Origin of the sequence: Mesorhizobium sp. M00.F.Ca.ET.216.01.1.1, assembly GCF_004010325.2 — a bacterium.
Taxonomy (GTDB): domain Bacteria; phylum Pseudomonadota; class Alphaproteobacteria; order Rhizobiales; family Rhizobiaceae; genus Mesorhizobium.
Genome location: NZ_SADR02000008.1, coordinates 1 through 114,278, shown reverse-complemented (window position 1 = coordinate 114,278; position 114,278 = coordinate 1). Strand labels below are relative to the sequence as shown.

Below are 114,278 nucleotides of genomic sequence, written 5' to 3'. Positions count from 1 at the left end.
GTCGGCAGGAACGGCCGCGGCTCGGCCGAGCATTGCGGCGTCGAGGGTAGGGTGGACATCATCACCGGCACACTCGGCAAGGCATTGGGTGGCGCTTCCGGCGGCTATACGTCGGGCAGGAAACAGGTGGTCGACTGGCTGCGCCAGCGTTCGCGGCCCTATCTCTTCTCCAACACGCTGATGCCGGCGATCGCCGGCGCCTCGATCCGGGTGTTCGAATTGATCCGCAATGGCGATGCGCTGCGCCAGCGCCTCTATGCCAATGCGGCGCGGTTCCGGTCGCAGATGGGCAAGCTCGGCTTCACGTTGGCCGGCGCCGATCATCCGATCATCCCGGTGATGCTGGGCGACGCGACGCTGGCGCAGGAGATGGCGGCGCGCATGCTGAAGTGCGGTATCTATGTGATCGGCTTCGCGTTTCCGGTGGTGCCGAAGGGCCAGGCGCGTATCCGCACACAGATGTCGGCGGCTCACTCAGGCGCCGATATTGACCGCGCGGTGGCGGCGTTCGCAGAAGTTGGGCGCGAACTGGGTGTGATTGGATAATCGCGGATGCTTTTGCTCTACGGCGCCCCCCTCTGTCCTGCCGGACATCTCCCCCACACGGGGGGAGATCGGCTTCCATCTTCGCTTTCGCCAATCGCCCACGTGGGAAAAAGGGCGCGGCGTCGGGACAGCCAATCTCGCTCCTCGTGGGGGAGATGTCCGGCAGGACAGAGGGGGGCGCGAAGGAACTCAATCTCTCAAAGTGTCGGGAGACCCTGATGTCGAACATGATGAAGGCGCTGGTCAAGGCCAAGGCCGAGCCGGGCATCTGGATGGAAGAGGTGCCGGTGCCGGAAATCGGCCCCAACGACGTGCTGATCAAGATCAAAAAGACGGCGATCTGCGGCACCGACGTCCACATTTACAATTGGGACCAGTGGGCGCAAAAGACCGTGCCGGTGCCGATGGTGACCGGCCACGAATTCGTCGGCACGGTCGCCGATTTCGGTGCCGCGGTGACCGAATACAAGGTCGGCCAGCGGGTGTCCGGTGAAGGCCATATCGTCTGCGGCCACTGCCGCAACTGCCGGGCGGGCAGGGGGCATCTCTGCCGCAATACGCTCGGCGTCGGCGTCAATCGGCCGGGTGCCTTCGGTGAGTATCTGGCGATTCCGCAGCACAATGTCGTGCCGATCCCCGACGACGTGCCGGACGAGGTCGCCGCAATCTTCGATCCACTCGGCAATGCGGTGCATACGGCACTGTCCTTCGATCTTGTCGGTGAGGACGTGCTGGTCACCGGCGCCGGGCCGATCGGCATCATGGGCGCGCTGGTGGCACAGTGCGTCGGCGCGCGAAAGGTGGTCATCACCGACATCAACCCGGTGCGGCTGGCACTGGCGAAAAAGCTCGGCGTCCAGCATGTGGTCGACGCGTCGAAGGAAAAGCTGCGCGATATCATGCCGGCGCTCGGCATGACCGAAGGTTTCGATGTCGGTCTCGAAATGTCGGGCGCAGCGCCCGCCTTCCGCGACATGATCGATACCATGAACAATGGCGGCAAGATCGCCATTTTGGGTATCGCCCCGACCGGCTTCGAGATCGACTGGAACAAGGTCATCTTCAAGATGCTGCATCTCAAGGGCATCTATGGCCGCGAGATGTTTGAGACCTGGTACAAGATGATCGCACTGGTGCAGGGCCCGCTCGATGTCAGAGGCCTGATCACGCACCGCATCGGCATCGACGACTATATTTCCGGCTTCGAGGTGATGAAGAGCGGCAATTCGGGCAAGGTGGTGATGGACTGGTAGATGCCGGCCCCTGGGCTCAAAACTTCCACCGACGCCGTACAGAGGGATGAGACTGCCCGATCCGCTCGGATACAGGCACAAAGTGTGTCGCCTGGTGAAAGCTGGCTCTGAATGTGTGCGACTGCGCTGGCAGCGCTATCGCAGCGGGCTTTGGCAGTGGCTGTCCGCCCTGCCGCAGAATTCTGTTTGTCATCAGCCATTTCACGGAGCGGGGCCACGCGTAGTTCGCACCCATGCGAAGATCGGTAAAACTCTCCGAAACAGGTCTCCCGGTTTCAGCGTCAAGGATGCGAATGAACATAGTATGCTCTGTTCGGTTGAGTGGCGGGAAGTTTTCACGCAGTCTCGCTCGAGCTCCGTCGTTCAGAGTGTTTGGCTTTTGACCCTAAGCCTTGCTTGAGGCAGGCTGGTCTCCAGCGCAGCCAGTCCGCTGGTGACCGCTGCGTGCTCATCGGCACTCAGCCTTGCCAGCAATTCCCGTTCGAAAGCTTTGGCCAGCGGCACCATCTCGCGATAGGCGGCATGGCCTGCTGCGGTCAGAGTCAGATGCTCGATGCGTCGGTCTTTCTCATCCGCGGTTCGAATTAGCCAGCGACGCCGTTCGAGCTCGGCCACGGCGCGCGAAACCTTGGTTTTGTGCATGGCCGACTGTTCGCCGAGTGCCGTCGCCGTCATGGTGCCGTGCTGTCCGAGCCCGGCCAGCGTGCGCCATTCGGGACGCGTGAGGCCGTGACGGTCCTTGTATATCCCCGAGAATTCCCGGCTGACGGCATCGGCAAGACGATAGAGCCGGTAGGGCAGGAAGTTCTCCAGCTCGAGGATTTCCGGTTCCATGGTTCCGCATCCGGCAGGGCATCAGAGGATTGATAGTTACATTTTAGATGGTTACAAATGAAACCAGTTTGGTCAATCCCAGAGCCCATGTGCCGCAGGACGCGCAAGGGCGCTCTGGCAGTGTGAATCCGGGAGGAAGCGATGGCCTATTCCTACATGCCGGGGTTCGGCAACGACTTCGAAACCGAAACCTTGCCTGGCTCGCTGCCGCAGGGACGGAATTCGCCGCAGCGGCCGGCCTACGGACTCTATGCCGAGCAATTGTCCGGTTCGCCTTTCACCGCGCCGCGCGGCACCAACGAGCGCTCCTGGCTTTATCGTATCCGGCCGAGCGTCAGGCACACCGGCCGCTTCAAGCCGGCGAACTATCCACTGTGGAAGAGCGCACCGAATGTCGGCGATCATCAACTGGCGCTCGGCCAATACCGCTGGAGCCCGGTGCCGATGCCGAGTGAGCCAACCGATTTCATCGCCGGCATGCGCAGCATCACCACAGCCGGCGATGTGCTGGGGCAGACCGGCATGGCGGCGCATGTCTATGTCGCCAATCGCTCGATGGTCGACGACCATTTCTTCAACGCCGACGGCGAGTTGCTGGTCGTGCCGCAGGTCGGCGCGCTGCGCTTGGTAACCGAAATGGGCGTCATCGAATTGCGGCCGGGCGAGATCGCAGTGCTGCCGCGCGGGCTGGTGTTCAAGGTCGAACTGGTCGACGAAACGGTGCGCGGCTATGTCTGCGAGAATTACGGCGCCAAGCTGACGCTGCCCGATCGCGGTCCGATCGGCGCCAATTGCCTGGCCAATCCGCGCGATTTCAAGACGCCTTGCGCCTGGTTCGAGGATAAGGAGACGCCGTGCCGACTGATCGTGAAATGGTGCGGCCAGTTCCATATCACCGAACTCGATCATTCGCCGCTGGACGTGGTGGCGTGGCACGGCAATTATTCGCCCTACAAATATGATCTTGCAACTTTTTCGCCGGTCGGTGCGATCCTGTTCGACCATCCCGATCCGTCGATCTTCACCGTGCTGACCGCGCCGAGCGGCGAGGAGGGCACCGCCAACATCGACTTCGTCATCTTCCCGCCGCGCTGGCTGGTGGCGGAAAACACGTTCCGCCCGCCCTGGTACCACCGCAACATCATGAGCGAGTTCATGGGCCTGATCCACGGCCAGTACGATGCCAAGGAAGAGGGGTTCGTCCCCGGTGGTATCAGCCTGCACAATCTGATGTTGGCCCACGGACCTGACGCATCTGGCTTCGAAAAAGCCTCGCGCACCGAGCTGAAACCGGTCAAGCTCGACAACACCATGGCATTCATGTTCGAAACCCGCTTTCCGCAGATGGTGACCCGCTACGGCGCCGAGCTCGAAACCCGGCAGGACAATTACATCGATTGCTGGGCGGATCTGAAGAAGCGCTTCAACGGCACGCCCGAGGGCGACTGGTCTTGAGAGCCGTCGAATGAAGGATCGTCTGGTGCTTCTGGGTTCGAAGGGCGGCCCGGCGCTCCGGCCGGGCGGGCCATGGCCGAGTTCGTCGCTGCTGGAATTCGGCGGCCGCACCATCGTCGTCGATTGCGGGCTTGGCGTGACGCGCGGCTTGGCCGAAGCCGGCGTCAGCCTAAAGGCGCTCGACCTGATCTTCATCACGCATCTGCATTCCGACCATGTGCTGGAATTGGGACCGCTGATCCACACCGCCTGGACGGCGGGGCTGGCGAGCCCGGTCACCGTATTCGGCCCGCCCGGCACCGGCCACTACTGGCGGCGGTTCTGTGAGGCGATGGAATTCGACATCGAGATCCGCATCGGGGACGAAGGCCGGCCTGATATCCTCGATTTGGTTTCGATCGTCGAATTCGGCGAAGGCAAGATTTTTGAGGAACCCGGCCTCAAGGTTTCGGCGCTGCGCGTCGACCATCCGCCGGTGAGCGACTGCTTTGCGCTGCGTTTCGAGCATGCCGGCCGCAGCGTGGTATTTTCGTCCGATACAGCGTTCTTTCCGCCATTGGCCGATTTTGCCGAGGGCGCCGACATCCTCGTCCACGAGGCGATGCTGGAACAAGGTATCGAGCGGCTGGTCGCGAAAACCGGCAATGGCGCGCGGCTGAGGGAACATCTGCTCGCCAGCCACAGTCTTGCCGAGGAGGCCGGCCACATCGCCAGCGATGCCGGGGTCAGGAGACTGGTTCTCAACCATCTCATTCCCGCCGACGATCCGGAGATCGGCGAGGCCGACTGGATCGCAGCTGTCAAGAAAACATGGGACGGCGACTTGACGATTGCCCGCGACGGCCTTGTTGTGGGGCTAAGCGGCAGCCAAGCCGCACCAGGAGAGGAAACCGCATGAAGCTTGCCACATTGAAGGACGGGACGCGCGACGGGAAACTCGTCGTCGTCTCGCGTGACCTGACGCGCTTCACCGACGCCTCGTTCCTGGTGAGGACGTTGCAGGCAGCACTCGACGACTGGCGGCGGATAGCGCCGCATCTCGCCGCCATGGCCGAATCGCTTGAGAACAACGCAGTGCCTTCGGCCCGCTTTCACGAGCATGATGCCCATTCGCCGCTACCGCGTGCCTATCAGTGGGCCGACGGTTCGGCCTATGTGAACCATGTCGAGTTGGTGCGGAAGGCGCGCGGCGCCGAAATGCCGGCAAGTTTCTGGACCGACCCGCTGATCTACCAGGGCGGCTCGGACAGCTTCATCGCGCCGCGCGACCCCATCCGCATGGTAGACGAAGCCTTTGGAATCGACATGGAGGCGGAGGTCGCCGTCATCGTCGACGACGTGCCGATGGCGGCAAGCCTCGATGAGGCGCGGGCGGCGATCCGGCTGGTCATGCTGGTCAACGACGTGACGTTGCGCGGGCTGACCGCATCCGAGCTCGCCAAGGGGTTCGGTTTCTTCCAGTCGAAACCGGCCTCGGCCTTTTCGCCGGTGGCGGTGACACCGGACGAACTGGGCGACGCCTGGGACGGCGGCAAGGTCAGCCTGCTGCTGCTGGTCGACCTCAACGGCAAGCCGTTCGGCCGCGCCAATGCCGGCATCGACATGACCTTCGATTTTCCGGCGCTGATCGTCCATGCCGCGAAGACACGACCGCTGGCCGCCGGCACCATCATCGGTTCGGGCACCGTCTCCAACAAGCTCGACGGCGGGCCGGGCAGGCCGGTTTCGGCGGGCGGCTCCGGCTATTCCTGCATCGCCGAACTGCGCATGATCGAGACCATCGAGGCCGGTGAACCAAAAACACCGTTCCTGCGCTTTGGCGACACCGTGCGCATCGAGATGAAGGACAAGACCGGACATTCGATCTTCGGTGCCATCGAGCAGAAAGTCGAGAAATACGTCAGATAAGGATGCGCCAGGGGAGGAGTCCGAAACGATGAATCTACTGGATCACTTCAGCCGCATGGCCGGCAACAATCTCTGGTCGAACGACCGGCTTCATCGCGCCGTACTGCAGCTTGAGCCGGGCGAATTCGAGGCCGAACGAACCAGCTTCTTTCCGTCGATCAAGGCGACGCTCAACCACATCCTGGCGGTCGATCATCTCTATCTCGATTTTCTCGAAGAGGGCGGCGTTGGTGCCGCGGCCTATGACGACTTCATGCCGTTCGATGAACCCCAACCGCTGTTTGCCGCGCAGGTCGCGTCCGACCGGCGACTGATCGCCTTTTGCAACCGACTTTCGGCGAACGATCTCGACCGCCGCGTCGTCACCGACCGCCGCGAGGATGGAAGAATACCGGAGCGCATCGGTGATTTGCTCGCCCACCTGTTCATTCACGATATCCATCATCGCGGGCAGGTGCACGCGATGCTTTCCGGTACGTCGGTGAAGCCGCCGCAGCTCGACGAGTTCTTCCTCGACTACGATCTGAAGTTGAGGAGAGAAGAGGTCGAGCGGCTGAAACTGATCAATCAGGCCAGCGCGACATCGTAACGGCTGAGAGGTAACCCGGCCATCATTTGGCACACTCGCTCCATTCAGGACCGAGTTCGTCAAAGTCGTCAGCGATGCGGATCTTGCTCTTCAAGGCGCCGATGCGAGGCAGGCGTTCGGTGGTTGCCGGCGGCACGAGGCGGGCCGCGACCTTGCCATGGCGGGTAAGCGCGATCTCTTCGCCGGCTGCCGCGCGGCTGACAAGTTCCGACACTTTGGCCTTGGCCTCGGCGATAGGGATATTCATGGGACCGGTCCTTTATTCCCGGAACTTTGGGCAATAATTGATCGATCCGCAAGAAGCCTGAGCGGCTCGGCCTCTGAGCCGCTCAAATGTCCAGCCTATTCCGCCGCCTGCACCTTCAGCACGCCGCGCCTGATCTGGTCCTGCTCGATCGATTCGAACAGGGCGCGGAAATTGCCCTCGCCAAAACCTTCGTCACCCTTCCTCTGGATGAACTCGAAGAAGATCGGGCCGATCACGGTTTTCGAGAAGATCTGCAGCAGGATCTTGGTCGTGCCGCCGTCGACCACGCCTTCGCCGTCGATCAGAATGCCGTGCTTCTTCATCCGGTCGACCGGCTCGTTATGGCCGTTCACGCGGGCATAGGACATCTCGTAATAGGTGTCCGGCGGGCCCGGCATGAACTTCAGTCCGTTGACAGCCAGCCTGTCGGTGGCGCCATAGATGTCATCCGTGCCTACAGCGATGTGCTGGATACCTTCTCCCTTGTACTTCTTCAGATATTCGGCGATCTGGCTGGTCTCGTCCTTGGACTCGTTGAGAGGGATGCGGATCTTGCCGCAGGGCGAGGTGATGGCGCGGCTGACCAGCCCGGTGATCTTGCCGTCGATGTCGAAGAAGTGGATCTGCTTGAAGCCGAACAGGTCGCGGTAGAAATCCCACCATTTGTCCATGTTGCCGCGATAGACATTATGAGTGAGGTGGTCGAGATAATAGAAGCCGACGCCTTCCGGTTTCGGGTCTTGTGCGCCCAGCCAGTCGAACTCGGCGCCGTAGGCCGAGCCCTTCTCTCCGTAGATATCAATGAAGTAGAGCAGCGAGCCGCCAATGCCGACAATCGCCGGCGCGTCGAGCGTCTTGTCGCTGCCTTCATAGGGCGTCGCACCCTTGGCGGCTGCATGGTCGAAGGCATGTTTGGCGTCGACGACCCGCCACGCCATCGAGGACGCGCAGGGGCCGTGCTTGTCGGCGAATTTCATCGCATGCGAGCCGGGCTCGGCATTGACGACATAGTTGATGTCGCCCTGCCGCCAGACCGTGATGTTCCTGGTGCGGTGCTTGGCTACCGCCGCGTAGCCCATGCGGGTGAAAAGCTCGGCGAGCTTTTCCGGCTCGGGATGTGCGAACTCGACGAATTCGAAGCCGTCGGTGCCGGCCGGGTTGGCCTTGCTGATCTTGGCGGGAGGTGCGTCGTGCGGGAAGGGGCCCATGGCATTGTCCTCCAAAGCTGATTGGCCGAAGAAGGCCATTTGAGCGGCATTATAGCGCCGGCCGGGCGCATGGTGCTTGCATTCAAACGCTTTAAATGATCAGATCATGCGCGGATTGTGCACATATAGAGGATAATCCATGGATGATGCGCGCATTGACCAGTTTGACCGCAAGATACTGGCGCTGCTACAGGGCGACGGGCGGCTGACCAACAACGATCTGTCGGAACGGGTGAACCTCTCGGCGTCGCAATGTTCGCGCCGCCGGCAGAGGCTCGAGGAAGACGGCTATATCAAGGGCTACCGGGCGGTGCTCGACCGCGACAGGCTCGGCTTTTCGCTGGTCAACGTCATCTCGGTGACGCTCGCCACCCACAACCGCGACAACGCGCAGCGCTTCGGCGAATTGGTGGCGCGGCTGCCCGAAGTGCAGGAGGCGCACGCGCTGACCGGCGAGATGGACTACATTTTGAAAGTGGTGACGCCCGACCTGAAATCGCTGTCGGAATTCGTCAACGGCGTGCTTCTGCCGCACGAATCCGTGCAGCATGTGAAGACGGCAATCGTGCTCGAAACGCTGAAGGAGACCGGCGCGCTGCCGATCTAACCCTTCGACTGCTGGATCAGCCCATAGAGGTTGGTGCAGCGCGCGCCGGAACGGCAATAGGCGAAGACCGGTCCTTCGAGTTCGTCCAGCGCCTCGGCCTGGTCCTCGACATTCTCGGCCGTGATCTGGCCGCTGATGACAGGGATGTAGCGGAAGGCGAGCCCGGCGGCTTCAGCCGCCGCTTTGACCGCGTCCGCCGAAGGCTGGCCGGGCTGTTCGTCGTCCGGCCGGTTGCAGATGAGGCTCTTGAAACCGGCGCCCTTGATGGCGGCGACATCGTCGGGCTGGATCTGGCCCGAGACTGAATAGTCCTCGCTGATCTGACGGTATTCCATGGCGGTGTCCTCGCAATCTGGTTGGCCGGAGTCTTGCCACTCCCAGACGTGGCCGGCAATCCGCGCCGAAAGAAATCCCACTGCGCAGATAGACATTTCCGGCGAAAAATCCAGCCGGGCTTCGCGCCCGGCCGGATGGACGGCGTCGACTGGTCAGCTGCCGAGGATCGCACCTTTGATCTGGGCGATGTTGTTGTGCATCATGTCGATGTAGGTCGCGGCCGGGCCGTCCGGCTGCGACAGCGCATCCGAATAAAGCGTGCCGCCCACCTTGATGCCGGTTTCGCTGGCGATCTGCTCGATCAGCCGCGGGTTGGTGATGTTCTCGATGAAAATCGCCGCCGCCTTGTCCTGCTTCACCTGGCTGACCAGCTTGGCGACGTCGGCCGCCGACGGCTCCGACTCGGTCGACACGCCTTCGGGCGCCAGGAAGGTGAGGCCGTAGGCCTGCTCGAAATAGCCGAAGGCGTCGTGCGAGGTGATGACGACGCGCTTGTTTTCCGGGATCGACTGGATTGCCGTCTGCACGTCGCTCTCAAGCGCATCGAGCTTCTGAGTGTAGGAGGCTGCATTGGCCTTGTAGCTGTCGCAGCCCTCCTTATCGGTGGCGCAAAAAGCGTCGGCAACGTTCTTCACATAGATCTTGGCGTTGGCGATCGACTGAAAGGCGTGCGGGTCGGTCGCCGTCTTTCCACCACCTGTATCCGCGCCTTCGGCGGCGTCAGCCTCGGCGAATTCGGGTTTGAAGCTGATCGGCGTCACGCCCTTGGTGAGGACGGAAATCGTCGCCTTGGTGGCGCTGGCGTCGATCAGGCGCTGAAGGAAGCCCTCGAAGTGCAGGCCATTGACCAGCACCACGTCAGCCCCGGCCATGGCCACCGCGTCGGCCGGGCTCGGCTCGTAGACATGGGTGTCGCCATCCGGCCCGACGATGGTGGTCACATTGACCCGGTCGCCGCCGACATTCTTGGCGAAATCGGCGATGATGGTGAAGCTGGCAACCACTTTCAGGGGCGCTGCGAAGGCCGACGAAGCGCCAAAGGCGCTTAATGTTATAACGCTCATCGCCAAAGCGGCGCGGATCGATTTCAGCATGGGCAAGTCTCCTTGGTTGGGATTAGGCTGTTCTGTGGCGGTGATGGACGATGCGGGCGCGCAGGATGCCGCGCGTGCCGAACAGGATCGAGGCGAAATAGACTCCGCCCGCAGACAGGATGATGGCCGGGCCGGAAGGCAGTGATGCGTGATAGGACAGAAGCAGCCCGGCAGCGCAGGACGCGAAGCCGATCAGCACCGCCAGCACGCACATCGGCTCGACGCGCGCGGTCCAGAAGCGGGCAGCCGCGGCCGGCAGCATCATCAGCCCGACCGACAGCAAGGTGCCGAGCGCCTGGAAGCCGCTGACGAGGTTGAGCACGACGAGGCCAAGAAAGATGAAATGCACCGGACTGCCCATCCGGCTGACCGAACGCAGGAACAGCGGGTCGAGGCATTCGGCGACCAGAGCCCGCCAGAAGATGGCGAGGCTGACCAGCGTCACCAGGACGATGCCGCCGATCAGCGTTAGCGCTTCATTGTTGAGCGCCAGCACCGTGCCGAACAGCACATGCATGAGATCGACGCTGGAGCCGCGGATCGACACCATCAGCACGCCGATGGCCAGCGAGATCAGATAGAAGGCAGCCATCGAGGCATCCTCGCGCTGGATGGTGAAGCGCGAGACGGCGCCGGCGCCGAGCGCGACGATGATGCCGGCGATCAAGCCGCCGACTGTCATCGGCAGGATTTCCAGCCCATAGAACAGGAAGCCGGCGGCGGCACCCGGCAGGATGGCGTGCGCCATGGCGTCGCCGGAAAGGCTCATGCGCCTGAGCATCAGGAACACGCCGACCGGGCAGGCGCCGAGCGACAGCATCAGCGACCCGACGAGCGCCCGCTGCATGAAGGCGAAATCGGCGAAGGGCGCGATGAAAAGGCCGTAGAGCATGTCCATCATGCAGCCCTCGGGCCGGAACCCTGATGACGATCGTGGTCATGGACGTGATCATGCCCATGGCTGTGCGCATGATCATGCTCGTGATCATCGGGCTCACACCAGGGCGCGTTCTCCTCCCAGGCTTCGTGGAAGCGGCGCGCGCGCAGAAGGTTTTCCGGCCGCAGCGTCTCCTTCGTCTCGCCCCAAGCGATCGGCTGGCGGGCGAGCAGCAGCGTCTCGGGGAAATTCTGGCGCACCAGGTCGAGGTCATGGACGACGACCATGATGGTGCGCTCCTCGCCATGCCAGCGCTTGATCAGCGCGATCAGGTCGCCGACGGTCTTGCTGTCGACGGCGTTGAACGGCTCGTCGAGCAGGATGAGGTCGGCATCCTGCAACAGCACACGGGCAAACAGCGTGCGCTGCAATTGACCACCCGACAGCGTGTCGATCGGGCGCTTCTCGAAGCCGCCGAGGCCGACGGCCATCAGCGCCTGGCTGACCGAATCTCGATCTTCCCTGGTATAACGGCCAAGCAGTCCGCGCCGCGGCCACAGGCCGAGCGAAACCAGATCGACGACCCGGGCGGGGAATGAGCGGTCCAGCTCCGATTGCTGCGGCAGATAGGCGGCACGTACGCCGGGCATGCGGATCACTGCGCCGGCCATCGGCTTCAACACGCCGACGATGCCCTTCATCAACGTCGACTTTCCCGAGCCATTGGCACCGACGACGGCGGTCAGCGATCCCTTGCGGATCGTGCCGTCGAGATGATGGATCGCCGGGTGACTGTTATAGCCAAGCGTCAGGTCGCGGAAGGTCAGGCAGGTTTTTGTCATGTGACGATCCGTTGGATTCGGGCTGCGAACTGCGGCCGATTGGATATGTGATGTTATTACATTAGTCAACAAGCCAATCGGGCGGAATTGCGGCGACTGGGGCGATTGGCCGTGTGGCTTTTTGGCTCGCGCCTGCTGGCTCAAGAGGATTTGCTCGGGCGGCCTTGCCCGAAACCGACCGCAACTCTAAACAGGCGCAACCGGCAAAGGAAGGAAAAGCCCAATGAGCATTCGTCGCATCGATGTTGGCCCGCGTATGAGCCAGATCGTCATCCATGGCAACACAGTTTATCTGGCCGGTCAGGTCGGCGAGCCGGGCGGAAACGTCGGCGCCCAGACCAAGCAGATCCTGGCTGCCATCGACGAATTGCTGGCCAAGGCCGGCACCGACAAGACAAAGATCCTGCAGGCGATCATCTGGCTGGCCGATATGAGCACCTTTGCCGAGATGAACGCTGAATGGGACAAGTGGGTGCCGCAAGGCCACACCCCGGCCCGCGCCACCGGCGAGGCCAAGCTCGCCGGCCCCGAATATCTGGTCGAGATCATCATCACCGCGGCAATCTGAATCGCTATCTAAATCCTAAGTCCGCGAGGGCGTGAAGCGCGCCACCAGTGTGTGGCTCTCTGCGGCATAGGTGAAACGGACATGGGTGACGGGGTGCTCGGCGCTCCACGTCCGGCGCTCGACCACCAGGCATGGTGCGCCGGCTTCGATATCGAGTGCTGCCGCAATGTGCTTCTCCGCGGCGACGGCCCGGATGCGATGCTCGGCAGCACTCCATGGCACGCGGCCGATCAGCCATGGGCCGGGCGCGGTGCCGAGAAAAGCCTCGTCGGCGGCCTCGGCCACGGCGGTCAGATTGATCAGCCGCTGCTCATGGGCGAACGGCCGAATGCCGGCGAAATGCCGGCATTCCAGCGCCAGCACAGGTCCGGCAGGGCCGAGTTCCAGCAAGGCGCGATCCTCGGCGCTGCTGCGCCGCTTCTGCCGCGCCACGCGCTCGTAGCGATAGGGCAGGCCGAGCGCCTCGACCTCGATCCTGATGTCGTGGATTTCCAGAACCGCGGCCTGCGATTGCGGCCGGCGAACAAAGCTGCCGGACCGGCGCCGGCGCTCTATCAGCCCGGCCTTGGCAAGTTGCGACAGCGCCTTGTTCACCGTCATGCGCGAACACTTGTATTGCGCCGTCAGTTCGTGCTCGAACGGGATGCGGTGGCCCGGCGCCCAGGCGCCGGACAGGATTCGCTCGCTGATGTCGGAGAGGATGCGCTGGTGCAGCGAGACACCTTCGCCGCCGTCCGCATCCACTGTTCCGATCGTGCTCATGCGGCGGTTCGCCTGTGTTGAATTGCGTCCGGCTCAGCCGGCCGAAAGTTCTGTCATCACCTTGCGAAAGCGCCCGGCAATGGCGTCGCGCCTCACATGCCCGCCGTCGCTGACCAATTTTTTGCCGTGCACCCAAACGCAATCGACCTTGGTGCCGTTGGCGAAGATCCAGGCGTCAAGCACCGCATCGCCCGTCTTGGCGGCAAGCGAAGGATGATTGCCGCCGAGCGAGACGAAATCGGCTGAGCCGCCAGCGGCAATCCGCGGCGGGCCGGCGGCAAGGGCGGCACTGCCGCCGTCGAGTGCGGCATCGAACAGTGCACGGCCGGTCGAGCCGTCGGCCACCGCCAGCACATTGCGGGCGCGGTGGGCGAGGCGCTGCGAATATTCGAGCTGCCGCAATTCGTCGGGCAGCCCGATCAGTACGTTGGAGTCCGAGCCGACGCCGAAGCGGCCGCCATGATGCAGGAACAAAGGTGCGGCAAAGGTGCCGTCGCCGAGATTGGCCTCGGTAATCGGGCAGAGGCCGGCGACGGCGCCGCTTTTCGCCATGGCAATGGTCTCGGTCTCGGTCATGTGAGTGGCGTGGATCAGGCACCAGCGCCGGTCGACTGTGGCGTTGGCAAGCACCCATTCGACCGGCCGCGCCCCGGACCAGGCAAGGCAGTCCTCGACCTCCTTGACCTGCTCGGCAACGTGGATGTGGATCGGTCCGTCCGGCGCCATCGTGGCGATGTGCTCCAGTTCGTGCGGCGTCACCGCGCGCAGGCTGTGCGGGGCGACGCCGACGACGCCTTGATTCAGAGCCCGAACGGATTCGCGGCATTTCTCAACAAGCCGCGCGAACCGATTCACATCGTTGATGAATCGCCGCTGGCCCTCATTCGGGGCAGCGCCGCCAAAAGCGGAATGCGCATAGAACACCGGCAGCAGCGTCAGGCCGATGCCGGTATCGGCGGCGGCCGCAGCGATGCGCTCCGCCATCTCTGCGACATTGGCATAGGGCTGGCCGTCGCGGTCGTGGTGGAGATAATGAAACTCGCCGACGCGCGAGAATCCGGCCTCCAGCATCTCGACATAGAGCTGGGCGGCAACCGCCTCGACCTGGTCCGGCGTCATCGACAGGGCGAAGCGGTACATCACCTCGCGCCAGCTCCAGAAACTGTCTGCCGAAGGGCCGCGCAATTCGGCAAGGCCGGCCATGCCGCGCTGGAAGGCGTGGCTGTGCAGGTTCGGCATGCCGGGCACGAGGATGGCGTGGCGCTCGTCTCCGGTTTGCGGTGATGAGTCCGGCTCGACCGTCGCGATGCGGCCGCCGGCGATGACGATACGCGTATTGGCATGCCAGCTGTCGGGCAGAAGCGCCTGTTCCGCAAAGATCGCCGTCACATCTTTCTCCGAATCCAGGTTGCCATATGATGATAGCACTTGCATGGCCTTTCTATATGTATATACATAATCGTCGGCGATTGAAACGGAAAAAATGATGGATGGAGAGAGCAAAAGCCGGACAGGGGCGGTCCGCATATGGCGCAACGCACGCCTGGCGACCATGGCCGAAGGCGCGGCTGGGCTTGGCATCGTTGAGCAGGGCTCGATCGTCGCACGGGATGGCCGGATCATCTATGCCGGTCCGGAAGCCGACATGCCCGCAGCGCTCGGCCCCACAGCACTGGGCAAAGACGTAGACACGTTCGACTGCGAAGGCCGTTGGATCACGCCGGGCCTGATCGACTGCCACACTCATCTGGTCCATGCTGGCAACCGCGCCAACGAATTCGAAATGCGGCTGGCCGGCGCCACCTATGAAGAGGTCGCCAAAGCCGGCGGCGGCATCGTCTCCTCGGTCAGGGCGCTGCGCACCGCCAGCGAAGGCGAACTGGTCACGCAATCGCTGCCGCGCCTCGATGCGCTGATCGCCGAAGGCGTCACCACCGTCGAGATCAAGTCTGGCTACGGTCTCGACCTCGAAAACGAGAAGAAGTCGCTGCGCGCCGCACGGCGGCTGGGCGAAAGGCGCCCGGTAACGGTCAGGACGAGTTTCCTCGGCGCTCACGCGCTGCCGCCCGAAGCCAAAGGCGACAAGGACGCTTTTGTCGATCTCGTCGCCGGGACAATCCTGCCGGCAGTTGCGGCCGATGGACTGGCCGACGCCGTCGACGGCTTTTGCGAGGGCATCGCCTTTTCACCCGCGCAGATTTCCCGTGTGTTCGACGCAGCGAAGGCAGCGGGCCTGCCAGTCAAGCTCCACGCCGACCAGCTGTCCAACCTGCATGGCGCCGAACTCGCCGCGCGCTATGGCGCGCTGTCGGCCGACCACCTCGAATATACCGACGAGGCCGGCGCGGCAACGATGGCCGCGGCCGGAACCGTGGCAACGATCCTGCCCGGCGCCTATTACTTCATCCGCGAGACCAAGAAGCCGCCGGTCGCAATGTTCCGCCAGCATGGCGTCAGGATGGCGGTCGCCACCGACTGCAATCCAGGCACCTCGCCGCTGACTTCGCTGCTGCTGACCATGAACATGGCGGCGACCTTGTTCGGCCTGACGGTCGACGAATGCTTGGCCGGCGTCACCCGCGAGGCTGCCCGCGCGGTCGGGCTGCTCGGACAGACCGGTACGCTGGAGGCTGGAAAATCGGCCGACCTGGCGATCTGGGACATCGAGCGCCTGGCCGAACTCGTCTACCGCATGGGCTTCAACCCGCTGCATACCCGCATCTGGAGGGGACAATGACCGAACTCAAGCTCAAGCCCGGCAATGCGACGCTGGCCGACTGGCGCGCCATCTATCGCGGCGCCGTGCCGAAGCTGGACGCTGCCTGCCGGCCGAAGATCAGGGCCAGTGCCGAGGCGGTGGCCAGGATCGTCGCCAAGGGTGAGCCGGTCTATGGCATCAACACCGGTTTCGGTAAGCTGGCCAGTGTCCGCATCCCCGCCGCCGACCTCGAAACATTGCAGCGAAACATCGTGTTGTCGCATGCCGCCGGTGTCGGCGAGCCGATGCCGGTCGCGGTCGCCCGGCTGATGATGGCGCTGAAGCTGGCTAGCTTGGCGCAGGGCGCGTCCGGCGTGCAGCCGGGGACAGTCGAACTGCTTGAAGCGATGCTGGCCAACGACGTCATTCCGGTGGTGCCGGCGCAAGGCTCCGTCGGCGCTTCCGGCGATCTCGCGCCGCTGTCGCATATGACGGCGGTGATGATCGGCGTCGGCGAATGCTTCACTCCGCATGGCCGTTTTCCGGCCAAGGTCGCCTTTGTCTCGCATGGGCTGGAACCGGTGACCTTGGGCGCCAAGGAAGGCCTGGCGCTGCTCAACGGCACGCAGTTCTCGACCGCCTATGCGTTGGCCGCCCTGTTCGACGCCGAAGTGCTCTACCAATCGGCGCTGGTCGCCGGCGCGCTGTCGACCGATGCCGCCAGGGGCTCCGACGCCCCTTTCGATCCGCGCATCCATCTGCTACGAAAACATCGCTGCCAGATCGAGACCGCCGAGGCGTTGCGCAACCTGATGGCCGGCAGCGCTATCCGTGAATCGCACCGGGTTGGCGACGAGCGCGTACAGGATCCGTACTGCCTGCGCTGCCAGCCACAGGTGATGGGCGCCGCGCTCGACGTGCTGCGCAAGGCCGCCGATACGCTCGCCACCGAGGCCAACGGCGTCACCGACAATCCGCTGATCTTCGCCGACGACGACACAGCTTTGTCAGGCGGCAATTTCCACGCCGAGCCGGTGGCTTTCGCCGCCGACATGATCGCGCTCGCCGTCTGCGAGATCGGCTCGCTGTCGGAGCGGCGCATCGCTATGCTGGTCGATCCGGCGCTGTCCGGCATGCCGGCGTTCCTGACGCCAAAGCCGGGGCTGAATTCCGGCTTTATGATCCCGCAGGTGACGGCGGCAGCGCTCGTTTCGGAAAACAAGCAGAAGGCCCATCCGGCCAGCGTCGATTCGATCCCGACCTCGGCCAACCAGGAGGACCACGTCTCGATGGCCGCGCATGGTGCGCGCCGCCTCATCGGCATGGTCGAGAATGCGACCGCCGTGATCGGCATCGAATTGCTGGCGGCAGCGCAAGGCTGCGATTTCCACGCACCGCTGGTGTCGAGTGCAGCACTTGAAGCGGTACGCAGGCTGGTCAGGACGGAAGTTCCGCATCTCGACAACGACCGGCACTTTCACCCCGACATGGAAAAGTCCATTGCCATGGTGCGCAGCGGCGCGGCGGTGGAAGCGGTAGGCGCAGTGAAGTTGCCGGGAATTACGTCATGAGACTGTACACCGTCACAGGTCGCGTTCCAAGGCAGGGAGATCTCTCATGACTTTACCCTCCTGGCTCACCGTCAGCCAAGGCGCGGCGCCCCTGCTGGTCTCGATTCCGCACACCGGCATCGACCTCGTTGGCCTCGAGAACCGCCTGGTCTCGCCCTGGCTCGGCCGCCGCGATGCCGACTGGTGGATCGACAAGCTCTATGATTTCGCCGAAGACCTCGGCGCGACGGTGGTGCACACGGCGATCTCGCGCACCGTCATCGACGTCAATCGCGACCCGTCTGGCGCCTCGCTCTATCCCGGCCAGGCGACGACCGGTCTCTGCCCGACCGAAACCTTCGACGGAGATCCGCTCTATCGCGAAGGCGAAGAGCCTGATGCGTCGGAGATCGACGAGCGCCGCGAAAAATACTTCGCGCCCTATCATGCCGCCTTGCAGGCCGAGATTGACCGGCTGCGCGTCTTGCACGAGAGGATCGTCGTCTACGACTGCCATTCGATCCGCTCGGTGCTGCCGCGCCTGTTCGAGGGCACGTTGCCGGTCTTCAATCTCGGCACCAATGACGGCAAGAGCGCCGATCCGGCCCTGCAGGCAATGGTCGGCCAGATCCTGGCCGAGACCGGCGAGACTTTTGTGATCAACGGCCGCTTCAAGGGCGGCTGGATCACGCGCCATTTCGGCCAGCCGCAAAATGGCGTCCATGCCCTGCAGATGGAACTCTCCAACCGCGGCTATATGCGCGAGCCCGAGGGGAAGGGCGAGCCCGTCAATTGGCCGGTGCCTTACGATGCCGACTTCGCCCTGCCGATCCGCGTCACGCTGAAAAATATTTTGGAAAGCGCGATCGACTGGGCTGAGCGCTGACGCGCCGCCGTGCACCTCATTCGAAAAGGACAATGACGCCATGACCGATCCTCGCCACAACATCCGCGAAGTCCGCAGCCCGCGCGGCAGCGAGCTCAACGCCCGCACTTGGCTGACGGAAGCGCCGTTGCGCATGCTGATGAACAACCTCGATCCGGACGTCGCCGAAAACCCCAACGAGTTGGTCGTCTATGGCGGCATCGGCCGGGCGGCGCGCACCTGGAACGATTTCGACCGCATCGTCGCCTCGCTGAAGACGCTTGGAGACGACGAGACGTTGCTGGTGCAGTCCGGCAAGCCCGTCGGCGTGTTTCGCACCCACGCCGATGCGCCGCGCGTGCTGATCGCCAATTCCAACCTCGTGCCGCACTGGGCGACGTGGGAAAAATTCAACGAGCTCGATAGAAGGGGCCTGATGATGTACGGCCAGATGACGGCCGGCTCGTGGATCTACATCGGCACGCAAGGCATTGTGCAGGGCACCTACGAGACCTTCGTCGAGGCCGGCCGCCAGCATTATGGCGGCGATCTCAAGGGCAAGTGGATCCTGACCGGCGGCCTTGGCGGCATGGGCGGCGCCCAGCCGCTCGCCGCGGTGATGGCTGGCGCCTGCTGCCTTGCCATCGAATGCGATCCCGACCGCATCGATTTCCGGTTGCGCACCCGCTATGTCGACGAGCGCGCAGATACGCTGGACGAGGCGCTGGAAAAGATCGAGCGCTGGACCCGGGCCGGCGAGGCGAAGTCGGTCGGCCTGGTCGGCAACGCCGCCGAGCTCGTGCCGGAACTGGTGCGGCGCGGCGTGCGGCCCGACCTGGTCACCGACCAGACCTCGGCACATGACCCGTTGAACGGCTACCTGCCCAAGGGTTGGTCGCTTGCCGAATGGCGCGAGAAGCGGACATCCGATCCGAAAGCGGTCGAAAAGGCAGCGCGGTCATCGATGCGCGAGCATGTTGAGGCGATGGTGGCGTTCTGGAACGCCGGCGTTCCGACGCTCGACTACGGCAACAACATTCGCCAGGTGGCGAAGGAGGAAGGGTTCGAGAACGCCTTTGCCTTTCCGGGATTCGTGCCGGCCTATATCCGCCCGCTGTTTTGCCGCGGCATCGGCCCGTTCCGCTGGGCGGCGCTCTCCGGCGATCCCGAGGACATCTACAAGACCGACGCCAAAGTGCGCGAGCTGACACCCGGCAACACCCATCTGCACAACTGGCTCGACATGGCACGCGAGCGCATCGCTTTCCAGGGCCTGCCGGCGCGCATCTGCTGGGTCGGCCTCGGCGACCGCCACCGGCTCGGCCTCGCCTTCAACGAGATGGTGGCGAAGGGCGAACTGAAGGCACCGGTGGTCATTGGTCGCGACCACCTCGATTCCGGCTCGGTCGCCTCGCCGAACCGCGAGACCGAATCGATGAAGGACGGCTCCGATGCCGTGTCCGACTGGCCGTTGCTCAACGCGCTGCTCAACACTGCCTCCGGCGCCACCTGGGTGTCGCTGCATCATGGCGGCGGTGTCGGCATGGGTTTTTCCCAGCATGCCGGCATGGTCATCGTCGCCGACGGTACGCGCGAAGCGGCAAAACGCCTGAAGCGGGTCTTGTGGAACGACCCGGCGACCGGCGTCATGCGTCACGCCGATGCCGGCTACGACATCGCGATCGCCTGCGCCAGGGAGCACCAGCTCAATCTGCCGGGCATCCTCGGCTGAGCCGCGCCTTGCGCATCCTTCGGGCCGCCGAATACCGCTCGATGCCGTGGAAGAACGGCGGCGGCGTGACGACGGAAATCGCCATCTCGCCTGATGGCGCAGGGCTCGACGATTTCGACTGGCGCGTCTCCATGGCGAGGGTCGAATGTAGCGGACCGTTCTCCAGCTTTGCCGGTGTCGACCGCACGCTCGCCGTGCTGGCAGGACAGGGGATCGTGCTTGATGTCGCCGGCCATTCACCGACGGAGCTGACGGGCGCCTCCGCCCCGTTTTCCTTTTCGGCCGACGTGCCGACCGGGGCTGCGCTGATAGCCGGTCCGATCACCGATCTCAACGTCATGACTCAGCGCGGACGGATGATCCATGTGGTGGAGCGTCTTGTCATTTCGGCTCCCACGGACGTCCAGCCAGTGGCCGACACAACCCTTATCCTGTCCCTCGGCGGCGGCATCACCGTGACCGGCGACGAATCTGTCCGTATCGGGCCACTCGATGCGCTCCTGCTCGGGCAGGGGGCGCCAAAACTGCGCCTGGAGCCGGCTGAGGACGCGACGCTGTTCGTCGTTCGCATCCATCGTGTTGCCGGCAACGATTAACGCTTGTTTCGAAACATGATCGCGACGCTGGCAAAATATCGCGTAAGCTGTTGCCTGCATCACGAAAAAGCCCGATTCCTTCCGTCGATCAAACCCGGACGGGAGCGTGAGGCGCTCGTCCTCCAGTTGTCGAAAGATGACGCCCTGTCGTGGTGCGGAGACAAACTTTCGGCCAAGTGTTCGCGATGCAACCAATTGCATTTGAATCGGTTTTAGGGACATTGCCGTGGCGGTGACGCCGCAGAGGTGCCCCCTTACGGAATTTTCAATGAATATCCAGACGAATCCCGCACAGATCAACAAGGCGAGCACGAGCTTCCCGGCTGTCACGGACGAGCCGATACGCTCCAATTTCCTGCCGGAAGACCGCCTGCGCGCACTGGGTGAAAGCCTTGCCAGCGGCGACGTGAAGGATTTGTTCGGCCTGACGCCGTTCGACTTCCAGGCACGCGTCCGCGACAGCGCCCGGAAGATTCTCGACGTCTACCGCTCGACTAACGCCGCCCAGGCGAGGGGGGAAACGATCACGCCGGCGGCGCAATGGCTGCTCGACAACAATTATCTGGTAGAGGAAACCATTTTCCAGGTCAAACGCGACCTGCCGCGCCGCTTCTACCGGCAGTTGCCGATCCTGAAACTGTCCGACGGAACCAGCATGCCGCGCGCGCTGGCGCTGGCCTGGACCTATGTCGCCCATTCCGACAGTTCCGTCTCGGCGACGATGTTCAAGGCGATCGTCGAGGGCTTTCAGTCCGTCGAACCGCTCAAGATCGGTGAGCTGTGGGCGCTGCCGTCACTGTTGCGCTTCGTTCTGATCGAAAATCTTCGCCGCATCGCGGTGCGCGTCAATCGCACCCGCCATTTGCGCCAGATCGCAAACGAGGTTGCCGACCGCGTGCTGGCGACCGACGACAGCGCCGACCGGCAGGCGATCCTGTCGCATTATGGCCCCCATGCCCAGGACACCACCTTTGCCACCCAACTGCTCTACCGGCTGCGCGACGGATCGCAGAATGCCGGCAGGGCGCTGGAATGGCTGGAAGGTGAGCTTGAGAGGATCGGCTCCGACGCCGAGGAAATCATCATCAGCGAGCATCGCACGCTGTCCGGCGGCAATGTGACGACCGGCAACATCATCCGCGGTCTCAGGCTCATCAACGACGTCGACTGGACGGTCTGGTTCGAAGGCGTCAGCCGCATCGATACCCTTCTGCGTGAGCGCACCGATTTCGCTTCGCTCGATTTCTTCTCGCGCGACCAGTACCGGACCGCCATCGAGCAACTGGCGCGCCGCTCCGAACTTTCCGAATTTCGCGTCGCCGAAAAGGCGATCGAGCTCGCCGGCCATGCCTCGATCGTCGACGCTTCCGGAGCCGAGGTCCCCGTCGCCGATACCGATCCGCCGGTGCACACCGACGTCGGCTTTTTTTTGGTCGGCCCGCGCCGGCTGGAGCTGGAACAGGCGATCGGCTATCGGCCGACCGTCAGCGTCGCGACCAAGCGGGCGTTCCGCAAGACCGGCTGGCTGGGCATCGTCGTGCCGGTATTCGCGCTGACGGTACTGCTCCTGGTCCTCTCCGGCAACGCGCTTGCCAGTCTTGGCCTGTCCGTGCCGTCGATCGTACTGATGCTGGCGCTGTTTGCCGTGCCGGCCAGCGAAGGCGCGCTGGCCTTCTTCAACACCGTCGTATCGCAGTTCCTGAAGCCGACGCTGCTCATCGGCTATGACTACAAGCATGGCATGCCGGCCGAGGCGCGCACGCTGGTCGTGGTGCCGTCGCTGATCGGTTCGCGCGACGACGTCGAGGAGAACATCCGCAACATCGAAGTGCATCACCTGGCCAACACGGCCGACCCAATCCATTTCGCGCTGCTTTCGGACTGGCCGGACAGCAAGACCGAAATCGATGCCGCGGATATCGAGATCCTGCAATTTGCCCGCGACGAGATCGCCCGGCTGAACGCCCGTTATCCGTCGGAAGGCGCGCCGCGCTTCTATGTCCTGCACCGGCGGCGGCTCTTCAATTCCGCCCAAGGCTGCTGGATGGGCTGGGAACGCAAGCGTGGCAAGCTGCACGAGCTGAACCTTCTGTTGCGTGGCGACAGTGATACCACCTTCCTGCCGCTCGAGATGCCGCTGCCCGAAAATGTCGTCCATGTGATGACGCTCGATGCCGATACGCGCACCACCCGCGACGCCGTTGCCACACTGGTCGGCAAGCTTTGCCACCCGCTCAACCGTCCGCATTTCGATGCGGCCAAGCGCCTGGTCACAGCAGGCTACACCATCTTGCAGCCGCGCATTACCGCGTCGCTGACCAGCGGCGACGAGGCATCGTTCTTCCAGCGGGTCTTTTCCGCCAATCGCGGCCTCGATCCCTACGTCTTTGCCGTGTCGGACCTTTATCAGGACGTCTTCGGCGACGGCTCCTTCACCGGCAAGGGCCTCTATCACGTCGACGCCTTCGAGGCGGCGCTGAAGGATCGTATCGAGGAAAACACCATCCTCAGCCACGACCTGCTCGAAGGCGCGCTGGCACGCGCGGCGCTGGTCACCGACGTCGAGCTCGTCGAGGACTACCCGACCCGCTATTCCGTCGACGCGTCGCGCCACCATCGCTGGGCGCGCGGCGACTGGCAGCTTCTCGGCTTCATCCTCGATCCGCGCTCAGGCGTGCCGGCGCTGTCGCGCTGGAAGATGGTCGACAATTTGCGCCGCTCGCTGACGCCGATCCTCTGGGTGATGGCGGCGATCGCCGGCTGGACGCTGCTGCCCTTCACGCAAGCGGCGCAATGGCAAGCACTGCTGATCCTGACGCTGTTCATGGCGCCGACCTTCGATATCGTCAACGCCATCCTGCCGAAGAGCGGCGACCAGACGCCGCGCGGGCATTTCTCGGCGTTGACGCGCGACGTTGTCTTTGGCACTGCCCTGGTGGCACTGAAGATCGTGCTGATGGCCCATCTTGCCTGGATGATGGGCGATGCCGTTATCCGCACGTTCTACCGCCTGTTCGTCAGCCGCCAGAACCTGCTCGAATGGCGCACCGCCTCGCAGGCGCACAGGAACGGCGATCACGATCTCGCCGCCTATTACGGCTTGATGTATGGCGCGGTGGTCATCGGTGTCGTCGGCCTTGCCATTCCGGTGCTGGCCGATTCCACCGGCGCCTTCGTCGCCTTCTTCTTCGCGCTGTTCTGGATCGGCTCGCCGGCCATCGCCTGCTGGATCAGCCGTTCGGCCGAAACCGAAGACCGTCTGCGCATATCGGCGGCCGACATCCACGCGCTGCGCACCATCGCCCGGCGCACCTGGCATTATTTCGAGACCTTCGTGACGGCCGAGCACCACAACCTGCCGCCCGACAATTTCCAGGAAAGCCCGGCGCCGGTGGTGGCGCCGCGCACCTCGCCGACCAACATCGGCGTTTATCTCCTGTCCGTGATTTCAGCGCGCGATTTCGGCTGGATCAGCCTGTCCGACGCCATCACCCGCATCGACGCGACGATGACGACGATCGAGAGCATGCCGCGCAGCCGCGGCCATCTCTTCAACTGGTACGACACGACGACGCTGAAGCCGCTCTATCCGCTCTATATCTCGGCCGTCGACAGCGGCAACCTTGCCGGCCATCTGGTGGCGGTGGCCGCGGCCTGTACCGAATGGGCGGAAGCGCCTTCCGTCCACCTCCAGGGAGATTTCGAAGGCATCCTCGACACGGTGACGATCCTCGACGAAAGCCTCGAGGAACTGCCCGACGACCGCCGTCAGTTGCGGCCGCTACGCCAGCGGCTGGCCGATCGCCTCGACGGCATGCGGCGCGCGGTCCTGTCGATCAAAGCACAGCCCGAGATGGCGTCCATCCGCACCATCAACCTGGCCGTGCTGGCCGGTGAGATCCGCAAGCTCGCCGCCGCAATCCACACCGAGGCCGCGTCGCCGCGCAGCGATGTCATCGCCGACTGGGCAGCAAGGTTGGAGGCCACCTGCGAAGCGCATGTCCACGATGCGCATAGCGACGACAACGCCGTCGAGGCTTTGCGCGCCAAGCTGCTGACCTTGCGCGAGCGTGCGCGTCGCTTCGCCTTCGAGATGGATTTCTCCTTCCTGATGCGGCAGGAGCGCAAGCTGCTGTCGATCGGCTACAGGGTCGAGGAACACCAGCTCGACGAAAGCTGCTACGATCTCCTGGCCTCCGAGGCGCGGCTGACCAGCCTGTTCGCCATCGCCAAGGGCGACCTGCCGACCGAACACTGGTTCCGGCTCGGCCGGCCGATCGTCGAGATCGGTTTCCAAGGCGCGCTGATGTCCTGGTCGGGCTCGATGTTCGAGTACCTGATGCCGCCGCTGGTGATGAAGGAGCCGCATGGCAGCCTCCTCAACCAGACCAGCAAGCTGATCATCAAGCGCCAGATCCAGTACGCCCGCTCGAAGAGCGTGCCATGGGGGATTTCGGAAGCGGCCTACAACGCCCGCGACCGCGAGCTGACCTACCAGTACACCAATTTCGGCGTGCCCGGGCTCGGCCTCAAGCGCGGTCTAGGCCAGAACACGGTGATCGCGCCTTACGCGACGGTGCTGGCGGCGCAGTTCACGCCGCGCGAATCCGTCCAGAACCTGGCCAGGCTGAGGGCGATCGGCGCGCTCGGCCGACACGGCTTTTACGATGCGGTCGATTTCACGCCGCAGCGCGTGCCTGAAGGCACCGACCACGCCGTCGTGCTGAACTACATGGCCCACCATTCGGGCATGTCGATCGCCGCCGTTGCCGACGCCATCTTCGAGGGCCGGCTGCGGGATCGCTTCCACAGCGATCCGGTGATCGAATCGGCCGAGCTGCTGCTGCAGGAAAGGGCGCCGCGCGACATCCCGACCGCGACCGTCAGGACCGAGGCCGACGAACGCTCGAAGGACGAAACCGAGATCGAGAGCCCGGACATGCGCGTCGTGCTCGATCCGATCAGGGCGCTGCGTTCGACCAGCGTCATGTCCAACGGCCGTTACTCGGTCATGGTCACCGCGACCGGCTCGGGCTACAGCCGTTGGGGCGAGCTTGCCGTCACGCGCTGGCAGCCGGACCCGACAGAGGACCGGCTCGGCTCCTATATCTTCCTGCGCGACGCGAGCACCGGCGACTGGTGGTCAGCCACGGCCGAGCCGAAGCGCGCAACGGACGAGCGCGTGCAGACGCTGTTCTCCGACGACAAGGCGAGCTTCGTCAAATCGGTGGGATTGTTGCGTTCGGAGGTCGAATGCATCGTCATCTCGGAAGGCAACGGCGAAGGCCGGCGGGTGACGCTCTACAATGACGGCGCCACCGACCGGCACATCGAAGTGACCTCCTTTGCCGAGCTGGTGCTGGGCTCCGAAGCGTCGGACTACGCACATCCGGCCTTCTCGAAGATGTTCGTGGAAACGGAAATCGCCGCGAACAACGGCGCGATCTTCGCCACAAGGAGCAAGCGGGAGAAGCACGAGCCCGACGTCACCATGGTGCATTTCGTCACCGATCCGTCAGGACCGGCGCGCGACGCCGAGGCGGAGACCGACCGCCGTGCCTTCATCGGTCGTGGCCGCACCATCTCAGATGCCGCCGCGTTCGATCCCGGTGCCAGGCTCGGCGGCCACTCCGGCTTTACGCTGGACCCGGTCGGAGCACTTCGCCGGCAAGTGCGCGTGCCGGCCAACAAGAAGATCTCGCTGACCTTCTGGACCATCGTCGGCGCCAACCGTGCCGAACTGGACGAAGCCATCGCGCGGCTCGATCATCCGGAAAGCTTTGCCCGCCAGGCGATGCTCGCCTGGACCCGTTCGCAGGTGCAGACCCGTCACCTCGGCCTCAGCCTGACCGATGCCGCCAATGTGCAGAAACTGGCGCGCTACCTGATCTATCCCGATCCGTTCCTGCGTCTTCCGGCGGGATCCATCGCGTCCGGGCTCGGCAAGCAGTCCAGCCTGTGGCCGACCAGCATATCCGGTGACTTCCCGATCTTCCTGGTCCGGATCGGCGACGTCGCCGACCTGGAGATCGTCGCCCAGGCGCTGCGCTTCCAGGAATACATGCGCGCCCGCGGCATGATGATCGACTTTGTCGTCGTCAACGAGCAGGCGTCATCCTATGTGCAGGACCTGCAGCGGGCGCTCGAGACGCTATGCGAAAACAGCCGCCTGCGCGGCAAGGAACTCGGGCCGCGCCAGCACATCTTCGCCGTGCGCCGCGACCTGATGGACGAGGCGACCTACAAGACCCTGCTCGCCGCCGCACGCGTCGTGCTGCATACGCGCAACGGCACCATCTTCGACCAGCTCGAGCGCGCCGAGGCCGCAGCGCTTCAGGCACGCGACGCTTTGCTGCCGGCGGGCGCGGCGGCTCTTCGCGAGCCGTCCTTGCCGGCTCCGACGCCGCCGGCATCTGCCGTACCCGCATTGGTCGACGCCAGCGCCGACGGCAGTGGGCTCAGCAACTGGAACGGTTTTGGCGGCTTCGATAGCGACGGCCGTCACTATGTCGTGCGTCTCGCCGGCCGGCGCACGACGCCACAGCCCTGGATCAACGTCATCTCCAACGCCTCGTTCGGGTTCCATGTTTCGGCGGAAGGCGCTGCCTTCACCTGGAGCCGCAACAGCCGCGACTATCAGTTGACACCGTGGTCGAACGATCCGGTCACCAACCGGCCGGGCGAGGGCATCTACATTTACGATCATGCCAGCGGCAAGGCGTTTTCGCCGCTGGCCGCCGTGGTGCGCGATCCTGCGACGACTTACGAAACGTGGCACGGCCAGGGCTTTTCGACCTTCCGCTCGAAGCGCGGGCCGCTGTCAATGGATCTGACCCATGTGGTGGATCCCGTCGATCCGGTGAAGATCACTCGGCTGCGCATCCAGAATGCGGGTTCGGTGCCGGCGCGGCTGCGCGTCTATGCCTATGCCGAATGGGTGCTTGGCGGACATCGGTCGCACACGGCGTCGACCATCATCCCGTCGAGGGACGCCGCGGCGGGAGCGCTGCTGGCGCAAAATCCCTACGGGCTCGACTTCGGCGAGCGGGTGGCTTTCCTGGCCGCCGCCGGCACTGTGCATTCGGTGACGGCCGACCGTGGCGAGTTCATCGGCAGGCATGGCACCAGCGAGTTTCCGCACGCCGTGCTCAGCGGCGCCGGCCTGTCGGGCCGGGTCGAGGCCGGCGATGACCCTTGCGCTGCCATCGCCAGCGACATCGACATCCCTGCTGGCGGCGACGTAACGCTGCTCTGGCTGCTCGGCGACGCGGCCTCGTCAAAGGAGGCGAGTGCCTTGGTGCAGCAGCATCGCGGCAAGGATTTCGATCAGCGGCTGGCCGACAACGAACGCGCCTGGCGAGGCTTTCTCGACACCGTTCAGGTGGAGACGCCGGATAAGGCGCTCGACGCCATGGTCAACCACTGGCTGCCTTATCAGAGCCTTGCCTGCCGCATCCGCGCCCGCTCCGCCTTCTATCAGGCAAGCGGCGCCTTCGGCTTCCGCGACCAGTTGCAAGACACGCTGGCCCTGCTTGCGCATGACCCGAAACTGGCGCGCGACCAGATCCTTAATGCCGCGCGGCGGCAGTTCCCCGAAGGCGACGTGCAGCACTGGTGGCTGCCGCGCACCGATGCAGGTGTGCGCACCATGATCTCGGATGACGTGGTCTGGCTCGCCCATGCCACCGCACACTACCTGCAGGTGACAGGCGACACCGCGATCCTCGCGGAGCAACTGCCGTTCATCGACGGGCAGGAGCTCGGCGAAGGCGAGCACGATGCCTTCTTCATTCCGGAAGTCTCCAAGGCCACTGCCTCGCTCTACGACCATTGCGCGCGGGCGCTCGACCTTGCCGTCAAGCGCAGCAGCTCCGCCGGCCTGCCGCTGATCCTCGGCGGCGACTGGAACGACGGCATGAACCGTGTCGGCGAGCAGGGCAAGGGCGAGAGCGTCTGGCTGGGCTGGTTCCTGCTGAAGACGCTGGGCGACTTTGCCGCCGTCGCCAAGGCGCAAGGCGACACCAAGCGGGCGCAAGCCTGGACAAGGCACGCCGACGTGCTCAAGCGGGCGCTGGAAAACACCGCCTGGGACGGGCAATGGTATCGCCGCGGCAGCTTCGACGACGGCACGCCGCTGGGATCGCGCAGCTCGGAAGAGTGCAAGATCGACTCGATCGCCCAGTCGTGGAGCGTGCTGTCGGGCGAGGGCGATCCGGCGCGCTCGACCACGGCGATGCAGCAGGCGACGAAGCTGCTCGTCGACGACGAGCTCAAGATCGTCAAGCTGTTCACGCCGCCTTTCTCCAGGACGGAAAAGGATCCGGGCTACATCAAGAGCTATCCGCCGGGTGTACGCGAAAACGGCGGCCAGTATACCCATGCGGCGACATGGTTCGTCATTGCGCTCGCCGAAATGGGGCGCACCGACGAAGCCTACCGCTGCCTCTCGATGCTCAACCCGGTTAATCACGCTCTTGATAAGGCTGCGGCCGAGCAGTATCGGGTCGAGCCCTACATCGTTGCCGCCGATATCTACGCGGGCGAGGGCAAGGGCGGTCGCGGCGGCTGGACCTGGTACACCGGCTCGGCCGGCTGGCTTTACCGCGCCGCGGTCGAAAGCATCCTTGGCATAGAACGCCGCGGACAGCGCATCCAGTTCAGGCCGAAACTCCCCAGCCATTGGGATGGCTACTCGGCAACGCTCAAGATGCTCGGGGCCGAGATCAAGGTTCGCGTCGTCCGCGACAAGAAGGCCAAAGCCGTCTCGCTTGAGGTGAATGGTACGAAGACAAAAGCCTCGTCTTTCGAGCCCAAGGCCGGCGACAAGGCCGAGGTGGTGGTCAGGATACCGACGTAGATTCAGCTGCTTGAAGCGCCCGTCGCACATCCGGGTGAGGTGTGGCGCGGCAAGGCGCTCGACCACTTTATTTGCCCATGACCCGTTCCGAGAGCCGACATCCGGCTATCGGCATCGTGCGCAAGACCCTTGCTGATTAAAATTGTGGCAGTACTTCCCTGCTGCCATGATTTTGCCGCAAGGCTGACATTTCACCTTTTTTCTCAAAACGTTAGGTGATCACGGCAAATTTCGCAGCGTCGTCATCTTTTGTTCGCGAAAAGGGAACGGAAGAGATAGACGGGCATTGTTTTGCGACGCGTCAAACGATACGAGTCAGAAAAATGATGCACTGCACAATAAATATTTGGCGGAGTAGCTGAAGTGTCCCTTCTGCAAATCTACTGGAGAGCGCTCGGTTATCTCGCAGCCGACAGGAAACGCGTTGCGTTTATCTGCGGGGCAAACGTCACGCTCGCAATTATCGCCATCCTCGAGCCGATCATGTTCGGACGAGTGATTGATGCTATTTCGGACCGCGGCTCGGTGTTTTCGACGCTCGCGATGTGGGCCGCTATTGGCGCCTTCAACATCATCGCCTTTGTTCTGGTGGCGCGCGGCGCCGACCGCTTTGCCCATGCGCGGCGCAGTGAGGTTCTTTGCCAGTCGTTCGAGCGCGTGATCACCATGCCGCTTGCCTGGCACCATCAGCGCGGCACGTCCAATTCCCTGCATACGCTTCTGCGTGCGGTCGAGACCTTGTTCAGCCTCTGGCTCGAGTTCATGAGGCAGCATCTGTCCACGGCGGTCGCACTCGTCCTGCTGGTGCCGACGGCGCTCAGCATGGATATCCGCATGTCGATGGTCCTGCTCGGGTTGGGCGGTCTCTATGTCGGCATCGGGCGGCTGGTAATGCGCCGTACCAAGGAAGGACAGGCGGCTGTGGAGCGGCACTACCACCAGGTGTTCGCTCATGTGACCGACTCGGTCAGCAACGTCGCCGTGCTGCAGAGCTACAACCGCATCGGCCACGAGACCGACACCTTGAAGCGCTACGTCAAGAACCTGCTCGACGCGCAGAATCCGGTGCTCGACTGGTGGGCTCTTGCCAACGCGCTGCATCGCCTGTCGTCGACCATCTCGATGATGGTCGTGCTCCTGATCGGCTCCTATCTGGTTATGCACGGCCAGCTCCGTGTCGGTGACGTCGTCGCCTTTACCGGCTTTGCCACATTGCTGATCGCCCGGCTCGACCAGATGTCGGCTTTCGCCAACCAGATTTCCGAGGCGCGGGCCAAGCTCGAGGAATTCTACCACCTCGAGGATTCCGCGGCCGATGCCGTCGAGCCTGACGGGCTGCGCGACCTCGTCAACGTCACCGGTCATGTGCGTTTCGAGAACGTCAGCTTCGAATTCGCCAATTCGGGGCAGGGCATCGACGACGTGTCGTTCGAGGTCCAGGCCGGCCAGACCGTGGCCATCGTCGGCCCGACGGGCGCAGGCAAGACCACGCTCATCAATTTGTTGCAGCGCGTCTTCACGCCGTCCAACGGCCGCATCCTGATCGACGGCATCGACACCCGCACGGTGACCCGCAAGTCGCTGCGCCACTCGATCGCCACCGTCTTCCAGGATGCAGGCCTGCTCAACCGTTCGATCGAGGACAACATCCGCGTCGGCCGTGCCGAAGCGACCTATGACGAGGTCCATGCCGCAGCCAATGCCGCAGCCGCGCAGGATTTCATCCTGTCGAAGAGCGAAGGCTACGACACGGTCGTCGGCGAGCGTGGCGGACAGCTTTCGGGCGGCGAGCGCCAACGTATCGCCATCGCCCGCGCCGTGCTGAAGGATGCGCCCATCCTGGTGCTCGACGAGGCGACCAGCGCGCTCGATGTCGAGACCGAGGACCGCGTCAAGGAAGCGATCGACGAATTGCGGCGCGACCGCACCACCTTCATCATCGCCCACCGCCTGACCACCGTTCGCGACGCCGACCTGGTCGTGTTCATGGACAAGGGCAAGGTGGTCGAAATGGGTGGTTTCGTCGAGTTGTCACTGCGCAATGGCCGCTTTGCCAGCCTGCTGCGCGCCGGCGGCCTGCTCAACGACGAGGAGGTTCGCCGCCTCAGCCGTCCGGTGAACGAAGCTGCCTAAGCAGCGGCGCCTCTTCCTTCTCCCACAAGGGGAGAAGGGAAAGACCCGGTCCGCGACACCACCACTCGATTGCTCCAAACGCACCGCCGGTTTATGTAAGGCCGCATGAGTGACACGACTTCACGCCTCAGCGGCTGGATGGATCTGGCCAACCCGACCCGGTTTGTCGGACTGGCCGACAAGGTTGTCCCTTGGCTGGCCGCCATCGCCGCCATCGTCCTGGCAATCGGGCTCTATATGAGCTTCACGGCGCCGGAGGACTTCCAGCAAGGCATCACCGTGCGCATCATGTACATTCACGTGCCTTTCGCCTGGCTCGCCATGATGTGCTACACGCTGATGGCGGTTTCGGCGCTGGGCACACTGGTCTGGCGTCACCCGCTGGCCGACGTGGCGCTGAAGTCGGCCGCACCCATCGGCGCGGTCTTCACCGCGCTTGCGCTGGTCACCGGCTCGATCTGGGGCAAGCCGATGTGGGGTACCTGGTGGGTGTGGGACGCGCGGCTGACCTCGGTCTTCATCCTGTTCCTGATGTATCTCGGCATCATCGCGCTGACCCGGGCGCTCGATGATGCCGGGCGTGCCGCCTGGGCCGCCGCAATCATCACGCTGGTCGGCTTCATCAACATCCCGATCATCAAATTCTCGGTCGACTGGTGGAACACGCTGCATCAGCCGGCTTCGGTGTTCCGGCTTGGCGGGCCGACCATCGACCCAAGCCTGCTGTGGCCGTTGCTGGTGATGGCTCTTGGCTTCACCGTGCTGTTCTTCGCCCTGCACCTGATGGCGATGCGCACGGAGATCCGGCGCCGCCGCGTCATTTCCATGCGCCGCGTCGCGGCGAGGCAAGTCGAACGGTAGTCAGCAACAAGATTCAGCCCATGCGGCCGCGCGCCGCCACGGGCAGCGTCTCCAGCACCTTTTCGCCGTCGATCAGGTGCACCTCGTCGAACAGGTTGCTGACGACGCAGGCATGGTCGGGCACGACGCGCACCCGCTCGCCAATACGCAGCCTGGCGTCGCCCGAAAGCGTCACGTTGCCGTGTTCCTCGCTGAGGCCTGTCACCCTGGCGCCCAAAACGCCCAGCAATTCGCCGAAATCGGCGAGCCCCAGCGTGTCGCTGGACAAGGCCTTGCTGCCGGCGTCGAGGATGGCCCGCGTCGGCGTCGGGTGGCTGACCACCGTCGACAGCACCGTCAGCGCGCAATCGTCAAGGCTGCCGACGCCTTTGGCGACCTGGTAGCGGTCGAGATAGATGTAGGTGCCGGGGCGGTATTCGGTGACGACGGAATCTTCGCCCGAGCGCCACATATCCGGCGTGCCGCCGCTGGAGATGCGTTCGCAGGCAAGACCGGACGCGGCAAGTGCCTGGCGCGCATCTGCGAGCCACGCCTCGGCTTCGCCGGCGCGGCCCGCCGCCGGATAGGTCATCAGCCCGCCGAAGACGATCCCCCTGGCCTTGTCGATCTCTTTGGCCAGCGCAATCGCCTCGCTGGTGGACTGGACGCCGCAACGGCCCGCGCCGGTGTCGCATTCCACCAGCACCGGCAAGCGGTGGCCGGGATCGGTGAAGGTGGCGGCAAGTCCATCGAGCGTTGCCATGCTGTCTGATGTCACCGACAGCGTCACGCGCCGGTGCAGTGCCTTGAGGCGCTCCAGCTTGGCCTTGCCAAGGATGTTGTAAGGAAGAAAAATATCGGCAAGCCCGGCATCGGCCATCACCTCGGCCTCGCCGATCTTCTGGCAGGTGATACCGACGGCGCCGGCCGCTACCTGCTTCTTTGCCCAGTAGGGCAGCTTGTGGGTCTTGATGTGCGGCCTGAGCTTCAACCCGTGGCGGTCGGCATGGGCCTGCGCCCGCGCGATGTTGGCTTCGGCGCGGCCGACGTCGATCAGGATCGCCGGTGTATCAAGATCGTCTATGCTCGGCATGGAGTATCGCCCTGCGAATTCGCTTGAACTTATGGCGCTGATCGTACCGGATGTCATGAGGCCAGTACTGCAGTTTACGTCGACACCGGAGCGGCGTTCGGCTATGCGGTCCTCGCTGCAGAAAGCGACGGGAAGGAACCACGACCATGAAACGCTCCGCCATCAACGACATCATCCGCGACGCCGACGCCTTCATCCGCTCGTTCGGCTATATCATGCCGCCCTTCGCCTACTGGAGCCCGGAGGAGATGAAGGCGCGCCGGCAAAGCTCGTCGGGCATTTTTTCCGCGCGGCTCGGCTGGGACATCACCGACTACGGCCAGGAGAAGTTCGACGAGCTCGGCCTCTTCCTGTTCACCGTCCGCAACGGCCGCTACGAGGACATGAAGAAGGGCAAGGGCATGCTCTATGCAGAGAAGATCATGATCTCGCGCAAGGAACAGCTGTCGCCGATGCACCGTCACAACATCAAGGCCGAGGACATCATTAACCGCGGCGGCGGCAAGCTGGTGCTGGAACTGTTCATGCCAGATGCCGATGGCGGCGTCGATCCGAAGGCCGAAGTGTCGGTACCGGTCGACGGCACCATCCGCAAACTACCGGCGGGCGGACTGCTGAAGCTCGATCCGGGCGAGAGCGTCACGCTGCTGCCGGGCGTCTGGCATGCCTTCTGGGCCGAGGGCAAGGATGTGCTGATCGGCGAGGTTTCGACCGTCAATGACGATCTCACCGACAACGTCTTCCGCGAGCCGATCGGCCGCTTCTCCAATATCGACGAGGACGTCGCGCCGTTATACCTGCTGGTGTCCGACTACGAGAAGTGGGTGGGGTAGGCCGGCTGTCTGGTTGCGGCTGAGCTGCCATTCCGGCAGCCAACGCACGCCTGCCGCATCACGTCTTCACGTTGGAAGGCCATCAATAGAGCGTTCGGTAGAGGTTGCAGACCGAAGCCGGATCGAGGCCGGCAAGACGCTCGGTTTCATGCCGCTTGAGGCCGACAAAGGTCTCGACGAAGATCGGCGCGAACCATCCGGTGACGGTGCGGTCGGCGGTGAGCGCATCGAGCGCCGCTGGCAGGGTTTCTGGCAATCGCACCAGACCGAGCTTTGCCCGCTCCGCCTCGCTCATCAGCGTTGGGTCGCCGCTGACCAGGGGCGGCGTCGGCAGCTTGGCCTTCAGCCCTTCCAGTCCGGCGCGCACGATGGCCGCCAGCGACAGATAGGGATTGCCGGTTGCGTCGGCGGCCCGGTACTCGACATTGTACTGTCGCGCCGGATCGCGTCCGGCGATCGTCACCGTCGGGCAGATGCGCAGGCTGGCCTCGCGGTCACGGTCGGCGAGCCAGGTATAGGACGAGCTCCAGCTGTGCGGCTTCAGGCGGTAGTAGGACGATACGCTCGCCGCCGTCATGGCGGTAATCGCCGGCAGATGGCGCAGCACGCCGGCACAGAAGGCGCCGGCCCAGTTGGAAAGGCCGCCCGGACGTGCCGGGTCGTAGGTCGCTGGCTTGCCGGCTTCGTCGACAAAGCTGAAATGGATGTGGACTCCGTTGCCGATCGCATCGGGAGCAGGTTTGGGCGCGAAGCTGGCCCGCCAGCCGGCGTTGCGTGCGACTTCGCGCGTGATCTCGCGGATGGCGACGGCGCGGTCGGCTGCTACAAGCGCATCGGCAGGCTCGTGTGTCACCTCGAACTGCTCGTTGCCGAACTCGGCGATCACCACTTCGGGCGCGACGCCGGCTTCCTCCAGCGCCGCCATCAAATTGGGGGCGAAGGGGTCGGCGCGGCGCAGCGCGGCGAAGGACAGCGAATGACCTGGCGCCAGGTTGGCGTCGGCGATGTTGAATTCATGCTCGAAGGCGGCGATGACGGAAACGCCGGTTGCAGCCTTCAGCTCCGCCAGCGCGTCCCGAAGCATGGTCCGCGTGCAGCCGAGCCATGGGCTGCCGTCGAGTTCGACGATGTTGCCGGCGACCATGTCGAACGGCGTCGCCGATCCGGTCAAAGCCGTCCGGAACCGCGCGTTGAGGTCGGGCACCAGCCTGAGATCGCCGGACGAACCCCAGGGATTGGGATCGATGACGGAGTTGAACGGCGTCAGCGCCAGATTGGCCTGCAGCCAGCCTACGCCGGTGGCGGCGATCTTCTGCAGCTTGCTTTCGACCACCGATCGGCCGCGCGTGATGGCGGAGAGATCGGTGGTGACGACGGCAACGAGCGGTTCCACTGTCGATGTCATCAGGCATTTCCCAGAATGTCGAAGCGGGCGGCGACGGTGGCTGTGTCGGCAAGCCAGCAATAGCCGCCAAAGGTCTTGAGCGCGCCGTCATGACGCTCCTGCGTGGCGGCGGCGCAGGCGTCCGACACGCAGGTCACCAGATAGCCGCGATCGGCGGCGTCACTCACCGCCATGTCGACGCACTGGTCGGTCATGATGCCGGCAACGACAAGATAACGCACGCCGAGGTTCTTCAGCACATAGTCGATGTTGGTCGAGTTGAACACGCCCGACGACGTCTTCTGCAGCATAATCTCGTCGCCGACCCGCGCCAGCGACGGCACCGGCAGGCCTTCCGGCCGGCTAGGCGCAATATGGATCGGCGTCAGCTTGTGGTCCAGCGAGCGGTCGCGGCCATCTTCCGTCAGGCCGACCCCGACGAGCCGCGACCTGTTCGGCATGCCGCTTCGTGCAGCAATGCCGGCCACGGCACCCGCGGCGTAGTAGGCAGGCTCAGGCTTCCAGCCAGACCTTCTCGAAATGCTGCTCCAGCGCCTGGTGCTGCTCGCAGCCATGCACGCCTTTGCGGTATGTCCGGTAGACCGAACGCCAGTAAGGCTGGATGATGATGCCGGCATCGCGCAAATTCTGCTCGATCTTGGCCATGATCTCCTTGCGGGCGCCGGCGTCCGGCGTCGCCAGCGCTTTGTCGAGCAGACTGTCGAACTCCGGATTGGCGTAGGCGCTCTCGTTCCACGCCGCGCCTGATTTATAGGCGAGCGCCAGCACCTGCACGCCCAGCGGCCGGCCGAGCCATTCGGTGCAGGAGAACGGGTATTTGCTCCAGTCGTTCCAGAACGTCGCCGCCGGCAGCACGGTGCGCTTGATCTTCAGCCCGGCCTCGCGCATCTGCGCGGCAATTGCGTCGGCGGTGCTCTTCTGCCAGTCGACGTCGACGGAAATCAGATCGTATTCGTGGTCGGCCTTTCCAGCTTCGGCAAGCAGCGCCTTGGCTTCGTCGACCTTGCGGACGGCCGGGCCGATATCGGCATATTCGGGATGCATCGGGCCGACATGGTGGTTCTCGGCAGGCTTGCCGCGGTTGTCCATGCCGATCTTCAGCACAGCAGCGTTGTCGACGGCGAGTTGCGCCGCGCGCCGCACCTTGATGTCGTCATAGGGCGGATTGCCGATGTTGAAACGCGCCACGATCGTCGAGCCGGTGGCAATCTCGGAATTGCCGAGGCCCATCGCGTCCGTTTCCGAAACCGTGTCGGCGGCGGTTTCGTGATCGGTGTCGATCTCGCCCGATTCAAAAGCCGACAGCATCGCGTTGGGATCGGAGCCGTAGTCGACCCATTTGATGCCGTCGAGGTAGAAGTCGCCCTTCCACCACGGCTTGTCCTTGCGGCGCACCTCGGCGCCGACTTCGGCGTCCCATTTGACCAGCTCGCATGGTCCGGTGGTGATCGCCAGAGCCTTCATCGGGTCGCCGTCGCCATCATAGCTGCGATGCATGATCAGCGCCGGGTAGTCGGCCATGCCGGCAATCAGCGAAATGTCGGGCTTCGGCAAATTGAGCCGCACGGTGAAATCGTCGACACGCTCGATGCCGCCGTCGACCGGTTTCTTGGTGTCGGCATTGATCAGCGCGCCCATGCGCGCGGCGACCGAATTGCCGGCAACGCCGGCGTCGCACCAGCGCGTCAGATTGTGGATGACGTCGTCGGCGTTGAAGGTGTCGCCGTTCGACCAGGTGATGCCCTTGCGGACATGCAGCGTCAGCACGCGGGCGTCGTCGCTGGTCTCCCAGCTTTCGAGCAGCCATGGCTCGAAGGTGAAATCGCGGTTCCAGCGAACCAGATATTCGTTGCACTGGCGCGCCACGTTGGACATTTCGACGCCGTCGAAGGTGCGCGGATCCTTCCAGCCCTTGACGTTCATGGCGACGCGCAAGACGCCGCCGCGCTTGGGTTCGTCGGCTCTGGCCGGGGAGGGCGCAAGGCCGCCGAGCGCCAGCGCGCCGGCGGCACTGACGCCGAGCGCGGCCATGGTGGCGAGATATTCGCGCCGGTTCATCTGGCCCTTCTTGAACCCGATGGCGACGGGCTCGGCCTGCGGATGCAATTCTCTCTTGGTCAGCATGAACTTCATCGTCGATCTCTCCTTGCGGGCGCCGGCCGATCGCGTCGTGGGGGCGGACGCGTTTCGCCGGGGCACTCTTGGCCACACCGGATGATAGTGCCGGCCTTCCCGGCGAAATGTTCGTGTTTCCGCAGTTCTTGTGCGCTGCTCCGCAGCGCGGGTGCGGCTGGCGCGACGCCCAGAGAACGGCCAAGCACCTTCAATCGACGCGCTCATCCTTGCCGAGCGTGACGACCGAGGCGATCGCAGTCAGGATGCGCACAAAAGCCTCGCCGGCGCGCGCCACGGTTTTGCGGGCACGCAGGAAACTGTGCACCAGGCGCGGCTCCTCGTGCCACCGGGCATGACCACCGGCGGCGATGATGCGGTCGCGATAGGCCTCGCCGTCCGACGACAGCGGATCGCACTCGGCGGTGATGATGAATGTCGGCGGCAGGCCGGAGAAATCGGTGTCGCCGAGCGGCGAAAACGTCGGGTCGTCATGCGATTGCGCCGGGCCCGACCTGATTTTGCGATAGAATTCGACATCTCGCTGCGTCAGCAAAGGCGCTTCGGCGTGCTCCATGTGGGAACCGCCGTCGCCGCCGAGGTCGGGATAGATCAGCACCTGGCCGACGGCGCGGCGAGGGTGGTGACGCGTCGCTTGCGCAACGGCGGCGGCAAGGTTGCCACCAGCGCTCTCGCCGCAGAGCACGATCGGCAGATCGCTTGTCTGCGCCGCCCATTCGAACACGGCCAGCGCGTCATCGAACGCTGCAGGGTGCGGATATTCCGGCGCCAGCCGGTAGTCGGCGGACAGTAGTGCAAAGCCGGTGCCGGCGCAGATCTCGGCGCAGATGTCGTCATGGCTGTCGAGCCCGCCGAGGACGAAGCCGCCGCCATGATAATAGACGACGATCGCTTGCGGCGCCTTGCCCGCCAGCTGATAGCGTCGGATCGGGATTGCATGGCCGCCGGCGGCAATCGTGCTGTCGCTGGCCTCGACGCCGGCCGGATGGCCCTCATGGAAAGCCCGGCACATCGCGTCGTAGACCGCCCGCTGTTTGTCGATCGGCAGGTCGATGATTTCAGAGGGATACCAGTCGTTGACGCGGTCGATGTAGTCCCGCAGCGCCGGATCGAGCAGCGTCGCGTATTTTCCCCGCTGTATAATTTGGCGGATCGTGCCCATCGCAATCCGATCCTGGCGTTACAGCTCGCTATAAAGCTGGGCCGCGTTTTCAAAGGTGAAGCGCAAAGGCACCGAGCCTTCGACCTGCCAGACGGTGACCGTATCGCCTGATATCAGCCGGCAGGCGTCGAGGGTATTGGTGACGGCGCCGCCATAGAGCCGGTTGGCAAGATTGAGGATGCCGGTCTGGTGCATCGCCGTGCTGGCGCTGCCGCAGGCATCCTTGACCAGCAGGACGCGAAAGCCGAGCGCCACCGCATCCTTGACGCTGGCATCGATACAGGCCTCGGTCCACACGCCGGCAATGACCAGCCACTCGATGCCGTCAGCCTTGAGCCGGTCGACGGCAGGGCTTGCACTGAAGGCGCTGGCTGCGGTCTTGACCAGCATCGTCTCGCCCGGCCCCGGCGCCACTTCCGCACAGATCGCCGTCAGTGGATCGTCCTTGTCGGAGAAAGCCGACTTGCCGTCGGCCTCGACCGGATGGAACGGCCGCGCCTTGGCAAGATCGACGATATAGGCCCAATGGTAGAGCGGCACGTAGTTGCGGCGCGCCGCGGCCTGCAGGCGCTGGACGTTGGCGAGGATGTCGCCAAAACCCTCGACGAGATAGCGCTTGTCCTGGCGATGCTCCTCCTGGAGATCGATGAATGCCGCCGCCACCTTGCCGCGCGTGATCGAGATCGGGCTCTTCATTCAAATCCGCCTGTCGAAAAAGTTCAAATCTGCCTGTCAATATTCAAATCTGCTTGTCAAGAAAATCGTCCTCATAGGGAAAACGCGACAGAAGCTCCGTCCCGGTCTCGGTGATCAGGATCTCGTCCTCCAGCTTGACGCCTTCGCGCCCGCCTTTCTCGCCGATGTAGCTCTCGACGCTCACCACCATGCCGGGCACGATGACACCGTCGCGGCCATAGGTCTCGTAATCCATGGCGTGCGCGATGAACGGCGTCTCGCCGTGCATGCCGACGCCGTGCATCACCGAGGTGTAGCGCTGGTCGACGAAGCGGTCTGGGATCTTCCAGGCCTTTTCGGCGATTTCGCGAAACGCCATGCCCGGCTTCACGATCGAGATGTTGTGCTGAACCTGGTCGTGCGCCATGCGGTAGAGCGACTTCTGATAGTCGGTCGGCCTGCCCGGCCCGCAGCGGAAGGTGCGCGAGAAGTCAGAATAATAGCCGTAGCAACCGATCGTATCGGTATCGAGCGCCAAAAGCTCGCCCGGCCTGATCTTGCGGCCGCTAGCCTCGTTGAACCACGGGTTGGTGCGCTGGCCAGAGGTGAGCAGCCGGGTTTCGATGAACTCGCCGCCTTGCCGGATCACCTCGTGGTACATGATGGCGAACAGGTCGTTTTCGGATACGCCGGGCTTGATCGCCTCGCGCACCGCCGAGACGGCGGCTTCCGCGCCGGCCATCGACACCTGCAGGCACTTTACTTCTTCGGGCGTCTTGACTGCCCGCACCGCCAGGATCTCGCCCTGGCAATCCCGGACCTCGCAGCCGCGCTTTTCCAGCGCCAGCGCTTGCAAATGGCCGCAGCGGTCGAGGCCGAGCTTCATCGAGCCGCCGCCATGCGTCTTGAGCAGCTCGGCGATCTCGTCGGCGAAGGGACCCGCGGTTTCGTCGTCGCGACCAGATACCGAGGACCAGACCAGCTTGGACGGACGCGCCTCGTCGATCGTGTCGAGCACCATCGAGACGTGGTAGCTCTGCGGATATTCGAACAGCACGATCGGCCCCGATGTCGGGATGAAGAAATAGCGGGTCGAGTTGCGCAGGAAATAGCCGAACATGTTGCGCGAGCCGGTGGCGTAGCGCTGGTTGTAGGGGTCGAACAAAACCACGCCGCCATAGCCGGCTTCGCGCATCCAGGCGCGCAGCTTGGCCAGCCGGCCTTTGCGCAGCGCATCCGCGTCGATGAAGGACGGCTCGGTATCCGACAGCCACATGCCGCCGGCCGGATCTGCTGCGGCCGGGTGGCGCATGCGATCCCTGAAGTCGACGTCCTCGGTGCTGTCGGGGTCAAAAACAACAATGCTCATGGGGTGCCTCCTGAAGCACGTCGCCCAAAAGTGCGCAGCGGTTTTGGGATAACGACATGCATAAAAACAAGCCCGGAAGATGAGCCAAGCATGTCAAGAAGTCTGTTCCGAATCCCGCAAATGTCGTGCCGGATACCGCTGGAAAGCGGTTCTGCAGCGATCCTTCGCGCCGGCATCGAAGGTTTTGCATCGCAACCACGCCGCGAAGCTAATGCCGCCTCATCAGCTTCGGCGCGTGGCCGTGCTCCTCGCGGAAGGCGCGGGCAAAGCTCGACATCGAGGCGAAGCCGCAGGCCAGCGCCACGTCGCGCACCATCAGCGTCGAATGCGCCAAGAGGTCGGCGGCGCGCTTCAGCCGCAGGCGCCGGTAGTAGCCGTTGGGCGAGATGCTGAGCTCGGAGCGAAAATTGCGTTCGAGCTTGTCGGAGGAGACGCCGAGTTTTTCCGCCAGTTCGGTCATGCCGAGCCGCTCCTCCACCGCATCCTCCATGATGGCGATGGCCGACAGCACCAGCTCGTTCTGCACGCCGGTGCGCAGCCTGAGCGGCATCAGCTTGCGGTCGACGCTCGAGCGCAGCGGGCTGTGCACGAACCACTCAGCGACGCCGGCCGCCAGCTCGGCGCCATAGTCGTTGGTGATTATCTCCAGCATCATGTCGAGGCTGCCGACGCCGCCGGCCGAGGTGAAACGCTTGCGGTCGATGACGTAGAGATCGCGCCTGAGCTCGATGTCCGGGAAAGCCTCGGTGAACGCCGCCTGGCTTGTCCAGTGCAGGGTACAGGCATGGCCGTCGAGCAGGCCGGCTCGCGCCAGGAAGAAGGCGGCATCCGCGACCGCGCCGATATGGGCGCCGTTGCGCAGGCTCTTGCGGATCCAGCTCACCGCGTCGCCGGCCACGATTTGGTCGGCATTGCCGCCCGAGCAGACGACGATGCGATCGACCTTCGGCGCCTCGTCCACCGAAAAGCCGGGCTGAATGACGACGCCATTCGAGGCCTCGACCGGACCCTTGCCAGCGCCGACGATCACCCAGCGGTAGCATCCTCTCTTCGCCAGCACGTTGGCCGCACGCAGCGGCTCAATCACCGAGCTGAACGCCATCATCGGAAAGCCGGGAAAGACCAGCACGGCAAAGGTGAGGGGGGCTTCGCTGGGTTTCGATGGATCATGCGGGTTCATGGCAGCGGTGCTCGTCGGCAATTTGCGCGAAGCACAATTCTCCCACACACCGTGTCAGGTCAACTGGCTCTCGGTGCTGATCAGCAAGGTTCATAGCGAAGGCAAAGACGTCGATGCGCGGATATCGAGCCCATGAGCGGTAATGCGCTACAGCCCCGAGATATCAGGCTTTCCCTGGACGACGAAAGTTTCGAGCATCGCCCAACAGTTGTCGCGCAGGTAGGTTTCGGTCCCGGCGAGCCTGTCGCGCCATTTCGGCAGAAGCCCATCATGCATCTGGGAGACCAGGGTCTGCTCATAATCCTGATGGAGGTCCCAGGCCGTTGTACCGGCGAGCCTCGGCGGATGCTGCCTTAGGAAGGCGGGGAAAGATAGGCTCGCATAGGCCTGTTCCGCCGCGTTGACGAGGTCCTTTACCAGTTCGGCCTGCGTCTCGACATCCTGGCGGTTGCCGGGGCGGCTGACGTGGCCGGCGACAAGCGTCTCGAAATCGTAGGCAAGAACCTTGCGATGCGCCCCGACAAAGCCCGGAATGTCGATGGCAACGCCGAGATTCTTATAGGGCATCCAGCCAGGATAGACGACGTCGATAAACATGAGGGTCCCTTGGCGAGGCGCGAAGATGAAGATGTTGTCGATCGAATGGTTGATGCCCTTATACGCTAGTTCGAGGCGCTGATTTCCCTGTTCGAGCGTGTAGGTCGTGTCGAAGGTTACGGTTGGGGCCGGACGTCGCGGGTCTTTCCGCGAAGCAAGCAGTTCGGCCGTCCGGGCGTGGGCGACGATCGTGACGTCCTTTGCGAACAGATGCGCGCCGGCAATATGGTCGACATGTTCGTGACTGTAGACCAGATGCGTCACCGGCTTGTCTGTGACTTCAGCGATGGCCTTGAAGTAGTTCTCCCCAAGCGTGGGTGGCGCATCGCAGGCAACCACCCCGGCCGACGAGACCATGAACATTGTGCTGTACGCACCGTCCGTAACCCAATAGAGCCCGTCGCCAATCTGCTGGACGAGGTAGCCCTTGCCGGGATCGACCAGAGGGCCCGTGCCGGACGCCGCGATGGTGCCGCCGGCCGCGAGCGCCGGATGAAGTCCGCAGCCGCAAAACCCGGCCTGCGCGACCGTCGCTGCGGCCACACATTGCAGGAAGTGGCGGCGGCCTCGATCAGCGCCGCCTTTGCTCGGTGCGCCGCGATCCGACAAGTCCTGAGCTTCGACTATTTCGGACATGCGGCTCCGCTCCTCATCCAGCTTTCGGCATCCTTCGTGAATTCCTCATAGGGGACGGGCGGGGTCGTTCGTGTCTTCCCGGTCCGGTCGACGCCTGGCGACCAGGCCCATCTGACGAGGGCCGATCTGAGATGATCGATGACCTGACCGCCATTGCGGTTTCCGTTGTGTTGTGGATCCTTCAGGTGTTCGCAAAGCTCATGTTGGGAAAGGCCGTCCCAACCCATGGTGAGGGGCGCGAGCTGCACTCGTCGTTGGCGCCGGGGACGCCGCTGGCTGCGTTGTTCGATCGTCCGTGACAGGTGGAACAGGGCAGGCCGGCCGCACCATCATCCGCGGGTCCACGCTTCACATGGAACATGTGTCGATGCCGGTCGTCGCCCTGGCGCGGAAAGTCCGTCAGGGTGTGGCAATTCTGACAGCGAGGGCTGGCCATGACGCGGGCAATCGTGTCGAAGGCGTCGGCCGAGGACGTACTGTCGCCCTTGGTTTGCGACCACAGTGGCGGCACGAAGGCCAGGGCTGCTATCACGCCGAGCGTCGCGCCGGCGAGTGCTCTCACCTGAAGCGGACGGCCAATCATCACGCACCGCGCACGGCGCGATGCACCGCGGCGCGGATGCGGGCATAGGTGCCGCAGCGGCACAGATTGGTGATTGCCGCATCGATGTCGTCATCGGTTGGATGCGGCTTGTCTTTAAGCAGCGCGGCGGCGGCCATGATCATGCCGGATTGACAATAGCCGCATTGTGGAACCTGTTCCGCAATCCAGGCCTGCTGCAAGGGATGCGAGCGGTCGTCCGAAAGCCCCTCAATCGTCGTGACCTGCTTGTCTTCCGCGTCGGCGAGCGAAAAGGAACAGGAGCGTACCGACTGGCCGTCGACGTGCACTGTACAGGCGCCGCAGGCAGCGATGCCGCAGCCGAATTTGGTGCCGGTCAGCCCGAGGTGGTCGCGCAACGCCCATAGCAGCGGCATGTCCGGATCGGCGTCGACCGTGACCGCGCTCCCATTGACAGAAAATCTCGTCATTGTATGGCTCCCGTCAGACCAACTGATAGCCGCTGCGCGAAATCGGCAGGGTCCGGATGCGCTCGCCAGTCGCGGCGAACACGGCATTGCAGAAAGCGGCCTGCGTCGGCACCGGACCAATCTCGCCGACACCGGTCGGCTTGCCGCCGCTCTCCACGAATTGTGTCGTGATGACAGGGGTTTCGGACAGGTGCAGCGGATCGAATTGATCGAAGTTCGTCTGCTCGATCTCACCGTCCGCGAAGGTGACCTCCGTGCGCAGTCCGGAAAGGCCCCAGACCACGCCGCCTTCGATGTTGGACGTGGCAATGCCCGGGTCGAGTGTCTGGCTGATATCGACGGCGCTCCAGACATGGTGACACTTGATGTCCTTGTCCTTGACGGAGATTTCGACGACTTGCGCGATATAGCCGCCGAACGCCTTGGCGAGCGCCAGGCCGCGGAACCGTCCAGCCGGCAGAGCATTCGACCAGCCGCACAAGGTGCCGACAGCTTTCAGCACCGCGACCGCACGATGGTCGGAAGCGGCAAGCTTCAGCCGATAGGAAAGCGGGTCGTCCTTGGCGCGGTGCGTCAATTCGTCGACAATACTTTCCAGGACAAAGTTGTTCGGCCCGTGGCCGGTTGTGCGCCAAACGGAAACGGCAAGCGGCGTGTCGACGCGATGCTGCTCGACCGCGTAGTTTTGAATGGCGTAAGGCGTCTTTGTCAGACCTTCGACCGCCATGCCATCATAGGCTGCCGGCGGCATTATCGGCCGCGCCCAGTCGCCCTCTGCCTTGATGGCGCCGCGCGGGAATATGTAGAGCATGTGGGAAGGCGAGACGACACGATGCGTCATCGCCACCGGCAGGCCGTCATTGCCGAGAAACGCCTTCACCGCATGAAGCATTGGCGGGCGGTAGGCGTCGTAGCGAAAATCTTCTTCCCGGCTCCAGATGACCTTGACAGGGCGGCCAGCGGCCTTTGCGACGATGATAGCGATCTTGGCGAAATCCGCGAGCAGCCGCCGGCCGAAGCCGCCACCAAGCAACGTCCTGTGAATAATGATCTGGTCGTCCGCGAGGCCCGTCACCTGCCTGGCGACGGCATGGGTGATCTCGACGCCCTGTGTCGGAATCCATAGCTCGCACCGGTCCTGCGTCACATGGGCCGTGCAGTTCATCGGCTCCATTGTCGCATGCGCCTGGGCGGGAATTTCGAAAGTGGCCTCCAGCACGTCGTTCGCAGCCGCAAGAGCGGCAGCGGCATCACCCGCCTTGACCATTGTGTCGAACGGGGCGGATTTCAGCAGCGCGACATATTCGGCCTTCTGGCCATCGGTTGAATATCCGGCGAGCGGACCCGGCGTGAATGAAAGCTTGGCCCGATCGAGAGCCTGCTTCGCCGTCCAGTAGTCATTGGCAACGACGGCGAGGCCGGATGGAATCTCGACGACCGCAAGCACGCCACGTTCGGCCTTGATCGCCGTTGCATCGAATGCCGCGAGCGATCCTCCTTGTGAAGGGGCCCGGCGGATGGTGGCCACCGCCATGCCAGGTACCTTCACATCGATGCCGAAGATGGCTGATCCATCGACCTTCGAGGGTATGTCGACGCGCGGCTGCGGCTTGCCGATCAGGTCTGAGCTGCTTGCCGGCTTGATCTGGGGTTCTTTCGGGACCTCGAGCCTCGCCGCGTCCGCGGCAACCGAGCCAAAGGTCAGCATCCGGCCTGTCGGATCGTGATGGATGCGGCCCTTGTCGACGCGAAGGCTGGCGGCCGCAACACTCAGACGCGCCGCGGCTGCCTCCACGAGCATCTCGCGCGCGGCCGCGCCGACGGTCCGCATGATCGGGAAGAAGGTCGAGATCGATTCGCTGTTGCCGGTGAACATCCACTGATATTGCGGATGCCGGTATGCGGGATCGAAATCGGACCATTCCAGCCTGACCCGCGACCAATCGGCGCCGAGCTCGTCCGCGAGCGCCAGGGGAAGGGTGGTTTGGATGCCCTGTCCCATTTCCGACTGGGACAGCACTATCGTCACTTGATCGTCCGGATCGATGCGCAGCCAGGCATTCAGAAATTTGTCCGGGGATACGGCCTGCGCTTTCATGGTCAAGTTCGCCGACAAGACCAGCGCGCCGGCCATGCCCAGGAACTGCCTTCGATCCAGTGATCCGGGCTTTGTCGCCAGTGGGGTGTGCATCATGTTCAGCAATTCCCTCCAAGCTCCACAGGCCATGCCACGACCAGCCTCTAGCCGTCGATCATAGGATGCGCCATTATTCGATCAACTGAAATCTCCAGATATGCGATATGAATGAATTTGATATCGTTGATCGCTGAAACAGTGATCGCGTGGCGAGGAGGAGATGCAGTTGATGCGCAAAGCCAATACCGATCAGCTGAAGCTGCGCCGGCTAGACTTCACCATGCTGGCAATCTTCCGCGATCTTGTACGACTGCAGAAAACCACGCGTGTCGCGGCAACGCTGGGCGTCAGCCAGTCCGCCGTCAGCCATGCGCTCGCGCGGCTGCGGGAGCTGTTCGACGATCCCCTGTTCATCAGGCGCCCGAACGGGCTGGAGCCGACCCCTCGCGCCTCACAGCTTCTTCCGCAGATTGAAATCATTCTTCGGCTTGCCCACGAGGCGCTCGACGTTCCCACGCATTTCGAACCTGAAACATCATCGCGCACCTTCAGGCTCGGGGGCAACGACCTGGTCGGCGCCGTGATTGCCCCTCCGCTGATAGGGATGCTGCGTGCCGAAGCACCTAGATGCCGGGTCGCGTTTCAATTCGCTGTCGGAGCCGAAAGCCTGAACGCCCTGCGCACGAACGAAATGGAGATGGCGATCGGGCGCGTCTGGGATTTGCCGGATGAGTTCCAGGCGATGCCGATCTTCGAGGAGGACTTTGTCGTCGTGGTCAGGAAAGACCATCCCGTTGCGCACGGCCCGATATCGCTCGACCACTACCTGGCATTCGATCACGTGCTTGTCTCATTCAGAGGCGGCTTTCATGGCATGGTCGATCAGGCTTTGAAAAAGCGCCGGCTCCGGCGGCGGGTCGTCGCGAGCGTTCCAATGTTCATGACCGCCATGGGCGTTGTCGCGAATAGCGATCTCTCGTCAACAGTTCCGGCCAGACTCGCCGCCAAATACGCCAATCAATTCGGGCTTGCGGTGCTTGAACCGCCGCTTGCCGTCGATCCGTTCACGTTCAGCCTCGTGCGGCATGTAAGATCGGCATCAGACATTGGCCTGGATTGGTTGTCGGCAAAGATAATCGAGTGCGCTGGCTCGCCGCAGACCGGCAGCACAATCAGGCAAGGCGAAGCGAATGGCGCTGACGGTGATAAAGCCGATCAATGACAGGCGCCGGCGAAAAATCAGTTGCTTGACATGCCCTCCCCGGGAATAGGTGACTGTCCATTTCGGAGAAAACGACACGATGTTTGCGACAAAGGCCATCGGCAATACCGACAAAGCGGCATTCCATCGCGAGTTGGCCATCCAGTTGAAGGCGCTGCTGGACGATGAGAGGGACTCGATCGCCAACGCCGCCAACACTGCCGCGCTGATCTTTGAGATGATGCCCGATCTCAACTGGGCCGGCTTCTATTTCCTGCAGTCCGACGACGAGCTGGTGCTCGGGCCCTTCCAAGGCAAGCCGGCCTGCGTGCGCATCGCGGTCGGAAAAGGTGTGTGCGGAACCGCGGTCGATTTGGGCATGTCGATGCTGGTCAAGGACGTGCACGATTTTCCCGGCCACATCGCCTGCGACGCCGATTCGCGCTCGGAGCTGGTCGTGCCGCTCAGGGACAATGACGGCGTCTTCGGTGTCCTCGACCTCGACAGTCCGCTGCCCGGCCGGTTCGACAAGGAGGACCAGGCCGGCGTCGAGCAGCTTGCCGCGATCTATGTCGCGGCGAGTTCGTGGGACGAATAGGCCACGACGACGGCTATCCATTTCCAGCGTCCGCCACTATACGCCTCGCCACGGCAAGGTTGGCGCCGGGGATGCGGCCCTGCCGCATTGCACAATTTCTCCGCTTGGACAAAATGCAGGCATGGTCCGAACCTCACTCGCCGTTCTGGTGATCGACGAAAACCGCATCCGCGCCGCAATCATCGAGGCGGGGCTGCGCGAGGCAGGCCATGAGCGGGTCACCGTCATCCATGACGTTGCCGGCATTGCGCGGCGGATCGCCGAGATCGAGCCCGACGTCATCGTCATCGATCTCGAAAACCCGAACCGCGACATGCTCGAAAACATGTTCCAGCTTTCGCGCGCGGTGAAGCGGCCGATCGCCATGTTCGTCGACCGCTCCGACCAGGCCTCGATCGAGGCGGCGGTCGATGCCGGCGTTTCGGCCTATGTCGTCGACGGCTTGCGGCAGGAGCGCGTCAAGCCGATCCTCGATATGGCGGTCAGCCGCTTCAACGCCTTTTCGCGCATGGCGCGTGAGCTTGAGGAAGCCCGCAGCGAGCTCGAGAGCCGCAAGGTCATCGACCGCGCCAAGGGCATCTTGATGAAGTCGCGTGGCCTGAGCGAAGAGGCGGCCTACACGCTGTTGCGCAAGACGGCGATGAACCAGAACCGCAAGATCAGCGATATTGCCCAGAGCCTGGTGACCGCCGCCGGGCTGCTGGGACCGGCGGAGGACGAATGAGCATGGGGCACCAGATCACCGCCGGCTTCATGCCGCTGTTCGACAGCGCCGTGCTGGTCGCGGCCGGCGAGATGGGGTTCGCCGCCCGCGAAGGCGTCGAACTGACGCTGCACCGTGAGACCTCCTGGGCCAACATCCGCGACCGTATCGCCATCGGCCATTTCCACCTCGCGCATATGCTCGGGCCGATGCCGCTCGCCTGCAATCTCGGGCTGACGCCGCTCGCCTCGGAGACGATCGTGCCGTTCTCGCTCGGGCTCGGCGGCAATTGCATCACCGTCTCCAACGCCATCTGGGCCGGCATGACGGCGCACGGTGCTGAGCCCGATCTCGATCCGGCGCGCGCCGGCGCGGCACTCGGCGCACTCATCGGCGAGCGGGCGGCCGCCGGCCGCGAGCCGTTGCGCTTCGCCGTCGTGCATCCGCATTCCGGGCACAATTACGAACTGCGCTACTGGCTCGCCGCCTGCGGCATCGATCCGTCGCGCCAGATCGAGATCGTCATCGTGCCGCCGCCGTTCATGGCCGATGCGCTGGCCGCGGGCCGCATCGACGGCTTTTGTGTCGGCGAACCGTGGAACAGCACCGCGGTCGCTGCCGGCACCGGCCGCATCGTCACCGTCAAGGCACGGCTGTGGAGGAACAGCCCGGAGAAGGTGATCGGCGTGCGCAAAGCCTGGGCAGAAGAGAATCCGGACGCATTGTCGGCGCTGCTGCGCGCCCTGCATCATTCGGCCCGCTGGTGTCAGGATCCGGCAAACCACGGCGAACTGGCCGCTGTGATGGCGCAGGCCGGGTTCCTTGAGCTGCCGTCCAAAATCCAGATGCCGATCCTGACCGGGCATCTCAAGCTCGGTGGCGGAGCGGAACTTGCCGTCGACGACTTCTTCCTGACCTTCGACAAGGCGGCGAACTTTCCGTGGAAGAGCCATGCGCTGTGGTTCTACACACAGATGGTGCGCTGGGGGCATGTGGCGCACTCGCCTGAGAATCTGGCCATCGCCCGCGACTGCTACCGCCCTGACCTCTACCGCTCGGCGCTGAAGCCGCTTGGCGTGGCGCTTCCCGGCGCCAATTCGAAGGTCGAGGGCGCGCTCGCCAAGGCGACTGCGGTCGGCGCGACGGGCGCCGGCCTGATGCTCGGCCCCGATGGTTTCTTCGACGGCCAGATCTTCGACCCAGACAAGATCGACGCCTATATTGCGGGCCAGAAGGCGGGGTGATCAGTCCCGGATCACGGGCCTGATCATTCTTGCGTCATTCTTGTGCGTTGCACAAAAATTATGCGCATTGCATAGGCGGCTGACCAATCTTTGACCTCACCGGCCCGCGGCCGGATAAGCCAACGATTGGAACGCACCATTGATTTCATTGGTGATTTCTCTGCCTTCCGAAACTGGCACGGTTCCTGCTTTGAAATAACCAGGCCCTTCTTGGGTCACGGAACAGGCGTCCAATGGCGGGCGCCACAGGCAAAGCTGCCGCTCAGGTCACCACGCGATCCCGCTCACCCGGACGCGAAGACCTGGCCGGCGGCTTTTTTGTTTTGGTTGAAACACGCAGTCGATGGCGCAGATCCCAAGCCGCGCCCAACCGGAGATGACGATGACGAAACGCATCAAGACGCAAGCCTCCCCCGAAGGCATCACCCGCCGTAATTTCCTGATGGCGAGCGCAGCCGCTGCCGCAACGCTCGCAGCAGCCCGCGCGCTGCTGCCGTCCGGCGCCCATGCCGCGGCGGCCGCTCCCGAAGTGACCGGCGCCAAGCTCGGCTTCATCGCGCTGACCGATGCGGCGCCGCTGATGATCGCCAAGGAGAAGGGCCTGTTCGAGAAATTCGGGATGCCCGATGTCGAGGTGCTCAAGCAGGCCTCCTGGGGCGCGACGCGTGACAATCTGGTGCTCGGCGGCGAAGCCAACGGCATCGACGGCGCTCATATACTGACGCCGATGCCTTACCTCATGCATACCGGCAAGGTGACGCAGAACAACCAGCCGCTGCCGATGGCGATCGTGGCGCGGCTGAACTACGACTGCCAGGGCATTTCCGTCGCTCAGGAATATGCCGCCACCGGTGTCGGCCTCGATGCCTCCAAGCTGAAGGAGGCCTTCGCCGCCAAGAAGGCCGCGGGCAACGAGGTTAAGGCCGCCATGACCTTCCCGGGCGGCACGCACGACCTCTGGCTGCGCTACTGGCTGGCCGCCGGCGGCATCGATCCCGACAAGGACGTCTCGACCATCGTCGTGCCGCCGCCGCAGATGGTGGCCAACATGAAGGTCGGCAACATGGACGTGTTCTGCGTCGGCGAGCCGTGGAACGAGCAGCTCGTCCACCAGGGCGTCGGCTTCACCGCTGCCACGACCGGCGAGTTGTGGAAGGGTCATCCGGAAAAGGCACTTGGCCTGCGCGCCGCCTTCATCGAGAAATACCCGAACGCCACCAAGGCGATCCTGATGGCCGTCATGGAAGCCCAGCAATGGTGCGACGCCAAGGAGAACAAGGACGAAATGGCCGCCATCATCGGCAAGCGGCAGTGGATGAACGTGCCTGTCGCCGACATCATCGGCCGCCTCAAGGGCGACATCAACTACGGCAACGGCCGCGTCGCGACCGGCACCGACCTCTACATGAAGTTCTGGAAGGACGGCGTGTCCTATCCGTTCAAGAGCCACGACGCGTGGTTCCTGGCCGAAAACATCCGTTGGGGCAAATTCGCCGCGACCACCGACATCAAGGCGCTGGTCGATCAGGTCAACCGCGAGGATCTGTGGCGCGAGGCGGCGAAGGACCTCGGCGTCGCCGCGGCCGACATTCCGACATCCCCGTCGCGCGGCGTTGAGACCTTCTTCGACGGCAAGACCTTCGATCCGGCCAATCCGTCCGCCTATCTCGACAGCCTTAAGATCAAGGCATCGGCCTGACCGGCGCAAGCGGCGTCCCGGCGCCGCTTGTCGCCGAAGCGCAACGGCGCATTCGCGCCGTTGTCGCCCGAAAGACCGCCCAAGGAGCTTTTTGCGATAATGTCCATCCAAGCCATCAAGGACAGCAAGGTGAAGGCGTTCCCCGCGCCTGCCAAGCCGGCCGAAATCGTCGCCTTCACCGCCAGGACGCGGCGCCGCTTCGACCCAGCCTCCATCGCCAGCAAGCTGGCCAGCGCGCTGGTGCCGCCGGTTGTCGTCATCGCCATCATGCTGGTCGTCTGGCAGATCGCCTGCTCGTCGCCCAATGCCAGCCTGCCGCCACCGGGTCAGGTGTGGAATGAGGCTTACGACCTGATCGCGCACCCGTTCTTCGACAATGGTCCGCAGGATATCGGGCTGGCCTGGCGAGTGCTGATCTCGTTGCAGCGCGTCGCCATCGGCTTCGGTCTGGCGGCAGTCGTCGGCGTCGCGCTCGGCGCGCTGGTCGGCCAGTCGGTATGGGCGATGCGCGGGCTGGACCCGGTGTTCCAGATCCTGCGCACGGTGCCGCCGCTGGCCTGGCTGCCGCTGTCGCTCGCCGCGTTCCGCGATTCCAGCCCGTCGGCGATCTTCGTCATCTTCATCACCTCGATCTGGCCGGTGATCATCAACACCGCCGTCGGCGTTCGCAACATCCCCGAGGACTACCGCAACGTCGCCCGCATCCTCAGGCTCAATCAGTTCGAGTTCTTCGTGAAGATCATGGTGCCGGCTGCTGCGCCCTACATCTTTACCGGTCTCAGGATCGGCATCGGCCTGTCCTGGCTCGCCATCGTCGCCGCCGAAATGCTGACCGGCGGCGTCGGCATCGGCTTCTTCATCTGGGACGCATGGAACTCGTCGCGGCTGCCCGACATCATCGTCGCGCTCGCTTATATCGGCGTCACCGGTTTTTGCCTCGACCGCCTGGTCGCGGCGGTCGGCGCGTTCGTCACCCGCGGCACAACGGCAAAGTGAGGAGAGGGGCGATGATGGCCTATCTGAAACTCGACCATATCGACAAATCCTTCGCCCGCGGCGGCCAGGTCAGCGAGGTGCTGAAGGACATCCGGCTGACCATCGACAAGGGCGAATTCGTCTCCATCATCGGCCATTCCGGTTGCGGCAAGTCGACCTTGCTCAATCTGATCGCCGGGTTGACCAAGGTCTCCGCCGGCGCCGTGTTGCTCGAAGACAAGGAGGTCGACAGCCCCGGTCCGGAACGCGCCGTGGTGTTCCAGAACCACAGCCTGCTGCCGTGGCTGACTGTCTATGAAAACATCAAGCTGGCGGTGTCGAAGGTCTTCGGCCGTACGAAAAGCAAAGCCGAGCGGCATGACTGGATCATGCGCAATCTCGACCTCGTGCAGATGGCGCATGCCAGGGACAAGCGTCCGGCCGAGATATCGGGCGGCATGAAGCAGCGCGTCGGCATCGCCCGGGCGCTGGCCATGGAGCCGAAGATCCTGCTGCTCGACGAGCCGTTCGGCGCGCTCGACGCGCTGACGCGCGCCCATCTGCAGGACGCGGTGATGGACATCCATTCCAGGCTCGGCTCGACGACGATCATGATCACCCACGACGTCGACGAGGCGGTGCTGTTGTCCGACCGCATCGTCATGATGACCAACGGCCCGGCGGCGACCATCGGCGAGGTGCTTGCCGTGCCGCTGGACCGGCCGCGCCGGCGCATAGAGCTCGCCTCCGATCGGACCTTCCTGCGTTGCCGCGAGGCGGTGCTGAAGTTCCTCTACGAACGCCACCGCTTCGTCGAAGCCGCGGAGTAACAGCAGCATGACCGAAAAACTCGTCATAATCGGCAACGGCATGGCCCCCGGGCGGATGCTGGAGTACCTGCTGGAGCAGGCGCCGGGCCGCTATCAGGTCACCATCTTCAACGCCGAGCCGCGGGTCAATTACGACCGCATCATGCTGTCGCCGGTGCTGTCAGGCGAAAAGGCCTATGAGGAAATCATCATCCACGGCGACGGCTGGTACATCGCCAACGGCATTACTCTCTACAAGGGCCACAAGATCGTCGCCATCGACCGGGCTGTGAAGACCGTCACCTCCGATCATGGCGTCACCGAGCCTTACGACAAGCTGGTCATCGCCACCGGCTCGGTGCCGTTCATCATCCCGGTGCCGGGCCATGATCTGCCCGGCGTGCTCACCTATCGCGACCTCGACGACGTCCAGGCCATGCTGCTTGCCGCCCAGTCGCGGGCCAAGGCAGTGGTCATCGGCGGCGGCCTGCTCGGGCTGGAGGCCGCTGCAGGATTGAATTCGCAAGGGATGGACGTCACCGTGCTGCATGTCATGCCGACGCTGATGGAGCGCCAGCTCGATCCCGCCGCCGGCTATCTCCTGCAGCGCGCCGTCGAGCAGCGCGGCATCAAGGTCATCACCAGGGCCAACACCCAGGCGATTACAGGCAATGGCAAGGTCGAACGGGTGGAACTCGCCGACGGGACCGTCATTCCGGCGACGCTGGTCGTCATGGCTGTCGGCATCAGGCCGAATGCGGCGCTGGCGAGAGAAGCCGGCATCGCCGTTAATCGCGGCATCGTCGTCGACGCCGGCATGCGCAGCAACGATCCGGACATCTACGCGCTCGGCGAGTGCGCCGAGGTCAACGGCCAGGTCTACGGGCTGGTCGCTCCGCTTTACGAAATGGCGCGTGTCGCCGCCAGCCAACTGGACGGCAACGAGGCGGCGGCCTTCGTCCATATGGACACGCCGACGAAGCTCAAGGTTACCGGCATCGACCTGTTCTCGCTCGGCGACTTCGCTGAGGGCGAGGACCGCCAGGAGATCGTGCTGCGCGACGCGGCTGCCGGCGTCTACAAGCGCCTGGTGCTCAAGGACGACCGCATCATCGGCACCGTGCTCTACGGCGAGACGGCGGACGGCGCCTGGTTCAACGACCTCAAGAAGAAGCAGACCGACATATCCGAGATGCGCGATACGCTCATTTTCGGCCAGTCCTACCAGGGGGGTGCCCCGCTGGACCCTATGGCGGCCGTTGCAGCCTTGCCGGATGATGCGGAAATCTGCGGCTGCAACGGCGTTTGCAAGGGAAAGATCACTGGTGCGATCACGGCCAAGGGTCTGACGTCGCTGGACGATGTGCGCGCCCACACCAAGGCCTCGGCCTCCTGCGGCTCCTGCACCGGGCTGGTCGAGAAGCTGATGGTGCTGACCATCGGCGTCAAATACAACCCGGCGGCGGTGCAGCCGATGTGTGGCTGCACGACGCTCGGCCATGACGAGGTCCGCCGGCTTATCAAGGCCAAGCGCCTGAAGACCATTCCGGCCGTCATGCAGGAGCTGGAATGGAAGACCTCCTGCGGCTGCGCCAAATGCCGGCCGGCACTCAACTACTATCTGGTCTGCGACTGGCCGGACGAATACGCCGACGACTACCAGTCGCGCTTCATCAACGAGCGTGTCCACGCCAACATCCAGAAGGATGGCACCTATTCGGTGGTGCCGCGCATGTGGGGCGGCGTCACCAATGCCGCGGAACTGCGCGCCATCGCCGATGTCGTCGACAAGTTCGAGATCCCGATGGTCAAGGTCACCGGCGGCCAGCGCATCGACATGCTTGGCATCCGCAAGGAAGACCTGCCGGCGGTATGGGCCGATCTCGGCCAAGCCGGCTTCGTCTCCGGCCATGCCTATGCCAAAGGCTTACGCACCGTGAAGACCTGCGTCGGTTCCGACTGGTGCCGCTTCGGCACGCAGGATTCGACGGGCCTGGGTATCCGCATCGAAAAGTTCATGTGGGGGTCGTGGACCCCGGCCAAGGTCAAGATGGCGGTGTCGGGCTGTCCGAGGAACTGCGCCGAGGCGACCTGCAAGGATGTCGGTGTGATCTGCGTCGATAGCGGCTACGAGATCCACTTTGCCGGCGCCGCCGGCCTCGACATCAAGGGCACCGAGGTGCTCGGCCTGGTCAAAACCGAGGATGAGGCGCTGGAGCACATCGTGGCGCTGACGCAGATGTATCGCGAGCAGGCGCGCTATCTCGAGCGCATCTATAAATGGGCCAAGCGCGTCGGCATCGCCGAGATCAAGCGGCAGATCATGGACGATGGCGAGAAGCGCAAGGCCTATTTCGACCGCTTCGTGTTTTCGCAGAAATTCGCCCAGGTCGACCCGTGGTCGGAGCGCGTGTCCGGCAAGGACAAGCACGAATTCCGGCCGATGGCGTCGGTCGGATTTGCACAGGCGGCGGAGTGATGGAGGTGTTTTCGCCATCCGCCCCCCTCCCAGAGGGGCGCCTATCGGCCGTACCGACCTTCTACAGGAGCTTCGGCATATGAACTGGATCGCCATCGGCACCATCTCGGACATTCCGCGCCGCGGTGCGCGCTGCGTCGCCACGCCCCAGGGCAAGATCGCCGTGTTCCGCACGGCAGAGGACCAGGTCTTCGCCATTGACGACCATTGTCCGCACAAGGGCGGGCCGCTCAGCCAGGGGATCGTGCATGGCGCGGCGGTGACCTGTCCTTTGCACAACTGGGTGATCTCGCTGGAGACCGGCAAGGCGCAAGGCGCCGATGAGGGTGCGGTGCGCACCATCCCGGTGCGGGTCGAAGGCGAGCGGCTTTTCATCGCGCTCGAAGCGCTGGCCAGCCGCGCGGCCTGAAACATGGAGATCGAAGAAGCGCGCGAGGTGAGGACCACCTGCCCCTATTGCGGGGTGGGTTGCGGCGTGCTGGCGAAGGTCGCCGCGGACGGTGAAGTGACCGTTCGCGGCGACCCCGACCACCCGGCGAATTTCGGCCGGCTCTGCTCCAAGGGTTCGGCGCTGGCCGAGACCATCGACCTCGATGGCAGGCTGCTCCATCCCGAAATCGGCGGCCGCCGCGCCGGCTGGGACGAGGCGCTCGGCCTCGTCGCCTCGACCTTCTCGCGCACCGTCGCCGGGCACGGCCCGGACGCGGTTGCCTTCTATGTCTCCGGCCAGTTGCTGACCGAGGATTATTATGTCGCCAACAAGCTGATGAAGGGCTTCATCGGCTCGGCCAATATCGACACCAACTCGCGCCTGTGCATGGCCTCGTCGGTCGCTGGCCACCGCCGCGCCTTCGGTTCCGATACCGTGCCGGGCAGCTACGAGGATCTGGAGCTTGCCGACCTCATCGTGCTGGTCGGCTCCAATCTCGCCTGGTGTCACCCAGTGCTTTACCAGCGCATTGCCGCGGCCCGGGAAAAACGGCCCGAGATGAAGATCGTGCTGGTCGATCCACGCCGCACGATGACCGCCGATATCGCCGACATGCATCTGGCCATCGCGCCCGACGGTGATGTCGCGTTGTTCACCGGCCTGCTCGCTTATCTCGGCCAGCATAACGCGCTGGACCGCGCCTATATCGCGGCGCACACGACCGGCTTTGGGCAGGCCCTTTTCGCCGCCTCTAAGCTTGACCTTGCCGGCATCGCCGCGGCCACGGGCCTGGGTGAGGACGAGCTTTCCCGCTTCTATAGCCTGTTTGCCGCAACCGCGAAGACCGTGACCGTCTACAGCCAGGGCGTGAACCAGTCGTCCTCGGGCACCGACAAGGTCAACGCCATCATCAACTGCCATCTTGCCACCGGCCGCATCGGCAAGCCCGGCGCAGGGCCGTTTTCGGTGACCGGCCAGCCCAACGCCATGGGCGGCCGCGAGGTCGGCGGCATGGCAAACATGCTCGCCGCCCATATGGAGATCGAAAACCCCGAGCATCGTCAGCGTGTGCAGCGCTTCTGGAGCGCGCCGGCCATCGCCGAAAAACCCGGCCTGAAGGCAGTCGAGATGTTCGAGGCCGTTGCCGATGGCCGCATCAAGGCGCTGTGGATCATGGCCACCAACCCGGTCGATTCGATGCCGGATGCCGATGCCGTCGAGGCGGCGATCAAGGCCTGCCCCTTCGTCGTGGTGTCGGACGTGCTAGCCGAGACCGATACGGTCCGTCATGCCGATGTCCGGCTGCCTGCGGCCGCATGGGGCGAGAAGGACGGCACCGTCACCAATTCGGAGCGCCGCATCTCGCGCCAGCGCGCGTTTCTGCCGCCGCCCGGCGAAGCCAGGCCGGACTGGTGGATTGTTGCCGAGGTCGGCAAGCGCATGGGTTTTGCCGAGGCATTTTCGCATGAGTCGCCGTCGGAGATCTTCGTCGAGCACGCCGCGCTGTCGGCTTTCGAGAACGACGGCGCTCGAGATTTCGACATCGGCGCCTATGCCGGTGTCGACGGGGAGGGCTATGCGGCGCTGGCTCCGTTCCAATGGCCGGCGCCGAGCCCAGGCACCCCCCTCTGGCCTGCCGGCCATCTCCCCCTCAAGGGGGGAGATCAGTCGTCACGACCGCCTTCGCCAGTTGTCAACGTCGCAGAACAAGCGCCGTCAGCGGAACTGCCAATCTCCCTTGAGGGGGAGATGGCCGGCAGGCCAGAGGGGGGTGTTCAGGCTGGACGTCCGCCAGAGGGGGATGCTCAAGCTGGACGTCAGCCAGAGAAGGGGGCTCCGGCTGGACATGCCCCAACCACCACCCGTTTCTTCGCCAACGGCAACTTCTACACTCCCGACCGCAAGGCGCGCTTCATTGCCATCCGCCCCGCAACCGACACCCGCACCAGCCCGGCCTATCCGCTGATCCTCAACACCGGGCGCATCCGCGACCACTGGCACACCATGACACGGACGGGAAAGAGCCCGCGCCTGTCCCAGCACATCGCCGAGCCATTCGTCGAGATCCACCCGGCGGATGCGCAGCGCTACGGCATCGGCGATGCCGACATCGTGCGCGTCTCCAGCCTACGCGGCGAGGTGCTGGTCCGCGCGCTGGTCACCGCGCGCCAGCGCCAGGGCAGCGTCTTTGCGCCGATGCACTGGACCGATCAGTTTGCCGCCAGGGGCCGGCTCGATGCGCTGACGGCGCCGCTGACCGACCCGATCTCGGGCCAGCCGGCGCTGAAGCATGTCGCGGTTCGCGTCGAGAAATTTGCGGCGAAAGCCTTCGGCTTTGCGGTGGTGCGCCAGCGTCCGGCGCCGGCTGCAGCAGCCTATTGGGCCGTGGCCAGGTGCCGGGGCGGCTGGCGCGTCGAGCTTGCCTTTGCCGATGCCGACATCGACTGGGCGAGTTTCGCAAGATCATTGTTCGGCACGCCGCCGGACGCCGACATGCTCGCTTATCACGATCGCGACGCCGGCCAGCATCGCATCGCCGCCTTTGCCGACGACCGCTTGTCGGGGGCGCTGTTCGTCGCACCCGGCCCGGTCGCCGTATCGCGCAGCTGGGCGGCGGAGCAGCTTGACGGAACCCACGCCGGCCAGCGCGAGCGCTTCCGCATCGTCGCCGGCCGGGCGGGCGCCGAGCGGCCCGATGCCGGCGCCACAGTCTGCTCCTGCTTCAGCGTCGGCGCCAACCAGATCGCGGCGGCGGTAGCGGCCGGCTGCACGACCGTCGAGGCAATCGGCAGCGCGCTGAAAGCCGGCACCAATTGCGGCTCCTGCCGCGCCGAGATCCGGGCAATCATCCAGGCGGGCAGGGTGCAGGCGGCGGAGTGAATACGCTGCCCAATCGGTAAGAGCGGGGCGGCAGCGAGCATCCCGCTACCGGTTGACCAGCCACAGAATAAGCGAGAGCACGATGCTGATCAGAATCCCGGTGGCAATCGGAGCATAAAACGTGAAGTTCTCACGCTCGATCACGATGTCGCCAGGCAATCTGCCGAGACCGATCCGCGACAACCACGGCCACAATAAGCCTATGGCAACTATGATGAGACCAACGATGATCAGGGTTCTCGACATGGCAGCATCCTGCCGGAAATATAGCGGCGAACGCGACTTTGGCCATTCCTAGTCTCCGGTTGGCCCCGGCACATGCACGACCCTCGACCCGCCGCAAACGGCGGCAGCTGCAGCAATGCTTGTAGAGCCAAGTCATCGACGGGGCATCCGGCTTGGCTGGGGAACCTGGATTCGAACCAGGACTAACGGAGTCAGAGTGCGGCATTGCCGCCTTCCCGCAACTGCCTAACATGCCAGTTTAATTATGTTTTCTGGAATTACGATTCCCGTCAATTCCAGTTAATGCCTTTCATTCCTTGCAGAAATCCTATTCTGGGCCTATTCAAAATCAGTTAACGGCGACTCCGTTATTCCTGAAGAAAGGCCACCAAGAAAATGCCAAGAATGACTGAGCCACGCGCCATGAAAGTGACGCTACCGAAGAAGGGCGAAAGGCCGAATATCGAACGCTGCTCCGAGGTGCGCGGCTTTGGCGTCATTGCCTATGAAAGCGGCAGGCGCTCCTATTTCGTCGAGCCGAGCCGGACGCCGCGCCGAGTCCTCGGCATAGTCGGCATCCTTCATTTCGAGGGACCCGCCGATGATCCCGGCGCACTCAATATGGCCAAGGCCGCGCTTGCCGCTGCCCGCCTCGGCAAGAATACCGACGAGGCCATCGGGCGGAAGAAATCGCCCAAGGACAAAGTGACGCTCAACGACGCATGGGCCAAGTATGAGGAGCTCGGCTATCCAAAAGTGCGCGGCGATGGCAACAAGCGGCCCTCGACGTTAGCCAGCGATAGCGACCGCTGGAAGCGCTATGTCGAAAAGACTATCGGCAAGCGGCGCATTGGCGATATTTCCGAGGCCACCGTCCAGAACTGGCTCGACACGATCACCAAGCGTGGCCAGCGCGATCATTGCCTTGTGTTGGTCAAATCGATCCTCTCGTTTGCCGACCAACGCAAAATCGCCGAGCCGCAGAGGATCAAGCTCAAGCCGGGCAAGACGAAAAAGATGCAGAATTTCTATGCGCCCGAGGACCTGATCGCGCTCGACCAAGCAGCCGCCGATCTTGCCGCCGAGCAGCCGAGCCGCCTTGCCGTCTTCTCGGCCTTGCGGTTGATCTTGCGGACAGGGGCGAGGGCGGGGGAAATCTTCTCCCTCCGCTGGCAGGATGCCGATCTGCGCAACGCCAAGCTGATCCTCGAAAGGGATAAGACCTCGGATGATGGCCGCGACGTTTATCTCGACGAAGAGGCCGTCAAAATCCTCCAAGGCCTGCCGCGCATCAATAAATGGGTTTTCCCCTCCGAGTCCAAGCGCGGCCATCTGACCACGGTGCAGGGGGCATGGGAGGAGGTCGTCGCCAAGGCCGGCGTGCGTCGCTTTCGCATTCACGATTTGCGGCATTCATTCGCCAGCGCCGCAATCAACAACGGCGTTTCGCTTTATGTCGTCGGCAAGCTGCTCGGTCATAGGCAGGCGACGACGACACAGCGCTATGCGCATCTCGAAGATGAGGCAGCGAGGGCCGCCTTGGGCAAAGTTTCGAGCGTCCTCTCGCCAAAGGCGAGCCTCAAGGATGAAATGAATGAAAGCGCTGCTTAGCAAGAAGGCGGTAAATTCCAGTGAAATGGCCATTTAGTTAAGTTTAACTTAGCATGCTGCACTTTTATTGATGGTCAGTTCATTTTATTCTTGCGATGAGCCGCGTTAAGCTAGAATATTGCCGCTGAGATCCTTTCAGTCAGCGGAGAACCCCGATGTCCAAGCTGGTGCAAGTCTCCAACCATGCGGAGCCGCAGGAGCGATTTTCAACCGTCGACGACCTTGCCACGCGCTGGCATTGCTCGTCGAAGACGATCCTTGCCAATCGCAAGCGATGGGGACTGAAAATGTTCAGGTTCGGCAAGACGCTGCTCGCGAGTGAGGCGGCTGTGCGTGAGGCCGAGGAGCGCCGGCAGAACCTTATCGCAACCGGATAGCAGAGAAGCCGCCACGCTTGGCACGCGGCGGCTCGAATAATTAAGGGCACTTCGGGATAGGGCTCCCGGAAATTATTCCTACCCGCCACCCGCCACTCCCGTCAAGCGCGGCTCCCTCGAAAAGGGAGGACGCACCACATTGGCGAGCGAACAGACGGCGCAATTTTTCGCCTACAAGGCCTTGTGTATCGCCAAACTTTCGAGCGGTGCCAAGCGCGTCGGCGGCTTGCTGCTTGATCACCGGAATGAGAAAACCCGCCGCTGCGATCCGTCGCTGCGCACCATTGTTCGCCGCTTGGGCATTTCCAAAAGCTCGGTTCTGCGCGGCCTCGAAGAACTCATCAAAGCCGGCCTGTTCCGTCGCATCGATAGCGATACGAACCGGACAGCCTATCAGGTGAATTTCGTCAAATTGCGCGCCATCGTGACGGCATTCGAGGCGACCCGAAAACCGATCCCACGCAAGCGCAAAAATGGTACCAAAACTGGTACCGTTTCGGATCGGCAGACTGGTCCCAAAACTGACACCCAAGGTGGTCCCAAAAGTGGAACGAGGATCGTCCCAAAAGTGGAACCCCAACACAATAAAGAGAACACATTGAATCTAACACTGGGGTTCGCTGCCGCGACCCCTCCGGGTTTTCAGATCGAGAAATCGAATGGAAAACTTCCTTCGAAAGGCCCGCCGGCACCCCCACCCAAATCCGCCGCCCGACAGCGCCAGGCTGAGCCGCATTTGTCGCCGTGGGACAGAAAGCAGGCGCGATTGCTGGCGGCCAAGACCAAGGAGCAGGAGCCATGAAACGCCCGCATCATTATTCCGACAGTCAGCTTCGGTCGATTTGTCGCCAATTTTTGCGCGGTGATGGCCGACCGACCGAGGCGCAATTGCGCTCGGTGATGGCCCGCTGCCGCGAGATGATCGAGATCAATCGCGAACTGGTCGACCGCTTCCTTGAAAAGAAACCCGGACCGTTCGTGACAAAGGATGAGGGTGATGAGGAATTTGTCCGATGCCTGACCAAGGCCCCGGCCAACGTGCGCGCCCAGTTGCGGCGAGAGGTCACTGAATATCAGCAGCAGCACCCATTCAAACGCATGCTCGCCGCCTTTGACGAGGCCGAACGCCGGCTGCGGCAGCCGCGCTTGCGGCTGATCCGGGGCGGCAAGCGATGAGCAATCCCGGCGTCAATGGTGGCGTCGGCAGCAAGGAGGAAATGAGCATGGAAACCGAAGCGGCAACCATCGAACAGGAAATCCCGATGCACGAAAGGCGCTGGCGCGTCGAGACCGACTTTGGCGGCACTAGCCCGGCCGTCTGGTACGTCGAGGAGCTTGAGGAGCTTCAAGAACACGTCGAGCGCGGCCCGGACTGGAACCTGATCGAAAAGATCACGATCACGCTCAATCGAAGAAACCCGGAATTCGACAGGGAACAGGAAGTCGCCCGATTGATGGCGCGATGACCGCATCGCCGGCCCGGTGCTCGCGGCATCGGGCCGGCAAGACCCGGCGCGTCAATCCCGGCGCGGACAACCACAGGAGGACTGAAAAAATGAAACGGTGGAGAGTTGCCGTAACCTATCATCGACCGGGCAGCAAAACCAAAAACGAAGAGCGCACTGTCACCGACCCGGTCCAGATCGGAGAAATGCTCACAAACGGCCTCAACAACTCGGACGTGGCCTATTTGTGCATCACCAAGCTTCTGCCTCTGAGAAAGCCGGCATCATGAGCACAGATACCGAGCAAGTCTTCAGCAAGCCCGATGCCGCACAGTCGGCCAGGGTCAACGCCTTGGACACCGCAACAGCGGCGTTGGTTGCTGTCATCGAGCAATGGCCCGATGACGTGCACGATCAAGTCATGCGCGAGATCGTGCGCGATCTAGCCTACGAGCTTGTGATCGATGATCCTTATGACCAAGACGACGACACCGACTGGCCCAGCTTGCTGCGCGACATCCGCGCCGACCTGAAGGCTAGCGACATCGAACACGCGCTGCTGCTGATCCACTATGAACTAGGGGATTGTTGACGGCATCACCGGCCCGGGCGCGCCAACCGGGGCATTGACGGAGGGGGCATGTCCGAACTACCCGGCCTCGCCCCCGCCGCGCGCGGGCAATTCGGTTTCACTTTCCGCAAAATTCGCACATGCCCTCCTTCTCCGAAATTCACCGCATCTTGAACGCAGCTAACCGCCGATTGGCACGCTGTCCTTTTGACAGATGGGCCGTGTCTCAGTTTGAATTTCGGCTACGGGTGGAAGGCGGCCGTTTGGCTCGCCCAACGGAACGTGCAAGGAGTGCCATGAAGCGGTCGTTGAGCGACCCAGGTGCCTGATCCGCTGCTGGAGCGGGCAGCGTCCGAGTTTTGAGGCCAGCGGTCTCGAGCTTTATGAACCAATTCGTATGAACGGCGCTGTCCCGAAAACGGAGGTGAATATTTGATGTCGTGGAAACTCGATGAGACCGTGGAAACATCTGCGGGCGCTGTTGCAACGGGTCGTCTTGGTAGTGGGCCTGCCCTCGTGCTGGCCCACGGCTGGCCGTGGTCTTCGTTCTCATGGCATCGGATTATTCCGGAGCTTGCAAGGCGGTATCGTGTGCATTGGTACGATATGCCCGGATACGGACGATCCGACAAAGCCGCGGAGCAGCGCACGTCGCTCGATGTGCAAGGTCAGGTATTCGCCGAGATACTTGCGCATTGGGAACTCGAGCAGCCTATGGTCGTTGCCCATGATTTCGGTGGAGCGACGACGCTACGGGCGCATTTGTTGCATGGCTGCGACTTCGAGCGGTATGTTCTGATGAATGTCGTCGCGATGCGCCCTTGGGGATCGGAGTTCTTCGATCATGTCGGTCGCCATGTGGACGCCTTTTTGGGCCTGCCGCCGCATATCCATAGAGCGCTCGTGGAGGCCTACATCAAAGGGGCGATCGTAAACGACATCGATCCTGGAGATTTCGAGAAGCTTGTCGAGCCTTGGCTTTCCGAGGAGGGACGAGGAAGCTTCTATCGGCAATTCGCGCAAGCCGATGAAAAATATACCGCCGAGGTCGAGCCGATGTTCGGGGATATTCGATGTCCGGTAAAAATAATCTGGGGCGAGGACGATCCATGGATCCCGCTGGAGCGAGGCAAAACGCTTCATGCGCTGATCCCCCAGGCAGTGTTCGAAACACTGCCCGGTGTCGGCCACTTGCCTCAGCTCGAAGCCCCGCATCTCGTTCTGGAACGGCTGAACGCGTTTCTATCGCGCGAAGGCGAAGACTGATGAAGGGGGCGACCCTTGGGAAAGGTGAACAATTTTCCCTCGCTCTCTTCAATGTTCGCTTCGGAGCCGTTGCATCTCGTTGATGGCCGGCTGGCGAGGGTCAGCAACGGGTCGCGAGCAGACATTTAAACTGAAGGCACGACTGACAGATGCCGCCGATTGATTTTCTGGCCAATTTGGCCCATATTGCGGGGGTCGCGTAAGAAGCGGGGACCGGGTTTGCCAAGCCCGGCACTAAGGCCCGGAAACCGCTGAGCGCGCCGTCGCCGAAAGGCGTCGCGAAAACTCGGCAAGTCCGCCAGAACCCACCGCTTCGGAGAAACGCCCCCGCGTTTTTCATTGCTGGCCCGGCTGCTTTCTCCGCTCATCGCGGAACCCTCCATCATGCATATCATCCGCCCCTCGGCTTTCGCCGACGCGTCGTCATTCCCGACGCCGCTGGCCGATCTCGTCGTCCGCGTCGCCGTGGCCAATTTGGTCAGCGCCGCCCGGAAAATCTCGCTGCGCGACGCCGCCGCCCGGCACTATCCCGGGGACAGGCTCACCAGCGCCGCCGCCGGCTTCCTCGACATCGACAACGTACTCGCGCGGGCCGTCAGCGACCCGGCGCAAACCACCGTGCCGACATGGGCCGCCGAACTGGCCGGCGGCGTCGGCAGCGGCGGCGTCATCGCCGCGCTCACGGACGGGCAATCCGTCTATGCGCAGCTTGCCGCGCGCGGCCCGCGCGTCTCGCTCGCAGGCAAGGGCTCGGCGGTCCTGCCGCGCCGCGATCCGACACCAAGCATCGGCGGTGCCTTCGTCGGCCCGGGCGAGGCGATCAAGGTCAGCCGCGCAAATTTCGCCGGCTTGCCGATCCGGCCCAAAATGGCCGGCGTCATTTCGTTTTTTTCGCGCCAGCTTAGCGAGAAAAGCACCCCGGCCATCGAAAGCGTCCTGCGTTCGGCGATGGCCGAAGACACCACCATTGAAATCGATTCGGTCCTCCTCGATGCCAATCCGGCGACCAGCATCCGCCCCGCTGGCCTACTCGATGGCGTGGCAGCAACCGCCGCGTCGACGGAGACCGGCCTTGCCGGGTTGGTGGCCGACATTCGAGCATTGCTGGCCGCCATCACCACCGGGCCGCTGATCGATCCGATTTTCCTCGCCTCGACCGAAACCGCACTTGTTATGGGCCTGCTCGCGCCCGGCGTCGCCCTGCCGGTCATTGCCAGCCCAAGCGTGCCTGGCGACCGCCTGATCTTGGTCGATGCCGCCGATTTCGCCTCAGCCGAGGGCGATTTGCCGGGAATCAGTGTCTCCACGGAATCGACCATTCATGCCGAGGATACGAATCCGCTGCCGCTTGTTGACGCTGCCGGCGTCGTCGCCTCGCCTCAGGTATCGCTCTGGCAAAGCGATCTGATCGGCTTGCGGCTGCTGCTCGACGTGTCGTGGATCATGGCCCGTCCAGGCCGTGTCGCCGTGGTCGATGGCATCGGCTGGTAGGAGGCGGCCATGGAATTCCGCCCCAAGCAACCGCCCGGTCCCGAGAGCCTCCCGCGCTTGCCCTATCGGCCAGACAGCCGGGGATTTCGGTGGGACATCGATCCGGATGGCGTCGACATCCCGAGCGCCATGATTGCCATCGCCGAGGCAATGAAGGCGGTGCTGTCGCCCAAAGAGATCGCATCCCTCGGGCCAAGGCTGCTGCTCAGTATCGATCTGCGGAGCGGCGACGGATCTTTCTCCATCGAGCGCATCGAGGAGGCAGGCTGAGATGGACGAGCGGACCAAAGTGCTGGTTGACCACGTGGCGCGCTCGTTCGCCGAGGAGGTCAGGAAAATGCGCGCCAGCATCGACCAGAGAATGGCCGAGGCCGAGCAAGCCACCGACCGCCGGCTCAATGAAATCGAAAACGCCATGCTGCGCAGCTACCGGCGGGCCGTCAAAGAAATGCGCGAGGAAAACATCGACAAGGCGGTCGAGCTCGCGGCGCGGCGCAAGCGCAATGGCAGCGGGGCGCATCCATGACCGCTAGCGGCGGGTTCCGACGGTTTGGGTTGTTTGGGTATAACCCGGTCGCCGAAGCACCGGGCGAATTTTCGTTAAGAGATCTTGGACGAACTCGTAGTCATGCTCGATACATTTGACGATATGTCGCCCTCCGAAACCGGCCTCCTCGTAGAAGGGGTGTCGGCGGCAACGGCGGGCGTACTCAAACCTGAAGTACTCCCTCATTTTTTCCAAAATCTTGAATTTCGCAGCGACGGACATTTCCGGGCGTCCATCCGCGTTTACCCATTGCCGCGCGATGTCATCCGCGACATCACGGGCTGCGAATTTCATGCCGGACGTGATCCCGGTCACATACTCTTCCCGACGAAGGAGCATGCGATCGTGGACGAACCCGGAGGCGTGCACCCGGACCGCATCCTCCGGCAAAAGGTCCGTCATGATATGACCCTCGGGCTCCACCAAGCCACGGGTCACTAGCGACATGACGGCTTTGTATGTGTCGCCTTCGTCGTACCCCAACCGGCTCATTTCCTGGATGAGCGTACCAATCGTTGCATACCCTTCTTGGAAGAAGTCGATCTTGTCTTTTCGTTTCCGGATCAGGTATTCGAGGATGTCGCAAAAAATGAAATTGCTAGGCCGGACGTGGGATTCGTCAGCGCCGAGAATGTCATGAATGTAAGACGAGTGGCCGTTCGCGTACAACGCGTAGCGGCCCCGCATAAGGGCGCGGAGGATGTGGCGCTCGGGTATCTTATATTCCTTTCCCACGATAGCCGCGCCGGTGATCTGGTTCGTCTGAATATGGGGTGAGATGATGATGTCGCTGAACATGCCTAGGGCACGGCGCACATCCTTCGCTACCAACGCCTCTAGCGACGATGCGATCTGGGTCTCCCTGTTGTCGAAGAGCGATGCGTAGACGCTCATCAAGAACTCGCCCAGACGAGACGCCGGATAGGTGATGCGCTGGCCGCCGGTCAGGCTATACTCCAGCTTCTTCCCGATCTCGTCGGTCAAATTTTCCAACACGAGCTCGAGGCGCTTCCTGATGACAGGCGCGAACCGAGGCGGCTTGATGTAGAAGTTGATGGCATTGATGAACGCGTCTAGCGGCGGCTCATCCTTGTGGGCCTCGAAGGTTGAATCCCGAAGATTGACCAGGATCAGGCCCTTGGTGATGTCCTTGAACCATTGCGCCGCTTCGAAAACCTTAAGCTGCTGTTCGCGGGTGCGCTTGTCCACATTGTCGAATAACACCACCAGGCCGAGGTGCCTCTCGCCGGAGTAGTGGCGCGCGATGGCCTCTGTGAACTTGATCGGATCGGCCATCAGACTTTCGAGCAACGCCGTGCGCTTGCGGACGTATTCCGCCCGATCGGCGGAAACAAGCATTTTTGCCGGCCCGCGCTCGAATCTGTTCAGTTCGGCCGAGAAGATGCGCTGGACCGTTTCCAAGTCATAGATATCGATTTGGTTCTCACGGCCGAACGACTGCAAAAACTGCTCTGCTATGAATTTCGTGACGCCCTCGAGCTCCGGCCCGGTGGCGTTGAAATTCACAAACGACCAGAGTGTCTTATCCCTTACTTCCTTGGTCATCAGACGACGGTAGTACCGGCGCATGAAGGTGCTCTTGCCGGAGCCGACTGCCCCGACGATGAGCTGCACCCGGCTATAGTAAGCAGGGTTGCCGGCGAACCTCTGGACCTCTGTCGTAAGGCCCGGCGCAGTGGTCCGGCTGGTCTCGATCGCCTTTAACTGATTGCCAGCGATCTTGCTCGTCCGGTCTTTAAGATAAGTCTCTAGGATGCCTTCGTAAGTGTTCAACTCATCCGAGGTCACGTAGGCATGATCGATCACATCGTCGGACGTGTCGTCGGTATTCTCGAAATATTTGGTCAGCACCGGAAAAAGGGGTTCGGCAAACTCGTTGACGCCGAGTTGCCGGGTAAGTTTGGAAGGAGTTCCAATGGAGGCGGCAACGGGCCAGAACTTACGGGCTTGGAAATGCGGGTCGAGCTTTTTCGAACGCTCTTCGAGAGCGTTGCGGCCAATCGCGCCCACGATGGCGTCGAAGACAGCCGTACCGGGACCCGCGTTGATGGATTTGGCGATAAGGACATTGGTTTCGCTATCCCACTCCGACAGGGCGATCTGCTCGCCGTTGCTCGCTAGGACGTAACCGATGGGGTTGACTTCGGGAGGGTAACGCTTGTTGATTTCTCCGGCATATAGACGCGCCTCGCGCAGACCCACCTCAATGGCGATGTCCGGCCCCTTCGCCTCCACGATCGCCAAGGGACGGCCGGCAATCCAGATGGAGTAATCCGGAAAGTAGCCGAACCGCTTGCCCGCCGCCTTGTCGACTTCAGTGGGGGTCATGTACTCCTTGGTTCGCACCCACTCCGTCCTGATGTTGAGATAGCTGGCGTTTGTCAGGAACGGGAAGAGGAGTTTTTGCTCGACATCACTTTCGGTGCGCAGTTCCCTAGGTGAGAACTGCGGAGTGATGAACTTTGGTTTCCCATGTAGACGGGCAATCATGCGCCGCTCCGACGAATCAGCGTATATTACCCTATGCTGTAGCTTAATACGCTGTGGTCCATTTCAGTAAATTTAACCGCTGGTCCGCATCCCAACCGCCGCCATCGCGCCACGGTGCGCACAGCCGAGAAGCACAGCGGCCAGCCGGAACGCGCGCTAGCCGGACCGCCGCCCGTTCCCGACTAACGAAGACCACCAGCGAAAAAGCAATTGCAACTGGAAGTCGCCGTTCGCAAAGCCCTGATAGCCCGCCTGCCAGCGCCGCCAGCGCACACGGGCCGCATCGCCGGGCAGCGCAGCGGCCAGCAAGCAACGTGCGCCTGTAGGCCGGCTATTTCCAGAACTCGCGCACCTGTTCGGCGGTGATCTCGGAAAGCAATTGCTGTGCGCCGGCCACAACGGCGTGGCTGAAACGAAACTGATCGCGGATCGGCTCGTGGTCGCGATTGAGCGCATCCATGGTGTCGACAAATTGCAGCGTCGCCCTCGTCGCATGTGCCCACAAATCGCCGACGAAAAGGCGGAAGCGATCCGGGTGCGGAACCGGCCCGATGAGCTTCTGGCCAACGTCGGTCATTTGCCACGCAAGGCCGGCGGTGCTGGGATGGCTCCCTGCATTCGAAAAGAAATCGAAGCTCTGCTTGAGATCAAACTTCGCTGCCCCCCGGTCCTTTGCAAGATTGTCAAAGACCTTGCCAAAGCCGTATTTCTTGTAGCGTTCCTTGCCGTCGCTTTCGAACCACTCCTGCGCATCAGATGGCCGATGGCGAAAATATTCGATCAGCTGGTGGCATTCCACCAGATCGCGAACTTGATGGCTGGCTGCCGACCAGAAACCGGACAAGGCCAAATGGCCTGCAGCCCCGCAATCGTTGATGATCCGCACGCCGAGATCGACGACAGCGAAAGTGGCGCGCTCGTCTTTCCAGCTTCCGCCGTGAACAACATCCTCGATCAACCTGACGCACCCGAATGTGCCGGCGCGGAAGGCATCGCCAAGGTTGCCGTTCTGGATCAGTGGCCGGTGCTGCGCCTCAACCGCGCGAACATCGAAAAGCATGTGCTTCGCCTTTTTGTCAGCAGCGATTCGCCGCCATGGCAAAGCATACTCCGCTATCGCCCACGCTCCCGTTAAACATTCCGGGCTCGCCGACGATGCGCTCATGCAGGCGCTCGACGCGCGCCGCCATCTCGCTCAGGTGATCCTTGTTGGCGCCATTCGCCAGCCGCCAGGACCGTCGCGCGGCTGACTTGCGCCTGCGCGGCAATCTCGAAGCGCGACAGCCCATGCGATTCGAGTTCGGCAATCATCGGATCGCTGGCGTCGAGCAAAGCGCGGAAATCGCACCAATTCTATTCTGGGCCTATTTAGGCTAGGGCCGTCTTCCCGCCTTTCTAAGACCAGACCGATTTTATCAGCGATTTCAGGTGGTTGTGCTGGCTGGGGAACCTGGATTCGAACCAGGACTAACGGAGTCAGAGTCCGTGGGTCTACCGTTAACCTATTCCCCAGCAGGCGCGGTCGCGCAGGGTGGGCCGCCAAGCGGCCGCGCGTGCCTTGTAGCCGCCGCCGGAAAATAGTCAAGCCTGCCCAGCACTTCAATTCGACTGGTTTCGTCAGCCCGGTTCGGACGTCATGCTTCGAAGGTGGGCGTACAAACCCAGAGCGTCGTCTGGAGGCCCGGCGTCTAATTCTGGCTGCGGCTGTATTGCGAGTGCTCGAAGAACAGCACGACACAGAGCGCGATCAGCAGCGGGATGATCAGGTAGAACAGCCGGAACACCAGCAAGGCTGCCAGCACGCCGACCGGGTCCATATGCGAAAGCCCGGCCAGGAACACCACCTCGAACACGCCGAGCCCGCCAGGCGCATGCGAGATCTGCGCGATCGAGAACGACACCAGGAAGACGCCGAGCACGACGAAATAGCCGGGATTGCCTGATACGGGCAGGGCGAAGAAGATGATCGCCGTTGCCGCCAGAAGCTCGATGGGGCCGATCAGTAATTGCCGCACGACGATGGGCAGCGCCGGATAATGCAGTTGGAAGCTGCCGATCCTCAGTGGCTTGAGGTGCAGCCAGCTGCCGAAGGCATAGGCCGCCACCAGGATCAGCATGGCGAGCCCGGCGGCTATCGCCAGCCCATGATGCGGGGCGCCGGAAAAGCGGTCGATGATCTCCGGTTCGAGCACCAGCACGATGCCCGACACGAACAGCGTCGACAGCACGAAGGTGATCCAGCAGATTGCCACCAGAATGCCGACATCCTGGCCGGTCAGGCCCTTGGTGCCGTAGGCACGGTAGCGAATCACGGCGCCCGAAAACACCGAGCCGCCGATATTGTGCGACAGCGCATAGGTGGTGAAGGAGCTGAAGGTGACGAACAGCCATGACACCTTCTTGCCGATATGCAGCAGCGCGATGTGGTCGTAGCCGGCGAGCGAGGCATAGGCGACGACCGAGCTCAGCGCGGCGAGCACCCAGCCGCGGGTGGGAATGGCGACGATGCCGTCCCAGACGTCGTCGAGCGAGATGCCGCGCAACTCGTGCCAGAGCAGCCACAGCGAGAACACCACCGCCGCAAGCCCGATGGCCGGCCAGAGATAGCGCCTCCAGTTCATGGCGTAGTCGTCATGCGCTGCCGCCCATTTGTTTGGATTCGGGCGGAACCGCCCGCGGTTCTGCCTTATCCACCGCTCCATTTCAGAAATGCCTGATTGAAGCCGGCTATTCAACTGCGAAGGCAATGCCGCTTCATGCTGCCGGCAAAATTCGCTCCATGTACTCTTGGTGATCCGGCGCGGCGCTGCTAGTCTGGCGGCAACTTGAAACATAAAAGCGCCTGCTGCGTCCGGTCTCCGGTTCGCGCGGCGCCGGAAGGAACGATAGTGGAAGACCACGACACCGGCGCCAGCGCGCCGGAAGTGGGTGTGTCCAGGGCTTCGCCGACGCCGCCAGGCCAGGCAGGCCCATCCGCCGGGCGGCATCACGACCGCCATGCGGAGCCCCGGTCCGGGAACGGACAGGCAGGTGACGCCCAGCATCAGAAGGGCAAGTCCCGGAAGCGGCGCAAGCGCCGGCGCGGGCGCAAGGTTTTCGTACGCGATGACAATCATGCCGTGGTAGCTGTCCCCTCGACGCCCGCCGCTACCATTGCTGTCGCTCCAGCCGTCCGTCGGTCCGATGCGATGATCTCGGCCGGGCCTTCGCCCCTGCAGGCAAAGCCGGAGCCAGGCGCTTATTACCGGCCGCCGATGCAGGAACTGCCGGTGTTTGCCGCACTCGATCTCGGCACCAACAATTGCCGGCTGCTGGTCGCGGTGCCGACGCGTCATGGCCAGTTCCGCGTCATCGATGCGTTTTCGCGCATCGTCAGGCTGGGCGAGGGGCTCACCGCCAATGGCCGGCTTGGCCAGGCGGCGATGGACCGCGCAGTCGAGGCACTGAAGATCTGTGGCGACAAACTGCGCAACCGCAAGGTCAGGAAGGCCAGGCTGATCGCCACCGAGGCCTGCCGCACCGCCGCCAACGGCGTCGAATTCCTTGAGCGCGTCGAGCGCGAGGCGGGTCTCAAGCTCGAGATCATCGACCGCCAGACCGAGGCGCGGCTGGCTGTGTCGGGTTGCGGCTCGCTGGTCGAGCGCGATACGCAAGGTGTCGTCCTGTTCGACATCGGCGGCGGCTCGTCCGAAATCGCGCTGATCGATCTTACCGGCCGGCGCTCGCCACGGCTCGCCAACCACATCGTCTCCTGGACGTCGCTGCCGGTCGGCGTCGTCTCGCTGGCCGAGCGTTTTGGCGGCCGCACGGTGACGCGCGAGATCTTTGCCGCCATGGTCGAGGACGTTGCCGCGCGCCTGCACGCCTTCGACGGTCGCGACCGTCTAAGCCACGTGCTCTCCAGCCCGAAATTCCATCTGCTAGGCACCTCGGGCACGGTGACGACGCTGGCCGGCGTTCACCTTGACCTGGAACGCTACGACCGCCGCCGGGTCGACGGACTGTGGATGAACCGCAACAGCGTTGACCGCATGGTCGAGAAGCTGGTCGGCTGGGATTTCCAGCAGCGCGTCGCCAATCCATGCATCGGCGCCGACCGCGCCGACCTGGTGCTGGCCGGCTGCGCCATCCTGGAAGCGATCCGGGGGGTCTGGCCATCCGAGCGGCTGCGTGTCGCCGACCGTGGCCTGCGCGAGGGCATTTTGAGCGAACTGATGGCCGATGCCGGCGTCTGGCACAATGATGCGCGTGGCCGGCAATGACCAAGAGACCGCAAAAGCCGGGTACCGCCGGCATTCGCGTCCTGAAGACGCGGGTGAAGAAGAAAAGCGGTCTGAAGGAATCCTCGCGCCGCTGGCTGCAGCGCCACATCAACGACCCCTATGTCCAGCGCTCCAAGGCCGAAGGCTATAGGTCCCGCGCGGCCTACAAGCTGATCGAGATCGACGACAAGCACCATCTGCTCAAGCCTGGCATGAAGGTCATCGACCTCGGCGCGGCGCCCGGCGGCTGGTGCCAGGTCGCGGCAGCGCGCACGAAGTCGACGGCCGAACACCCGCATGTCGTCGGCATCGACTATCTGGAGATGGATGCGGTGCCCGGCGCGCCGGTGCTGCTGATGGATTTCCTCGACCCGCAGGCGCCGGAAAAGCTCGCCGAGACACTGGGCGGCCAGCCCGATATCGTGCTCTCCGACATGGCGGCGCCGACCACTGGCCACAAGAGGACCGATCACATCCGCACCATGTATCTGTGCGAGGTGGCGGCCGATTTCGCGCTGTCGGTGCTGAAGCCGGGCGGTCATTTCCTCGCCAAGACTTTTCAGGGCGGCGCCGAAAACGAGTTGCTCGCCAGGCTCAAGCAGAATTTCCGCTCGGTTCACCACGTCAAGCCGCCGGCCTCGCGGGATGAGTCGGTGGAGCTTTACCTGCTGGCGAAGGATTTTAAGGGGTAGCGCCTCCCTTCTCCCCTTGTGGGCTAGCGTGCGCACACATTTGCTTCGTGTGGATTAGATGCAAGAGCGAAGCCCTCGGCGATGGCGTGGAAGCGTTTGAGGCCGTTGCTGAAGGTGACCGGGCCTGGCGGCCGCTCCTTGGCGTAGCCGTTCCATCCTCCCAGCCGGGCAATGCACCAGGCGGCCCGGGCGAGCGTGTGCACGGGGTGCGGGTTCTTCTGCTTTTGGGTCTTGCCTTCGAGCCTGGTGATGAGCGCTTCCAGAACACTGATCTCGGTGGGGCTGAAGAGGCGTGCGGCCGTGAAGGCCTGGCCGGCCGCGCCGCGTCCGTGCACGAGTTGCATAACCCTGGTGGCGACGATCAAGGCGGCGGCGGCCAGGCGCTCGAGCGCGTCGCCATCGGCGATGAGACTTTCCTCCAGATCGATGGCTTGCGACTTCATGGTTCTAAACAGCTGTTCGACCCTCCAGCGCGAGCGATAGAGATCGACGATGCGGCAGGCATCGGCGCATGTTTCGACGGTGTGGGTGGTCAACAGCCGCCAGATCACCGCTTCCTTCGGCGAAGGTGGCTCGATCTCGCGCACTTCCACCATGTTGAGCGTAAGTTCGCCAGGATCGCGGCGATCGGCGCCAAGGCGCGGCTGGCGCAAGCTCACCGCGGCGAAGCGAACGGCCAGCTCGACAGTGCGTGCCGGCCGGCCGGGACGGGCCCTGCAGCTCGAAGGCGATGCAGCCGGCTTCCGGCGTGTTGGCGATCGCGCTGAACAGGCGGCCCTGCGTGCCCAAGGCCCTGTCCCGTACGGCGCGGATGAGCACATGGGTGCGCTCGTCGGGCAGCCTTGCAAACACTTCGTAGATGTCGGCCTCGCGGTCGCCGATCACGGTGGCCAGCGGTGTGTCGGTCAGCGCTTGGCACGCCGCCTTGGCCGCGGCAATCCATTTATAGCTTTCCTTGTCCTCGATCGGCAGCGCCTGGTAGTCGTCCGCCTTCTTTGCCTCGCGCCGCCAGATCGTGGCGGCCGCAAGGCCCAGAACCGAGCCGTCCGCGGCATCCACGGCCAGCGCCGATGCACGAACAGCCCGACATCCTTGCCATTGCCGACGCGGCCGAGACCCCGCTTGCGCAAGCTCTTGGCCGCGTGGTTGATCTCGCTGCTGTCCTCGATCAGCAAGACATGGCGGCCGGCCGCCGCTTCGGCCGTTCGGGCCGCCGCCGTGCGGATGATCTCTTGCTTGCTCACGGGGCGATTGCGAAACAGGCGCGTGAACGCAACCATTTCAGCGCGGGTGTCGGCCAGCCGGCGCATCCCCGCGCTGACGCGCGCAACCATGCGCTCCAGAACCATGCTCCCCTTTTTTGCAGGCGCAGGTCGCCGAAGTATCCAAGCAGCAAAGCCATCGTCGAAACCTCCAGAATCAACAACGGCAGCTACACAATCACATACGATTCTACCCCTTCAACCCCTTTTCGCAGCCGCCCACCTTCCCGCTTGACAGCCCCAAGACGCAAATGTGTGCGCACGCTAGCCCCTTGTGGGAGAAGGTGGCCGCGAAGCGGCCGGATGAGGGGTGTCCCAGGGAACACCAACGCCTCATTCCTTCCAACACCCCTCAACCGTCTCGGCGCTCCGCGCCGATCCACCTTCTCCCACAAGGGGAGAAGGAGAGAGCCCTCAACCCCCTTGCGGACCAACCGACTCAAGCGTTTTCGGCGTTGTCAGCCTGCCGTGTCCTGACACGGCGTTGCCGGCATCGGGCGCCAACCGCATGAACGACAGCGATGCCGCCGCCGACACCGCTGCCACGATGAAGAACGCAATATGGAAATCGCTCAGCGTCAGCGGACCGCCATGGATCTTCGTCGACACCTCCAGAATGCCGCCGGCCAGCGCCACGCCAAGCGCGATCGCCAATTGCTGGAACACCGCTGTGATCGGCGTCGCTTTGCTGGTGTCGGCGGCCGAAACCTCGGCATAGGCAAGCGCGTTGATGCCGGTGAAGAACATCGAGCGGATGAAGCCGCCGGCCAAGAGCATGGCGAGGATCAGCGCATAGGGCGTCTCTGGCGTGAACAAGCCGTTGACGGCTATCGTCGCTGCCGCGACCAGTGAGCCGAAGATCAGTACGCGGCGAAACCCGACGATCCGGAAGATCAGCGCGGTGACGAATTTCATGCCGATGGCGCCGACCGCCGAGACGAAGGTGATCATGCCGGACTGGAACGGTGTCAGCCCGAAGCCGATCTGGAACATCAGCGGCAACAGGAAGGGCACCGCGCCGATGCCGATGCGGAACAGGCCGCCGCCGAGCACGGAGGACCGGAACACCCGGTTGCGGAACAGCTCGAGCGCCAGCAGCGGATTTTTAGCACGGCGCGCGTGCAAGAGGTAAAGCACGGCTGCCACCAGCCCCACGGCCACGGTGATGAAACCGGCAATCGGTGGCAGCGCCGGCAGGCTCACCACAGACAGGCCGAACACGATGCCGGACGCCGCCAGGCCACTCAGCACGAAGCCGATGAAATCGAGCGGCGGCATCTCGGCCGATTCTGTCTCCGGCAGGAAGCGTGTGGCCAGCCAAATACCGATCAGCCCGATCGGCACATTGATCAGGAAGATCCAGTGCCAGGTGAAATAGGTGGTGATGAAACCGCCGACCGGCGGGCCGACGAGCGGACCGACCAGGGCCGGAACCGTCAGCCAGGACATGGCGGCGACAAGCTCGTTCTTGGGTGTGGCGCGCACCAGCACCAGGCGTCCCACCGGCGTCATCATGGCACCGCCTATGCCTTGCAGGAAGCGTGAAACGACGAAAGCCGGCAGCGAATCGGAAACGGCGCAAGCGACCGAACCGGCGATGAAAACAGCGATCGCGGCGCGAAAGATATTCTTGGCGCCGAAGCGGTCGGCCATCCAGCCGCTGATCGGAATGAAGATCGCCAGCGACACCAGATAAGCGGTCAGCGCCAGCTTGAGCGCGATAGGGCTGGTATGGATGTCGACGGCGATCGCCGGCAGCGATGTCGCGATGACGGTCGAATCCATGTTTTCCATGAAAAGTGCGACCGCCAGGATAAGCGGAATGGTGCGGTTCACGATGGGCGTCCGGGAATTCGAATGTTCACCGCCGACCGGGGGCAAGCCGACAGGCACGGCGGTTACCACGCTTTGGCCCGGATGTCGCATTAACTCGCTGTCACATTTCTGCGACCGCAACCATTGGTAGCGTCTTTTCGGGCGAAACGTCGCCTTATCCGTCGCGTGCAATCATCGGCTTTTCATCTGCGGCGGGACGTGTTACGAGCCAGCGCCAATCCTGAAAGGGAAGATACGAGTCGGCGCTGTCCATCCAGGCCAGCGCCTTTCCTGCATTCCGAGGGCTGGCAATGGCAAAGATCATCGAAACGTCCACCGGCGCGCTGGCGCTGACCTTTGACGACGTGCTGCTTCAGCCCGGTCACTCCGAGGTCATGCCTGGCGAGACCGACATCCGCACCCGCATCGCCGGCGACATCGACCTCAACGTGCCGATCCTCTCCGCCGCCATGGATACCGTCACCGAAGCCAGGCTCGCCATCGCCATGGCCCAGGCTGGCGGCATCGGCGTCATCCATCGCAATTTTTCGCCGGCCGAACAGGCCGAGCAGGTGCGGCAGGTGAAGAAGTTCGAATCCGGCATGGTGGTGAACCCCGTCACCATCGGCCCCGACGCCACGCTCGCCGACGCGCTGGCGCTGATGCGCACCTACAGCATCTCGGGCATTCCGGTGGTCGAAAACGGCGGCAGCGGCGGGCATACGGTCGGACGGTTGGTCGGCATCCTGACCAATCGTGACGTGCGTTTCGCCTCCGATCCGGCGCAGAAGGTCTACGAACTGATGACCCGCGAGAGCCTGATCACGGTCAAGGAGAACGTCGACCAGGAGGAGGCCAAGCGGCTGCTGCACCAGCATCGCATCGAAAAGCTGTTGGTGGTCGACAAATCGGGCAATTGCGTCGGGCTGATCACTGTCAAGGACATCGAGAAAGCGCAGCTCAATCCGCACGCCACCAAGGATGCGCAGGGACGCCTGCGCGCCGCCGCCGCCACCAGTGTCGGCGATGACGGCTTCGAGCGCGCCGAGCGCCTCATCGATGCCGGCGTCGACCTTCTGGTGGTCGACACCGCGCATGGCCACTCGCAACGCGTGCTCGACGCGGTGAGGCGAGCCAAGAAACTCTCCAACTCGGTGCGCATCCTGGCCGGCAACGTCGCCACCGCCGAAGGCGCGCAGGCGCTGATCGATGCCGGCGCCGACGCCGTCAAGGTCGGCATCGGCCCAGGTTCCATCTGCACCACCCGCATCGTTGCTGGCGTCGGCGTGCCGCAGCTCTCGGCGATCATGTCGGCGGTCGAGACGGCGCAGAAGTCGGGTGTCTCGGTCATTGCCGATGGCGGCATCAAATATTCGGGCGACCTCGCCAAGGCGCTCGCCGCCGGCGCCAGCGCCGCCATGATCGGCTCGCTGCTGGCCGGAACCGATGAGAGCCCCGGCGAGGTCTATCTGCACCAGGGCCGCTCCTTCAAGGCCTATCGCGGCATGGGTTCGGTCGGTGCCATGGCCCGCGGCTCCGCCGACCGCTACTTCCAGGCCGAGGTGCGCGACACGCTGAAACTGGTCCCGGAAGGCATCGAAGGGCAGGTTCCCTACAAAGGACCTGTGTCCGGCGTGCTGCACCAGCTTGCAGGCGGCCTGAAAGCCGCTATGGGTTATGTCGGCGGTCGCGACCTTGCCGACTTCCGTGAGCGCGCCACCTTTGTGCGCATATCAAACGCCGGACTTCGTGAAAGCCACGCCCATGACGTCACGATTACCCGCGAAAGCCCGAATTATCCTGGCGGAATTTGATCAGCATGCCTTCGGGCGAAATCTGACTGCAATGATCCTGCGGCTGTCGCGCCACGCTGCCGCGCTCTGCACTGCAACCCTGACGGTGTTCATCGTCATGACGGTGCTGGAGTTCATCTATTTCCGCCAGTTGAGCGGCGGACTGTCGTCGCTCGACTGGCGCTTTGCCGGCTTCACCCCGGACGAGGGTATGGCCTGGCTGACGGCGCTTGGGCGGCGCGGCAGCGAGATCATCCTGGTCTGGCATTATCTGACCTTCGACCTCGTGTTCCCGGCGCTGCTGTCGGTGACCATGGTCAGCCTGATCATTGCCACCGGGCGGCGGCTGAGGAATTTCCGGGCAATGTCGGCGCAGGTCCAGTCCGCCTTCGCGCTGGCGCTGGTGCTGCCCTACACGCTTGCCGACTATGCGCAGAATTTCGCGGTGGCGCGGCTGTTGTCCGATTTTCTGACGGCCAATCCGGATTCGCTGGCCTTCGCCTCGGCGCTGACCGTCACCAAATTCGCGCTGCTGGCGATACCCGTGACCGTTATTGCGGCTTTCCATCTGGCAGGTCAGCGGCGTCGCGTGTAGAAGTAGCGGGGCATCCATGAACCAGACCGCGATCTTCTGGCCCATGCTGGCGCAGGTGCTTCTGGTCTATATCGTCTACGTCGTTATGGGCCGGCGCCGGTTCGCCGCGGTCAAATCGGGCGAAGCCAAGGTCGGCCAGTTCAAAACGCGTTCGACCGAGCCGGCCTCCAGCGTCACCGTCGCCAACAATCTGAGCAACCAGTTCGAGCTGCCGGTGCTTTTCTATGCGCTGTGCCTGGCGCTGCACGCCGCCAGCAGCGTCAACTATCTGACCATTGCCTTGATGTGGATCTTTGTCGTTTCGCGCTACGTCCATGCCTGGATCCACCTGACCAGCAACCGGCTGTTGCTGCGCAACCGCTCGTTTGTGCTCGGCCTTGTGGTGCTCGGGCTTGGCTGGATCTGGCTGGCGCTGCACCTGCTCGAGATAGTCTGAGACTACAGGTCGAACAACGCGATCTTGCGCTTGTCGAACTTGATCCCGATCTCGCCGCGCACCAGCTTGAGCGCGGCTTCGCCGAATACCACGCGCCGCCAGCCTTGCAGTGCCGGCACGTCGGCGGCCTCGCCCTCCGCCGCGATGCGGTCGATGTCGTCGCTGGAGGCAAGCACCTTCGAGGCGACGCCTTCTTTTTCGGCGACAATCCGCAAAAGCACCTTCAGCAATTCCGCAGCGGCGCTGGCGCCCTCCGGCGGCTGGAAGCTCTTCGGCAGCTTCGGCATCTCTTCCCTTGGCAAGGCAAGGGCGGCATTCACCGCGCCAAGCAGTGCTGTTGCCGTCGACGATCGCTCCCAGCCTTTCGGCGTGGTGCGCAGCCTGCCCAGCGTCATCACGTCGCGCGGCGCCTGCTGCGCGATCTCGTAGATGGCATCGTCCTTGAGTACCCGGCCGCGCGGCACGTCGCGCTCGCGTGCCTCGCGTTCGCGCCAGGCGGCAACGGCTTGCACGATCGCCAGCTCCTGCGGCTTGCGCAGCCGCATCTTCAGCCGCTTCCAGGCATCCTCGGGATGCGGATCGTAGGTGTCGCGCGAAGTCAGCACCTCCATTTCCTCGTTCAGCCAGTGGGCGCGGTTTTCCCGCACCAACTCGGCGCTGAGGTGCTGGTAGACCTCGATCAGATGGGTGACGTCGGCAAGCGCGTAGTCGAGCTGCTTGTCGGAGAGCGGCCGGTGGCGCCAGTCGGTGAAACGCGAGGATTTATCGAGCCGCGCGCCGGTGATGCGCTGCACCAGCTGGTCGTAGGAGACGCTATCGCCGAAGCCGCAGACCATCGCTGCCACCTGGGTGTCGAACACCGGATGCGGCACCAGGTCGCCGAGATGCATGATGATTTCGATGTCCTGGCGCGCCGCATGGAAGACTTTGACGATCGCCTCGTTGGCCATCAGCCTGAAGAACGGCTTCAGGTCGATATCGGGCGACAGCGGATCGATCAGCGCCGTCACGCCGGGCGCCGCCATCTGAATCAGGCAGAGAATCGGCCAGAAGGTCGTTTCGCGGATGAATTCGGTATCGACGGTGACGAAGTCCGACTTTTCGAACGCAGCGACAACGGTCTCGAGTTCATTCTGGGTGGTGATGACGTGCATCAAATCGCTTTTGGCAACGGGTAAGGTTCTCTCTTTCAATTTCAGCCGCGCGGGCTTTCGTCAAGCCGCTGTGCCTTGATCGGTACCTCCACGGGCACCTCGGCATCACCGCTGCGCCTGGCCAGCCGCGCGAAAATCGTCGACGTGCGCAAAAGCGCGATAAAACGGCTGCGCTTGCCCGCCGGCACACCGGAGCGCACCTGCATCCGGTAGAGGATGACGACGATAAAGATCGCGTAGACCATGGCGCTGAACACGAACAGCGCGCCTGGCCCGAAATATTGCATCGCCGTCGAGGCGGCGAACGGGCCGCCGATGGCGCCGAAGGAATAGAACAGCATCAGGGCCGCGTTGATCAGGACGAACTCGCCCTTGTCGGCGCGGTCGTTGGAATGCGCCGCCGATAGCGAGTAGAGCGGCATGGCGAAGCAGCCGAAGATGAAGACGGTGACGAAGTTGAGGAACGGGTCGCCGCCCGCGAGGAACACCAGCGCCAGCGCGGCCAGCATCGCGCAGCACGTCGTCATCAGCAGCACGGAGCGCCGGTCCCAGCGGTCGGAGAGGTAGCCGAGCGGGTACTGGATGATGGCGCCGCCGAAGATGCCGACGCTGACGAAGGTAACGACGTCAGCGACAGACATGCCGATCTGCTCGGCATAGACCGGCGACAGCGTGCGGAAGGCGCTGTTGGTGACGCCGACGGCGATGCAGCCGAAGCAGCCGAGTGGCGAGATCCGCCAGACCCGCGCCAGGTCGAGCTTGACGTCTTCCGGCGGCGTCGGGTTGGAGCGGTCGCCGAGCGAAACCGGCACCAGGGACACGGTGATCATCATCGACATGATGGCGAAGATGGTGAAACCGCCGGCGCCGAAGATCGGGATCAGGAACTGCGCGCCTGTCACCGAACCGATGTCGACCATGCGGTAGATGGCTAGCACCCGCGCGCGGTCGGTGTTGGTGACCCCGGAATTGAGCCAGCTTTCCATGATCGTGAACAGGCCGGCGAAGCAGAACCCGCCGGCAAAGCGGATCGCGCACCACATCACCGGATCGATGACCAGCACCAGAAGCAGTGTGCCGGCGGCGGCAATCGCCGCCAGCGCCGAAAAGGCGCGCACATGGCCGACGGCCTTCATGATGTGGGTGACGGCGAGGCAGCCGAGCAGGAAGCCGGCAAAATAGAACGTGCCCATCAGGCCGATGATCGAGGCGGAAAATCCCTCCTGGGCGCCGCGCAGCGCGATCAGCGTGCTCTGCAGGCCGTTGCCGCCAAGCAGGATGCCGGCGGCGATAAGGAGCGGGATTAGCGGGCGGATGGAGGACATGAAGAAGGCAATCGCTTTTCGTAGGTCCTTATTGAACCATCGCCTTCGCCAATGCCAGCGGCAATTCCCGGCAAATTATATGGAGGATACGTCCAGATCCTCGTGGAAAGTCCATACACTTATAAAGGTACCGTCGTTTAGATTCTTGCTATAGATGGTCAGGATTACATGTTGCCGTTGATCATCGCGCGGGACCAACCGGCCGGTGATGAGGCGAAAACCGTCGGAATTTACACCAAAGCCAAATTGTTGCTCCAGGTTTATCCGGTCGTAGTCGATTATCAGCCGCGAGCCATCGAACTGCTCCCGCATCGATTGGTCGTTCGCAAAATCACCGTCTGAAAGTGCTTTGAAGCGATCCCAGTCGTTGATGCGAGCTGCCTCAAGCAGCTTGACGATGCGGCTGCACTCTTGGGGCGTCATATGCAGCTTCCGCTGAAGGTTTTCCATACACATATCTCGTTTGCCGCAAGCCTAACGCTGTTGGCGGGTAGCCGCCATCCGTTGCGCGGTCGAAGTACTAACTGAGATGCGCGTCACGGGCCGCTTGCCTTGACAAAGCCGGCCTCTCATGCGCTTTTCGCGCAAATTTTCGAGCCGGGCCGACATGCTTCGGCCGCAACCCAAAATCCGGACTTTACGAATGACAATGCATCGTTACCGCAGCCATACCTGTGCCCAGTTGAGAAAGAGCGACGTCAGCGCTTCCGTTCGCCTGTCGGGCTGGGTCCATCGCGTGCGCGACCATGGCGGCCTGCTGTTCATCGACATGCGCGACCACTACGGCCTGACCCAGATCGTCGCCGATCCGGATTCTCCGGCCTTCAAGATCGCCGAGACCGTGCGCGGTGAGTGGGTCATCCGCGTCGATGGCGAGGTCAAGGCGCGCCTGCCGGAGACGGTCAACCCGAACCTGCCGACCGGCGAGATCGAGATTTTCGCGCGCGAGATCGAGGTGCTGTCGGCGGCGAAGGAGTTGCCGCTGCCGGTGTTCGGCGAGCCGGACTATCCGGAGGACATCCGTCTCAAATACCGCTTCCTCGACCTGCGCCGCGACACGCTGCACAAGAACATCGTGGCGCGCACCAGGATCATCGCCGAAATGCGCAGGCGCATGGGCGAAGTCGGGTTCACCGAATTCTCGACGCCGATCCTGACCGCTTCGTCGCCGGAAGGGGCACGCGACTTCCTGGTGCCGTCGCGCATCCATCCCGGCAATTTCTACGCTCTGCCGCAGGCGCCGCAGATATACAAGCAGCTGATCATGGTTTCGGGCTTCGACCGCTACTTCCAGATCGCGCCGTGTTTCCGCGACGAGGATCCGCGCGCCGACCGCCTGCCCGGCGAATTCTACCAGCTCGATGTGGAAATGAGCTTCGTCGAGCAGGACGATGTGCTGTCGACCATGGAACCGGTGATGCGCGGCGTGTTCGAGACCTTTGCCGCCGGCAAGCCGGTGACGCAGGAGTTTCCGCGCATCGCCTATGATGTCGCCATGCGCAAATATGGCACCGACAAGCCGGACCTGCGCAACCCGATCGAGATGCAGGCCGTCTCCGATCATTTCCGCGATTCCGGTTTCAAGGTGTTCGCCAACATCCTCGCCAACGATCCGAAGGCCGAGGTCTGGGCAATCCCGGCCAGGACCGGCGGTTCACGTGCTTTCTGCGACCGCATGAATTCGTGGGCGCAGGGCGAGGGCCAGCCTGGCCTCGGCTACATCTTCTGGCGCAAGGAGGGCGAAAAGCTCGAAGGCGCCGGGCCGTTGGCCAAGAACATCGGCGAGGAGCGCACCGAGGCGATCCGCCTTCAGCTCGGCCTTGCCGATGGCGACGCCGCCTTCTTCGTCGCCGGCGACCCGAAGAAGTTCGTCTCCTTCGCGGGCGCCGCGCGCACTCGCGCCGGCGAGGAGCTGAACCTCGTCGATCGCGATCGTTTCGACCTGTGCTGGATCATCGACTTCCCGTTCTACGAGTGGAACGAGGACGAGAAGCGCATCGATTTCGGCCACAACCCGTTCTCGATGCCGCAGGGCGGCATCGACGCCTTGAACAGCGAGGATCCGCTCGGCATCAAGGCCTTCCAGTACGATCTGGTCTGCAACGGTTTCGAGATCGCCTCAGGCGGCATCCGCAACCATCTGCCCGAAACCATGGTCAAGGCGTTCGAGCTCGTCGGTCTGGATCGTGAAACGATCGAGGCGCGGTTCGGTGGCCTCTACCGCGCCTTCCAGTATGGCGCGCCGCCGCATGGCGGCATGGCGGCCGGCATCGACCGCGTCGTCATGCTCCTCGTCGGCGCCAGGAACTTACGCGAGGTGACGATGTTCCCGATGAACCAGCAGGCCTACGACCTGTTGATGAACGCACCGTCGGAGGCCACCCCGCAGCAGCTTCGCGAACTGTCGCTGCGCGTCGCGGTGGCCAAGAAAGAGGTTTAAAAACCTCGCGCAAGCGATTCTATCGATTGACGAAAAAGCCCGGCATCGCTGCCGGGCTTTTTCATGTCTTGACGCCGCTTCGATCAGTCTTCGTTCGCCTTGACCGTCACGCCGAGCGTCTTCGGCAGGTCGAGCGGGTTCGCCATCGCGCCGGCCATGATTAGTGCGAACGGCACCGCTGCTGGCGGCTCGGCCGAGATCTCGAGGCTTTGCGGATCGTCGAGATATTTGCTGACTGCAGCCGTCACTTCGGCCGTCAGTTCGGGATTGTTGAGCTGCGCCATGCCGAACGGCACGATCGCCTTGGCCTGGTTGGCGATGTCCTTGCCGGACATGCCTTGCTGTTTGCCGACATAATCCAGCACCTTGTTGGTCAGCGAATCGTCGTCGAAGCGGATCGAGGCGCCGCTGAACGAAAGCTGCTGCATCAGGCCGAGCATGGCCATGCCTTGCGCCGAGTTGTCGGCGCCTTCGGGCTGCGCGCCCAGCTTCTTCTGCATCTCCTGCAGCGACTTGATGAAATCCAGCGTGTAGCCGCCGAGATCGAAGGTCATGCCGAAGGTGCCGGCATTATCGACGGAGATGTCGTATTTCGACAGTTCCATCTTGCCGTCGCTGGGCTGCCAGGTACCGGCCAACGCGAAATTGCCGGATATGTTCTGGTAGCCGAGCGCGTCGATGACCTCCTTGGACTTGGGGTCGTCGACCAGCGCCAGGTCGGCATTGAATTTTTCCGTGGTGCCGGAAAACTCCATCGCCTTGCCCTCTGCCGGCGGGGTGATTTCGATGGCAAGCCCGTCCATCGAGAATGCCGTCTTGTCGGCGACCTTGACAGTCATGTTGGAGAGTTCGGCCGACTTGTACATCATCAGCGAACCGACCGGGCCGGTGGCGCCTTCGGCCGGAACCGTCATGTCATGGATGACGAAGGGGCTGAGATCGAGTGTGACGCCATCCTGGCTGCGTTCGAACGCCGAGGTCGTCACTGTTGCGATCTGATAGCCGCCATTGGCCTCGGTCACGCCTTCGAGTTTGACGTCGCCAATCGGCAGCGTTTCCTTTTCGGCAGCGGGTTTGACGGCCACACCCTGCAGCACCATGCTCGAGTTGTCGCCGGTCACTCCGGTCCAGGAGATTTCGACACCCTGGGCGGCAAGCGCTGCCTTCAGCCGGTCGGCAACTGCCGTATCCTGTGCAAAGGCCGCGTTCAGCGGCAGCGTCATCAAAAAGGTTGAAAAAGCGAATCTGTGGAGAGTCGAGCGTTGGATTGTCATCGCGAGTTCCCTGAGAGGTCCTGAAAATTGTTTTTCATTCTTTGCGCCATCACCATTCCGTGACGAACTGGACGGGAAAAAGGCGTTGCCCGAACAATGGTCGAAAATCGCGGCGAAAGGCAAATCCGATCGGAAGTCTTTGTGTCATGCGGTGAATTTGTCATGAAGATCGGGTTTCTGCACGTCGTACTTTGCCTTAGGGGCAGCATGTAACTAGCCGATGTTGGCCGATGCGGCAAAGCTTCCAATTCTTGTTGCAGAAGGAGCGGCATCTTCGCGGGGGAGGGCCGGCGCCTCTTGCCGCGAATCACCCGCTCGGTTAGTCCAGCCGCATGGGAAAAAGGCTTTTGCCGCCTCAGGATGGTGGTGGCGATAACATCGAACCGGTCGATCTGAAGAAGGCGCTGGAAGAGCGCTATCTTGCCTACGCACTGTCGACCATCATGCACCGGGCGTTGCCGGATGTGCGGGACGGCCTGAAGCCGGTCCATCGCCGCATCATGCATGCCATGCGGCTGTTGCGGCTCAACCCTGACCAGGGCTTTGCCAAATGCGCCCGCATCGTCGGCGAGGTGATGGGCAAGTTCCATCCGCACGGCGACCAGTCGATCTACGATGCACTGGTACGGCTGGCGCAGGATTTCTCGATGCGCTACCCGCTGGTCGACGGCCAGGGCAATTTCGGCAATATCGACGGCGATAACGCCGCCGCCATGCGCTACACCGAAGCACGCATGACCGACGTGGCGACCGAGTTGCTCTCCGGCATCACCGAGGATGCCGTCGACTACCGGCCGACCTACAATGAGGAGGATGAGGAACCGGTCGTGCTGCCCGGCGCCTTTCCGAACCTGCTCGCCAACGGCTCGTCCGGTATCGCCGTCGGCATGGCGACCTCGATCCCGCCGCACAACGCCGCCGAGCTTTGCGACGCCGCCCTTCACCTGATCGAGCATCCGGATGCGCCGGTGACGACGCTGATGGACTTCGTGCAAGGCCCGGATTTTCCGACCGGCGGCATCATCATCGACAGCCGCGCCTCGATCCTCGAAGCCTACGAGACCGGCCGCGGTGGTTTTCGCGTCAGGGCGAAATGGGGCCAGGAGGACCAAGGCAGGGGCACCTGGAGCATCGTCGTCACCGAAATCCCCTATGGCGTCCAGAAGGCCCGGCTGATCGAAAAGATCGCCGAGCTTTTGATGGCGCGCAAGCTGCCGCTGCTCGAAGACATCCGCGACGAAAGCGCCGAGGACATCCGTGTCGTGCTGGTGCCGAAGAGCCGTTCAGTCGATCCCGGCATCCTGATGGAATCGCTGTTCAGGCTGACCGAGCTCGAAAGCCGTTTCCCGCTCAACATGAACGTCCTGTCGCGCGGCAAGGTGCCGAACGTCTTGTCGCTGAAGGGCGTGCTCAAGGAATGGCTGGAGCACCGCCGCGACGTGCTGGTCCGCCGCTCCAGGCATCGCCTCGCCGAGATCGAACGGCGGCTGGAGATCCTTGCCGGCTACTTGATCGCCTACCTCAACATCGACGAGGTGATCAAGATAATCCGCGAGGAGGACGAGCCCAAGCAGGTGATGATGGCCCGCTGGTCGCTCACCGACAACCAGGCCGAAGCCATCCTCAACATGCGGCTGCGCGCCTTGCGCAAGCTCGAGGAATTCGAGATCCGCAAGGAGTTCGACGGCCTCACCACCGAGAAGACGCAGATCGAGGCGCTGCTCGCGTCCAATGCCAGGCAATGGTCGACGATCAAGTGGGAAGTCTCCAGCATCCGTGAGAAATTCGGGCCGGAGACCGAGCTCGGCAAGCGCCGCACCCAGTTCGCCGACGCACCCGAACATGACCTGACCGACATCGCCCATGCCATGATCGAGCGCGAGCCGGTCACTGTGGTGGTCTCGGAAAAGGGCTGGCTGAGGGCGATGAAGGGTCACCTAACCGACCATTCGGCTCTGACCTTCAAGGAGGGCGACAGCCTTAAGCTCGCCTTCCACGCCCAGACCACCGACAAGGTGCTGGTCTTCACCACCGGCGGCAAGTTCTACACGATCGGCGCTGACCGGCTGCCCGGCGGGCGCGGCCATGGCGAACCGATCCGCATCATCGTCGACATGGACAACGACCAGGACATCGTCACCGCCTTCGTCCATGATCCGAAGCGCAAGCTGCTCCTGGTTTCGCACGACGCCAACGGCTTTATCGTGCCGGAAGAAGAGGTCGTCGCCAACACGCGCAAGGGCAAGCAGGTAATGAACGTCAAGGCACTCGACGAAGCCCAGCGCTGCGTGCCGGTCACCGGCGACCATCTCGCCATTGTCGGCGAGAACCGCAAGATGCTGGTCTTTCCGCTGGCCGAGATCCCGGAGATGGGGCGCGGCAAGGGCGTTCGCCTGCAGAAATACAAGGATGGTGGCGTCCTTGACCTCAAGACCTTCACGCTCGAAAGCGGCCTGTCCTGGCAGGATTCGGCCGACCGCACCTTCGTCAAATCGCGCGAGGAGCTGGCCGAATGGGTCGGCGCCCGCGCGTCTGCTGGACGCATGGTGCCGAAGGGATTCCCGAGGACGGGGAAGTTCGGGTAGCGGCAAAGCTGCCAATCTCCCCCCGAGGGGCCCCGAGGGGGGAGATTGGCAGCTTCACTGTCCATCACCATTTGGCTTGCCGTCACGATTGCTGCACTATGATCGTGCACAGCGACGTGGGCGACGCCGTCGGCATCGCCGGGGCCGGGGAGATATGGACGTTTGAAGCAGGCTGAAATCCAGAAACCGCAACGGCAGCAGCGCCTGTTCGGTCTGTCGACGCCGCTCAGGGCCGCGGTCATCCCGCCGCTGTCGGCGGCGCGCTGGCTGCTGGTGCTGATTGTCGCCGCCGGCGTCTATTTCTTCCACGGCTTCCTGTTCCCGGTGCTGGCCGCGCTCGTCATCGCCTTCGCCAGCTGGCCGCTCTATCGGCGGCTGCTCGCCGGCGTTGGCGGCAACCGCACCATCGCCGCGACATTGGCGATCCTGTTCATCCTTACCTTCCTGGTGGTGCCGATCGCACTCGCCGGGACCTACGCCATCAACGAGCTTCGCGAATGGGTCGGCTGGGCGATCGAGACCAATCGGCACGGCGCGGTGACGCCGCACTGGATCGCCACCATGCCCGTGATCGGCGAATGGCTGAACGAACAGTGGACGACCAATCTCGGCCATCCCGGCGGCATCGGCGAACTGATCCAGCTGGTCAGCGGCGCCAATATCGGCAGCATCTATCGCGGCGCGCTGGCCGCCGGCGGCAGCGCCTTCGGCCTTGTGCTGACGCTGCTGTTCATGATGATCGCACTGTTCTTCGCCTATCGCGACGGCGAGGCCTTTGCGGCGCAGGTCGACCGCTTGGGCGAGCGCATCCTGCCGACACGGTGGGAGCGGATCTCACGCGTGGTGCCGGCGACGATCTCCTCGACGGTGACCGGCATGACCGTGATCGCCATCGGCGAGGGGCTGGTGCTGGGCGTTGCCTACTGGCTGGCTGGCGTGCCGTCACCGGTGACGCTCGGCGCGTTGACCGGTGTGATGGCGCTGATCCCTGGCGGCGCGCCGCTGTCTTTTACGCTGGTGTCGATCTACCTCGCCGCCAGCGGTTCGCCGATGGCCGGGCTGGCGCTGTTCATCTGGGGTGCGGTGGAACTCTTCATCGTCGACAAGACTTTGCGCCCGAAGCTGGTCGGCGGGCCGATAAAGCTGCCCTTCCTGCCGACCTTTTTCGGCCTGATCGGCGGCGTCAAGACCATGGGCTTTCTCGGCCTGTTCATTGGTCCGGTGCTGATGGCGCTGCTGGTCGCAATCTGGCGCGAGTGGCTGCGCGAGGTGGAACTGGCCGACGAACTTGCGCCCGCGGCAGGCCCCGAGCTGGAGGATGGCCCGCCGCAGATCGAAGTTGTCGCCGAGCGCGGCGCGTCCAAGAAGTCTCAGGCCGGGTGACTGACGGCAAGCGTGGCGCGGCGCTTGCGCCCCTCATGCAACTGCCACAGCGAATGGGCGACCAGCGTGACGATCAGGATCGCGCCGCCAATCAGGCTGTTGCGCGATGGCGTTTCGGCGAAGATCATCCACACCCAGACCGGCGCCAGCACGGTTTCCAACAGGTAGAACATCGCCACCTCCGGTCCGGAAATGTATTTCGGCCCGTTGGCGAGGCAGAAGAACGAGATTGGCATGATGATGGCGCCGTTGAAGATGATCCACCACGGCGCGTTCACCTGGAACCCGGCCCTTGAGACCATGAACGCCGCGACGGCAAACGGCAGGATGACGCCGACCAGCGCGGTGAAACCCATGTCCTTGCCGCTGGCACGCGAGATGGTGATGGCCGAGGCGATCAGCAACGCCGAGCATAGCGCCATCAGGTCGCCGAACAGATGCCCGGTGCCGACCGAATCGCCGACGATGATCGCGACGCCGACGATCATCAGCGCGAGTGCGGCGAGCGTAAGCGGCCTCGGCCTCTCCCTCAGGAACAGCCACGACAGCAGGGCCGAAAACATGGTGGTGAAGGCCAGGATGAAAACGAGGTTGGCGGTCGAGGTGTTGAAGACGCCAGTGACGAAAGCGATCGAGCCGAGCCCGTAGATGGTGGCGACGACGAGTCCCGACCAGCCGGGGATGAGCTGCGGTGCGTTCCTGTTCAGCGAACGCCAAACGGCCCAGATGATCAGTGACGCGACGAAGGTGGTGCCGGTGCGCAGCAGCAGGATCGTCCATGCGCCGCCGTCGGCGAGCCGGATCAATGGAATGTCGACGGTCAGCGTCAGCCCGCCGATGGCGGTGACGAGAAGGCCCTTCTGGTGGTCGGTGTGGGAAGACATGCGGCAATTCTCGCAATGAATTCGGAAGCAGGCGTCAGGCCGGCGCGATCGCGCACTCTCCCGCAAAACAGCGGAAAGACCAGCGTCCTCTTCCTTGAAAAAGTTCAGGGTTCAGTTTCGGAGAAACTATTCAGCGCGAAACCGCTTCGTGGTCGTAGCGTTCCCAGCCTTTCGGGCCGAGATGCTCCTGCGGCATGAAGCGCATCTTATAGTTCATCTTGCGCGAGCCGTTGACCCAGTAGCCGAGATAGACATGGGGCAGGCCCATCGCCTTGGCGCGAGCGATGTGGTCAAGGATCATGAAGGTGCCGAGCGAGCGATCCTCGAAACCGGGATTGAAGTAGGAGTAGACCATCGACAATCCGTCGGCCATCTTGTCGGTGAGCGCTACCGCGATCAGCTCGCCCTGGCCCTTGCCAGTGATGAAGGTGTCGGGGCCGCGGCGCCGGTATTCGATGATCTTGGTGTCGACATGGGTGTCCTCGACCATCATGGCATAGTCGAGCACCGTCATGTCGGACATGCCGCCACGGCGGTGGCGGGCGTCGAGATAGGCGCGGAACAGCGAATACTGCTCGGTCGACGGCTGCGCGTCGTGCATGGCGCCGACGAGGTCGGAATTGCGCTGGACCACCCGTCTCATGTTGCGGCTGGCGCTGAATTCTTGGGCCAGGATACGCACCGAAACACAGGCGCGACAGGTTTCGCATGCTGGCCGGTAGGCGATGTTCTGCGAACGCCGGAAACCGCCTTGCGTCAGGAGGTCGTTCATCTCGGGTGCCTTGTCGCCGACCAGGTGCGTGAACACCTTGCGCTCGAACTGGCCCTCAAGATACGGGCACGGCGACGGCGCGGTCAGGAAGAACTGCGGCGACTGGGTCGGGTGCTGCGTCATCGAAGCCTGGAAACACTCCTGTGAATCACTCTACCTTTGGCTCGGCCAGCGAAAAATTCAACAGGATTGTGTAAGCGTTGTCGACCGGACGCCTTCATATTTGCGCACAAGCGGCTGCGGCGACTCGCAAAAAGCTGTTTCACCGATCGCTGCGGCTGACCACCGTGCCGAGCAGCAGGTCATGCAGCGTGCGCTTGCGGTCGGAAAACAGGCTCACCAGGAGAATCAGCGGCGTCAGGATGACGTTGCCGGCCCAGAACAGCACCGAATGCACGACGGCGGTCAGCCCGTCGATTCGGGTACCGTCGAGGCGGTCGAGCCGGATGCCCATCATCTTCATGCCTGTCGTGGCCTGGTCGGCACTGCCAAGCGTGTTCCAGATGTAGAGGATCGCCACCGCCGGCACGAGGATGGAAAACAACATCCAGCCGAGGCCGAGCGTCAACAGCCCGAGGAAAAACACCAGGATCGCAAACGGAATGGTGAGCAGCGCGACGATGCAATAGTCGATGACGAAGGCCAGTACGCGCCGCGTACGCACGCCTTGGTAGGCGCGCATGTCATCGAGCCTGCTGGTGATGATTTCGCCATCAAGTACGCGCGCGCTCATGTCATGTCCTTGTAATTGGGCCCGACGTAGGGTGCGGGCTCAGTGCTTTTGAAATGGTGAGGCCTGCGGCGGAATCAAGATCGAGACCTTTCGCTGGCATGATGATGAAGTCGTGCCCGGCACCGTCTGAACCGGTTGAATTCGCGGCGCGGATAGCGTTAGCTTGCTGCGGCGCAGCAACGAGCGCCAGGGGGCGGGCGATATGGACTACGACATGCTGGTCATCGGCAGCGGGCCATCCGGGCGCCGCGCCGCCGTGCAGTCGGCCAAGCTCGGCAAATCGGTGCTGGTGGTCGACAGGGGCCGGCGTCTCGGCGGCGTCTCCGTGCACACCGGCACCATCCCGTCGAAGACACTGCGCGAGACGGTGCTCAACCTCTCTGGTTGGCGCGAGCGTGGTTTCTACGGGCGCGGCTACCGCGTCAAGCAGGACATTTCTGTCGGCGATCTGGTCGAGCGCCTGCACAAGACGCTCGACCACGAGGTCGAGGTGCTGCAGCACCAGTTCATGCGCAACACGGTCAAGAGTTTACGCGCCGCGGTAAAGTTCCTCGGCCCCAACAAGGTCAGCCTGACCACCGATACCGGCGACTACAGCGAGGTCGGCTTTGCGAATGCGCTGATCGCGGTCGGCACACGGCCGCACCGGCCGCGCGACGTACCTTTCGACAAGACCCGCGTCTTCGACAGCGACGAGATGCTGGAGCTCGACCGCCTGCCACGCACGCTGACGGTGATCGGCGCCGGCGTCATCGGCGTCGAGTACGCGACGATCTTTTCGGCACTCGACGTGCCGGTGACGCTGGTCGAACCGCGCAACACCATCCTCGACTTCGTCGACCGCGAGATCGTCGATGATTTCATCCATCAGATGCGCGACCGCGGCATGACGATCCGGCTGGGCAGCACGGTCAAGGAGATCGCCTCGAAGCCCGACTACGCGGAGGTGACGCTTGCCGACGGCCGCACCATACGCTCCGAGATCGTGCTCTATGCCGCCGGCCGCACCGGCGATGTCGGCAGCCTCGGCCTCGACGCAGTCGGCATCGAGGCCGACTCCAGGGGCCGCATCAAGGTCGACCCGCAAACCTTCCAGACCAGCGCGCCGAACATCTATGCCGCAGGCGACGTCATCGGCTTCCCGAGCCTTGCCTCCACCTCGATGGAGCAGGGCAGGGTGGCCGCCTGCCATGCCTTCGGCGTGCCCTTGCCGCCGCCGCCGGAGACCTTTCCCTACGGCATCTATGCCGTGCCGGAAATCTCCACCGTCGGCCAGTCCGAGGAACAGGTGCGCGAGAGCGGCGCCGCCTACGAGGTCGGCGTGGCGCGGTTCCGCGAGACGTCGCGTGGCCACATCATGGGCGTCAACACCGGCTTCCTGAAGCTTCTGTTCTCGATCGAAACGCGCCGCCTGCTCGGCGCCCATATCGTCGGCGAGGGCGCGACAGAACTCATTCACATCGGCCAGGCGGTGATCAATCTCGGCGGCACCGTCGATTTTTTTGTCAACAACACCTTCAACTATCCGACGCTGGCCGAAGCCTACAAGATCGCCGGACTGGATGCCTGGAACAGGATGGGGCGGGGATAAAACCCCTTATCGATCCGCTTGTGCGACTGAAGCGGTCGGGCCGGCCAGCCATTGCCTGACGGCCTCAGCGTCCCGGTCGCCGATTTCATGGCCGGAGGCAATGGTCCGCGCGTCGACCTCGGCGCCCTGCCGGTTGAGCAGTGTGACAAGCGCCGGCGCGAAAGGCGCGTAGGTCAGGTCGGCGGCGCCGGCGACGATCAGCCCCCGCGTCTTGGATAAGTCGGTCGGCGGCACATCGTCGAGCACCGGCATCGGTCGCAGCAATGCCGCGCGCTCGACAACGCCCGGATGCAGTAGCATCACGCTCGAAACCAGATTGGCGCCATTCGAATAACCGAGGAAAATCGTGTGGGAGAGATCGAGGCCGTGGCGCTTCGCGACTTCGGGGATGAAGTCGGAGAAAGCGGCTGCCTCGCTGCGGATGCTCGTCTGTTCGAAGCGCGTCGGCGTAATCCGCGCAAACCAGCGGAAGCCGTCCTCCTGGGCAATTCGGCCGCGCACCGCCACCAGAGCCGCGCGCGGCGCGATTTGCCGTCCCAGCGGAACCAGAGTTGTCTCGTCGACGCCGGATCCATGAAGCAGGAAAACGCATTCGCCGGTCGAATTGGCGGGCCTGTAGAAGCGGTAGAAAAATGCCAGATCACGCCGCAAGGCGCCGTCTTCCAAGCTTTCTTCCGCCATGATCGCATCCTTTTGATTTCGCGATATTATTGTTCATTTGCCGGCTTCAAAACGTAATATTTTCAAGCTCCGCGAAAGTTGATCGAACCAGGCGCATTTCAGTCCGTTTCTTCGCCGATATGCTCCTGCGGGAGGAATCAGAAGCAGTGCGCCGGGCGGGCGTATTGCCAAGGCATGAATAACCAGCTTTGAGGCCTTTTATCGATGACCATGCCAGCTTCGCCGGAGCGCGACACGCGCATCGACGTGTTCCGGGCTTTCGCCCTCCTGACCATATATGTCGACCACGTCCCGGGCACCGTTTACGAGTACCTGACCTACAAGAATTTCGGCTTTTCGGATGCTGCGGAAGCTTTCGTGCTGATCTCCGGCATGGCTGTCGCTCTCGCCTATGGCGGGAAATTCCAGTCTGGCGGGCGACTGCTGGCGACGCTGAAAATGTGGCGGCGAGCCGGCGTGCTCTATGTCGCCCATATCGTCACGACCATGGCGGTGATGGGCATGTTCTGCGCGGCGGCGGTGTTCGCCAGGAGGCCGGAGCTGCTGAAGCTGATCAACATAGAACCGTTGATGAAGAACACGCCGGAAGTGCTGGTCGGCATCGTCACGCTCGGCCATCAGCTCGGCTACAACAATATCCTGCCGGTCTATGCGGTGCTGCTGCTAATGGCGCCGGCTTTCCTGCTGTTCGTCAGTTACAGCCCTTTGCCGGCACTCATCCTGTCCGGTGCCCTATGGCTTGTCGCCGGGATCTGGCAGATCGCTCCGCCGAACTACCCCGAGCCGGGCTTCTGGTTCCTCAACCCGCTGTCCTGGCAGTTCCTGTTCAACATTGGCCTGGCGGCCACGCTGCATGTCAGGCGCGGCGGCAGCATTCCGGTCAATCGCTGGCTGGTCGGCGCGGCAGCGGCCTATGTCGCGACGGCGCTCGTCTGGGTGCACAGCCCGCTCTGGGGCCACGTGTCGTGGCTGGATCTTCCGGTGGTGCTGACCGGCTTCGACAAGACGTTCCTGTCGCTGCCGAGGCTGCTGCACATCCTGGCGGTGAGCTACCTGATCGTCGCCTTTCCGGCCGTCTCCAACCTGTTCCGCACCAGCCGCGATAACCCGCTGGCGATCCTCGGCAAGCGCTCGCTGCCGGTTTTCATCGCCGGCACGGTGATCGCGATGGTGGCGCAGGTGATGAAGCTGATCAATCCGGGCGGCCTTGCCTATGACAGCCTGCTGATTGCCGCCGGCATGGCCATGCAGTTCGCGCTTGCCTTCTATCTCGAGTGGCTGTCCACCATCGGCGGGTCCGGCAGGAAGCCGGCCCGCAGCGAGGCGGCGCCGGTGCGCGCAGCCTTCAGCGGGCAGCCGGTGACGGCAAGAGCCAATCACTGAAGCAGAACGTCGGGTTCAAGCCTTGGCTGGCCCGGTGGAGGCTCTGACCAGAAGCTCCACGCCCAGCGTCTCGCGCCGCACCGCGCCGTCGAAATCGAGGATCATGTGCGCCGCGCGGCGGCCGATCTCGGTGATCGGCTGGGCGATCGTGGTCAGCGGCGGGTCGCAAAGGGCTGCGTCCGGCACGCCGTCGAAGCCGATGACGGAGACATCGCCGGGAACCGCCAGACCCCGCGCGGTCAGCCATTCGATCGCGATCATCGCCATGCGGTCCGACATCGCCAGGATGGCGGTGGGCGGCTCGCCGCCTGCGAAGATCGCCTCGAGGCCAGCCCTGGTGCTGGCCGCTTCGTTCTCGGTCTCGAAGACCGGGATCTTCGTCGTATCCACGCCGAAGCGGGACAATTCCTCGAAATAGCCGGCAAGACGGTCGCGCGTTCCGGTGTAGATCGCCGAGCGGACTTCTTCCGGCGTCACAAAGCCAGTGCGGTCCTCGCCGAGGGTCAGCGACAGCACGGCGAAACGGCGATGACCGAGCTCGGCGAGATGGCGCGCCGCGAGCCGCCCGCCGGCGACGTTGTCGACGCCGATCGCCGAGATGGTCTCATCGTGGAAGCCGAGTTCCAGCGCCACGAAGGGGAGCTTGCGTTCGCGCGTCAATTCGACGAGGCGCGAGCCGCCTTCGATGCAGAACAGGATGAAGCCGTCGACCAGCGCACTCTGGATGTTCCAGGCAAGCTTCTCCTGGTTGCCGGCCGAGACGAGCGCTATTCCCGCGCCGGTGGCGTCGCATGCCTCGGAGATGCCGGACATCATGACGCGGGCAAAGGGGTCGTCGAAAAAATAGGAGAGAGGCTCGGTGGTGGCGACGCCGATCGCATTGACCTTGCCGGCGCGCAGCAGCCGGCCCTTGGGATCGGGTCCGGCATAACCCATCGCCTCCGCCACCGCCTTGACCCGCTCGCGGACTTCCTGACGCACGATCTCCGGACGGCTGAAGACATTGGAGGCGGTGCCGTGTGAAACACCGGCAGCCTTGGCGATGTCGGCCAGCCTGACGGGTCTTGTGTTACCTTCGGTGAGTGACGCCATTCTGCTTGCCTCCGGGCTCTCATTTAGCACTTTCGTTGGATCGATTCAAATATTTGCTTGACATCTGTATGCCATGGTATATTTTTGAATCGATCCAACTGCATTGCCAGCAACTGATTGGATCGGTTCAAGAAGGAGGCATGCCATGCATCCCGTCAATTACCTGTTTGAAGACATCTACCGCAACGACTGGAGCATCTCGTCGAGCGTTGCGACCTGGAAGCGCCGCGGCAAGACCGGTCCGTGGGCTCGCGATCTGCATTTCCTCGTCGAGCGCAAGCGGAGCTGATCGGCAAGGTATTTTTTGTGCCTGTCGATTGGATCGATTCAATTCTTATTAGGAGGCAGCCCATGCATCCCGTCAGCTATCTGTTCGAAGACATCTACCGCAACTATTGGGGCATCTCACCGGCCTCCCGCCGGCCAGAGCGGCTTCGCTTGACCAAACCGGCCGCGCGCAACCGCGACCTGCGGCCCGAACGCCGGTAGGACCAGCACCTGTAAGGCCAGCGCGGCTTGAGGCGGCAAGCGCCAAACCACCCCGATTGGTGCAGGAATACCGTCTCAGGAGCGCCGCTGGAACAAGGCAGAAACTGCGATCACCAGCCAGCCGGCGATGAGCAAGGTGCCGCCGATCGGCGCCGACATCGGGAAAAGCCGCGAGCCAAGGAAGTCCCGGGCGAGGAGGTCGCCCGAAAATAGCAGCAGCCCGACGAGAAGGATGAGGCTGCCGGCTCGCAAGCCCAGATTTCCGCCGCAGAGCCCGACGGCAACAAAGACCGGCGCATGCATGAGCAGGAAGGACGCGGCCGTGCCGACGAATGAACCGCCCAGATGCACCGCCGCGGCAGACAGCGCCACGCCCGCCGCGCCGCAGAGGCCGCCGGCGAAGGCAAGGATGCGGCCGCTGGTGCCTGCCGGGTGTTCGGCCGTGCTCATGCTCAGTTCTCCGTGATTTGACCGACGAGTCTGCGGAACCTGTCAGGATTTGCCGGCCTGCACCAGCATGTCCCGTTCGCGGCGTGACTGGACCAGCCAGTTATATGCCGCTCCGCCTGCCATCAGCACGGACGTGCCGAGAAACACCGCACGCATGCCGAAATGACCGCCGACGAAGCCGCCGAGCAACGGGCCTGCGACCTGTCCGACATATTGGGCCGAGATCGACAGGCCGAGAACATTGCCGCCGACGCCGTCCGGAACATTGTGGCGGATGACGCTGGTGATGCAGGGCAGGAGGCCGCCCAGTGCCAAGCCCATCAGGAACCGCAGGCCGACGAGCTGCCAGCCCTGCGTGGCGAAGGCTTGCGGGATCAGCAGCAGCGCCGAGACGGCAAGGGCCGCGACGATGACGTTCCAGTGGCCGATGCGGTCGGCGAGCTTGCCGAGCCGCGAGGCCGACAGGATGGCGCCGAGTGCCGCCGCCGACATGACGACGCCGGAGATCAGCGTGACCCGGCTCGTGTCCTTGATGAGCTGCTGGACATAGACCGTGATGATCGGCTCGATCGACATGGTGGCGAAGCTGAGCAGCATTCCGGTCGCCAGCATGGCGACGACGGGACGCTTGTCGGGAATTTGCGACCAGCCGCCCTTCGGCTTGCCTTTGTGTTCCGCGCTTGTGGCCGCCTGGCGAGGGGGCTCGTTGATAAGGAACGTGGTTGCCAGAAACGCCAGGAAGATGACGCCGCCGGCGAGCAGGAAGGTGGCGCGAATACCGATCAGCGGCGGCAGCGCGCCACCGAGCAGCGGCCCGACCAGGGCGCCGGCCGTGATGCCGGCCGACAGCACGCCGAGCGCCCAGCCGGAACGGTCCTTCGGCGTCTGCATGGCGACCAGGATTGTCGAGCCCGAAGAATAACCGCCGGCGAAACCGATCAGCAGGCGCAGCAGCACCAGTTGCCAGACCGTCTGCACCATGCCGGTCAGCGACATGCAGACGGCCATGCCGAAACTGGCGCGCACCAGCATCAATTTACGGCCATAGCGGTCGCCGAGCCGTCCCCAGAGCGGCGCCACCAGCGCGGCGGCGAAGAACGTCGCGCCATAGGCGATGCCGGACCATTGCACGATCGCCGCATGGCCCTCGGCACCCAACTGCTCGACATAGAGCGGCAGGAAGGGCAACAGCAAGGTCATGGCGACGAGCGTGCTGAACGAACCGGCAAAGCAGACAAACAGATTGCGCCGCCAATGGATGTTGTGCGCGCTTTGGGCTGTGCGGTCTTGCTGCATGTCATATCCTGTCCGTGCAGTCCATATGGCGGCTTGCTGCGGATACCAATTTGGGATACCAGTTTGGTATCCGTCATGGACGCTACCTCAGGCGCTGTCAATGCAGCGCCCTCAAACGTGATCGGCAAACTCCGGAGCTCGATCGTCAGCAAACGGAACCACGATGTCGCAGATGCAGAATGTCGAAAAACAGCTTCGCGAGATGATCCTCGGCCTGGAGGTCGGTCCGGGCGAGCGATTGACGGAACGCTGGATCGAGAGCCGCTTCGGGGCGTCGCGCACGCCGGTCAGGGCGGCGTTGTTGCGGCTTGAGACGGAGGGGCTGGTCTGCCGCGACGGGCGCGGCTGGACGGTCTCGCCCATCAACCTTGCCAAGCTCGAGCAGATCGCCGTTTACCGCGAAGCGGTCGAGGTTGCGGCACTCGGGCTGACCTGTGCCCTTGAGGACAGGAGCGCCGTCGATGTCGTCGAGGCGATGCTAGACTCATGCGACGCCAGCACCCCGCGCGAGGAATGGCACCGCGTCGGCATGGATTTCCATATCGAGCTGGCGCGACTGTCCGGCAACGAATTCCTGTTCCGGGCGGTCCGCGATGCGATGACGCGCCTGTCGCGCGCCCGTTGGCTGGAGGTTCGCGACGAGGCAGCACTCGGCCGTGCCTGGGCCGAACATCATGCCATTCTGGCGGCGGTGCGGGCAGGCGTTGCCGACAAGGCCGCACGGCTGCTTTCGGCCCATATCACCGGCAGCCGCGACCGGCTGGTGATGTCGCTGCACAATGACCGGCGCGGCCTGCGCGCCAGGGGATTTGCCGTCGTCGCTGCCTGATTTGCGAAAGCCAGCACTTTCGCCTCGCTTCGCAGGTGGCGATGGCGTAAGAGCGGCCATGGAAAACAACCGATTTGAAACACCCGTGACCGTCAAGGGCACTGCGGGAAGCAATCAGCTCTTGCGCACGGTGCGCGAGACTTCCGATTACCTCCTCAACAGCTGGCCCGGCAAGCGCAGCCCCAAGCACCGCGAAGCACTGCAGGCCTGTCATGATGCGCTGGCTGGCGACAAGCCGGCCATGACCGCCAGGCGCGCCTTCATCGCTGCTGCGCGCGAGGTGAACGTCTTCGTCAGTGACAAGGCGCCAGCCTGAAACTCAATGAGATTCCTGAACCCAGCGGGATTGTTGTCCGAAACCCCGGTCCGCCTCGCGGATTAGATGTCGTGCTACTCCGTCGTTTCCGCTTCGCTTTCGGACTTGGTCTGGTCGTCGGGCTTCGAACGTTCCTTGGCTGCGACCTTGGCTGCCAGCTTTTCCGCCTTCTTGGCCGCCTTCTGCCGGTCGCGCTCCTTGCGTTCCTGGCCGTAGTTCGGTGCTCGCGCCATATCGTTTTCCTTTCATTCTTCTTGGCCCCCTGCCTAAGAGCATTGGGTCATAAACACAACACCGTCAGCGGCGATCGGCTCCATGGATGCCTGGCAGCCGGGTTCTGCGCAGTCCCAGACTTGCGTCATGCCTGACACAATGGTTTAGAAAAGACTGGGGTTTAGAAAAGACTTGGGTTTAGAAAAGACCGGGGATAGCTGCCAAGAGCCGCCGACCGATTTTGAATCAGACGACCGAATGGCCACGCTTCAAAGAAACGCTCAGAAGCTATTCTATTATGCCCGCAACGCCATGCGCGATATCGCACCGCAGGCATTGTTCCGCCGCAGGCTGGGCAGGCTGCTCGACCAGGCCAGGCTTCCCGACCGGTCGGTCCGCGAGCGCCTCAACTATTACAACAACCTGCAGGACGGTTTCGCGCCGAGTCCCAATGCTGTGCGCATTAGCCGGCTGCCGTCGGACCGGAGCATGTACTATTATGATCTGAAGGAATTTGCCCGCTACTTCGATCCCGAATTGCGGATCGACCTGAAATTCGGCGATGTCGTCAGGGTGCCGAAGGTGCCGTCGATCGTCAAGTCCCGGCCGATTGCCGGCGAAAACAGGAACGCGATCCTGTTCAAGCTCAACAAGTTCCGTCACTTCCACATGCCCGCCGACGATGTTGCCTTCGCGGACAAGCTTCCAATCGCGGTCTGGCGCGGCGACCTCAACAATCCGATACGGACCCTGCTTCTGGAAGCCGCGCGCGATTTGCCGTTCTGCGATGTTGGCTCGCCAAAACCGAAGGCGCCGCCGGAGTATCGCAAGCCTTATCTCAGCATCGATCAGCAGCGGCGCTATCGCTACATCATATCACTCGAAGGCAATGATGTGGCGACCAACCTCAAATGGATCATGAGCTCGAATTCGCTCTGCCTGATGCCGCCGCCGACCTACGAGACCTGGTTTGCCGAAAGGCAGCTTGAACCGAATATCCACTATGTGCCGCTGCAGCCGGATTTCGCTGATCTTGCCGAGCGGGTACGGCACCTCGAACGACATCCGGCCGAAGCCGAACGCATCGTTGTCGCCGCGAATGCCTATTGCCGCACATTCGCCGACGAGCGGGCCGAGCAGGCGATCTGCCTGCTCGTGCTGTACAAATATTTCGTGCTCAGCGGCCAGATCAAACCCGACCCTGACGTCTGGCGCTATATTTCGGGCTAGTAGCCAGCATGCGCTTCGATGCGGTCGGCTGCTTGCGACTAGCCGTCCCGGTCAAGAACCAGATCGGCCGGACCGAAGCGGTCCTTTGCCGTCCACTGCTGGTGCCAGTAGGGATAGAGCACCGGCGGCTTGCTCACCGCGTCAAGCTGGCTGCGCTCCTCTTCGGCCAGCACCAGGCCCGCAGCGGCGATATTATCCTTGAACTGCGCTTCGGTCCGTCCGCCAACGATCAGCGAACTGACCGCAGGCCGACCGAGCAGCCAGGCAAGCGCCACCTGCGCCGCCGACACGCCGTGGCTCTTGCCGATGTCGACAAGCACGTCGACGATCCGCCACAGCCGCTCCTCGTCACGGATCGGCGGTTCCGACCAGCCACTGAGCTGGCGGGCGGTTGCCTGGTCGCGGTGATACTTGCCGGACAGCAATCCGCCGGCGAGCGGGCTCCAGACCAGCACGCCGAGCCCCTGATCGACCGAGATCGGTAAAAGTTCGTATTCGGCTTCGCGCGCTTCCAGCGTGTAGTGGATCTGCTGGGTAACGAAGCGCGGCCGGTGCTGGCGCTCGCTGATGCCGAGCGCCTTCATCACCTGCCAGCCGGAATAGTTGGAGCAGCCGACATAGCGAACCTTGCCCTGGCAGACCAGCGTATCGAGCGCGGCGATGGTTTCCTCTAGCGGCGTCATGCCGTCCCATTCGTGCAGGAAATAGATGTCGATGACATCGGTCTTGAGTCGCTTCAGGCTCTTCTCACATTCGCGGATCAGATGGTAGCGCGACAGGCCTTCGTCGTTGGGACCCTTTCCGATCCGCATGCGCGCCTTGGAGGCGATCAGCACGTCGCCCTTGCGCTTGCCGCCGAGCGCTTCGCCGATGATCTCTTCGGAAAGCCCGTTCGAATAGACGTTGGCGGTGTCGATGAGATTGATGCCGGCATCGATGCAGAGATCGATCATGCGGCGCGCCTCGTCGAGGTCGGTCTTGCCGACCGCCGCAAATGCGCCGGTGCCGCCGAAGGTCATGGTGCCCATGGTCAGTGTCGAAACTTTCAGCCCGGAACGGCCGAGAGTGCGGTATTCCATGTCAGGTCCTCGCGATTGTGTTGAAAGGGGCTGCCTCGAAGGCAGCCAGCAATGAACCCCTCATTTTGTAGGACAATTTGGGCAGCTTGTCGCCGGTGCCGCAAGGATGGATCGATCACATCTCGCGGATGCGAGGCGGCGCCAGCCATTGAGGCTGGCTGCAATAAAACCGTCATTACCGGCCTGTATCCAAGTCACTCAAGCTTGCACACGGAGCAGCGCAATGAACGACAGCAAACTGAACTCCGGGGCCAGGGATTGGCTGGAAGCCGAGCTTGCCGATACGCTCGATGAGGACTACGAGCTGGAAATTTCGGAGCCGGCGCTGTCAATGGAGATCGCCAGGATCTACAAGAACGCGCATCCGCCTTCGATCGAACGCCAGCAATATTTTCGCGACCTGATCGCCTTGCAATCCGAGTTGATCAAGCTGCAGTCATGGGTGGCTTACCACAAGAAGAAGCTGGTGGTGATCTTCGAGGGCCGTGATTCAGCCGGCAAGGGCGGCGTCATCAAGCGCATCACCCAGCGGCTCAATCCGCGTATCTGCCGCGTCGTCGCGCTGCCGGCGCCAACCGAGCGCGAGAAGTCGCAATGGTATTTCCAGCGCTCGTTCCGCATCTGCCGGCCGGCGGTGAGATCGTGCTGTTCGACCGCTCCTGGTACAACCGCTCCGGCGTCGAGCGGGTGATGGGCTTTGCCGAACCGGATCAGGTCGAGGAGTTCTTCCGCGACGTGCCCGATTTCGAGCGCATGCTGGTGCGTTCCGGCATTACGTTGGTCAAGTACTGGTTCTCGATCACCGATGAGGAGCAGCAGATGCGCTTCCTGATGCGCATCCACGATCCGATGAAGCAGTGGAAGCTGTCGCCGATGGACCTGCAGTCACGCGTGCGCTGGGAGCAGTACACCAAGGCCAAGGAAGAGACGTTCGCCCGCACCAACATTCCCGAAGCCCCGTGGTTTATCGTCGAGGGCAACGACAAGAAGCGGGCGCGGCTGAACTGCATCGACCACCTTCTCAAGCAGATGCCCTATGAGGAGGTGCCGCACGAGGAGATCACGCTGCCGGAGCCCGTCTTCAATCCCGAATACGAGCGCCAGGTGTTGCCGCGCGAGCTTTACGTGCCGGAGAAGTATTGAGGTTGCTTCGCGGCCTGCTGGCGTGCGGAACAGTACGCGACAAGCGGCCGCGCGCCCTGAATCGCTGCGCTCGTCGGCTGATGTCGCGGCACAGATCTTGGGATCCATGCCGTTACTTCTGAGCGCAGCAGCGGTGCAGACAAAATGCCACGATTTCTGTTGTTTATTCGCGCTTGATGACGACATGGGTGGCTAGCGGAGTGGCCACCTGTTCGCTGCACTGATAGCCGAGTTTGGGCATGTCGATGCCCGCGAAAAGATGCTCCCCGGAACCCAGAAGGACCGGCGAGATCGCCATGTGCATCTCGTCCACCAATCTCTCCTGCAGATACTGGCGGACGGTAGCGACACCACCGCCGAGCCGAACATCCTTGCCGTCTGCTGCCGCGGTGGCTTGTTCGAGCGCGGCATGGATGCCATCGGTGACGAAGTAAAAAGTCGTGCCGCCTTCCATGTCGATTGGCACGCGCTTGTGATGGGTCAGCACGAAAACCGGCACATGGTAGGGCGGATTGTCTCCCCACCAGCCTTTCCAGCTTTCGTCCTTCCAGGGTCCGCGGATGGGGCCGAACATGTTGCGGCCCAGGATCCACGCCCCGATATTTTCGAAGCTGCGCGCCGCGAACGCGTCGTCCGTGTCCGTGGTCCCGCCATCTTCGCCAAACACGTCGCGGAAGGTTCGAGTGCCGACCATCCATTTGTGCAGGGCTTCTCCGCCGACTCCCAGCGGGTTTTTCAGGTCCTGGTCGGGACCAGCGCCGAAGCCATCGATCGACAGGCTGAAACCATTGACACGAAGTTTGGACATGACTGTCTTCTCCATAATCAGTTGTGAAATGCAAGCAGTTGTCTCCTAGCTAAACTGATTGCGTTTTGCAAGCGGTTTTTTCCGATATTGACTAGCGTCGCCTGAACGGCCGTTCGCGAAAAGGATCGTGCCCACGCAACCGGGCAACTTGACTAGGAGGGTGAGGGCAGGGTGATCGCGTCGCGGTCGCGGCCACGTCGCGATTTCGAGACCATTCGCCGGCAGGGGGATTTATCACCTGAGGCAAGGTATGTCTCCGAAAGGTGACTACCCCTTCAGCATCGCCGCCACTTCGGGCGCGAAGTAGGTCAGGATGCCGTCACAGCCGGCGCGCTTGAAGGCGAGCAGTGATTCCAGCATCGCCTTTTCGCCATCGATCCAGCCATTGGCGGCAGCCGCCTTGATCATCGAATATTCGCCCGACACCTGGTAGGCGAAGGTCGGCATCTGCAACTCGTCCTTCAGCCGGCGGATGATGTCGAGATAGGGCAGGCCGGGCTTGACCATCAGCATGTCGGCGCCCTCGGCGAGGTCCTGCTCGGCTTCGCGTACCGCTTCATCGGAATTGGCGTGGTCGATGTAATAGGTCTTCTTGTCGCCCTTGAGCAAGCCGGCGGTGCCGACCGCCTCGCGGTAAGGGCCGTAGAAGGCGGAGGCGAACTTCGTCGCGTAAGACATGATCGCCACATCCTGGAAGCCGTTGGCATCGAGCGCGTCGCGGATGGCGCCGATGCGACCGTCCATCATGTCGGAGGGCGCAATGATGTCGGCGCCCGACGCCGCCTGGATGACCGCAGCAGCGGTCACCTGCTCCACCGTCTCGTCATTGACGATGATGCCATCGCGCAGGATGCCGTCATGGCCGTGGCTGGTGAACGGGTCGAGCGCGGCATCGGTGATGATGCCGATCTCCGGCACCGCGTGCTTGATGGCGCGGGTGGCGCGGTTGATGATGTTTTCCGGGTCGAGAATGTGCGAACCGGTCTGGTCGCGCAGGGCGAGCTGGACATTGGGGAATGTGGCGATCGCCGGGATGCCGAGCCTTGCCGCACGCTCCGCTTCCTTCACCGCAAGGTCGAGCGACAGGCGGAACACGCCGGGCATGGCGGCGATCGGTTCTCGGACATTCTCGCCATCGACGACGAAGATCGGCCAGATCAAATCGTCGACGGAGAGCCGGTTCTCCTGCACCAGGCGGCGCGACCAGTCGGCCTTGCGCATGCGGCGCAAGCGGCGGCTGCCGGTGATCTCATCGACGCTGCGCGCGCCGGCAGGCTTTGCGGGGGTGAATTTGTTCATCGCCAAAACTCCGGATCGGCGGCTTTTACCACGAGCTTTTGGCGCTGACCAATGTGACACGATTGTGCCAGGCAATCGCCCGAGGTCGCGCTGCCCCTCACCCTTACTCTCTCCCCGTTCTTCACGGGGAGAAGGTGCCAGCAGGCGGATGAAGGGCCGGCAACAACCTGTCAAGGCTGGCCGTTGCCGGACAGCACCTGCACCGCACCCCGCATGGCGACGCGGAACGCCTCATCGAAGCTGACGCCGCGCACCTGCCAATTGTAGGTCTTGCCGCCCGCGGCAAGCCGCCAGTCGGCGATCCAGCCCAGCTCCTTGTCGCTCCACACGATGCTGCCGGCGAGCGCCTGGTCGGCGCCGGCCTTTCGGGCAAGCTGGTCCAGCGTCGCTATGTCGGTGTCGCGTAGGGCCTTGTCACTCAGCCCGGAGGCGGAGAGCAGCGAGGCCTGCGGGAATGTGATGCGCATGAGTAGCGGTTGGGTGGCGTTGACGAAGGATTCGCGCATGGCTTGGCCGCGCTGCTCGTCGGCGGTCAGCGCGAAATGCCTTGCGCCTTGCTCAGCCACCAGGAAGACCGCGAGGCGCGGCCGCTCGGCAAGCCATGGCCGGCTGTCGAGCGTGGCAAGCAGCGGATCGATCACCGCAGGCTGGTAGAGGCAGGTGAGGTCGTGCGGCCGGTCATGGGTGCCTTGCTCATCATGGACCGGAATGCCTTCCAGGCGGTCGTGGTAGCGGAATTCGGCAACGAAGCTGCCGGCCTTATCGCGCAGCGCCGCCATCTCGGGTCTTTTCGGCAGCCGCTGATCGCCGGAGACGCGGACCAGGACCGCGTCCAGGCAGGCCTTGAAGCCGGTCTGGCGGTTCACCTCACCCTGGCCGGTGACGATCGTCTGCGACTGGTAGAGCTCATCGACGGTTGCCGCGATTGCGGGATAAACCGTCCAACAAGCGGTCACCAGGCCGATCACCACAAGCAACAGGCGCGAAAATCCAGGCATGACCCACCGTCCGGCTCCAAGCCCCGGCCTTTTGCCCGGCCTGGCAGCCAACTTTCTAGCACCGGCTGCAGGTGCCGGCCAAGGCAGCAGGATTGCGCTGCCGCCATTGACGCGCCCATGCGTCACGCTTTAGCTCTTCAGTCCCGGCGAGGCGGGGACGAGGATTCTGTCACCATGGATTTTGGCGGAGGCGACGAGATTCGCTTCGAACGGTTGGGCAAGGCCGGCGTCGTTACGCTGACGCGGCCGCAGGCGCTCAATGCCGTCACCCATCGCATGGTCAAGGCGCTCGACAAGGCGTTGCGTTCCTGGGAGCGGGATGACGGCGTCGATGTTGTTGTCGTCAAGGCTGAGGGAAGCAGGGCGTTTTCGGCCGGTGGCGACATCTTGCATATCTACGAGGCCGGCCGCGCAGGGAACCCGCCTGTCGATTTCTTCGCCGACGAATACCAGCTCAACGCCCGCATCGCGCGATTCAAAAAACCCTATGTCGCGCTGATCGACGGCATCGTCATGGGCGGCGGCGTCGGCATTTCGTTCCACGGCTCGCAGCGGGTGATGACCGAGAACGCCCAGTTCGCCATGCCGGAAGTCGGTATCGGCTTTTTTCCGGACGTTGGCGCCAGCCATCTTTTGCCCGACCTCTGCGGCAGCTTCGGCATGTATCTGGCCCTGACCGGCAACCGCATACGCTATGGCGATGCGCTATGGTCGGGCCTGGCCTCGCATACGATCAAGGCCGAGGACCAAGCCGGCTTCCTCGACCGGCTGGCCGCGACCGGCGATCCGGAATCGGTGCTGCGCAGCTGTTTCATACCGGCCCGGCGCGAGACCGACAGGCCGACGCTGGAAGCCATCGCCCGCCATTTCGCGCAACCGTCCCTGGCCGAGATCATCAGCAGCCTGGAGCGGGCAGCGGCCGCCGACGAGTTCGCGGCAAAGACGCTGGCGACGATCCGCACCCGCTCGCCGACCAGCCTGCATGTCGCCTGGCGCCAGATCAGCGCCGGGCTGACGCTGTCGATGGACGAGTGCATGAAGATGGAGTTCCGCATCCTCAACCGCATGCTTGCCGGCCACGACTTTTATGAAGGCATCCGCGCCGCCATCATCGACAAGGGCTCGACGCCGCAATGGCGGCCGGCAAGCCTCGATGCCGTCAGCGCTGCCGACGTCGATGCCTATTTCGCACCGCTCGGCGAACGGGAGCTCAAACTGTGAGCGAGGTCACGTCGAGACGCGTCGTGCTCCAGCCTTCTACGGCTGAAGTCATCTTCGCCTGGTTCCAGCGCGTTATATCAGGCTACTGCCTGCTGTTCGGGATCTTGTATTGGATCCGGCTGATCGGCTTCTACCCCGGTCCGCTGTGGCGCTTCGACCTGATGCCGGTGCACTGGCAGGTGGCCGCGGTGGTGCTCGCTGTCTTCTTTCCCTTCGCCGCCGCCGGCCTGTGGATGCTGGCGTCGTGGGGGCCGGTTATCTGGTTCATCTGCGCGGTGACCGAGACCGTCATGTATGCCGGCTTTCCCGAGCTTTTCGGCCACCGGCTGCTGATCGTCGCCTCGCACGCGACGGCAGCACTGCTCTATATCGTCTTCCGGGTGGTGATCTGGCTGCAGAAGCGCCAGACGCGGCGATAGGTCGGGCAGCGTCAGGTCACCCCAAAATCGTTGGCTAAATCTTTAGGTTAATTATCCTTGCTCGCGTGACCGTTCGTTAAGCCTCTTTCGAAACCTCTTACCGGTAAGCTCTTGTTAGCCTTGGCGTTTAAGTCGAATTTTATGAGTATTCGATAGTGTCGCGATCAAGGTGAAAAACAAAAAATCACCGGGCGTCAAACGAGAGGCAAAGACAATGATCAATTCGCGTCCGGCGGCGAAGACCGCCAACGTATCCGACGACCGCCGCGAGGCGATCCGTTCGCTGTACATGGAATCGCTGCAGCTGGTAGAGCGTCTGCACCGCCGTCTGCTTGACGTGATCAAGGACGAATTCGACCGCAACGGCCGTTCCGACATCAACGCCATCCAGGCGCTGCTGCTGTTCAACATCGGCAATTCGGAGCTGACCGCCGGCGAACTGCGCTCGCGCGGCTACTATCTCGGCTCGAACGTCTCCTACAATCTGAAGAAGCTGGTCGACCTCGGCTTCATCAACCACCAGCGCTCGCGCATCGATCGCCGTTCGGTGCGGGTTTCGCTGACGCCGAAAGGCAACGAGGTGGCGGACGTCGTCGCCGGCCTCTACGAGCGCCATGTCGGCTCGATCGAGCAGGTCGGCGGCATCAACACCGACGAGTTCAAGCAGATGAACCGTGCGCTGCAGCGGCTCGACCGCTTCTGGAACGACACGATTGCCTACCGGATGTAAGGCAGATCAGACACATCAGAGGGGACCGCGCCGAAGAAGCGCGGCTGGGGAGCAACTCAAGGCCGGTGCCGAAAAAGCACCGGCCTTTCCTTTTCGTCACGCCGGCCGATCCAAATCACCGCCAAGGCCACGTTGCCGCCATATTCCCAGTGAAAGCGAGGATGCGGATGATGTGCTGTGGCAAAGCCATGAGCTCATCCTCCGCGTCGCGCGCCCTTTCTCGCTGAAGTGATGCGGGCCATGGTTGGCTAATTGTTAAGAATGCCAACCCTAGAGTTCGGGCAAGATCGCCCGGTGATCGAACTGCTGCAATAATGTTGGAACGTCCATGAGAACCAGCCGCCGTTTCTTTCTTTCCGGAGCCTCCGCGCTCGCAGCCGCGATGGTTGCAGGCAGCGCCAGTGCGCAGGACGTGATCGGGGATATCCTGAAATCCTCGGCCCGCGGTAATTGGGACGACCAGTTCGACGCCCGCGCCAGCGGGGGCGGCAAGGTGGCTTCGACGCTGCCGATCTTCAGCCTGCAGACTGTCGCGTACACCGAACAGGCGGTCGCGCAGTATCAGAACATCATCGCCCAAGGCGGCTGGGAGCAGGTTCCGGCGACCAAGAAGCTGCAGCTCGGCGTCGACGATCCGGATGTGGTGCCGCTGCGCAAGCGCTTGATGATTTCCGGTGACCTGGCACAGAGCGCCGGCATTTCGACGGCCTTCGATTCCTATGTCGATGCAGCGGTCAAGCGCTTCCAGGCGCGTCATGGCCTGCCTACCGACGGCGCCCTGGGCAAGTACACCTACGCGGCGATGAATGTTTCGGCGCAGATCCGGCTTGGTCAGTTGCAGACCAATCTGCAGCGGCTGCGCGAGCGCGCCGGCACGCTGGGCAACCGCTATGTGCTGGTTGACATCCCGGGCGCCCAGATCGAGGCGGTCGAGAACGACCGCGTCGTGCTGCGCCACACCGCGATCGTCGGCAAGATCGACCGCCAGACGCCGATCGTCAATTCCAAGATCAATGAGATCATCGTCAATCCCTACTGGAACGCGCCGGTCTCGATCGTGCGCAAGGACATCATTCCGTTGATGCGGAAGGATCCCAACTATCTCAAGGACAGCCGTATCCGCCTGTTCGCGCCCGACGGCAGCGAGGTCGATCCGCTGACGGTCGACTGGTCGACCGACGACGCGGCGAAGTATCGGTTCCGCCAGGATCCGGGCTCCGGCAATGCGATGGCTTCGGTCAAGATCAATTTCCCGAGCCCCGACGGTGTCTACATGCATGACACGCCGCAGCAGAGCCTGTTCGGCAAGATGATGCGCTTCGATTCCTCGGGCTGCGTGCGCGTCCAGAACGTGCGCGACCTCGTCACCTGGATCCTGCGCGACACGCCTGGCTGGGACCGCCAGCATTTCGAGGCGGCGATCAAGACCGGCGAGAACACGCCGGTACAGGTCACAAACCCGGTGCCGGTCTATTTCCTCTATGTCTCCGCCTGGTCGACTGGAACTGGCGTGGTGCAGTTCCGCGACGACATCTACGGCCTCGACGGGGCCAACGAACTGCAGATCACCTCTTCGCTATAAGCGACTGATATTTTTTCTGAAAAGGCCGCCGAAGAAGGCGGCCTTTTGCTTTTAACCGGCGCGTTGTTGCATACCGGGCCGGACGGATCGGCGGGCTTTGCGCATGGTCCGGGAAAGATTCGGAATCGCGCCATGCATGTCGCCGTCTTCATCCTGGTCGTGCTCGTCTTCGTCGCGGTTTCCGGCGCGCTGGTCCGGCTGGTGCGGGTGCCGCTGCCGGTGCTGCAGATAGCCATGGGCGCGGCGCTCGCCTGGCCGGTGCGCGGTATGCATGTCGAGATCGATCCCGAGCTGTTCCTGCTGGTGTTCATTCCGCCGCTGCTGTTCGGCGATGCCTATGGTGCGCCGAAGCGCGAACTGGTGGCGCTGCGCGGGCCGATACTGGATCTTGCCATCGGGCTCGCCTTCTTCACCATCGTCGGCTTCGGCTACGCCCTGCACTGGCTGGTGCCGAGCATCCCGCTCGTCGTTGCCTTCGCGCTCGCTGCGGTGCTGTCGCCGACCGACGCGGTGGCGGTGTCCTCGATCGTCGACAGGAACGTGGTCCCGGCGCGGCTGATGCATATTCTGGAAGGCGAGTCGCTACTCAACGATGCGTCGGGCCTGGTCATGTTCCGCTTCGCCGTGGCGGCGGTGCTGACCGGCAGCTTTTCGTTCGCCGCTGCATCCCTGAGTTTCCTCTACGCGGTCGCAGCCGGCATCCTGGCCGGCGCGGTGGCGCTGTTCGTCGCCGCCAAGGTGCTGCAATTGCTGAACCGCATTGGCGGCGTGCCGGGGGAGGCACAGGTGCTGGTCATGATCCTGCTGCCCTTCGTCGCCTATCTCGGCGCCGAGCATGTCGGGGCCTCCGGCATCCTGGCGGCGGTCACTGCCGGCCTGCTCACCGGCGGCTCCGGGATTTTCCGCTTCCTCGGCGTCTCCGCCCGCATCCAGATAATGTCGCTGTGGACGACGCTTTCCTTTGTTTTCAACGGCACGCTCTTCATCCTGCTCGGCGTGCAGCTTCCCGACATCATCCGCAATGTGCCGCCTGAACTCAGCAGCCGGCTGCCGGTGATCGAACCGATCCTGACGGTGCTGGCGCTGACGCTGTGCCTGATCGCGCTGCGCTTCCTGTGGATCTGGGTCGGCGATATCGCGACCCGCATCTCGGCGCGATTGCGCAAGCACAAGGCCGAACCGTTCGGGCTGCGCGTCCGTCTCGCCGGCTCGGTGGCCGGAGTGCGCGGCGCGATCACGCTTGCCGGCATCCTGTCGCTGCCGCTCGCCATGCCGGACGGTTCGCCCTTTCCGGCGCGCGATGTGGTGATCTTCCTGGCCGCGGGCGTCATCATCTGCTCGCTGGTGATCGCCAGCCTCGCGTTGCCCAGGATCGCACGCGGGCTGGTCGAGCCGGGCGAGGACGCTGGAGCGGCCGAGGAGCGCCTGGCGCGTGTCGGTGCGGCCAAGGCCGCCATCGCCCGCATCGAGAGCATAGCCGGGGCGGATGCGGGGGACGGCGAGGTGCCCGGCGCCCGGCTGGCCGCGGCCGACAGCATTGTCGCCGGCTACCGGCGTCGCATCGCCGCCTCGGACGAGGCCGATGAAGGACGCGCCGAAGCAAGGGAGGCCGGACGGCTTGAGCTCGAGCTGAGGCTTGCCGGCATCGAGGCCGAACGCACAGCCGTGCGCGCCATGTTTCGCCGTCGCGAGATCAATGATCACACGATGCAGGCGCTGCTCACCGAAATCACGCTGAGCGAGGCCTTGCTGAAGGGGCGCCGGGCGAGGAAATAGCGGCATCTCCCCTGGGGGAGATCCGCAGCTACGCCACCAACGTCGCTTTAGCGTGGAAAATATCAACCTGCGACAGCCATCACCGGCCGGAGGCCACGGCTCCGCATTTGAGGACCTCCTGCTGATACCAGAACTGGATCGCCCCTTTCTCCGACCGCGTCATAGTCTTACTGCGTCATAAATTGCTGACCTGACGCGGACTGTCCATGGCTCTTGTGCAGCACGGACATCGTTGCAGACGGTTGGCCAGGGCCACAGTCAGGCGTCGCCGGATGGTCGGGATTGAGGTCGGGACGTGCCGCTCTGGTCGGATCGGAGGATCCGCGGGGTCGATAACCGTCGGGAAGACCAGATGTTTGGCGGCCCTGGGCGCGAGCTGGAGTTGAGGGGGGAATCGTCTCCCTCAGAGCGACCAGGAAGCCATAGGCGGCGATACAGAGACTGGCGTGGTGGTGGAAGCCCCGCCACCCTCGGCCTTCGTAGTGGCCCAGTCCCAGCTCCTGCTTGAGTTCCTGATAGTCTCGCTCGATCCGCCAA

General features: G+C 63.4%; 105 protein-coding genes, 1 tRNA gene and 3 pseudogenes (1 of these 109 running past the window's edge). 61 read left to right on the top strand and 48 right to left on the bottom strand.

Annotation, left to right across the window (positions count from 1 at the left end; all coding sequences use genetic code 11):
• On the top strand, positions 1–546 hold the 3' end of the coding sequence (locus tag EN859_RS12855) for a glycine C-acetyltransferase (RefSeq protein WP_127854468.1). The gene continues 642 nt to the left of window position 1, outside the view; only the last 546 of its 1,188 coding nucleotides appear in the window; its start codon lies beyond the left edge, outside the window; the stop codon is at positions 544–546.
• Positions 547–764: 218 nt separating this feature from the next.
• Entirely contained in the window at positions 765–1,799 is a 1,035-nt protein-coding gene (tdh, locus tag EN859_RS12845) for an L-threonine 3-dehydrogenase (RefSeq protein WP_127854543.1), read from the top strand.
• Positions 1,800–2,162: 363 nt separating this feature from the next.
• On the opposite strand, the gene EN859_RS12840 is transcribed toward tdh, so the two are convergent.
• A complete protein-coding gene (locus tag EN859_RS12840; protein ID WP_127854467.1) occupies positions 2,163–2,633 on the bottom strand; it encodes a MarR family transcriptional regulator in 471 nt (156 codons plus the stop codon).
• Between the two features lie 141 nt (positions 2,634–2,774).
• On the opposite strand from EN859_RS12840, the gene hmgA reads away from it, so the two are divergent.
• Genes hmgA through EN859_RS12820 form a run of 4 tightly spaced genes read left to right on the top strand, consistent with a single transcriptional unit; the run spans position 2,775 to position 6,585 of the window.
• Entirely contained in the window at positions 2,775–4,088 is a 1,314-nt protein-coding gene (gene hmgA / locus EN859_RS12835) for a homogentisate 1,2-dioxygenase (protein WP_127854466.1), read from the top strand.
• A 10-nt stretch (positions 4,089–4,098) separates the two neighbouring features.
• On the top strand, positions 4,099–4,986 hold the full coding sequence (locus EN859_RS12830; protein WP_127854465.1) for an MBL fold metallo-hydrolase: 888 nt from the start codon (positions 4,099–4,101) through the stop codon (positions 4,984–4,986).
• Positions 4,983–5,996 (top strand): fumarylacetoacetate hydrolase family protein, encoded by a 1,014-nt coding sequence (locus EN859_RS12825; RefSeq protein ID WP_127854464.1) that lies wholly within the window; start codon positions 4,983–4,985, stop codon positions 5,994–5,996. Before EN859_RS12830 ends, EN859_RS12825 begins: the two co-directional genes overlap by 4 nt.
• A 28-nt stretch (positions 5,997–6,024) precedes the next feature.
• Positions 6,025–6,585: a DinB family protein gene (locus EN859_RS12820; protein ID WP_127854463.1), complete on the top strand. Its 561-nt coding sequence runs from the start codon at positions 6,025–6,027 to the stop codon at positions 6,583–6,585.
• Between the two features lie 22 nt (positions 6,586–6,607).
• On the opposite strand, the gene EN859_RS12815 is transcribed toward EN859_RS12820, so the two are convergent.
• Complete coding sequence (locus EN859_RS12815) at positions 6,608–6,832, bottom strand: type II toxin-antitoxin system prevent-host-death family antitoxin (protein WP_127854462.1); 225 nt, start codon at positions 6,830–6,832, stop codon at positions 6,608–6,610.
• Between the two features lie 95 nt (positions 6,833–6,927).
• Positions 6,928–8,040, bottom strand: coding sequence for a 4-hydroxyphenylpyruvate dioxygenase (gene hppD / locus EN859_RS12810; RefSeq protein WP_127854461.1), 1,113 nt, complete (start codon positions 8,038–8,040; stop codon positions 6,928–6,930).
• Between the two features lie 139 nt (positions 8,041–8,179).
• Between hppD and EN859_RS12805 the strand changes: the two genes are divergently transcribed.
• Positions 8,180–8,647: an Lrp/AsnC family transcriptional regulator gene (locus EN859_RS12805; RefSeq protein WP_127854460.1), complete on the top strand. Its 468-nt coding sequence runs from the start codon at positions 8,180–8,182 to the stop codon at positions 8,645–8,647.
• Here the strand turns inward: EN859_RS12805 and EN859_RS12800 are convergent.
• The 4 genes from EN859_RS12800 to aztA form a co-directional block, all read right to left on the bottom strand.
• Complete coding sequence (locus EN859_RS12800) at positions 8,644–8,982, bottom strand: TIGR01244 family sulfur transferase (protein WP_127854459.1); 339 nt, start codon at positions 8,980–8,982, stop codon at positions 8,644–8,646. The two genes, EN859_RS12805 and EN859_RS12800, sit on opposite strands and share 4 nt — an antisense overlap.
• A gap of 153 nt (positions 8,983–9,135) precedes the next feature.
• Positions 9,136–10,077, bottom strand: a complete 942-nt coding sequence (gene aztC, locus EN859_RS12795; RefSeq protein WP_127854458.1) for a zinc ABC transporter substrate-binding protein AztC — start codon at positions 10,075–10,077, stop codon at positions 9,136–9,138.
• Positions 10,078–10,099: 22 nt separating this feature from the next.
• The gene (gene aztB / locus EN859_RS12790; RefSeq protein WP_127854542.1) at positions 10,100–10,975 is read right to left on the bottom strand and encodes a zinc ABC transporter permease AztB; all 876 of its coding nucleotides are present in this window, start codon (positions 10,973–10,975) and stop codon (positions 10,100–10,102) included.
• Positions 10,975–11,796 (bottom strand): zinc ABC transporter ATP-binding protein AztA, encoded by an 822-nt coding sequence (gene aztA / locus EN859_RS12785; RefSeq protein ID WP_127854457.1) that lies wholly within the window; start codon positions 11,794–11,796, stop codon positions 10,975–10,977. Before aztA ends, aztB begins: the two co-directional genes overlap by 1 nt.
• 223 nt (positions 11,797–12,019) lie before the next feature.
• Between aztA and EN859_RS12780 the strand changes: the two genes are divergently transcribed.
• Positions 12,020–12,364, top strand: a complete 345-nt coding sequence (locus tag EN859_RS12780) for a RidA family protein (RefSeq protein ID WP_127854456.1) — start codon at positions 12,020–12,022, stop codon at positions 12,362–12,364.
• Positions 12,365–12,379: 15 nt separating this feature from the next.
• Here the strand turns inward: EN859_RS12780 and hutC are convergent, their stop codons facing one another.
• Positions 12,380–13,126: a histidine utilization repressor gene (gene hutC, locus EN859_RS12775; protein WP_127854455.1), complete on the bottom strand. Its 747-nt coding sequence runs from the start codon at positions 13,124–13,126 to the stop codon at positions 12,380–12,382.
• Positions 13,127–13,159: 33 nt separating this feature from the next.
• Entirely contained in the window at positions 13,160–14,515 is a 1,356-nt protein-coding gene (locus EN859_RS12770; RefSeq protein ID WP_127854454.1) for a formimidoylglutamate deiminase, read from the bottom strand.
• A 97-nt stretch (positions 14,516–14,612) separates the two neighbouring features.
• Between EN859_RS12770 and hutI the strand changes: the two genes are divergently transcribed.
• From hutI to EN859_RS12730, 8 genes are all read left to right on the top strand, one after another.
• A complete protein-coding gene (hutI, locus tag EN859_RS12765) occupies positions 14,613–15,863 on the top strand; it encodes an imidazolonepropionase (RefSeq protein ID WP_127854453.1) in 1,251 nt (416 codons plus the stop codon).
• Positions 15,860–17,395: a histidine ammonia-lyase gene (hutH, locus tag EN859_RS12760; protein WP_127854452.1), complete on the top strand. Its 1,536-nt coding sequence runs from the start codon at positions 15,860–15,862 to the stop codon at positions 17,393–17,395. The genes hutI and hutH overlap by 4 nt, the downstream gene beginning before the upstream one ends.
• 46 nt (positions 17,396–17,441) lie before the next feature.
• Positions 17,442–18,260, top strand: coding sequence for an N-formylglutamate deformylase (gene hutG / locus EN859_RS12755; RefSeq protein WP_127854451.1), 819 nt, complete (start codon positions 17,442–17,444; stop codon positions 18,258–18,260).
• A gap of 40 nt (positions 18,261–18,300) precedes the next feature.
• Positions 18,301–19,971 (top strand): urocanate hydratase, encoded by a 1,671-nt coding sequence (hutU, locus tag EN859_RS12750; protein WP_127854450.1) that lies wholly within the window; start codon positions 18,301–18,303, stop codon positions 19,969–19,971.
• Positions 19,972–19,979: 8 nt separating this feature from the next.
• Entirely contained in the window at positions 19,980–20,567 is a 588-nt protein-coding gene (locus EN859_RS12745) for a HutD family protein (RefSeq protein ID WP_127854449.1), read from the top strand.
• A gap of 268 nt (positions 20,568–20,835) precedes the next feature.
• Positions 20,836–29,424, top strand: coding sequence for a glucoamylase family protein (locus tag EN859_RS12740; protein ID WP_127854448.1), 8,589 nt, complete (start codon positions 20,836–20,838; stop codon positions 29,422–29,424).
• A 363-nt stretch (positions 29,425–29,787) separates the two neighbouring features.
• Entirely contained in the window at positions 29,788–31,557 is a 1,770-nt protein-coding gene (locus EN859_RS12735) for a glucan ABC transporter ATP-binding protein/ permease (protein ID WP_127854447.1), read from the top strand.
• 105 nt (positions 31,558–31,662) lie between these two features.
• Positions 31,663–32,418 (top strand): heme ABC transporter permease, encoded by a 756-nt coding sequence (locus EN859_RS12730; RefSeq protein WP_127854446.1) that lies wholly within the window; start codon positions 31,663–31,665, stop codon positions 32,416–32,418.
• A gap of 13 nt (positions 32,419–32,431) precedes the next feature.
• Here the strand turns inward: EN859_RS12730 and EN859_RS12725 are convergent, their stop codons facing one another.
• Complete coding sequence (locus EN859_RS12725) at positions 32,432–33,490, bottom strand: D-TA family PLP-dependent enzyme (RefSeq protein ID WP_127854445.1); 1,059 nt, start codon at positions 33,488–33,490, stop codon at positions 32,432–32,434.
• A 146-nt stretch (positions 33,491–33,636) separates the two neighbouring features.
• Between EN859_RS12725 and EN859_RS12720 the strand changes: the two genes are divergently transcribed.
• A complete protein-coding gene (locus EN859_RS12720) occupies positions 33,637–34,323 on the top strand; it encodes a D-lyxose/D-mannose family sugar isomerase (RefSeq protein WP_127854444.1) in 687 nt (228 codons plus the stop codon).
• An 82-nt stretch (positions 34,324–34,405) separates the two neighbouring features.
• On the opposite strand, the gene EN859_RS12715 is transcribed toward EN859_RS12720, so the two are convergent.
• The 7 genes and pseudogenes from EN859_RS12715 to EN859_RS12685 form a co-directional block, all read right to left on the bottom strand.
• Positions 34,406–35,728 (bottom strand): glutamine synthetase, encoded by a 1,323-nt coding sequence (locus EN859_RS12715; protein ID WP_127854443.1) that lies wholly within the window; start codon positions 35,726–35,728, stop codon positions 34,406–34,408.
• Positions 35,728–36,135, bottom strand: a pseudogene (locus EN859_RS12710) (isochorismatase family cysteine hydrolase); the annotation flags it as partial. The gene EN859_RS12715 and the pseudogene EN859_RS12710, both read right to left, overlap by 1 nt.
• Before the next feature lie 85 nt (positions 36,136–36,220).
• A complete protein-coding gene (locus EN859_RS12705) occupies positions 36,221–37,861 on the bottom strand; it encodes an ABC transporter substrate-binding protein (protein ID WP_127854441.1) in 1,641 nt (546 codons plus the stop codon).
• A 190-nt stretch (positions 37,862–38,051) separates the two neighbouring features.
• Positions 38,052–39,023: an alpha/beta hydrolase gene (locus EN859_RS12700; protein WP_127854440.1), complete on the bottom strand. Its 972-nt coding sequence runs from the start codon at positions 39,021–39,023 to the stop codon at positions 38,052–38,054.
• An 18-nt stretch (positions 39,024–39,041) separates the two neighbouring features.
• Positions 39,042–39,719, bottom strand: a complete 678-nt coding sequence (locus EN859_RS12695; protein ID WP_127854439.1) for an isochorismatase family protein — start codon at positions 39,717–39,719, stop codon at positions 39,042–39,044.
• A gap of 43 nt (positions 39,720–39,762) precedes the next feature.
• Positions 39,763–41,067: a Xaa-Pro peptidase family protein gene (locus EN859_RS12690; RefSeq protein ID WP_127854438.1), complete on the bottom strand. Its 1,305-nt coding sequence runs from the start codon at positions 41,065–41,067 to the stop codon at positions 39,763–39,765.
• 208 nt (positions 41,068–41,275) lie between these two features.
• Positions 41,276–42,247 carry a GlxA family transcriptional regulator gene (locus tag EN859_RS12685; protein WP_127854437.1) on the bottom strand — a complete coding sequence of 324 codons (972 nt, stop codon included), beginning with the start codon at positions 42,245–42,247 and terminating at the stop codon, positions 41,276–41,278.
• Between EN859_RS12685 and EN859_RS38095 the strand changes: the two genes are divergently transcribed.
• Positions 42,246–42,383 (top strand): hypothetical protein, encoded by a 138-nt coding sequence (locus EN859_RS38095; RefSeq protein WP_189501911.1) that lies wholly within the window; start codon positions 42,246–42,248, stop codon positions 42,381–42,383. The genes EN859_RS12685 and EN859_RS38095 overlap by 2 nt on opposite strands.
• Positions 42,384–42,394: 11 nt before the next feature.
• Here EN859_RS38095 and EN859_RS12680 read toward each other — a convergent pair whose 3' ends face one another.
• From EN859_RS12680 to EN859_RS12665, 4 genes are all read right to left on the bottom strand, one after another.
• Positions 42,395–43,480, bottom strand: a complete 1,086-nt coding sequence (locus tag EN859_RS12680) for an MBL fold metallo-hydrolase (RefSeq protein ID WP_127854436.1) — start codon at positions 43,478–43,480, stop codon at positions 42,395–42,397.
• Positions 43,481–43,661: 181 nt separating this feature from the next.
• A complete protein-coding gene (locus EN859_RS12675; RefSeq protein ID WP_127854435.1) occupies positions 43,662–44,063 on the bottom strand; it encodes a hypothetical protein in 402 nt (133 codons plus the stop codon).
• Positions 44,063–44,512, bottom strand: coding sequence for a (2Fe-2S)-binding protein (locus EN859_RS12670; protein ID WP_127854434.1), 450 nt, complete (start codon positions 44,510–44,512; stop codon positions 44,063–44,065). The genes EN859_RS12675 and EN859_RS12670 overlap by 1 nt, the downstream gene beginning before the upstream one ends.
• A 13-nt stretch (positions 44,513–44,525) precedes the next feature.
• Positions 44,526–46,706, bottom strand: a complete 2,181-nt coding sequence (locus EN859_RS12665) for a molybdopterin cofactor-binding domain-containing protein (protein ID WP_189501908.1) — start codon at positions 46,704–46,706, stop codon at positions 44,526–44,528.
• A gap of 172 nt (positions 46,707–46,878) precedes the next feature.
• Here EN859_RS12665 and EN859_RS12660 point away from each other — a divergent pair, with 172 nt between their 5' ends.
• The 10 genes from EN859_RS12660 (at position 46,879) to EN859_RS12615 (ending at position 59,667) form a co-directional block, all read left to right on the top strand.
• Positions 46,879–47,871: a LysR family transcriptional regulator gene (locus EN859_RS12660; protein WP_189501906.1), complete on the top strand. Its 993-nt coding sequence runs from the start codon at positions 46,879–46,881 to the stop codon at positions 47,869–47,871.
• A gap of 79 nt (positions 47,872–47,950) precedes the next feature.
• Positions 47,951–48,448: a GAF domain-containing protein gene (locus tag EN859_RS12655; protein ID WP_127854431.1), complete on the top strand. Its 498-nt coding sequence runs from the start codon at positions 47,951–47,953 to the stop codon at positions 48,446–48,448.
• Positions 48,449–48,569: 121 nt separating this feature from the next.
• Positions 48,570–49,172 carry an ANTAR domain-containing response regulator gene (locus EN859_RS12650; RefSeq protein WP_057144767.1) on the top strand — a complete coding sequence of 201 codons (603 nt, stop codon included), beginning with the start codon at positions 48,570–48,572 and terminating at the stop codon, positions 49,170–49,172.
• The gene (locus EN859_RS12645) at positions 49,169–50,395 is read left to right on the top strand and encodes a CmpA/NrtA family ABC transporter substrate-binding protein (RefSeq protein WP_127854430.1); all 1,227 of its coding nucleotides are present in this window, start codon (positions 49,169–49,171) and stop codon (positions 50,393–50,395) included. The genes EN859_RS12650 and EN859_RS12645 overlap by 4 nt, the downstream gene beginning before the upstream one ends.
• Positions 50,396–50,777: 382 nt before the next feature.
• Complete coding sequence (locus EN859_RS12640; RefSeq protein WP_127854429.1) at positions 50,778–52,094, top strand: CmpA/NrtA family ABC transporter substrate-binding protein; 1,317 nt, start codon at positions 50,778–50,780, stop codon at positions 52,092–52,094.
• Positions 52,095–52,193: 99 nt separating this feature from the next.
• Positions 52,194–53,090: a nitrate ABC transporter permease gene (gene ntrB / locus EN859_RS12635; protein WP_127854428.1), complete on the top strand. Its 897-nt coding sequence runs from the start codon at positions 52,194–52,196 to the stop codon at positions 53,088–53,090.
• 11 nt (positions 53,091–53,101) lie between these two features.
• Positions 53,102–53,899: an ABC transporter ATP-binding protein gene (locus EN859_RS12630; protein WP_127854427.1), complete on the top strand. Its 798-nt coding sequence runs from the start codon at positions 53,102–53,104 to the stop codon at positions 53,897–53,899.
• A gap of 7 nt (positions 53,900–53,906) precedes the next feature.
• Positions 53,907–56,357, top strand: coding sequence for a nitrite reductase large subunit NirB (gene nirB / locus EN859_RS12625; RefSeq protein ID WP_127854426.1), 2,451 nt, complete (start codon positions 53,907–53,909; stop codon positions 56,355–56,357).
• A 79-nt stretch (positions 56,358–56,436) separates the two neighbouring features.
• Positions 56,437–56,766 carry a nitrite reductase small subunit NirD gene (gene nirD / locus EN859_RS12620; RefSeq protein ID WP_127854425.1) on the top strand — a complete coding sequence of 110 codons (330 nt, stop codon included), beginning with the start codon at positions 56,437–56,439 and terminating at the stop codon, positions 56,764–56,766.
• A 3-nt stretch (positions 56,767–56,769) separates the two neighbouring features.
• The gene (locus EN859_RS12615; protein ID WP_127854424.1) at positions 56,770–59,667 is read left to right on the top strand and encodes a nitrate reductase; all 2,898 of its coding nucleotides are present in this window, start codon (positions 56,770–56,772) and stop codon (positions 59,665–59,667) included.
• Positions 59,668–59,712: 45 nt separating this feature from the next.
• Here the strand turns inward: EN859_RS12615 and EN859_RS12610 are convergent, their stop codons facing one another.
• A complete protein-coding gene (locus EN859_RS12610) occupies positions 59,713–59,913 on the bottom strand; it encodes a DUF2905 domain-containing protein (protein ID WP_127854423.1) in 201 nt (66 codons plus the stop codon).
• A gap of 384 nt (positions 59,914–60,297) precedes the next feature.
• Here EN859_RS12610 and EN859_RS12605 point away from each other — a divergent pair, with 384 nt between their 5' ends.
• From EN859_RS12605 to EN859_RS12555, 11 genes are all read left to right on the top strand, one after another.
• A complete protein-coding gene (locus EN859_RS12605; RefSeq protein ID WP_189501904.1) occupies positions 60,298–61,503 on the top strand; it encodes a site-specific integrase in 1,206 nt (401 codons plus the stop codon).
• Positions 61,504–61,658: 155 nt separating this feature from the next.
• The gene (locus tag EN859_RS12600; RefSeq protein ID WP_127854421.1) at positions 61,659–61,880 is read left to right on the top strand and encodes a hypothetical protein; all 222 of its coding nucleotides are present in this window, start codon (positions 61,659–61,661) and stop codon (positions 61,878–61,880) included.
• Positions 61,881–62,019: 139 nt separating this feature from the next.
• Positions 62,020–62,682 (top strand): helix-turn-helix domain-containing protein, encoded by a 663-nt coding sequence (locus EN859_RS12595; protein ID WP_127854420.1) that lies wholly within the window; start codon positions 62,020–62,022, stop codon positions 62,680–62,682.
• On the top strand, positions 62,679–63,056 hold the full coding sequence (locus EN859_RS12590; RefSeq protein WP_135913530.1) for a hypothetical protein: 378 nt from the start codon (positions 62,679–62,681) through the stop codon (positions 63,054–63,056). Before EN859_RS12595 ends, EN859_RS12590 begins: the two co-directional genes overlap by 4 nt.
• Positions 63,053–63,346: a hypothetical protein gene (locus tag EN859_RS12585; RefSeq protein WP_127854418.1), complete on the top strand. Its 294-nt coding sequence runs from the start codon at positions 63,053–63,055 to the stop codon at positions 63,344–63,346. Before EN859_RS12590 ends, EN859_RS12585 begins: the two co-directional genes overlap by 4 nt.
• Positions 63,343–63,615 (top strand): hypothetical protein, encoded by a 273-nt coding sequence (locus EN859_RS12580; protein ID WP_127854417.1) that lies wholly within the window; start codon positions 63,343–63,345, stop codon positions 63,613–63,615. The genes EN859_RS12585 and EN859_RS12580 overlap by 4 nt, the downstream gene beginning before the upstream one ends.
• On the top strand, positions 63,612–63,917 hold the full coding sequence (locus tag EN859_RS12575) for a hypothetical protein (RefSeq protein WP_127854416.1): 306 nt from the start codon (positions 63,612–63,614) through the stop codon (positions 63,915–63,917). Before EN859_RS12580 ends, EN859_RS12575 begins: the two co-directional genes overlap by 4 nt.
• 414 nt (positions 63,918–64,331) lie before the next feature.
• Complete coding sequence (locus EN859_RS12570; protein ID WP_127854415.1) at positions 64,332–65,162, top strand: alpha/beta hydrolase; 831 nt, start codon at positions 64,332–64,334, stop codon at positions 65,160–65,162.
• Between the two features lie 384 nt (positions 65,163–65,546).
• Positions 65,547–66,653, top strand: a complete 1,107-nt coding sequence (locus EN859_RS12565) for a hypothetical protein (RefSeq protein ID WP_127854414.1) — start codon at positions 65,547–65,549, stop codon at positions 66,651–66,653.
• Positions 66,654–66,662: 9 nt separating this feature from the next.
• Positions 66,663–66,923: a hypothetical protein gene (locus EN859_RS12560; protein WP_127854413.1), complete on the top strand. Its 261-nt coding sequence runs from the start codon at positions 66,663–66,665 to the stop codon at positions 66,921–66,923.
• Between the two features lies 1 nt (position 66,924).
• A complete protein-coding gene (locus EN859_RS12555) occupies positions 66,925–67,179 on the top strand; it encodes a hypothetical protein (RefSeq protein WP_127854412.1) in 255 nt (84 codons plus the stop codon).
• Between the two features lie 3 nt (positions 67,180–67,182).
• On the opposite strand, the gene EN859_RS12550 is transcribed toward EN859_RS12555, so the two are convergent.
• From EN859_RS12550 to EN859_RS38650, 3 genes are all read right to left on the bottom strand, one after another.
• Positions 67,183–69,711 (bottom strand): hypothetical protein, encoded by a 2,529-nt coding sequence (locus tag EN859_RS12550; protein WP_127854411.1) that lies wholly within the window; start codon positions 69,709–69,711, stop codon positions 67,183–67,185.
• A gap of 156 nt (positions 69,712–69,867) precedes the next feature.
• Positions 69,868–70,020, bottom strand: a complete 153-nt coding sequence (locus EN859_RS38090) for a hypothetical protein (RefSeq protein WP_189501902.1) — start codon at positions 70,018–70,020, stop codon at positions 69,868–69,870.
• Between the two features lie 22 nt (positions 70,021–70,042).
• Positions 70,043–70,597 (bottom strand): hypothetical protein, encoded by a 555-nt coding sequence (locus EN859_RS38650; RefSeq protein ID WP_210237689.1) that lies wholly within the window; start codon positions 70,595–70,597, stop codon positions 70,043–70,045.
• A 51-nt stretch (positions 70,598–70,648) separates the two neighbouring features.
• Here EN859_RS38650 and EN859_RS38645 point away from each other — a divergent pair, with 51 nt between their 5' ends.
• Positions 70,649–70,846 carry a hypothetical protein gene (locus tag EN859_RS38645; protein ID WP_210237688.1) on the top strand — a complete coding sequence of 66 codons (198 nt, stop codon included), beginning with the start codon at positions 70,649–70,651 and terminating at the stop codon, positions 70,844–70,846.
• Positions 70,847–70,872: 26 nt separating this feature from the next.
• Here the strand turns inward: EN859_RS38645 and EN859_RS38085 are convergent, their stop codons facing one another.
• The 3 genes from EN859_RS38085 to EN859_RS12535 all read right to left on the bottom strand — a co-directional run bounded on the left by EN859_RS38085 (position 70,873) and on the right by EN859_RS12535 (position 72,332).
• Positions 70,873–71,043, bottom strand: a complete 171-nt coding sequence (locus EN859_RS38085; protein WP_189501900.1) for a hypothetical protein — start codon at positions 71,041–71,043, stop codon at positions 70,873–70,875.
• Between the two features lie 106 nt (positions 71,044–71,149).
• Positions 71,150–71,223: transfer RNA gene (locus EN859_RS12540), tRNA-Gln, on the bottom strand.
• Between the two features lie 176 nt (positions 71,224–71,399).
• Entirely contained in the window at positions 71,400–72,332 is a 933-nt protein-coding gene (locus tag EN859_RS12535) for a lysylphosphatidylglycerol synthase domain-containing protein (RefSeq protein ID WP_127854409.1), read from the bottom strand.
• Between the two features lie 267 nt (positions 72,333–72,599).
• Between EN859_RS12535 and EN859_RS12530 the strand changes: the two genes are divergently transcribed.
• Together EN859_RS12530 and EN859_RS12525 are read left to right on the top strand one after the other, a co-directional pair.
• Entirely contained in the window at positions 72,600–73,973 is a 1,374-nt protein-coding gene (locus EN859_RS12530) for a Ppx/GppA phosphatase family protein (protein WP_127854408.1), read from the top strand.
• Positions 73,970–74,665 (top strand): RlmE family RNA methyltransferase, encoded by a 696-nt coding sequence (locus EN859_RS12525; protein WP_127854407.1) that lies wholly within the window; start codon positions 73,970–73,972, stop codon positions 74,663–74,665. The genes EN859_RS12530 and EN859_RS12525 overlap by 4 nt, the downstream gene beginning before the upstream one ends.
• 23 nt (positions 74,666–74,688) lie before the next feature.
• Here EN859_RS12525 and EN859_RS12520 read toward each other — a convergent pair whose 3' ends face one another.
• The 3 genes from EN859_RS12520 to EN859_RS38080 all read right to left on the bottom strand — a co-directional run bounded on the left by EN859_RS12520 (position 74,689) and on the right by EN859_RS38080 (position 78,067).
• Entirely contained in the window at positions 74,689–75,486 is a 798-nt protein-coding gene (locus tag EN859_RS12520; protein ID WP_127854406.1) for an IS4 family transposase, read from the bottom strand.
• 855 nt (positions 75,487–76,341) lie between these two features.
• Complete coding sequence (locus EN859_RS12515) at positions 76,342–77,763, bottom strand: MFS transporter (RefSeq protein WP_127854405.1); 1,422 nt, start codon at positions 77,761–77,763, stop codon at positions 76,342–76,344.
• 154 nt (positions 77,764–77,917) lie between these two features.
• Positions 77,918–78,067 carry a hypothetical protein gene (locus tag EN859_RS38080; protein ID WP_189501898.1) on the bottom strand — a complete coding sequence of 50 codons (150 nt, stop codon included), beginning with the start codon at positions 78,065–78,067 and terminating at the stop codon, positions 77,918–77,920.
• On the opposite strand from EN859_RS38080, the gene guaB reads away from it, so the two are divergent.
• From guaB to EN859_RS12500, 3 genes are read left to right on the top strand one after another with little or no spacing between them, the layout of a single operon-like run.
• A complete protein-coding gene (guaB, locus tag EN859_RS12510; protein ID WP_127854404.1) occupies positions 78,054–79,556 on the top strand; it encodes an IMP dehydrogenase in 1,503 nt (500 codons plus the stop codon). The genes EN859_RS38080 and guaB overlap by 14 nt on opposite strands.
• A 31-nt stretch (positions 79,557–79,587) precedes the next feature.
• Positions 79,588–80,130 carry a hypothetical protein gene (locus tag EN859_RS12505; protein WP_189501896.1) on the top strand — a complete coding sequence of 181 codons (543 nt, stop codon included), beginning with the start codon at positions 79,588–79,590 and terminating at the stop codon, positions 80,128–80,130.
• Positions 80,131–80,146: 16 nt separating this feature from the next.
• Positions 80,147–80,566, top strand: coding sequence for an MAPEG family protein (locus tag EN859_RS12500; protein ID WP_127854402.1), 420 nt, complete (start codon positions 80,147–80,149; stop codon positions 80,564–80,566).
• Positions 80,567–80,568: 2 nt separating this feature from the next.
• Here the strand turns inward: EN859_RS12500 and rnd are convergent, their stop codons facing one another.
• The 3 genes from rnd to EN859_RS12485 all read right to left on the bottom strand — a co-directional run bounded on the left by rnd (position 80,569) and on the right by EN859_RS12485 (position 83,495).
• Positions 80,569–81,720: a ribonuclease D gene (gene rnd, locus EN859_RS12495; RefSeq protein WP_127854401.1), complete on the bottom strand. Its 1,152-nt coding sequence runs from the start codon at positions 81,718–81,720 to the stop codon at positions 80,569–80,571.
• A gap of 41 nt (positions 81,721–81,761) precedes the next feature.
• Positions 81,762–83,045: an MFS transporter gene (locus EN859_RS12490; RefSeq protein ID WP_127854400.1), complete on the bottom strand. Its 1,284-nt coding sequence runs from the start codon at positions 83,043–83,045 to the stop codon at positions 81,762–81,764.
• Between the two features lie 75 nt (positions 83,046–83,120).
• Positions 83,121–83,495, bottom strand: coding sequence for a hypothetical protein (locus tag EN859_RS12485; RefSeq protein WP_127854399.1), 375 nt, complete (start codon positions 83,493–83,495; stop codon positions 83,121–83,123).
• Positions 83,496–83,694: 199 nt separating this feature from the next.
• Here EN859_RS12485 and aspS point away from each other — a divergent pair, with 199 nt between their 5' ends.
• On the top strand, positions 83,695–85,485 hold the full coding sequence (aspS, locus tag EN859_RS12480; RefSeq protein WP_189501935.1) for an aspartate--tRNA ligase: 1,791 nt from the start codon (positions 83,695–83,697) through the stop codon (positions 85,483–85,485).
• A gap of 83 nt (positions 85,486–85,568) precedes the next feature.
• Here the strand turns inward: aspS and EN859_RS12475 are convergent, their stop codons facing one another.
• The gene (locus EN859_RS12475; protein WP_127854397.1) at positions 85,569–86,759 is read right to left on the bottom strand and encodes a hypothetical protein; all 1,191 of its coding nucleotides are present in this window, start codon (positions 86,757–86,759) and stop codon (positions 85,569–85,571) included.
• A 332-nt stretch (positions 86,760–87,091) separates the two neighbouring features.
• Between EN859_RS12475 and parC the strand changes: the two genes are divergently transcribed.
• Both parC and EN859_RS12465 read left to right on the top strand, forming a co-directional pair.
• On the top strand, positions 87,092–89,344 hold the full coding sequence (gene parC / locus EN859_RS12470; RefSeq protein WP_127854396.1) for a DNA topoisomerase IV subunit A: 2,253 nt from the start codon (positions 87,092–87,094) through the stop codon (positions 89,342–89,344).
• 162 nt (positions 89,345–89,506) lie between these two features.
• The gene (locus tag EN859_RS12465; protein WP_127854395.1) at positions 89,507–90,727 is read left to right on the top strand and encodes an AI-2E family transporter; all 1,221 of its coding nucleotides are present in this window, start codon (positions 89,507–89,509) and stop codon (positions 90,725–90,727) included.
• Here the strand turns inward: EN859_RS12465 and EN859_RS12460 are convergent.
• The 3 genes from EN859_RS12460 to EN859_RS12450 form a co-directional block, all read right to left on the bottom strand.
• Positions 90,715–91,611 carry a DMT family transporter gene (locus tag EN859_RS12460; protein ID WP_127854394.1) on the bottom strand — a complete coding sequence of 299 codons (897 nt, stop codon included), beginning with the start codon at positions 91,609–91,611 and terminating at the stop codon, positions 90,715–90,717. The genes EN859_RS12465 and EN859_RS12460 overlap by 13 nt on opposite strands.
• A gap of 130 nt (positions 91,612–91,741) precedes the next feature.
• Positions 91,742–92,506 (bottom strand): arginyltransferase, encoded by a 765-nt coding sequence (locus EN859_RS12455; RefSeq protein WP_127854393.1) that lies wholly within the window; start codon positions 92,504–92,506, stop codon positions 91,742–91,744.
• Positions 92,507–92,645: 139 nt separating this feature from the next.
• Complete coding sequence (locus EN859_RS12450; protein WP_127854392.1) at positions 92,646–93,116, bottom strand: RDD family protein; 471 nt, start codon at positions 93,114–93,116, stop codon at positions 92,646–92,648.
• Positions 93,117–93,318: 202 nt separating this feature from the next.
• On the opposite strand from EN859_RS12450, the gene sthA reads away from it, so the two are divergent.
• Positions 93,319–94,707: a Si-specific NAD(P)(+) transhydrogenase gene (sthA, locus tag EN859_RS12445; protein ID WP_127854541.1), complete on the top strand. Its 1,389-nt coding sequence runs from the start codon at positions 93,319–93,321 to the stop codon at positions 94,705–94,707.
• Positions 94,708–94,713: 6 nt separating this feature from the next.
• Here sthA and EN859_RS12440 read toward each other — a convergent pair whose 3' ends face one another.
• The gene (locus EN859_RS12440) at positions 94,714–95,388 is read right to left on the bottom strand and encodes an alpha/beta hydrolase (protein ID WP_127854391.1); all 675 of its coding nucleotides are present in this window, start codon (positions 95,386–95,388) and stop codon (positions 94,714–94,716) included.
• A 204-nt stretch (positions 95,389–95,592) separates the two neighbouring features.
• On the opposite strand from EN859_RS12440, the gene EN859_RS12435 reads away from it, so the two are divergent.
• Positions 95,593–96,771, top strand: coding sequence for an OpgC family protein (locus EN859_RS12435; RefSeq protein WP_127854390.1), 1,179 nt, complete (start codon positions 95,593–95,595; stop codon positions 96,769–96,771).
• Between the two features lie 15 nt (positions 96,772–96,786).
• Here the strand turns inward: EN859_RS12435 and EN859_RS12430 are convergent, their stop codons facing one another.
• Complete coding sequence (locus tag EN859_RS12430) at positions 96,787–97,863, bottom strand: LacI family DNA-binding transcriptional regulator (RefSeq protein ID WP_127854389.1); 1,077 nt, start codon at positions 97,861–97,863, stop codon at positions 96,787–96,789.
• Between the two features lie 145 nt (positions 97,864–98,008).
• Between EN859_RS12430 and EN859_RS12425 the strand changes: the two genes are divergently transcribed.
• Both EN859_RS12425 and EN859_RS12420 read left to right on the top strand, forming a co-directional pair.
• Complete coding sequence (locus EN859_RS12425) at positions 98,009–98,152, top strand: hypothetical protein (RefSeq protein ID WP_127854388.1); 144 nt, start codon at positions 98,009–98,011, stop codon at positions 98,150–98,152.
• Positions 98,153–98,214: 62 nt separating this feature from the next.
• The gene (locus tag EN859_RS12420) at positions 98,215–98,352 is read left to right on the top strand and encodes a hypothetical protein (RefSeq protein ID WP_127854387.1); all 138 of its coding nucleotides are present in this window, start codon (positions 98,215–98,217) and stop codon (positions 98,350–98,352) included.
• A gap of 75 nt (positions 98,353–98,427) precedes the next feature.
• Here the strand turns inward: EN859_RS12420 and EN859_RS12415 are convergent, their stop codons facing one another.
• Together EN859_RS12415 and EN859_RS12410 are read right to left on the bottom strand one after the other, a co-directional pair.
• Positions 98,428–98,802, bottom strand: a complete 375-nt coding sequence (locus EN859_RS12415) for a DUF423 domain-containing protein (protein ID WP_127854386.1) — start codon at positions 98,800–98,802, stop codon at positions 98,428–98,430.
• A 42-nt stretch (positions 98,803–98,844) separates the two neighbouring features.
• A complete protein-coding gene (locus EN859_RS12410) occupies positions 98,845–100,098 on the bottom strand; it encodes an MFS transporter (RefSeq protein ID WP_127854385.1) in 1,254 nt (417 codons plus the stop codon).
• 163 nt (positions 100,099–100,261) lie between these two features.
• On the opposite strand from EN859_RS12410, the gene EN859_RS12405 reads away from it, so the two are divergent.
• Both EN859_RS12405 and EN859_RS12400 read left to right on the top strand, forming a co-directional pair.
• Positions 100,262–100,927 (top strand): GntR family transcriptional regulator, encoded by a 666-nt coding sequence (locus tag EN859_RS12405; protein ID WP_127854384.1) that lies wholly within the window; start codon positions 100,262–100,264, stop codon positions 100,925–100,927.
• Positions 100,928–100,985: 58 nt separating this feature from the next.
• Complete coding sequence (locus EN859_RS12400; RefSeq protein ID WP_127854383.1) at positions 100,986–101,243, top strand: DUF982 domain-containing protein; 258 nt, start codon at positions 100,986–100,988, stop codon at positions 101,241–101,243.
• Between the two features lie 74 nt (positions 101,244–101,317).
• On the opposite strand, the gene EN859_RS12395 is transcribed toward EN859_RS12400, so the two are convergent.
• Positions 101,318–101,476 (bottom strand): hypothetical protein, encoded by a 159-nt coding sequence (locus EN859_RS12395; protein WP_127854382.1) that lies wholly within the window; start codon positions 101,474–101,476, stop codon positions 101,318–101,320.
• Positions 101,477–101,714: 238 nt separating this feature from the next.
• Here EN859_RS12395 and EN859_RS12390 point away from each other — a divergent pair, with 238 nt between their 5' ends.
• Positions 101,715–102,686 carry a glycosyl transferase family 90 gene (locus EN859_RS12390; RefSeq protein WP_127854381.1) on the top strand — a complete coding sequence of 324 codons (972 nt, stop codon included), beginning with the start codon at positions 101,715–101,717 and terminating at the stop codon, positions 102,684–102,686.
• 38 nt (positions 102,687–102,724) lie between these two features.
• Here EN859_RS12390 and EN859_RS12385 read toward each other — a convergent pair whose 3' ends face one another.
• Complete coding sequence (locus tag EN859_RS12385; protein WP_127854380.1) at positions 102,725–103,765, bottom strand: aldo/keto reductase; 1,041 nt, start codon at positions 103,763–103,765, stop codon at positions 102,725–102,727.
• Positions 103,766–103,988: 223 nt separating this feature from the next.
• On the opposite strand from EN859_RS12385, the pseudogene ppk2 reads away from it, so the two are divergent.
• Positions 103,989–104,908 (top strand): annotated as a pseudogene (ppk2, locus tag EN859_RS12380) (polyphosphate kinase 2).
• Positions 104,909–105,071: 163 nt separating this feature from the next.
• Here ppk2 and EN859_RS12375 read toward each other — a convergent pair.
• From EN859_RS12375 to EN859_RS12365, 3 genes are all read right to left on the bottom strand, one after another.
• Positions 105,072–105,716, bottom strand: a complete 645-nt coding sequence (locus EN859_RS12375; RefSeq protein ID WP_127854540.1) for a dihydrofolate reductase family protein — start codon at positions 105,714–105,716, stop codon at positions 105,072–105,074.
• A gap of 267 nt (positions 105,717–105,983) precedes the next feature.
• Positions 105,984–107,015 carry a porphobilinogen synthase gene (gene hemB, locus EN859_RS12370; RefSeq protein WP_127854379.1) on the bottom strand — a complete coding sequence of 344 codons (1,032 nt, stop codon included), beginning with the start codon at positions 107,013–107,015 and terminating at the stop codon, positions 105,984–105,986.
• Between the two features lie 170 nt (positions 107,016–107,185).
• Positions 107,186–108,013, bottom strand: a complete 828-nt coding sequence (locus EN859_RS12365) for a DUF2066 domain-containing protein (RefSeq protein WP_127854378.1) — start codon at positions 108,011–108,013, stop codon at positions 107,186–107,188.
• A gap of 174 nt (positions 108,014–108,187) precedes the next feature.
• On the opposite strand from EN859_RS12365, the gene EN859_RS12360 reads away from it, so the two are divergent.
• From EN859_RS12360 to EN859_RS12340, 5 genes are all read left to right on the top strand, one after another.
• Positions 108,188–109,234 carry an enoyl-CoA hydratase/isomerase family protein gene (locus EN859_RS12360; protein WP_127854377.1) on the top strand — a complete coding sequence of 349 codons (1,047 nt, stop codon included), beginning with the start codon at positions 108,188–108,190 and terminating at the stop codon, positions 109,232–109,234.
• Positions 109,231–109,653, top strand: a complete 423-nt coding sequence (locus EN859_RS12355) for a DUF6163 family protein (RefSeq protein ID WP_127854376.1) — start codon at positions 109,231–109,233, stop codon at positions 109,651–109,653. The genes EN859_RS12360 and EN859_RS12355 overlap by 4 nt, the downstream gene beginning before the upstream one ends.
• 214 nt (positions 109,654–109,867) lie before the next feature.
• Entirely contained in the window at positions 109,868–110,383 is a 516-nt protein-coding gene (locus EN859_RS12350) for a winged helix DNA-binding protein (protein ID WP_013896002.1), read from the top strand.
• A 328-nt stretch (positions 110,384–110,711) separates the two neighbouring features.
• Entirely contained in the window at positions 110,712–111,965 is a 1,254-nt protein-coding gene (locus tag EN859_RS12345; RefSeq protein ID WP_127854375.1) for a L,D-transpeptidase family protein, read from the top strand.
• 132 nt (positions 111,966–112,097) lie between these two features.
• The gene (locus EN859_RS12340; protein ID WP_127854374.1) at positions 112,098–113,741 is read left to right on the top strand and encodes a Na+/H+ antiporter; all 1,644 of its coding nucleotides are present in this window, start codon (positions 112,098–112,100) and stop codon (positions 113,739–113,741) included.
• Positions 113,742–114,142: 401 nt separating this feature from the next.
• Here the strand turns inward: EN859_RS12340 and EN859_RS12335 are convergent.
• Positions 114,143–114,278 (bottom strand): annotated as a pseudogene (locus tag EN859_RS12335) (IS701 family transposase); the annotation flags it as partial.

Bases quoted from the DNA above. Each gene is read 5' to 3' on its own strand.
- EN859_RS12720 (WP_127854444.1), top strand. From the start codon at position 33,637: ATGAAACGCTCCGCCATCAACGACATCATCCGCGACGCCGACGCCTTC.
- EN859_RS12665 (WP_189501908.1), bottom strand. From the start codon at position 46,706: ATGATGCACACCCCACTGGCGACAAAGCCCGGATCACTGGATCGAAGG.
- EN859_RS12815 (WP_127854462.1), bottom strand. From the start codon at position 6,832: ATGAATATCCCTATCGCCGAGGCCAAGGCCAAAGTGTCGGAACTTGTC.
- hmgA (WP_127854466.1), top strand. From the start codon at position 2,775: ATGGCCTATTCCTACATGCCGGGGTTCGGCAACGACTTCGAAACCGAA.
- EN859_RS12525 (WP_127854407.1), top strand. From the start codon at position 73,970: ATGACCAAGAGACCGCAAAAGCCGGGTACCGCCGGCATTCGCGTCCTG.
- EN859_RS12390 (WP_127854381.1), top strand. From the start codon at position 101,715: ATGGCCACGCTTCAAAGAAACGCTCAGAAGCTATTCTATTATGCCCGC.
- EN859_RS12400 (WP_127854383.1), top strand. From the start codon at position 100,986: ATGGAAAACAACCGATTTGAAACACCCGTGACCGTCAAGGGCACTGCG.
- EN859_RS12425 (WP_127854388.1), top strand. From the start codon at position 98,009: ATGCATCCCGTCAATTACCTGTTTGAAGACATCTACCGCAACGACTGG.
- EN859_RS12725 (WP_127854445.1), bottom strand. From the start codon at position 33,490: ATGCCGAGCATAGACGATCTTGATACACCGGCGATCCTGATCGACGTC.
- EN859_RS12700 (WP_127854440.1), bottom strand. From the start codon at position 39,023: ATGGGCACGATCCGCCAAATTATACAGCGGGGAAAATACGCGACGCTG.
- EN859_RS12610 (WP_127854423.1), bottom strand. From the start codon at position 59,913: ATGTCGAGAACCCTGATCATCGTTGGTCTCATCATAGTTGCCATAGGC.
- EN859_RS12395 (WP_127854382.1), bottom strand. From the start codon at position 101,476: ATGGCGCGAGCACCGAACTACGGCCAGGAACGCAAGGAGCGCGACCGG.
- EN859_RS12590 (WP_135913530.1), top strand. From the start codon at position 62,679: ATGAAACGCCCGCATCATTATTCCGACAGTCAGCTTCGGTCGATTTGT.
- EN859_RS12680 (WP_127854436.1), bottom strand. From the start codon at position 43,480: ATGTCCGAAATAGTCGAAGCTCAGGACTTGTCGGATCGCGGCGCACCG.
- EN859_RS12820 (WP_127854463.1), top strand. From the start codon at position 6,025: ATGAATCTACTGGATCACTTCAGCCGCATGGCCGGCAACAATCTCTGG.
- aspS (WP_189501935.1), top strand. From the start codon at position 83,695: ATGCATCGTTACCGCAGCCATACCTGTGCCCAGTTGAGAAAGAGCGAC.
- parC (WP_127854396.1), top strand. From the start codon at position 87,092: ATGGGAAAAAGGCTTTTGCCGCCTCAGGATGGTGGTGGCGATAACATC.
- EN859_RS12580 (WP_127854417.1), top strand. From the start codon at position 63,343: ATGACCGCATCGCCGGCCCGGTGCTCGCGGCATCGGGCCGGCAAGACC.
- EN859_RS12730 (WP_127854446.1), top strand. From the start codon at position 31,663: ATGAGTGACACGACTTCACGCCTCAGCGGCTGGATGGATCTGGCCAAC.
- EN859_RS12345 (WP_127854375.1), top strand. From the start codon at position 110,712: ATGAGAACCAGCCGCCGTTTCTTTCTTTCCGGAGCCTCCGCGCTCGCA.
- EN859_RS12405 (WP_127854384.1), top strand. From the start codon at position 100,262: ATGTCGCAGATGCAGAATGTCGAAAAACAGCTTCGCGAGATGATCCTC.
- EN859_RS12410 (WP_127854385.1), bottom strand. From the start codon at position 100,098: ATGCAGCAAGACCGCACAGCCCAAAGCGCGCACAACATCCATTGGCGG.
- EN859_RS12830 (WP_127854465.1), top strand. From the start codon at position 4,099: ATGAAGGATCGTCTGGTGCTTCTGGGTTCGAAGGGCGGCCCGGCGCTC.
- hutU (WP_127854450.1), top strand. From the start codon at position 18,301: ATGACCGATCCTCGCCACAACATCCGCGAAGTCCGCAGCCCGCGCGGC.
- EN859_RS12695 (WP_127854439.1), bottom strand. From the start codon at position 39,719: ATGAAGAGCCCGATCTCGATCACGCGCGGCAAGGTGGCGGCGGCATTC.
- EN859_RS12600 (WP_127854421.1), top strand. From the start codon at position 61,659: ATGTCCAAGCTGGTGCAAGTCTCCAACCATGCGGAGCCGCAGGAGCGA.
- EN859_RS12375 (WP_127854540.1), bottom strand. From the start codon at position 105,716: ATGTCCAAACTTCGTGTCAATGGTTTCAGCCTGTCGATCGATGGCTTC.
- aztA (WP_127854457.1), bottom strand. From the start codon at position 11,796: ATGACAAAAACCTGCCTGACCTTCCGCGACCTGACGCTTGGCTATAAC.
- EN859_RS12675 (WP_127854435.1), bottom strand. From the start codon at position 44,063: ATGATTGGCCGTCCGCTTCAGGTGAGAGCACTCGCCGGCGCGACGCTC.
- EN859_RS12570 (WP_127854415.1), top strand. From the start codon at position 64,332: ATGTCGTGGAAACTCGATGAGACCGTGGAAACATCTGCGGGCGCTGTT.
- EN859_RS12740 (WP_127854448.1), top strand. From the start codon at position 20,836: ATGAATATCCAGACGAATCCCGCACAGATCAACAAGGCGAGCACGAGC.
- hutI (WP_127854453.1), top strand. From the start codon at position 14,613: ATGGATGGAGAGAGCAAAAGCCGGACAGGGGCGGTCCGCATATGGCGC.
- EN859_RS12350 (WP_013896002.1), top strand. From the start codon at position 109,868: ATGATCAATTCGCGTCCGGCGGCGAAGACCGCCAACGTATCCGACGAC.
- tdh (WP_127854543.1), top strand. From the start codon at position 765: ATGTCGAACATGATGAAGGCGCTGGTCAAGGCCAAGGCCGAGCCGGGC.
- hutH (WP_127854452.1), top strand. From the start codon at position 15,860: ATGACCGAACTCAAGCTCAAGCCCGGCAATGCGACGCTGGCCGACTGG.
- EN859_RS12650 (WP_057144767.1), top strand. From the start codon at position 48,570: ATGGTCCGAACCTCACTCGCCGTTCTGGTGATCGACGAAAACCGCATC.
- EN859_RS12385 (WP_127854380.1), bottom strand. From the start codon at position 103,765: ATGGAATACCGCACTCTCGGCCGTTCCGGGCTGAAAGTTTCGACACTG.
- EN859_RS12685 (WP_127854437.1), bottom strand. From the start codon at position 42,247: ATGAACCCGCATGATCCATCGAAACCCAGCGAAGCCCCCCTCACCTTT.
- EN859_RS38095 (WP_189501911.1), top strand. From the start codon at position 42,246: ATGGCAGCGGTGCTCGTCGGCAATTTGCGCGAAGCACAATTCTCCCAC.
- EN859_RS12430 (WP_127854389.1), bottom strand. From the start codon at position 97,863: ATGGCGTCACTCACCGAAGGTAACACAAGACCCGTCAGGCTGGCCGAC.
- EN859_RS12435 (WP_127854390.1), top strand. From the start codon at position 95,593: ATGACCATGCCAGCTTCGCCGGAGCGCGACACGCGCATCGACGTGTTC.
- sthA (WP_127854541.1), top strand. From the start codon at position 93,319: ATGGACTACGACATGCTGGTCATCGGCAGCGGGCCATCCGGGCGCCGC.
- EN859_RS12670 (WP_127854434.1), bottom strand. From the start codon at position 44,512: ATGACGAGATTTTCTGTCAATGGGAGCGCGGTCACGGTCGACGCCGAT.
- hppD (WP_127854461.1), bottom strand. From the start codon at position 8,040: ATGGGCCCCTTCCCGCACGACGCACCTCCCGCCAAGATCAGCAAGGCC.
- EN859_RS12715 (WP_127854443.1), bottom strand. From the start codon at position 35,728: ATGACATCGACAGTGGAACCGCTCGTTGCCGTCGTCACCACCGATCTC.
- ntrB (WP_127854428.1), top strand. From the start codon at position 52,194: ATGTCCATCCAAGCCATCAAGGACAGCAAGGTGAAGGCGTTCCCCGCG.
- EN859_RS12420 (WP_127854387.1), top strand. From the start codon at position 98,215: ATGCATCCCGTCAGCTATCTGTTCGAAGACATCTACCGCAACTATTGG.
- EN859_RS12565 (WP_127854414.1), top strand. From the start codon at position 65,547: ATGCATATCATCCGCCCCTCGGCTTTCGCCGACGCGTCGTCATTCCCG.
- EN859_RS12575 (WP_127854416.1), top strand. From the start codon at position 63,612: ATGAGCACAGATACCGAGCAAGTCTTCAGCAAGCCCGATGCCGCACAG.
- EN859_RS12485 (WP_127854399.1), bottom strand. From the start codon at position 83,495: ATGGAAAACCTTCAGCGGAAGCTGCATATGACGCCCCAAGAGTGCAGC.
- EN859_RS12825 (WP_127854464.1), top strand. From the start codon at position 4,983: ATGAAGCTTGCCACATTGAAGGACGGGACGCGCGACGGGAAACTCGTC.
- EN859_RS12360 (WP_127854377.1), top strand. From the start codon at position 108,188: ATGGATTTTGGCGGAGGCGACGAGATTCGCTTCGAACGGTTGGGCAAG.
- EN859_RS12490 (WP_127854400.1), bottom strand. From the start codon at position 83,045: ATGTCCTCCATCCGCCCGCTAATCCCGCTCCTTATCGCCGCCGGCATC.
- EN859_RS12475 (WP_127854397.1), bottom strand. From the start codon at position 86,759: ATGACAATCCAACGCTCGACTCTCCACAGATTCGCTTTTTCAACCTTT.
- EN859_RS12705 (WP_127854441.1), bottom strand. From the start codon at position 37,861: ATGAAGTTCATGCTGACCAAGAGAGAATTGCATCCGCAGGCCGAGCCC.
- EN859_RS12640 (WP_127854429.1), top strand. From the start codon at position 50,778: ATGACGAAACGCATCAAGACGCAAGCCTCCCCCGAAGGCATCACCCGC.
- EN859_RS38080 (WP_189501898.1), bottom strand. From the start codon at position 78,067: ATGATCTTTGCCATTGCCAGCCCTCGGAATGCAGGAAAGGCGCTGGCC.
- EN859_RS12630 (WP_127854427.1), top strand. From the start codon at position 53,102: ATGATGGCCTATCTGAAACTCGACCATATCGACAAATCCTTCGCCCGC.
- EN859_RS12340 (WP_127854374.1), top strand. From the start codon at position 112,098: ATGCATGTCGCCGTCTTCATCCTGGTCGTGCTCGTCTTCGTCGCGGTT.
- hutC (WP_127854455.1), bottom strand. From the start codon at position 13,126: ATGAGCACGATCGGAACAGTGGATGCGGACGGCGGCGAAGGTGTCTCG.
- EN859_RS12450 (WP_127854392.1), bottom strand. From the start codon at position 93,116: ATGAGCGCGCGCGTACTTGATGGCGAAATCATCACCAGCAGGCTCGAT.
- EN859_RS12440 (WP_127854391.1), bottom strand. From the start codon at position 95,388: ATGGCGGAAGAAAGCTTGGAAGACGGCGCCTTGCGGCGTGATCTGGCA.
- EN859_RS12500 (WP_127854402.1), top strand. From the start codon at position 80,147: ATGAACCAGACCGCGATCTTCTGGCCCATGCTGGCGCAGGTGCTTCTG.
- EN859_RS12805 (WP_127854460.1), top strand. From the start codon at position 8,180: ATGGATGATGCGCGCATTGACCAGTTTGACCGCAAGATACTGGCGCTG.
- guaB (WP_127854404.1), top strand. From the start codon at position 78,054: ATGGCAAAGATCATCGAAACGTCCACCGGCGCGCTGGCGCTGACCTTT.
- EN859_RS12560 (WP_127854413.1), top strand. From the start codon at position 66,663: ATGGAATTCCGCCCCAAGCAACCGCCCGGTCCCGAGAGCCTCCCGCGC.
- hutG (WP_127854451.1), top strand. From the start codon at position 17,442: ATGACTTTACCCTCCTGGCTCACCGTCAGCCAAGGCGCGGCGCCCCTG.
- EN859_RS12535 (WP_127854409.1), bottom strand. From the start codon at position 72,332: ATGAACTGGAGGCGCTATCTCTGGCCGGCCATCGGGCTTGCGGCGGTG.
- EN859_RS12615 (WP_127854424.1), top strand. From the start codon at position 56,770: ATGGAGATCGAAGAAGCGCGCGAGGTGAGGACCACCTGCCCCTATTGC.
- EN859_RS12505 (WP_189501896.1), top strand. From the start codon at position 79,588: ATGATCCTGCGGCTGTCGCGCCACGCTGCCGCGCTCTGCACTGCAACC.
- EN859_RS12780 (WP_127854456.1), top strand. From the start codon at position 12,020: ATGAGCATTCGTCGCATCGATGTTGGCCCGCGTATGAGCCAGATCGTC.
- EN859_RS12840 (WP_127854467.1), bottom strand. From the start codon at position 2,633: ATGGAACCGGAAATCCTCGAGCTGGAGAACTTCCTGCCCTACCGGCTC.
- aztB (WP_127854542.1), bottom strand. From the start codon at position 10,975: ATGGACATGCTCTACGGCCTTTTCATCGCGCCCTTCGCCGATTTCGCC.
- EN859_RS12585 (WP_127854418.1), top strand. From the start codon at position 63,053: ATGAGCAATCCCGGCGTCAATGGTGGCGTCGGCAGCAAGGAGGAAATG.
- EN859_RS12605 (WP_189501904.1), top strand. From the start codon at position 60,298: ATGACTGAGCCACGCGCCATGAAAGTGACGCTACCGAAGAAGGGCGAA.
- EN859_RS12800 (WP_127854459.1), bottom strand. From the start codon at position 8,982: ATGGAATACCGTCAGATCAGCGAGGACTATTCAGTCTCGGGCCAGATC.
- EN859_RS12655 (WP_127854431.1), top strand. From the start codon at position 47,951: ATGTTTGCGACAAAGGCCATCGGCAATACCGACAAAGCGGCATTCCAT.
- EN859_RS12520 (WP_127854406.1), bottom strand. From the start codon at position 75,486: ATGTGCTCATCCGCGCCGTACGGGACAGGGCCTTGGGCACGCAGGGCC.
- nirD (WP_127854425.1), top strand. From the start codon at position 56,437: ATGAACTGGATCGCCATCGGCACCATCTCGGACATTCCGCGCCGCGGT.
- EN859_RS12555 (WP_127854412.1), top strand. From the start codon at position 66,925: ATGGACGAGCGGACCAAAGTGCTGGTTGACCACGTGGCGCGCTCGTTC.
- hemB (WP_127854379.1), bottom strand. From the start codon at position 107,015: ATGAACAAATTCACCCCCGCAAAGCCTGCCGGCGCGCGCAGCGTCGAT.
- EN859_RS12550 (WP_127854411.1), bottom strand. From the start codon at position 69,711: ATGATTGCCCGTCTACATGGGAAACCAAAGTTCATCACTCCGCAGTTC.
- nirB (WP_127854426.1), top strand. From the start codon at position 53,907: ATGACCGAAAAACTCGTCATAATCGGCAACGGCATGGCCCCCGGGCGG.
- EN859_RS12690 (WP_127854438.1), bottom strand. From the start codon at position 41,067: ATGAGCATTGTTGTTTTTGACCCCGACAGCACCGAGGACGTCGACTTC.
- aztC (WP_127854458.1), bottom strand. From the start codon at position 10,077: ATGCTGAAATCGATCCGCGCCGCTTTGGCGATGAGCGTTATAACATTA.
- EN859_RS12455 (WP_127854393.1), bottom strand. From the start codon at position 92,506: ATGACGCAGCACCCGACCCAGTCGCCGCAGTTCTTCCTGACCGCGCCG.
- EN859_RS12365 (WP_127854378.1), bottom strand. From the start codon at position 108,013: ATGCCTGGATTTTCGCGCCTGTTGCTTGTGGTGATCGGCCTGGTGACC.
- rnd (WP_127854401.1), bottom strand. From the start codon at position 81,720: ATGCACGTCATCACCACCCAGAATGAACTCGAGACCGTTGTCGCTGCG.
- EN859_RS12415 (WP_127854386.1), bottom strand. From the start codon at position 98,802: ATGAGCACGGCCGAACACCCGGCAGGCACCAGCGGCCGCATCCTTGCC.
- EN859_RS12645 (WP_127854430.1), top strand. From the start codon at position 49,169: ATGAGCATGGGGCACCAGATCACCGCCGGCTTCATGCCGCTGTTCGAC.
- EN859_RS12660 (WP_189501906.1), top strand. From the start codon at position 46,879: ATGCGCAAAGCCAATACCGATCAGCTGAAGCTGCGCCGGCTAGACTTC.
- EN859_RS12460 (WP_127854394.1), bottom strand. From the start codon at position 91,611: ATGTCTTCCCACACCGACCACCAGAAGGGCCTTCTCGTCACCGCCATC.